The organism is Nonomuraea sp. MTCD27 (assembly GCF_041950495.1).
In the GTDB taxonomy this organism is placed as follows: domain Bacteria; phylum Actinomycetota; class Actinomycetes; order Streptosporangiales; family Streptosporangiaceae; genus Nonomuraea.
The window spans coordinates 1-110,800 of record NZ_JBGNUW010000010.1; the positions used below are offsets into that span (position 1 = coordinate 1).

A 110,800-nucleotide genomic window follows, 5' to 3' on the forward strand; every position below is an offset into this window, starting at 1 on the left:
CCGTTCACCCTGAAGGTGCATCCGTTCTCTGCGATTTCGTGATCTAGGCAATCCGATCATCGCAGGTCGGAGGCACCTTCCTTGCATCTACCGATCTTCAAAGCGCTTCAGCGGTGAATACCCGAGGCTGGTACAGGAACGATCGCGACGTGTCCATCGACATGGCGCCGGAGCAAGGCTGGAGCGTTCCCGAACTCGACCCTTACTGGACCTTCTACGGGTCGACGCACGCCATCAGCAGGGAATGGGAGGGCTGGCATGCGGTCCAGACCCTGCACCTCCTCCGGGAGAGTCACTTCACCTGCGACCTGGCGGAGGACATCGCCTGGCACGCTCTGGAGGCGATCACCCGCGAATTGGACGGTAACGACGGCTCGGATCCGGACGACGTGGAGGCCACGAGCGCATTCGGCGTTCTCTCTCCGGACCGGGCGCTGTCCGCCACGAACGCCATCACCAGAGTGTGGCTCGCCTCCAGCCGTCCCGCCGGGAGCGACGATCTCCAGCAGGCGTACGGGGACTGCCTCCTAGTCATCCTCCGCAGCCGCGACGACGGCGACACAGCGAGCCGCAACGCCTATCTGGCGAGGATCCTGCGGCAACTCGCCGCCGATCGCGACCGCCTCTCACCCGTTTATCGTGCCAAGGTCCTCGGCTTCCTCAGTTGCCTCAACGAACCGATCGTGAACGAGTCCTATCTGGCCAGATTCCCCGTCGTACGGCGCTGGGTGAAGCAGGCCTTCGAAGACGTTGGCTGGTCGGCCGCCTCCGAGTGACGTGCTCAGGCTTTGTGCGCCTCCAAGCGGAGTTCAGGGCCAGTGGCTCTCGTCCGGGCTGAGCGCGGCCGGTTGGGTGTTGGCAACCATTGCTTTCTGCTGACGCCAGCGGTCCGTGTAGGTAGGTGGGCGTGCGCGTCAAGCCGGAGTTACGCACGTATTTGGCATGATCAACGGCCGAAGCTTCCCGGTGTCTTGGCGATCATAGCGGGTGCCGACACCCGGATGGCCCAGAATAAGGGCCTGACCTGGGGGAATGCCTGCAAGATCATCCCGTGTATATCCCCTGATCATGGTCTTACGGCTGCATGTGAGCACCGTCCGTTGCCTACCAGGGTCACGAAACGAAAGACCTGCGGCCATGAAACCGCAGGTCAGGGGCCTGAAATGCCGATCTAGGTGAGTGCCCCCGGCAGGATTCGAACCTGCGGCACCCGCTTTAGGAGAGCGGTGCTCTATCCCCTGAGCTACGGAGGCGGACTCTCGTAAGCCTAGCGAAAGTCTGGCACTGCGTGGGACGTCGGGCGGCGATCAGTTTGGCTGGGTTGGTTATGGGTGCTCTGAGCTGCGGTAAAGGCCTGACAAGTGATCAGATTCTTGTTCGTCGTGCGTGGATAGCGTCTGCCTGTGACCAGGAGGCGAAGCACGCAAGCCCGTCGGCGGCCCGTTGTGTTGTTCGGGGCGTTGCTGGCGCCGGCGATTCTCGCTGGAGGGTTGCTGGCGGGGGAGATACGTGGGTTCGAGGTGGAGGGGGCCGCTGCGAGGGGTGGCGGGGTGATGGAGGTGGCGTTCGCGCCGGTGTTGGTGCCTGCGCCGGCTCGGCCTGATCGGTGGTACGAGGGGGTTGTGCCTGCGCCTGTGAGGGAGGCCCTGCCTGATCGGGGGCGGGAGGTGGCTTCTGGGGAGGGTGATCCGGAGCCCGAGGTTGAGGCGGAGGTTGAGGAGCCTGTTACGCCGGCGCCTGCGCGGACTCAGGCTGGGTGCCCGGGGGAGTGGGTGGACACCTGGTTGTGGGAGTTGTGCCGGGATCGGGAGCAGGAGGCGGCCCGGGGGAGTTGGGTGCCGGGGATCTGAACCCGGGGGCGGTGTGTGGGCGTACCTCTCGGTAGAAGCGCTATGGATGGGTGTGGGGGTGTTGCTGTGCGTGTGGGGTGTGCAAAGTGGGCTATTTGTCTCATAACAGCTCTTCGGAGTTCGGTCCGGGCACTCGGGGGGCTGTAGTAACGTGCGTGCCTGACCCGGGTAACGAGATTGCAAACGGAGGAGTCGAACGTGCCAGCCCCTCGATCAGCGGGTCTGATCGCGGTCGTCATGGCGGTGGCTTCTCTCTTCGTGCCTGTTGGGGCGGTGTCCCCGGCGCAGGCTCAGGAGGCCCAGCGGGTGCTGGAGCGGCGGAATGATCCGTCCAATCTGACCGAGTTGCGGAAAGAGGCCGAGCAGTCGGCCAAGGAACTCGAGGAAGCCACCAAGGCGCTGGAGAAGCGGCGAGCCGAGATCGCGGCCTCCGAGAAGGAGCTCAAGACCAAGCTGACCGCGTTGCAGGAGCTCGAGCAGCGGCTGGCCGTCATGCGGCAGCCCGTGTCGCAGATGGCCGAGTTGCTGTACGAGCAGCCGCTCGTGGCCGGTGGTGTCATTCCGTTCCTGTCCGGGAGCGCGGACGAAAAGACCTTGCGGGCCCTGTCGGACGCGAACCTGATCGTGGCCGCACGGCAGCAGGCCGTCGAGCAGACCAGCGCGCTGCACAAAGAGGCCGAGCGGCTCGCGGGTGAGGCGCAGGAGCTTCGGGCCGGCAACCTGCTCGCGGAGGCACAGCTCGCGGCCGAGGTCGATACGTTGCGGCAGCGGTCGGACAAAATCGTGAAGTCCTTGACCGCGGCGCTCGTGAAGCTGGGGATCAAGATTGACAAGGTGGGACGGGCGGCGCTGGGGTGCAACCCGCTGCGGGCGGCCACGGCCGGTGACTATCCCAACGGGCTGATCCCCAAGGGCATGCTCTGCCCCCTGCAGCAGAAGGGGTTCAGTCTCCGGGCCGACGCCACCATCGCCTTCGTGAGCCTGAACGAGGCTTATCGGCAGCGGTTCGGCAAGTCCATGTGCGTGACGGACGCGTACCGGAATCTTGCCGAGCAGCAGTCGATCTACTATCGGCGGCCGGGGTTCGCGGCGGTGCCGGGGCGGAGCAACCACGGGCTCGGGCTGGCTGTGGACCTGTGTGGCGGGGTGGAGAGGTCCGGGTCCGCGGAGTTCGTGTGGATGGAGAAGAACTCCAAGAGGTACGGGTGGTTCCACCCGTCGTGGGCCTACAGCAGCCCGTTCGAGCCGTGGCACTGGGAGTATGACCCCAAGATCGATTCTCTGCTCTGATCCTCTCTAGACCTGGGCCACTTCGGCGCTGCAGAAGGCGCAGCGGGAGGCGGCCTTGGGGATCTCCGACAGGCATTCGGGGCATTCGCGGGTCTTCGACTCGACCTTGGCGGCGGAGCGGGTCTTGAGATGCGTGTACGGCTTCACCACCATGAAGTAGATCACCGCGGCGACCATCAGGAACGAGATGACCGCGTTGAGGAAGTTGCCGTACATGAAGTTGGACTGGCCGATCGTGACCTTGAGCGAGGAGAAGTCGGGCAGGCCGCCGAACGCCGAGATCAGCGGGGTGAGGAGGTCGGCCACGAACGACTGGACGATCGAGTTGAAGGCCGCACCGATGACCACCGCCACGGCCAGGTCGATGACGTTGCCCTGCATGAGGAACTTCTTGAATCCGTTCATGCCAAGAGATCGTAGCCGAATGATTACCAAGAGTTAGGTTTGATGGTGATCGAAAGGCGGGCGTGGGTTTGGGCGGCTGCCAGGTCGGCTGCTTGGGACGGGGTGGTGGCCAGGACGATCAGGGCGCCGTCTTCCCCGGCTGATGCCACGCCTTTCGGGCGGGGGATGGTCAGCACCGTGGTGTCGGGGGCCAGCTGGCGGGCTGGGCCGCCTTCTCGGTAGGAGGCCAGGAGCGTGATCGTCGAGCCGGGGGAGATCAGGGTGGCCGTGGCCGCGTCGGCTATGCGTACGGGGGTGGCGACCAGGCCGGGCGGGAGGGGGTAGGTGGCCAGTAAGCGGACATCGGTCAAGGGCTCGCCCCGGCGCATGGGGGTGGCCAGGGTTTGGCCTGCTGTGATGGTGTGGACGGCTCCTGCGGGCGGATGGTTGAGGGCGACCGGGTGGAAGTCTTGGGGGTGGAGGGGGCCGGGAGGCAGGTCGCGGGCGGCGGCCAGGACCGTGGTGGCGGAGGTGGCCGGGCGGGTGGCGATGAAGGCGGACGTGACAGAGATGGCGGCGAGCGCCGCCGCGATGAGGCGGCGGCGACGGCCGTAGCGAATCAGCCAGGACCGGATCACGGTAGCTCGAAGGGGAGCTTGATGCCGTCGAGGGCCGAGCCGCAGGGGCAGGTGCGTTCCTCGGGGAGGGACTGGACGGTCTCGGACACCAGGGTGCGCATGCGGGCGACGTTTTGCGCGAAGAACTCGAGGACCTCGTCGTGGGTGACGCCCTGGCCGGCCTCCACGCCGGCGTCGTGGTCGGTCACGAGGGAGACGGACGTGTAGCACAGGGCCAGCTCGCGGGCCAGGATCGCCTCGGGGAAGCCGGTCATGCCCACGATCGACCAGCCGTTGCCCGCGTACCACTGCGACTCCGCGCGCGTCGAGAAGCGCGGCCCCTCGATGACCACCAGCGTGCCGCCGTCGACCGTTTCCCAGCCGCCTGCGCGCGCGGTCCGCACGGCTGTGGACCGGCCAGAGGGGCAGTAGGGGTCGGCGAAGGAGACATGGACGGCACCGTCGATGTCGTAATAGGTCTGGACGCGGCCAGAAGTGCGATCTACGAGCTGGTCGGGGATGACCAGGGCGCCGGGGCCGTACTCGGCTCTCAGCGAACCCACGGCGCTGGGCGCGAGCACCTGGCGGACGCCGAGCATGCGCAGCGCCCAGAGGTTGGCACGATAGGGGATGCGGTGTGGCGGGAAGCGGTGATCTCGCCCGTGTCTGGGGAGGAACGCCACGGACCGCGAGCCGATGCGTCCGACCGTGACGACATCGCTCGGGGGGCCGTAGGGCGTGGCGAGCAGGATCTCCTCCGCGTCGTCGAGCAGGGAGTAGAAGCCCGAACCGCCGATGACGCCGATGTCTGCGCGAGTGACCATGGCGCAGAGAGTAGCCGGATCGGCGGGAGGCGAGGACGACCAGAACGGCGTTCTGTGGATAACTCGATTGCGCAGAGTTGGTACACCAGTACGAAGAGTAGGATCGCCGCATGCGGCAACAAGGCCTCGGACTCATCATCGTCGCGCTCATGCTCGGCATGCTGCTGGCTGCGCTCGACCAGACGATCGTGTCCACGGCCCTGCCGACGATCGTGGGCGACCTCGGCGGGCTGGAGCATCTGTCCTGGGTCGTGACCGGCTATCTGCTGGCCTCGACGGTCTCGACGCCGCTCTGGGGGAAGCTGGGCGATCAGTACGGGCGCAAGAAGCTGTTCGTCAGCGCCATCTGCATCTTTCTGGTCGGGTCGGCGCTTTGCGGGCTGAGTCAGAACATGGTGGAGCTCATCGCCTTCCGGGCTGTCCAGGGGCTCGGCGGGGGCGGGCTGATGGTGCTGGCCCAGGCGATCGTGGGTGACGTGGTCTCGGCTCGGGAGAGGGGGAAATACCAGGGGTTCTTCGGCGGGGTCTTCGCTGTTTCCAGCATCGTAGGGCCGTTGCTGGGCGGGCTGTTCGTCGATCACCTGTCGTGGCACTGGGTCTTCTACATCAACCTGCCGCTGGGGGTCGTCGCGCTGTTCGTGATCGCGGCGGTGCTGCCGAGGGACGACACAAGGACCAAGCACGCGATCGACTACGCGGGCGTCGTGCTGCTCGGCGGGGCGACGTCCTGTCTTGTGCTGCTCACGACCTGGGGCGGGACGACGTACGGGTGGAGCGATCCGGTCATTCTGGGGCTGGCGGGGGCTGCGCTGGCCCTGCTGGCCGGCTGGGTGGCCGTCGAGCGGCGGGCGGCCGAGCCGGTGTTGCCGCTCGGGCTCTTCGGGGTCAGGGCGTTCGCGATGTCGTCGGTGGTGGGGTTCGTGGTGGGGTTCGGGATGTTCGGGGCGCTCACCTATCTGCCGCTCTTCTTGCAGGTGGTGCATGGTGTCAGCCCGACCCTGTCGGGGGTCTACCTGCTGCCGATGATGGCGGGGATGTTGACCATGTCGGTCGTGAGCGGCCAGATCATCGCCAAGACCGGGAAATATCGGTATTTGCCCATCGGGGGGACGGCGTTCGCGAGTGTGGGGATGTTCCTGCTTTCCACGATGGACGAGCGGAGCAGCCTGTTCACGATGGGCGTATACCTGCTGGTGCTCGGGATCGGGCTGGGGATGACCATGCAGGTGCTCGTGATCGTGGTGCAGAACGCGGTCGACTTCAAGGATCTCGGTGTGGCCACGTCGGGGGCCACGTTCTTCCGGTCGATCGGGGGGTCGTTCGGGGTGGCGACGTTGGGGGCGGTGTTCTCGGCCACGTTGAGCGATGATCTGCGGGAGGTGCTGCGGGGTGCGCGGCTGCCCCCGGGGTTCGATCCGGCGAGTGTTCAGGAGGATCCGACCGTCGTCCAGCGGTTGCCGCGGGGGCTTGCGCTGGAGTTCCTGCACGTTTACGCCGATTCGATCGCGGCCGTGTTCCGGGTGGCCGGCCCTGTGATGCTGGGGGCGTTCCTGCTCAGCTGGTTCATACCGCAGGCCCGGCTCAGGGAGACGACGAAGGCGGCGGATCTCGGGGAGGGGCTGGGGGCCACCTCTGCGGAGCGGTCTTCGCTGGCCGAGGTGGAGAGAGGGCTCGTACGGCTGGCTGACGCGGATCTGCGTCGGGGCTATTACGACCGGCTGGGGGCGTTGGCCGGGTTGAGCGGGATCCCGCCGCAAGGGGTGTGGGTCGTCGCCAGGTTGGGCGGGGAGGGGTGGGTGCAGGCCGAGGCGCTGGCCGAGCGGGCGAAGGTGAGCAGGGAGCAGGGGCGGCCGTACGTTGATCAGCTCGTGGCGGCGGGGCTGGTGCGGCGGTCGGATGACGGCGATGCCCTGCGGCTCACGCCGGCGGGGGATGAGGCGGCCGTACGGTTGCTGCGGTGCTCACGGGAGGGGTTGCGGCGGCTGGTGGCGGACTGGGGGCCGGATCCGCAGCTCGAACGGCTCGTCGATCGGATGGCGCCGGAGCTCCTGGGGGATCCGGTCGATCGGCCTCGGTAATGGCACGGCCCGTTGATCGTGGGTGAGGAGGCGGGCGCATGCTGAAAGCCGTCCCCACACGGTGAAGGCTGCCCCCGTGGATGCGAAGCCCGTGGCGGCGGCAGATGGGCGGCGTGCCGGTTTGGCGGGGTCCGCGGTTTCCATGCGAGTCCGTCCGTCGAAAGCAGATCGCCTGACGAGGCCGGTTGAGCCGTAGCTGGCTGCCCTGTCGCTTCGCCGAGCGTCGAGCCGTAGGTGCTGGGCTCGCCGTTTTCGTGCGAGCCCGGCCGGCTGAAGGCGGACGACCTGCCGGTACCTCCGCATTGCCGGCCACGGACGGGTCTGCTCAGCGCGTGAGGAATGCCGGCTCGGCGCCCAGCTGCTGGTGCCCAGCAGCGCCGAGGGCGAGACCGTACTGGCCCATGCCGGGCGGCCGCGTGACATCCGTACGCGAGCCCGCGCACGGTGGGTCAGTTGGACGCGGCGGCCGGGGCGGGGGTGGTCGTGGACGACGAGCTCGAGTCCGACGACTTGCTCTCGCCCGACTTCGACGAGGACGGGGTCGACGAGGAAGCGGCGGCCGTCGAGGACGACGAGCGGTTGTCCGTCCGGTAGAAGCCGGAGCCCTTGAACACGATGCCGACGGCGGAGAACACCTTCCGCAGGTTGCCCTGGCAGTTCGGGCAGACCGTCAACGCATCGTCGGTGAACTTCTGGACGGCCTCGAGCTGCTCACCGCAGTCGTTGCAGGCGTACTGGTAGGTCGGCACGCGCTCCTCCTTCAAACTTTGGCACTCGAGCGATGCGACTGCTAATGGTAACCGATAGGGTCAAACACCTATTCCAACCCCCGCTCTCCGTACCAGCCGGCCAGCTTCCCGCTGCGGCTCACGGCGCGCAGGCGGCGTTCCACCTGGTCGCGGCAGGAGGCGGTGGTGACCACCAGAAGCTGGTCGTCGGCCCGGAGCCGGGTGGTGGTGGCGGGGACGAAGGATTTGCCCTCGCGTACGACAAGGGTCACCGCGGCGCCGGCGGGCAGCCGGAGCTCGAAGACCTCCACACCGTGCAGGCGCGAGCCCATCGGGATCTTGACCTGCAGCAGGTCGGCCTTGAGCTCCTCCAGGGGCGCCGACTCCACCTCCAGGTCGTGTGCCTCGCCCGGCGCGATCACCCCCAGCACCCGCGCCGCGAACGGCAGCGTCGGCCCCTGGAGCAGGGTGAACACGATGACGATCACGAAGACCTGGTTGAAGACGTCCTTGGAGCCCTCGACGCCGGCCGCCCATGGAATGGTCGCCAGGACGATCGGGATCGCGCCGCGCAGGCCGGCCCACGACAGGAACGCCTGGTCACGCCAGTCCACCCGCCCCAGCCGCAGCCCCCACGTCAGCAGGGAGCTGACCAGGACCGAGAGCGGGCGGGCCAGGAGGACCAGGATCGTGCCGGTGATCAGGCCGGGGATGATGGCCGACGGCATCTCGTCGACGTCGGCCAGCATCCCGAGCATGACGAACAGCCCGATCTGCGCCAGCCACGCCGCGCCCTCCGCGAAGCCTCTGGTCGCCGCCCGGTGCGGAAGGCGTGAATTGCCCAGGATGAGTGCCGTCAGGTAGACGGCCAGGAAGCCCGAACCGTGCAGCAGCACCGCGCCGCCGTACGAGACGAACGTCAGCGCGAGCACCGCGATGGGATAGAGGCCGGAGGCGGGCAGGGCGACGCGGCGCAGGGCGTACGCGCCCGCGGGGCCGATCGCGAGGCCGACCGCCGCGCCGATGACCAGCTCGACCGAGGTCTCCAGCAGGAACGTTCCCAGCGCCGCCTGCGAGTGCGAGGCCCCGCTGAGCAGCACCACGGCGATGACCGTCGGGGCGTCGTTGAAGCCCGACTCCGCCTCCAGCACCCCGGCCAGGCGTGGCGGCAGCGGCAGTCTCCGCAGCACGGAGAAGACGGCGGCGGCGTCCGTGGAGGCCAGCACCGCGCCGAGGATCAGCGCCGTCCTCCCGTCTATGCCGAGAAGTCCCTGTACGGTCAGCGCCACCACGACGATGCTGACCGCCACGCCCACGGTCGCCATCACCATGGCCATGGGGACGGAACGCCGCACATGGGACCAGTTCGTGGTCAGACCACCCTCGGCCAGGATCACCGCGAGCGCCGACAGGCCGATCTGCTGGGCCACCTGCGGGCTCTCGAAAGGGATCCCGACCCCGGAAGGCCCCAGAGCCAGTCCGAAGCCAAGGAACACCAGAAGGCTGGGCAGACCGCTGCGATGGGCGATGCGTACGGACGCGATGGCCGCGATGACGATCGCGCCACCGAGGAGGAGCCAGACATCAAGCGTCATCTGGCTCCCCTCTCGTATCTGCGTTCACATAAGACTAGTGAGTCCCGAAGGCGTCATCGCATAGCGGACCTGCCGGTCATGCGGCTCGCGGGGGACTCCGTCGATGAGTTCGCCGTCGTGCAGCAACGCCACCGTCGGGACGTTCGGGCCGACGCGGGACAGGGCCCGGTCGTACGATCCGCCGCCGCGCCCGAGGCGTACCCCCGTCGCCCGGTCCACCGCCAGGGCGGGCACGATCACGAGGGCGGCCGTGCGTACGGCGTCCACGCCGCGCCGGGTGTCGACCGGCTCCATGATCCCGTAGCGCCCCGGGGCGAGCGTGTCCGGGCCGTCGTACACCGCCCAATCCAGGTCATTGTCCTCCCGCAGAACGGGCAGGATGACTGTGGCTCCATGTTTCCAGAGAGCGAACACGAGACCGTGCGTATCCGGCTCCGACCCCGTTGACCAGTAGCAGGCCACCAGGCCGGCCATCTGCACCCAGGGTTGTTCGAGCAGAGTTTCGCGGACCTTGATGGAGTTTGCCCGCAGTTGTTCGGGGGAGAGGTTGGTGCGCGCCGCGTTCACCTCACGGCGCAGGTTCAACTTGTCCACAGGTCCCTCCACTAGGGTCTACTCATGGCTGACTTCGACCCTGTGACGAAAGCCGTCGTGCCCGCCGCGGGTCTGGGCACCCGGTTCCTTCCGGCGACCAAGGCGACACCGAAAGAGATGTTGCCCATCGTCGACAAGCCCGCGATCCAGTATGTCGTCGAGGAGGCAGCCTCCGCTGGGCTCCTCGACGTGCTCATGGTCACCGGCAAGAACAAACGGTCAATCGAGGATCATTTTGATCGGGCGTTCGAGCTGGAGGAGGCCCTCGAGGCCAAGGGCGACGAGCAGCGGTTGTCCCAGGTTCGCGAGCCCGCGTCGCTGGCGACCCTGCACTACGTACGGCAGGGCGAGCCGAAGGGGCTCGGCCACGCGGTGCTCTGCGCCAAGCACCACGTCGGTGACCATCCTTTCGCCTGCCTGCTCGGCGACGACCTGATCGACCACCGTGACCAGCTGCTCAAACGCATGATCGAGGTGCGTGCCACGTTCGGCGGGAGCGTGATCGCGCTGATGGAGGTCCCCAAGGAGCAGGTCTCGCTGTACGGCGTGGCGACCATCGAGCCGACCTCCGAGGACGACGTCGTCCGCGTGACCGACCTCGTCGAGAAGCCGCCGGCCGACGAGGCGCCGTCCAACTGGGCGATCATCGGGCGCTACGTCATCGACCCGGCCGTGTTCGAGGTGCTGGAGAAGACGCCGCCGGGGCGGGGCAACGAGATCCAGCTCACCGACGCGCTCCGTACGCTCGCGTCGCGCAGCTCCGAGGACGGCGGGCCGGTGCACGGCGTGCTGTTCAGGGGCCGCCGGTACGACACGGGCGACAAGTTGGACTATTTGCGGACCGTGGTGAAATTTGCGGCAGATCGCGAAGATCTGGCGCCGGAGTTCGTGCCGTGGCTGCGGGAGTTCCTTGATGAAATCAGTTGACGCGCATCTGGCCGAGATCCTGGCCACTGTACGTCCGCTGGCCCCCCTTGAGCTGGAGTTGGAGCAGACTCTCGGAGCGACGCTGGCCGAGGACGTGTCGTCGCCGGTGCCGCTGCCGCCGTTCGACAACTCGGCCATGGACGGGTACGCGGTGCGGGCCGAGGACGTGTCGGAAATTCCGGTCACGTTGCCGGTGATCGACGACGTGGCGGCCGGGTCCGTGGAGCTGCGGGCCGTGGGGCCGGGGCATGCCGTACGCATCATGACCGGCGCCCCCATGCCCGCCGGGGCCGACTCCGTGGTGCCGGTCGAGTGGACGGACGGCGGCACGGTCTCCGTACGCATCGACCGCCGCGCCGAGCCCGGCAACGCGATCCGGCGGGCCGGGGAGGACGTGCAGGCCGGCGAGATCGTGCTCAAGGCGGGCACCCTGATCGGTCCCGCACAGCTCGGGATCATCGCCGGGGTCGGGCGGCGGCGCGTCTGGGCGCGGCCGCGACCCCGGGTCGTCGTCATCTCCACCGGCGCCGAGCTGGTCGAGCCGGGCGGGACACTGGAGCGCGGGCAGATCTGGGATTCCAACAGCTACACCCTGACGGCCGCTGTGCGCGAGGCGGGGGCCGAGGGGTTCCGCGCCGGGTCCGTCGGGGACGATCCGGGCGTGCTGCTCGACCGGCTGGACACGCACCTGGTGCGGGCCGATGCGATCATCACCAGCGGTGGGGTGTCGATGGGGGCGTACGAGCCGGTCAAGGAGGCTCTGTCGCCGCTGGGGACGGTCCGCTTCGAGAAGGTGGCGATGCAGCCGGGGATGCCGCAGGGGTTCGGCGTGCTGGGGGAGGACCAGGTGCCGATCTTCGCCCTTCCCGGCAATCCGGTGTCCTCTTTCGTGTCGTTCATGCTGTTCGTACGCCCGGCGCTGGACAAGATGCGCGGGCTGCCCGCCGGCATGCCGGCGGCGGTCACCGCGCGGGTCACCGCGCCGCTGCGCTCGCCGTTCGGGCGTCGGTCATACCTGCGGGGCGTGCTGGCCGCCGACGGCACGGTGTCGCCGGCACACGGGCAGGGCTCTCACCAGCTCGCCGCCCTGGCCTCGGCGAACGCCCTCATCGTGGTGCCCGAGGACGTGACCGAGGTGGCGGGCGGGGCCGCCGTGGAGGTGATCCGGCTGTGAGCTCCGGTGGTGGGGGTGCGGGCTCGCGGCATGGGGCTCGGGGCGCGCCCGGGATGATGGAGCCATGAGCGAGCTCACGCATATCGACGAGACCGGTGCCGCCCGCATGGTCGACGTGTCGGCCAAGGACGTCTCGGCGCGCACCGCCACGGCCACCGGCCGGGTGCTGCTGTCGGCCGAGGTGGTGACGCTGCTCCGGTCGGGGGAGGTGCCCAAGGGTGACGCGCTGGGGGTGGCGCGGATCGCGGGGATCATGGGGGCGAAACGTACGCCCGACCTGATCCCGCTCTGCCATCCGATCGCGTTGCACGGGGTGAAGGTCACGCTCGACGTCGAGGACTGGGGCGTGGCGATCACGTGCCGGGTGAAGACGGCCGACCGTACCGGGGTGGAGATGGAGGCGCTGACCGCGGTCTCGGTGGCGGCGCTGGCGCTGATCGACATGGTCAAGGCGGTGGATCCGGGCGCGGTGATCACCGATGTGCGGGTGGAGGAGAAGCTGGGCGGCAAGACCGGCCGGTGGACGCGGGACGAGGCGTGATGCGCGCACTGGTGATCACGGTGTCGAACCGGGCTTCGGCCGGGATTTATGAGGATAAATCCGGGCCGCTGCTGGCCGACTTGTTGCGGCAGGATGCCGGGTGCGAGGTCGAGGGGCCCGTGGTGGTGCCCGATGGCGAGGCGGTCGAGGGTGCGCTCCGGGAGGGCGTGGCGGCCGGCTTCGACGTCATCGTCACCACCGGGGGGACCGGGTTGACGCCCATGGACCTGACGCCGGAGATGACGGCCCGGGTAATTTCTCGGGAAATTCCCGGTATCGCGGAGGCCATCCGGCTGGCGAATCGGGAAAAGGTGCCTACTTCCGTACTGTCCAGAGGTTTGGCGGGACAGGCGGGTGACACCTTGATCGTAAATTTGCCGGGATCGTCCGGTGGTGTGCGAGATGGCGTTGCCGTACTCGCTCCGATCCTGCGGCACGCGGTCGATCAGATCCGGGGCGGCGATCACCCGCGCTGACCTCGACTCGGAGCACTGCTCCCTGATCCGTGGCGACATCGTGCCCGATAGGGGGATGATGAGAGATGTGGATCGACTTCGTGGCTGGCCGGCGACCCTGAACGAAGGCTCGGTAGGCCTCCGGCCGCTGCGGCTGAGCGACGTACGCGTATGGCGCGAGACTCGGCTGCGCAACGCCGACTGGCTACGTCCCTGGGAGCCCAGCAACCCCGAGACACCCCTGTTCAGGACCGGGCTCGGGCCCTACATCTCCATGGTCGGCACCCTACGCCGCGAGGCCAGGCAGGGGCTCGCGCTGCCGTGGGTGGTGACGTACGACGGCCGTTTCGCCGGGCAGTTGACGGTGGGCGCAATCGTGTGGGGGTCTGCCCGTTCTGCCCAGGTCGGCTACTGGATCGACGGGGCACTGGCGGGCAAGGGCATCACCCCCACCGCGCTCGCCATGGCTGTCGACCATTGCTTTTTCACCACCGGATTGCATCGGCTCGAAGCGAACATCCGCCCCGAGAACCAAGCCAGCCGTAGAGTGGTTGAGAAGCTCGGTTTCAGGGAAGAAGGCATTCGGCGTCGCCAACTCCACATCGACGGAGCCTGGCGCGACCACATCTGCTACGCGCTGACCGTCGAGGACGTTCCTGGCGGGCTGCTCGTGCAATGGCGTCGCGCTCGTGAGTCAGCCGCTCACGGTGGGTCTCCCGTCGAAGAGGTTTGACGATCTCGCGACACACCGCACCGAATGCTCGTCAATCAGTGACACGCGGTCTTACGGTGCGTGACGTGAGCACATTGAAGGCGCGACGAGCACACCCGCGTCTTCGTGCTGCCCGGAGGTGGTCGTGAGCCCCGCCTTCCTCTACATGGCCATCGTTCTGATGTGGCTTTGCGTCCTGATCCCGATGTGGCTGCGCAGGGACAAGACGAACCTCGCCGAGCTGGCCGAGCTCGAAGAGTATTACACCGGCGAGCACCAACTGCCCGATCTCGACAACCTCGCCCCCGATGCCGACGAGGACGACGGCGCTCCGGTCGCCGAGATCGAGAAGGTGGACGTCCGCCAGTTCCGCTTCCGGCGCCGCGCCATCATCGTCGCCCGCCGGCGCCGCCTGCTCTTCTTCACCGCCCTCCTCGTGATCGCCTCCGTGGTGACGGCCGCGGTCGAGATGATCCCGTGGTGGGGCGTGGTGCCCTCGGTGGTCATCATGCTGGCCTACATGGCGTTCCTGCGGATCGCCGTACAGGTGGACAGGGAACGCCGCGAACGCGCCCGCCAGGCGCGCGCTGAGCGCCTGCGGCGGCTACGTGAGCAGCGGCGGGTCGCGGCGGAGGCGGAGGCCGAGATCATCGATCTGGCCGCGCTGCACCAGGACGTCCTGTTCGACCAGTACGCCGAACCGCCCAAGCGGGCGGTGGGGGACTGAAAGGGTGGCGCGAGGACTCCCCGGAGTTTGCTAATCTGGTCGAGTCCTTGGGGATGTAGCGCAGTCCGGTAGCGCACTTCGTTCGCATCGAAGGGGTCAGGGGTTCGAATCCCCTCATCTCCACCCAGGTCAAAGGCCGCTTCCAGAGCGTTGGAAGCGGCCTTTGGCGTTGCCGGGTGACTAAGTGAGTGACTATCGGTTCTGCGACGATGACGACCATGTCGAGGATCGAGTTCTCGTACGGAGCGCCGAAGCATGGGTGGGCTGTGGTCACCATCGCCCATGAAGGGCGTGAGGCCCGGATGGTCGTGTCGTATGTGACCGATGCTCTCCGAGACCTCCTGTACAGCCTGGTGCGGGTCACTCAAGGAGACGACGCCCGCTTTTCCTGGGATGGCGAGCCCACCGGGTACCGATGGATATTCACGCATGAGGACGATGGGGTCCGGGTCCGCATTCTCGAGTTCCGGGATGGGATGAGGCCGGAACCGGACGATGCGGGGCGAGAGGTGTTCGCGCTACTGAGTGCGGTAAGCCCTCTGGTGCGAGCGGTAGTCCGATCGGTCAGGCGACTGCCCTTCGAGGTGGGCGAGGATGAGTACGCCCGGCAGTGGAGAGGACAAGCCTTCCCACTGCGCGAGCTGAACGTGCTGGAATCCTGGCTCAAAGATCACTGACCTGGGTCGAAGATCCGATCCATCGCCTCGGCTCCCTCCAGGAGGACGGGGCGGAGCTGCTTGCGGTAGACGGTCTCGGTGACGGTGGTGTTGCGGTGGCCGACCAGGCGTGAGATGGCCTCGATCGGCATGCCGGAGTCGGAGAGCAGTGAAACGAAGCTGTGCCGCATCTCGCGAGGCGTCCAGTCGTTCGGGTTGAGGCCGGCCTTCTTGAGGACGGCCCGAAACGAGCGGCGGACGTTGTGCGCGTCGAGCTCTGTGCCGACCTTGGAGGCGAACACGAGGTCGTTGTCCTGCCAGCGGTCGCCTGCCGCCTTCTTGGCTACCTCCTGGCGTTCACGGTGGAGCTTGAGGGCATCCACGCAGCGCCTTGGCACGGCCAGGGTGCGGCGAGACTTCTTGGTCTTGGTGTCGCCTCCTTCACGGACGGAGCGCCAGACCATGATCGACGGCGGGGTGCTGTCCATGTTGACGTGTGACCAGGTGAGCGCGCGGAGTTCCTCCGTGCGAGCACCGAGAAGCAGCGACAGGACCACGTACGCGTGCAGGGCTGTACCCTCCGATGCCTTGAGAACGGCCTCGGCCTGGGCGAGGGTCAGCGACTTGGATGGGCGGCCGCCCTTGCCCTTCGGGATCTCACAGAGGAGCACGACGTTGCGTTTCACCTTGTCGCGGGCCTGAGCGCGTGAGATCGAGCGGACGAGGATGGAGCGCAGCTCGCGCAGGGTTCGGGTGCTGAGGTCCTTGGACTTGTCGGCCAGCCAGCGGTCAACGTCGTCCGCCGACAGGTCCACCAGCTTGCGAGCGCCGAGGCCGGAGATGATGTGCTTGTTCGCGAGGATCTTGCACTTCTCCACCGTCGCGGCGTCTCGCCCGCTGAGGCCGAAGTCCAGCCAGTTCTGTACGGCGTCCGCCACGGTGTAGCCGGTCGCGGAAACCATGAGGCCGTCATCGTAGTCGCGGATGATCTGCTTGAGCTTTTCCTTGGCGGCGGTCTTGGTCTTGCCGCTGGCCTTCTTGACGATCCGCTTTCCGGCTGGCGTGTAGCCGACCGTGACGGATGCGATCCAGCGTTGCCGGGTCTCGTCCCAGTGCAGGCCGCCGTCCCCGCGGCTGCGGCGCTTGGTCATGAGGCCTCCCGCTGCAGGAGGGCGATGTACTCGGCCAGCGCGCTGACGGGGATGAGGCGGCAGCGGCCCTGCTTGACCGAGCGGAGGCGGCCGGAGCGGAGCTGTTCGTAGATGACGCTGCGGCTCATCCGGAGCTTGGCCATGGCGTCGGGGACGCGGTAGAGCTGGGTGTCATCGGCCATGGTCATCTCCTTCGGTGAGAGTGGCGGCGAGGGCTTGTTCGCCGGGTGTGAAGCCCTGCCCGGCGTACTGCCAGTGGCCGAGGACGAAGGTCGTTTCGGGTTCGTACGGCAGTCGTGCGCGGGTCCAGTCGATGCGGGCCTGGCGGAGATCGCCGAGGGTGGTGGAGTAGGCGCGGCTCTTGGTCGAGAAGTGGCCCCGGAAGCCGAGCATGTGAGCCCAGTCGCGCAGGCGTAGGTGGGCGAGGTCCGGATGCGTCGTCGGGTTGCCGAGCGCCCAGGCGGTGCGGATCAGGCGGGCCGGATGGTCGGCGATGCCGAGGCGGGCGAGCTGGTGGATGGTGGCGTGGGTGAGTGGCCGGTCGAGAGTGCCCGAGGTTTCGGCGGCCTTGGTGGCGTACTTGGCGATGTAGCCCGCGACCTTCTCCTCGGTCATCTTGCCGTCGTATCGCCACACGGCCCTGAACGTAGATGTGTGGCTGGGGGGCTGATCACCTCGCACACCATCGACTCAGGCAAGCCCAGCAGACCGACTCCTCCGTATCAAGCCCGGCTCTGACCGCAGGACAACGCATGATCGAGGAACGGCGACCGGCGAACGTACACGCGAAGCCGAGCTTGACACTCCGTCCCCGGCCCGCTGCCGCTACGCGGTGAGTCGACGGCGTACGAGGTGATCAGGGCCTGTAGATGAGTGCTGGCCGCACGGGGGGGCGGGACCTACCACGTCTCGCCTAGGAGCAGCACGGCCCAGAGCCGTTGCGCTTCGGCGGAGGCCAGTTGCTGGCGAGCGGCGCCTTGGCAATCAAACGGTTCTTCCCGAAATAGCGGCACATTATTGCAATGAGCGGTTCCGGCAGGCTTGGCGCTCCTACGATTGAACACGTGGCCTCCTCCGATGTGATCGCGATGATTGCTGCCATCATCGCGGTAGCTTCCTTGTTATATGCGCGTCGATCCGCGATCGCTGCGGTGCGTTCGGCCAAGGCTGCTGCCGACTCCGCCCATGCAGCTGCTCGAAGTGTGGACGCCGATGAGCTTGCGGCCGTTCAGCAGGCGCGAACCGAAGCCGACTCCGGACGTGTAAAGGTCTACGTCAGCTTGGAGCGCTCCCCGGGGTGGAGGATCACCTACCTCGGAAAGGAGATCTGCGACCAGTACGTATTTGAGTTCGCCAATCAGGCGGATTTCCAGGGGAACTGGCTCGAAGCTCCTGTCCGAGGCATCCTCGTTAATGAGGACACGCGCACCATCGTCGTGGACGATTCGTGGTCATGTGTAGGCGGATCTACTCCGCTATGGCCCGATCCTCTTCCCGAGCCCATCGGCGATCATCGTGGAGTGCGAGTGCCGCCTGGCGGGGCCGTCATTATCGAAACGACTATCGGTGCGTGGACCGAACGTTGGCGAGAGCTGTGGGCCGGGAACGATTTGGATGAGCTTTGGTCCCGCGGCCCTGCGACCTCCCTGCGCGTGTGGGCTGCTCAAGAAGGCGATGGAGTGAACTACGCGGCAGAGGACCGCCACAGTCCGCCTAGTGGATGGGAGATCCGGATAGGTGTATATGACTGGGCGTTTGAGCCGAGGCCCAAGGATGACCCGGACGCGCTCACTTGGAGTATGCGCGGCAAGCCATCATTCATCGTTACCCGCTCTCCCTACCGACCATCTCCTCAGAGCATCCACGAGCTCATGTGATCGGGTCGGGTGATTGGGAGATTGGAAGCTTCTGGCACTAGCCCGATCTGCGGCTGTGCAGTCGTTTGACCACCATGCTGCTGAGTGACCAACTGCGTGACAACCGGGGCGTATAAGTGCGGACGCCAACGGATCTCGCCGGACTGTTTACACAGCTCAGTCCGGCTAAGGAGCTTGATAAGGACCGCGATCATGTGGCTTCGCATCGAAGGGGTCAGGGGTTCGAATCCCCTCATCTCCACCCAGGTCAAAGGCCACTTCCCAGTCGCGGGAAGTGGCCTTTTTCGTGATTGAGTGACTATCGGTTCTGAGTGCGACGATGACCGCCATGTCGAGGATCGAGTTCTCCTATGGCGCTCCAGAGCATGGGTGGGCTGTGGTCACCATCGGCCACGAAGGGCGTGAGGCCGGGGCGATTCAGGCAGGCCCGTCAGCTCCCATTGGATTACTGATACCGGAATCCTGTTCATGCTGGCCAGGGGACGTCACGTTGCGTTACACCCAAGCCCCATCGTCTCGTGGCGATCAGGGTCTGTGCTTGTCGGTGGCGGCTGGCAGCATGACGACATGACCATGCAGCCCCTCGATGTCTCTTGGCTCTGCGGCGAATACGCCGAGGAGTGCTACAGCTTCATCTACATCCGTGCCACGCCTGAACAGGTGGTTTCCCGCCTCGGCGGTCGATGGGAGGACTTCACGCCGGGTCCCTTCCCCGATGACCCGGATGACTATCCAGACCTGGGGGAGTCGATCGGCGTCACCTCCATCGGTGATTGGACGTTCGTTTTCGATCCTGCCTGGCTCGGCACCCGCGAAGACGTGATCACTGAACTCTCCGAGGGCACCAGCCTCGTCTCCCAGGCCGCACTCGGCGTCAAGGGCATAGAGGACTTCTACTGGTGCGAGGATGGCGAGATCCGGTTCGCCTTCGGGAGTGATGACGGATATCGAACGGAGATACCGGATGAACTCGTGGGCACGATGGCGGAGATCGACAGGCTCTACCCGTCGTTTCACCAGTTCTACGAAGGGCCTGCTTTCCTGCTTGTCGAGCGCCTGACCGGGATCAGGGTGACGGAGCAGCTGCTGAAGGGCTCCACGCTGATGTGGGGCGTCGTCCCAGAACCGGCCAAGCCGTAACGTTGGCCGGCAGCGAGCTTCTCCATCTTGAAGCAAGAGCTCAGAGCGGGGCGTGTCCACGGAAGTGATGGCAGAGGTGAAGGATCGGCCTGAGCTGGTGTCGACGTGCTGGAACTACTGGATCGCGGTCCCGACCGGTGACCAGGCGGGTGTCATGGACGTCTTGGGCCTCTCCTCCTCTGAGCCGATGACGTTCGCCGGGGGCTCGAGAAGTGATCGGCGCCGACGGGTACGGCGACCCGGACGACCGCCGTCACCTGTCGCGGGTTTTCGTCACACCCGAGGTGGACGGCTGGACCCTGGTCATCGGGGCCTGGTGCGATCCCTGTGACGGCGGGCGTCACGAGGACGTGCTCAGATCGTGCGAGGCACTGAGCGCCCGCCAGGGAGGAGCCCAGGCCCACTACTACGGTGCGCCGGGGAACGGCTCGGCGTGGCTGGTGGCCGAGCACGGCCGCGTCGTGCGCCCGAGATCGCCGCCGCGTACGGTGTCAGCCCGTTCACCTTGACGTGCGAGACGAAGGTACGGGGGACCGGAGTGCTCGCGGTCACACCGGGCACGACCGACCACAGGAGTTGAGGGACAGGGGCGGCTCCAACCGCCGCCAGCAGCTCGATGGGGAACTTCCGATCGGCTTGGCCGCGCCAGCTCGGGGATCAGGCTGGTGCCGAAGATGCAGAGGGTCTGCTCCCAGGGGTGGCCGAAGGTGCCGTTGGTCCTGTCTTCGGACAGGAAGACGTAGTAGTCGCCGTTGGGGAAGATCTCGACGGGCCGGCTCTGGGGTGTCGTGGAGGGTTTGGCGGTGGGGCCAGAACCACCAGCATGGGTGCTGCCAGTCGAGCAGCAGCAGGCGCTGTGACTTGGGAAAGGCGCGGGTCATGGCCAACAGGTCAAGGGCGTTGACGGCGTTCTGGGCGGCGGCGAATTCGGGCGGGCTCCTGGCGAAAATCGGAGCCAGGTCGATGGTCAGCGACGGTACGGGCTCATTGATGGTCGGTTCGCCGTGCTGCCATGAAGTGGTCGGAAGGTGAAATGCGCGTCGAACGGAGCCCAGTGGTCTTCGTAGCTATCCGGGTCGATTTGCTCCAGGCGGTGGTGGTCATGAGATGACCGTTACGGTGAGTGGCGCGAGCCGGGCTGGGGGTGGTAGCCGGGCCTGAAACCGGAAAGTCCGACTCCAGATCGTGGAATCGGGCCTTCTCTGCGTTCGGGGCTACCTGGTGGATGGTTGGTCTTCAGGCTGGGACTTCGAGAGCGTCATCATGGAGAAGTCTGCGAACGCGGCGCGGGCCCTGCTGTTGCGGTCTTGAGATGTGTGGGTGAGCGGTTGGGCGTCGTCGAGATCTGCTCGTGGCCTATGAGTCGGGCGACGTCGTTGACGGGGCAGGTGGTGTAGCGGCGGCTTCTGCCCGTACTCGCTGTGTGCGGTTGTGTTCGTGTGGCGATCGAGCAGGTGGCTTTTGTCGGGGTGTTCGCGCTGGGGTCGTCGCTCGTGTTGCGTGTCCGGGCAGGTCATGTGACGCAGATCACTAGCTTGGGGTGCTCGTAGAGCAGGTTGTCGGTGGTGCCTGCGATCGTGTCCTGCATGGGCGAGCTGGTCGAGCGAGTGGATGAACTGGACCGCGTGCTGGGAGTCGTGGATCGCGCAGAGGCGGAGCGTCGGCGATGGATGCATCGGATCGCGACGACGATCTGTCGCGATCCGATGCGGCGGATCCTCGTGCTGCGCCGAGCGGAGCAGCACACTCGTTTTCCCGGCCACTATGACGTGATGGTCGGCGGTGCCGTGGACGTGGGCGAGTCGTATGAGGAAGCGGCAGCCCGCGAGCTGTCCGAGGAGCTGGGCGCCGGCGTCCCGGTGCGTTTCATGTTCAAGTTCCTGTGCCGGGATGGGGTCAGCCCTGTCTGGTTCGGGGTGCACGAGGCCGTGATCACTGAGCCATTGCTTCCAGATCCGTCCGAGATCGCGTGGCATGCCTGGCTCACAGAGCTCGAACTGCGGGAGGTCGTTGATCGATGGTCTTTCGTTCCCGGTGGGCGAGAGGCGTTGCGCCGATATTCGGTATTCGGGAACGAGGGCCAGCCGGCGGCCGGCTGATCGGCGGCAGCATGTTGCCCGGCTGTGACCGCAGGACAGCGCGTGATCGAGGAATGGTGACCGGCGAACGTACACGCGAAGCCGAGGTTGACACTCCGTTCCGGCCAGCTGCCGCTTCGCGGTGAGTCGACGCGGCGGTACGAGGTGATCGGGCACTGTACGCGGCTTCGCCCAGGACGGCTACGAGTCGGCGCGGGGCCACTGCCTCATCTGGTCTGCCAGCGGCGGTTCGCGCGGGAAAGTGAGCGTGCGTCCGAGTAGCCGAGACGCCGCGCGAGGCTGTGGAGGCCGGCCGGCCGCATGCGGTGGTATTCCGATCGCCGTACGCGATCGAGTTCTTCGCGCCAGGTGGTGCCGTGGGCGGCGAGCCGCCGCTGCAGGGTGCGAGGGCTTGTCGCGAGACGCGCGGCAACGGCGGCGATGGTGGGGCCTGTCATCAGCGAGTCCCGTAGTAGCCGGCGGAACTGGTCCAGCCATGTGGTCCTCACCGGCAGGGGCGGAAGGCTCTCGGCCTGGTATCGCAGGATCCTCGCCAGGAGCGAATCGGCCCCGAGGAGGGGCAGATCCAGGTCGGACTTGCGCATGGTGACGGTGTCGGCAGGGGCGCCGAAGTCCACCTGGTCGGTCTGGAAGAACGCGTGGAACGCGTCGTGACGTCGGGGTGCGGGCTGCCGGAGGGCGACCTGCACCGGGTTGACGGGACGACCGGTGGCCGTGCGGGCGCGGCTGAAGGCGCCGGCGATCCAGAACTGCATCGCCAGGTCAGCGCCGCGCCCTTCGCCGGTGTTGAGATGGACGGTGAAGGAGAACTCCCGATCGGTCTCTTCGGCGGGCTCGAATCGCCAGTTCGTGCTGATGGTGTTCATGTACGTGCCGGTGGCCGCCATGCCGTCCCAGAGCGTGGGAGCGGTGATGAACAGGTAGTCGTAGAGGCCGAGCGCGCCGACCACGTAGCGTTCGGCGATCATCAGGGCGATCTCGCGATGGTCCACACCGTGCTCGACGAGCTCCCACGCTCGCAGATAACGGTCGCCGGTGATCCTGGCGTGATCGGTACGGAGCGCCCGTCCGGGAATGCCGGCCTGCCGTGCTATCGGCTCGGGGTCAAGGACCTGAACCGCTGATGATGAGCCTCGGAAGCAGTGCAAGATCGAACCCATCCACAGGCTAAGCCTGGCAGCACCGTGGCGCGGTTTACCACCTGGTTGGCGTGATTTGTCCTATCCAGCTCCGGGCGCTGTCCTTGATCCTCTTCTTAATCGCGACACGGGGAGTGAAAGGAGCCTGATGCCCACCGACAACACCGCCCCAGCCGCCACCGTCACTTCGCGAACCGCCCTCTGGGACCGGCTCGCGCTGGGCACGGTCGCCGGTGCCGTTCTGTTCACCGTTGCCTGGATCGTGCTCAGCTTCATCAGCGATGGGTACACCATCGGCGGCGACCACATCGCGCCGTATTCCAACCTCACCCAGCCCATCAGCGGACTGGGCATGGGCGACACCGCCCCGTACATGAACACCGTGTTCGTCCTCAGCGGACTGCTGCTCGGGGTCGGCTTCCTCGGCTTCTTCCGGGCCTTCGAGGGAGGACGCACGATCAGGCGCGTGCCGGCCTCGATCGGCCTCGGCCTCGTACCGATCGGCCTGGCGCTCATCGGGCTGTTCGATCTCGAAGCGTCCCCGACGCAGGCCGAGAGGTGTTCGCCCTACTGAGCGAGACAAGCCCTCTGGTACGAGCGGTGGTCCGCTCGGTCAGGCGACTGCTCTTCGAGATGTGTGAGGAGGAGTACGCCCGGCAGTGGAGAGGACGGGCCTTCCCACTGCGCGAGCTGAACGTGTTGGAATCCTGGCTCCAAGGTCACTGACCTGGGTCGAAGATCCGATCCGTTGCCTCGGCGCCCTCCTGGAGGACGGGCGGTCGCGCTCTACCCGCTGCACGACCGCAAGAGGTCCACCCTCGAGGTGTACGTGCTCGGTCCCGTCTACTGAGCCGGCTTGGCCTCCTCGGCCTGAGCGCCGCAGAACACCTCCTTGACGAGCCTGTCCGCCAGCGCCGAGAAGTCCTTCGCCGGTCCCCTTGTGGCCTCGTCCACCCAGGTCACCGAGGCGGTCAGGGTCCTCTTACCGTCAGGAGAGCTGTACATCAGCGCCCCGAAGCCGTGCGGGGGGCTGCCGTTGTGCTGGTAGACAGTGCCGCAGTTCGGGCCCAGGTCCTGCACGAACAACCCGAAGCCGTAGCCGAGCTTGCCGTGCGGCTTGCGCATCTCGGCCAGCAGCGGCGCCGGGAGGAGCTTGCCGCCGTTCAGCGCGGAGATGAACGTGTGCAGGTCCTGGGTGGTCGAGATCATGTCACCGGCGCCGGCCAGGAGGGAGAGGTTCTGGCGGGTGATGTCGACCACCTTCCACTGGCCGGCGTCCTGGTAGCGGTAGTAGCCGTGGGCGTGCGGCCCGGGGATCTGCGTCCGGTCGCCCGGCACCATGGTGCCCCGCAGCCCGAGCGGGCGCAGGATCCGCCGCTGCATCTCCTCGGCGTACGAGCGGCCGGTGACCTTCTCGATCAGCAGCAAGGCCAGCGTGTAGTTGGTGTTGGAGTAGTTCTGGTCCGTCCCGGGCTCGAAACGTGCCGGCTTGGACAACGCGAACCGGACCAGCTCCTCGGGCCGGTAGCTGTGGAACCGGTTGTCCAGCCACTCCTGGCCGGTGGCGGGGAGCCCCGGCACGTACGTCCCGTTGTCGTAGGCCTCGCCGCCTGCGTAGTTGAACAGCCCGCTGGTGTGCTGCAGCAGCATCCGTACGGTGATCCGCGAGTCCAGCCCGAGCTCGGGGAGATGGCCGGCCACCGATTCGTCCAGCCCGATCTTGCCCTCGGCCACCAGTTGCAGCACCAGGGTCGCCACGAAGGTCTTGGTGACGCTGCCCACCGGGAACCGCCCGTTCGTCGGCGGCTTCGCGGCCTGGCCCAGCTTGCGTACCCCGGCGCTGCCGACCCACTCGCCCTGCTCATCGTTCACGCGGACCTGCATCCCGGCGAAACCGGCGTCGATGAACGCCTGGACGGCCGTCCGCAGCTCCGGGCGATCCTGCCCGGCGGCGGCCGTCGGCACGGCCCGGCTGTCCGCCGAGGCCACTCCGGTCGTGGCCGCACCGGCCAGCAGCGCGGCCGCCAGCGCCGTTGCCCCCACGCGCCGGAAGACCCGCGTACGGACGCTGTTGTCGCCGGCAGGCACGATCCTGTTTTCGTATGTCCTGTTGCGCAGCTTCGAGGCCGCTGACCTGTTCATGGCATTCACCATCGCCGAGCGCTCTGATACCGGGCCGTCGTCGTGCTGATACGGCCGCTGACACGCCACCGCGGCAGACCCGAAGCGCCGCCAGCCAGAACCTTCGCCCAGGTCCGGTGGCCGGACCTGGGCGGTCGCTGGGCAGTGGGGTGTGGACGTTGCCTTGGGTGCCGTGTTGCCTTGCTTGTCGGCAGGCGCGGGTGAACCCTGCACCGGATCCGCACACAGGCTGCGCATCGTTCGCATGTGCGCCTGCTTTGATGACGCCGTGACAGAGCGGCGAAGGCCAGAAGCGCGCGAGGTCTACTGGACGTTCGGATGCGGGCTCTCCGTGATCATCGCCATTGTGTGCGCGACGTTCGGAACCTTCCTCGATATCCACCTGGTGGCTCGCGCGCAGCGTTACTGCCTGGGCGACCTCAGCTCCGGAGAGAAGTTCGCCGGCACCTTCTGGGCCCTGAGCCGGATCGTGATCTTTCCGATCGTCTCGGTGCTATCGGCGCTTGGCGCACAGTCGTTCCATCTGCTGACCCGGCTGCCCTGGCCGGCCGGACGCATATGGGCGGGTGCCGTTCTGCTGGCTGTCACCATTGCCGGGTCAGTCGCCGGACCGACGGCGATGGCTTGGTACGACCTGGCCACCGTGGGGACCCCAGGAGATTGCGTTCTACCGTGGTGGCCGTCGTGGCTCCCCTCGTAAGGCCACAAAGCCGACACAGCAGGCGGAACTTCTCGCCTTGGCCGCGGCCTACAGCGCCGCCTGTGCACACCGCCTCACAGCCAGGTACGGAGGTCGTCGATGTCGACCAGGGGCAGTCCCCAGCGCAGGGCGAACGCCTCGAGGTCGGCCGCGCCGGCCATGGTGCCGTCGCGTTTCATCACCTCGCAGCACACGCCCACCGGGGGCAGGCCCGAGGCCAGGCACATGGCGACGGTCGATTCGGTGTGGCCGGCTCGTTCCCGCAGCAGGCCCGGGCGGGCGGCGAGCGGGATGACGTGGCCCGGCGAGGCGAAGTCGGCGGGCCGGGACTGGGGGTGGGCGAGGTGCCGGACGGTCGCGGCGCGTTCGGCGGCACTGACCCCGGTGCCTGTGCCGGCGGCCAGGTCCACGGGGGTGTGGAAGGCCGTACCCTGACGATCTCCGTTGCCCGCGAGGGCCGGGATCTCGAGCCGCTCCAGGATCTCCGGCGCGCACGGTACGCACGGGTAGCCGTACACCTCGGTCAGCAGGAAGGTGAAGGCGGCCGGACGCAGGTCCGCACCGGCGAAGATGACGTCGCCCTCGGCCTCGCGGTCGGGATCCCACACCATGACCGCGCCCCCGGCGGCGAACTGCTGCACCGCCTTCTCCACCCCGATCCGCCCGGAGAGATGGCCGGCCCAGCCCAGCGCCGCGACCGCGCGGGCGACGTTCGCGCTCGCGGAGCCGGGGTCGGCGGCCGCCAGGCGGCTCACCACGTCGGACTCGATGTTGACCCGGTCGCCTTCGGACAGGTCGGCCAGGGTCGTGCCGGCGAGGGTGGACGGGATCAGCACCACCGAGAACCGGTCCTTGACGATCTCGGCCACGGTCAGGCTCACGCCGTCGACCGCGATGGACCCCTTGGCGGCGATCCTGCGGATGAACCGGTCCGGCGGGCGGATCCACAACCGCTTGCCCACACCGAGATCGTTGTCGATACGTACGACCTTCCCGACAGCGTCGACATGGCCCTGCACCAGATGCCCGTCGAGGGGGTCGCCGACGGACAGGGGTGCTTCGAGGTTCACCCGGAGCCCGGGGGCCAGCAGCTGGTCGAAGGTCGTCCGGCGGCGCGTCTCCGCGCTGATCGAGGTGCTGACCAGGTCGCGCTCCACGCGCTCGGCGGTCACGCAGACTCCTGCGACGTTCAGCGAGCCGCCCGGGACCAGCCGTCCGGCGCACTTGGCCGCTCGTACGATGATTCCCTTCGAGCCGACGGACTCGATCACGCCGATCTCGTGAATTCTGCCGGTGAACATGTCCATCCCCTTCGTGCTGCCGGTGGCATCAGGGACCGTCTTCGTGCGGGTCCGAGAGGGGGCGGGGTTTCACCGCGTGGCTCCGGAGTCGCGCCGGATCGTTCCTCCATGGAGAAACTGGCGGGCTGTCACCGCCGCACCTGGAATCGCACCGCTTCCACGATAACCGGCGGCACCGTCAAAGTGAATGGCATTCGGTGTCCGTCGACGTCAAGTGGCGGGTTCCGTCATCCTCCTGGCCGTGGCGGGATGGGGTGGGACGGCGGTAGGCGGGCGCCGCGGGGTCAATGTTCCGGTCGGAGGCAATGGGCGATCGTGTCGAGGTGGTCGTCGAGTGCGGTCAGGTCGGGCCGGTCGAACACCGCTTGCGTCCTGGCCCAGGCGGTGTTGTCGGTCTTGTACGCGGCGATGACGTCGCTGGTCGTGGTGCCGGTCATGGCGGCTACGAAGTCCGCGACGTCGGATGGGAGGCCTTCGGTGCGGGCCAGGATCCCGATCGCCTCGATGAGGTCGTCGGGGTCCTCGCGGAGGAGGCGTTGTTCCATCCAGCGGGTGAATCCGCTGTGGAAGCGGGTCACGGGGATCAGCTCGTCCGTTTGGTCGGCAGGATGGGTGAAGTCATGGCTCCTCCGTTGGGCCTGATATGTCAAGCAATGTACCTGTCGATACTTTGATCCCGTGTTGTATCGATCTGCTGCTCAGACGCCGGCTGCCGAAGGAATGTGACGCGTGAACGAAGACGAGTGGCTGGCCGAGCGGTTCGGCGAGCACCGGTCGCATCTGCGGGCGGTGGCCTACCGGATGCTCGGCTCGCTGAGCGAGGCCGACGACGCGCTGCAGGAGGCCTGGTTGCGGGCCAGCCGGGCCGACGTCGGCCAGGTGCACAACCTCGCCGGGTGGCTGACCACGGTGGTGGCGCGGGTGTGCCTGAACATGCTGCGCTCGCGCGAGCACCGTCGCGAGGATCCGCTGGACGTCCACGAGGCCGATCCGCTGCTGGGCCCTGCCTCAGGTGGGGACCCCGAGCAGGAAGCGGTGCTGGCCGACTCCGTGGGGGTGGCGCTGCTGGTGGTGCTCGACACCCTGACGCCGGCCGAGCGGGTCGCGTTCGTGCTGCACGATCTGTTCGCCGTACCGTTCGAGGAGATCGCCCCGATGCTGGAGCGGTCACCGGACGCCACCCGGCAACTGGCCAGCCGCGCCCGCCGCCGCGTCAAGGGGGCCGCACCCGCACCCACCGCCGACCTGACCCGCCAGCGGGAGATCGTCGGCGCGTTCCTGTCCGCCACCCGGGGACGGGACTTCCAGGCGCTGATCACCCTGCTCCACCCCGAGGTCGTGCTGCGGGCCGACAAGGCCGTCATCCCCACGCCCGAGCCCGTCATCGTGCACGGAGCCGAGCCCGTCGCCAAGGGCGCGATGGCCGCGATGCAGCGGGCCCAGTTCACCGGACCGGCCCTCATCGACGGCACCGTCGGCCTCGCCATGGCCACCCACGGCCACCTGCGCGTGGCGCTCACCTTCACCGTCGTCGACGGTCTCATCACCGCCATCGACGTCATCGCCGAGCCTGACACCCTCCGTCGGCTCGAACTGGCAGTCCTCGACTGACGCCTGTCGCCGGGGCCGGGGGCGGATCGCTTGGATCCGCCCCCTGGCAACGCGCTCAGAGGGGGATCGCTTCGATCCGTCCTCCGGTAACCTGCTCCTTTCGTGTGTGGCGCACGTCACATTCGGCCTCGGTCACATGGACGGATCGCGGCGGGTCAAGGCAGTGACCGACCCACCCGGACCGGATCCCGAGCCAGCCGGCGGGCCCCGCCCCCGGTGGCCGAAGCGAAGGAGCACCCCAGATGTCTGCTGTTCACGTTGTCGTCACCACCCTCACCGCCGCCTGGGTGGGTTTCTCCGCCTACTCCGTGCTCACCCGCGCGAAGTGGGTTGTCGAACCGCTGGCCGAGTACGGTGTGCCCCGCTCGTGGTGGCCCTGGCTCGGCGCCGCCAAGGCCGCCGGAGCGGTGGGCCTGCTGGTCGGCCTGCTCGTGCCCGTCATCGGCATCCTGGCCGGGGCCGGCCTGGTGCTGTACTTCGTCGGCGCCGTCATCACCGTGCTCCGCGCACGTTCGTACGTGCACATTCCCTACCCGCTGCTGTACCTCGCGCCGGTCATCGTCACCCTGGTGCTGGGCGTCACCGCCTGACGGCGTGCGACCTGCCGGAGACGGGCCTGAGCGACCGCTTCAGGAGGCTCTCCTCGCCGGAGGCTTCTCAGGCCGCCCGGCGGCCCATGATGAGATTTGCGGGGATGCGGACCGGCAGGCACAGGGTTTGCCCGTGTTCGCTGAACAGGTCGTCGCGGGAGTCGAAGGAGCCCAGATCGGCCAGCACCTGAGCTGACAGGTCGCATGAGGAGCAGGTGCCGCCGTCCCAGTCCACGGCAGTGCGCGTGATCGCGTCGAAGAGGGTCTCACTGCCGGTGTTGGTGAAGCGGCCTCCCGTCCGCGGCGCGCTCAGAGGGGCGTAGAGCTCGGACACGCTCACCCACTGGCCGTCCAGGAAGAACTCCGGCCAGGCGAGCACGACCCGCCGAGGGACCAGCGCGCGCAGGCGCGGGAACCGGGGGTGCCAGAAGCGCCCGTCGACCAGCAGCCCTCTGACCCGGCTGGCGATCCCGCAGGCGCGGGCCACGGCCTCCAGCAACGCCAGCCGTTGGCTGCACGAGCCGCGTCCAAGGCGCAGCGTCGTGGAGGCGGGCTGCCTTTCGTTCATGGCGTACACCGGGCGTACGCGGGCCGCGATGAGCTGGTGGGCCGCTGTCAGGGTTGCTCGGTCCGCTCCGGCGCCGATGTCACCGGCCTCGGCGGCCAACTCCAGCAGCCGGGGGTGTCTCCAGTCGAGGATGGCCGTGGGCGCCGCCGTTCGCGGCAGAGCGTGCGCGCTCCTGTGCCGCGATCGTCGAAGCGCCGGGGTCATTCGATGATCATAAAGGCCGGAAAATGCGATATCGATGTCAGGGGGAATCCAGTAAGGTCGCGCCATGCAGCTCATGGACGTCTAGCGCGACGGGTCACCGCCTGTCACGTCATACCGCCCCTGATGGCCCGCGCCGCTTCCCGTCGGCCCAGGGGTTCCTCCTGAGCTGAAAACGCGAGGCTCCGTCATGCCGTCCGCCGCACTCGTCTGTTCCCTGCTGCTCACCTCCGTCGGCAGCGGGCTCTTCCTGCCGTTGTCGATCGTGTACTTCACCGTGCTCACCGACGTCCCGCTCGCCATGCTGGGCGTCCTGCTCGGCGCGGCCAACGCGGTCGCGATTCCCATCCCGCTGTGGGCGGGGGTGCTGGCCGACCGGTACGGCGCGCGCCGCCTGGTGATCGGTGCCCAACTGCTCCAGGCGCTGTCCTTCCTCGCCTACGCGCGGGTCGACGAACCCGTCGGCATCTTCCTTGCCTCGGCGGCCGGCGCGGTCGGGGTCCGGTTCTACTGGTCGTCGATCTTCACGCTCATCGCCGACCATGCCGACCACCACGCCTCCGCCCGCAAGGACCTCTGGTACGCGCGGGCGAACATCGCCCGGACCGTGGGGATCGGTGCGGGCGGGCTCATCACCGGCCTGCTCGTCGCCGATGGCCAGCCGGGCGCCTATCACGCGGTCGCCTACGCCTGTTTCGCCTGCTTCGCGCTGGCCGCCCTCGCGCTCGCGGCCGTGCCGCGTCCGTGGCGCCCGTCACGCCCGTCGCGCCTGCCGCGTCCGTCGCACCCTCCGGGGCCGCCCCGTCGTCTGGAACGGCCCGTGCCCGGCCTCGTCGGGTACCGGGCCCTGGTCAAGGACCGGGCGTTCATGGGTCTCACCGCGCTCAACAGCCTTTTCGCCCTGTCGACGCTCATGCTCGGGCTCGCGCTGCCGACGTTCGTCACGGCCGCCATGAGCGGGCCCGGCCGGCTGACCTCGGCGGTCCTGGTCGGCAACGCGATCCTCATCGCGCTGCTGGGCAGCACCATCACGCGCCGGCTCGCACCGTACCGCCGCACCCGTGTCCTGTGTGCCGCCGCGGGGCTGTGGTCGGGCTGGGGACTGGCGCTCGCGGCCGTCACCCAGGGGCACGGTGCGTGGCCGGTGGCGGCGCTCGTCGTCTCGACGCTGCTGTTCACGGTCGCGGAGGTCATGCACGCTCCCGCCTCCATGGCGTTGGCGGCCGAGCTCTCCCCGGCCCAGGCGCGCGGACGCTACCTCGCGGTGTTCCAGTACTCCTTCGTCGTGGCGGAGATCATCGCGCCGGTGTTCTTCACCACCCTGTTCGGCGTCGGTCACGCGGTGCCGTTCCTCGTCCTCGGGGTGGTCAACGTCGCGGCGATCGTCTGTACGCTGCGGCTGGAGCGCCGCCTGCCGGCCCGCGCTTCCGCTCCTTCCGGGACCTCATGAACGAGGTTCGCGCCGGGAGGCGGCGGGACGGTGGTGCTGTCCGGGCTGACCCGCAGCGGCGCTACTGTCGAGACCTGTACGTCAGCCGCCGCAGCGCCGCCTCGGCCGGTCCTCGCCGGCCGCCGGGGGCCAGCAGCGCGGCGAGCGCCACGGTGGCCAGCCAGGTCAGCACCGCGATACCGGACGCCGCGGCGTCGCCGACCCGCGTGCCGAGCCCTCCCGTGTACGGGGCGAACACCGCCACGAAGACCACTGACTGGAGGAGATAGCAGGTCAGCGACCACTGGCCGCACGCGGTGAGCGCCCTGACGACCGGGCCGGGGACCCCGCGCCGCAGCCGGCCGGCGAAGAGTCCGACGATCGCCGCGTACGCGAGCCCGCCGGCGATGCCCGTCAGGCTGTGCAGCGCGTACGCCGACACGGCCACCATGTCCGACGGGATCCAGACCTGGGTGTCGATCAGCGTCAGCGGCACCCCTCCGGCGACGGCCACCCCCGTGCCCAGGACGGCGACCCGGGAGAGCAGGTCACGGTGCGCCAGGGGGTCCTCCAGCACGCGGCGGCGGGCCGCCCAGATCCCGAACAGGAAGGCCGGCACCACGCTGGCGGCGAAGTAGGTGGGCGTCATCCCGGACCACCCGATCAGCCGCATCACCGTCGCCTCGATCGGGTCCGCCATGGCGGCGGGCGTGTCGCCCTTGGGCGCGGAGATGGTGAGCAGCCCGAACGCGAACAGCACCACGACGTGCAGCACGAGCCCGGCGACGGCGGCCCGCAGCACGGCCCGGTCCGCGCGCCGGACGAACCCGACGAGCACGAGCCCGACCAGCCCGTACGCGCCGAGGATGTCGCCGAAGAACAGCAGCAGCGCGTGGCAGAACCCGAACGCCAGCAACCAGAGGCTCCGGCGGCGCAGCACCTTGCGCACCTGCGGCCAGCTCCGGCCCGCGGCGAGCTGCCGATTGGCCAGCTGCACCAGGCCGTAGCCGAACAGGGCGGCGAACATCGGTAACGCCCGCCCGTCGACCAGCAGGATCTGTACGCCGGCGACCAGCCGGTCGAGCGCGCCGCCGTCGAGGGCGTAGCCGCGGAAGCCGGCAGTGTGCCCGGACAGGTACATGTGCGCGTGCGCCAGCGCGATGAGCAGCAGCATCAGGCCACGCGCGAGATCGGGCGCGAGCGCGCGCCGGGTGATGGGAGTGGCTCCGTCAGCGGGAGCCGGTGGGGCGATGGACATGGCTGTCCCCTCAGAATTAGATACAAAACTGTAGCTAATGCTTCAAGGTAAGCTACACACGTGTAGCTACGCAAGAGGGGTGGCGATGGGAGACCACGGCGCCAGGTCGCGCCGGCGCGGCGAAGAGCTGATCAAGGCCATCCACGACGCCGTGCTGGAAGAGGTGGTGGAGGTCGGTGTGGGGCGGCTGACCATGGACGGCATCGGCCGGCGGGCGGCCACGCCCCGCACCACGCTGTACCGCCGCTGGTCGGACCCGATCGAGGTGCTCCTCGATGCGCTCTACCACCAGCACCCGGTCGAGGAGCCGACCCCCGGGGCCGGTGACCTGCGCGGCGACCTGGTCAAGGCCCTGCGCCTCATGGTCGACTGGGCCCTCAGCCCGGCGGGCCGCGCGGTCGCCGCCATCCTCACCGACCCGAAGAGCGCGGCGCTGATGTCCGAGGCGCTGTTCGAGCGGGTCTTCGCCAACCGGGGCGGTACGTTCACCCGCACCGTGCTCCAGCACTACGCCGACCAGGGCCGCTTCCCGGCCGAGCTGCTCACCCCGGTCGTGGCCGACATCGGCGAGGCCCTTGTCACCAAGCGCCTGATCGACAGCGGGGCACCACCCACCGACGAGGACCTCGTTGCGATCGTCGACCAGGCGATCCTGCCCGCCATCGGCCTGGGCCCGCGACGCCCATGACGGCCACGACGGCCACGACGCCCATGACAGCCACAACCCTCGCGGGCCCGACCGCATGGCGCGGTGGCGCAGGGGGAATGGCACCTCCTGGCCGAAGGCATCCCCCACCCCCGATGGACAGGAGACTCCGAGCATGTCCGTGAGCGAAGCCGGGCGTGTGCTCGCCACACCCACCGCGTACACCGACGAGGCCCGGCTGCACGAGGCGCTCACGCTGCTGCGCCGCGAGGCCCCCGTCCACCACGTCGACGTGCCCGGATACACCCCGTTCTGGGCCGTCACCCGGCACGCGGACATCCTGGAGATCGAGCGCGACCACGCCCTGTGGCTCAGCGCGCCCCGCCCCGTGCTGCGGACCGCGGGGCTCGACGCCGCGCTCGAAGCGCGCCGGGCCAAGGGGACCAGCCTCAGGAGCATCGTGCACATGGACGACCCGGAGCACCGCGTCCTGCGCGCAGTCGGCGCCGACTGGTTCCGGCCCAAGGCCATGCGCACGCTGGAGACGCGAGTGCGCGAGCTCGCCAGACGCCACGTCGACACGATGGCGGAGCTCGGCGGCAGCTGCGACTTCGTCCGGCAGGTCGCCGTCCACTACCCGCTGTACGTGATCCTCTCCCTGCTGGGGCTCCCCGAGTCCGACTTCCCGCGCATGTTGCGGCTCACGCAGGAGATGTTCGGCCAGGACGACAGCGACACCGGGCGCGGCGGCACCCCGCAGGACCACACCGCGGTGCTGGAGGACTTCTTCGCCTATTTCCACGACCTGACCGCGCGGCGCCGTGCCCGGCCCACCGGCGACCTCGCCTCGGAGATCGCCAACGCCCGCGTCGACGGGGAGCTGCTGGACGACAACGTCGCCGCCTCCTACTACGTCCTCATCGCCACGGCCGGCCACGACACCACGAGCTCCACCATCGCGGGCGGGCTGGAGGCGCTCATCCGGCACCCGGCCGAGCTGCGGCGGCTGCGCGCGGATCCCGGCCTGCTGCCGTCGGCGGCCGAGGAGATGATCCGGTGGGTGAGCCCGGTGAAGTCCTTCATGCGCACCGCCTCGGCCGACACCCAGGTCAACGGCACGCCCATCAGGAAGGGCGAGGCGGTGCTGCTGTCGTACCCGTCGGCCAACCGGGACGAGGAGGTCTTCGACGACCCGTTCCGCTTCGACGTCGGCCGCGACCCGAACCGGCACCTGGCGTTCGGCTTCGGCGTCCACTACTGCCTGGGCGCCGCGCTGGCCCGCATGGAGATCCGCGCGCTGTTCGCCGAGCTCGTTCCCCGGCTGGCCGCCGTCGAGCTGGACGGGGAGCCGGCGTGGACCGCCACCACGTTCGTGGGCGGCCTCAAACGCCTGCCGATCCGCTACACCCTCACCTGATCTTCGAGCTGACCGGGCACCGCGCGGAGGCCCGGCCGTAGCCCGGCCGGGCGCTCCGCGGTCTCAAACATGCCGAGCCGGGATCAGCGCACGTAGATGTCCGGCCTCGGCGGGGTGGCCATGCGGTCGCCGAGGAAGAAGCCCGTGTGCGGCGGCTGGTTGTAGGCGGTGTTCTGCCAGGCCACCGACACGCGGTAGAGGGGGTCGTGCATCAGGGTGTAGATGCGCCGGTCCGTCGGGGTCGTCGTGGAATGGATACGCAGGGCGCGGTTGTCCGAGGTGGGCCAGACGACCTCCTCGCGCCAGTCGCCGAACAGGTCGGCCGACAGCGACGGGGTCGCCTTGGTGCCGTTGTTGGAGTGCACGCCCGAGGCGGTCAGCAGGCGGGTGTCGGAGCTGGTGCCGTACTTGTCGATCCTGGTCTGGTCGAGCAGCTCCCTGACCGGGTCGGCGTCCCACCAGATGAGGAAGTTGACCGAGGACGGCTTGCGGCCCGCGGTGTTGCCGGTGACGCTGCGCAGGTTGGCGTCGGCGGCCGACCAGAACTCACCGGCGACCCGGACCGTCGAGATGTCCCCGGCCACGCCGCGCCCGTTGTCGGAGCCGGAAGGGGTGGACCAGAGGATCGAGCCGTTGCGCGGGTCGACGTAGAGCGAGCCGGGCTGGGAGGTGGACTCGCTGACCTTGAAGTACTCCAGGCCGGCCCGGGCCGGGTCGAAGTCGCCCAGGTGCTGGGCGTCCCCGTGGCCGGTGCGGGTGCTCCACATGCCGGTGCCGTTGTCGTTCACGGCCATCGCGCCGTACACGATCTCGTCGCGGCCGTCCTGGTCGACGTCGCCGACTGACAGGCTGTGGCTGCCCTGCCCGGCGTACTGCGAGCCCGCCGAGTTGCTGTCGAACGTCCACCGCTTGGTGAGCGTGCCGTTGCGGAAGTCCCAGGCGGCGATGACGCTGCGGGTGTAGTAGCCGCGGGCCATGATGAGCGAGGGGCGTTCGCCGTCCAGGTACGCCGTCCCGGCCAGGAAGCGGTCCACGCGGTTGCCGTAGTTGTCGCCCCACGAGGAGACCGCGCCGCGCGGCGGGTCGTAGTTGACCGTGGACATCGCGGCGCCCGTCAGGCCGTTGAACATGGTCAGGTACTCGGGGCCGCTGAGGATGTAGCCGCCGGAGTTGCGGTGGTCGGCGCCGGCGTTGCCGATCACGGTCCCGGCGCCGTCTCTGGTGCCGTCGGCGGTCTTCATCGCGACCTCGGCCCGGCCGTCGCCGTCGTAGTCGTACACCTGGAACTGCGTGTAGTGGGCGCCCGCGCGGATGTTGCGGCCCAGGTCGATGCGCCACAGCCGGGTGCCGTTCAGCCGGTAGGCGTCGACGAACACGTTGCCGGTGTAGCCGGACTGGGAGTTGTCCTTGGCGTTGGACGGGTCCCACTTCAGGATGATCTCGTACTGGCCGTCGCCGTCCACGTCGCCCACACTGGCGTCGTTCGCGCTGTAGGTGTAGGCGACCCCGTCAGGGGTGGTGCCGCCCGACGGCGGCTGGATGGGGACGTCCAGGTAGGACCCGCCGGTGAAGCGGAGTGAGGCGGGGGAGGCGGCCTGCTCGGCCCCTCCGACGACCGCGCGCACGGTGTACGAGGCGTCGGCGGCGGCGCCGTTGTCCAGGTAGTTGGTGGCGGCGGTGAGCCCCGAGGCCACCCGGGTGGAGCCCCGGTAGACGTTGAAGGAGACGCCGTCGGGATCGGTGCCGAGCAGTCTCCAGGAGACGAGGTTGCCGGAGCCGGAGCGCACGCTGATCAGCCCTCGGTCCAGGTCCTCCATCTGCTTCGTGGGTGGCGCGGCTTGGGCGGGGGCGGCGGCGATCGTGGTCGCGGCCAGGGCCAGGACGGCGGTCGCGGCGGCCAGGTGTAAGCGCATGGGGGTTTCCTTTACTTGTGGTAAGCGCTTTCCCGATGGGCGAAAAGAAAGTTTCATGGTGCGGAGTGAGGAGGTGATAGCGCTAACAGGCCGACGCGGAGAATGCATGCGGTGGAAAATGCTGCCCGACCTGCGGGGATGGTCACAGGGGCTCCTCGTCGGCGTCAGGGGTGCCTGGGGCGGCGCCAGGCCGTATTAAAGCCTGGCGATAATTGATCCGCAAGGAGTCTTCCGCGCCCCTTTTACCCGCAGCTTGACTTCACGTCAGTGCTCGCTCCGGCCGGCGCAGGAGGGGGACGGCGGCGGCCAGGGCCAGCGCCGCGGCGAGGGCCGCACCGGGGAGCAGGGTCAGGGGCGTGGGCGCCGGGCCGCCGATCCCGGCCAGCCACTCGGCGGGCGCCTCCAGCAGCTCTCCCGCGCTGTCGGCCAGCGCGACGAGGCCGACCAGCAGGCCGCTGACCCGGCCGAGCAGCCGGTCGGGGGTGATCGCCTGGCGGTGGCTGATCAGCAGGATCGCGACGATGACCGTCCCGGTCTGCGGGACGAAGGTGCCGAACGCGTGCCACAGCTGGCCCCAGGCCGTGCCGGACAGCGCCAGCAGCAGGGTGAACGGCTGGCTCGCCAGCAGGGCCGCCCAGGCCAGGCGGAAGGGGGCGTGCCTGCGGTGGAGCAGCACGGCCAGCAGCGCTCCCAGGAGGAGCGAGGCGACGGACGAGAACGTGGACATGAGGGAGTAGAAGTAGCCCATCGGCAGGTCACCCGCCGCTGCCGCCGCCTGCCGCGTCTCGTTCATCACCTCGTGGGCGACCTGCTCGAACAGCTCCGACGCGACGAGGTACACGGCGATCGCCCGCAGCGCAGGCTCGCGTACGGTGAAGCGCACGCCCTCCGCCGCCTCCCGCCAGAAGCCGGTCCTGGGCGGCGGGGGCTCCTCGACGGCGGTGACCCCGCGGAACGCCAGCGCCGCCACCGCCATCAGCACGCCGACGACGATCGGGAACCCGACCTCGTCGAGGTGGTCGGCCAGGGACAGCGCCGCCGCGAGGGCGAACATGATGAAGGACGGTGACACGGACAGCAGCGCGTTCGCCGTGACCAGGCGCTCGCGGCCCACCACGGACGGCAGGTAGGTCTCGCTGCCGATCGGCGCCAGCGCCCCCAGGGCCGTCGTCACCATCAGCACGGTGAAGAGCAGCGGCCCGCCCAGCAGGCCCGCGCCGTCGGCCGCCGCGACCGCGGCGAGCGCCGTCGTGCCGAGCAGGGCCATCGCGATCAGCACGCTGCGGCGGCGTACCCGGTCGATGAGCACCCCGAACGGCAGCCCCAGCAGGATGGCGGCGAGAGGCGCCGCGATCTCCTCCAGCAGGGCCCAGGCGTGGCGGTCCACCTCGGGGCTCCGGACCAGGAGCAGCGCGTCCCGCAGGAAGTCGACGGAAAGGGCGAAAGCGGCGAAGGCGAAGAGCAGCCGGAGCCACCGTAACCGGCTGGGGGTGATCATCCGGACATCTTCCTATGGTGGGGCGACCTCCCGCATGTCAAGATTCGCAGATGAGTTCGGAGACGAAGAGGCCGGGCAGTCGCGTCGTCCTGGCGATCGTGGCGGGGGTCGCCATCTTCGTCGCCCCCTTCGTCTGGGCCGTGGTCATGGCCCAGTTCTTCGCGGACGAACGGCACTGCGGCCACTACACCGGCTGCATCGGCTACTTCGTGCAGGCATGGGAGGTGGCACGCTGGGTCCTGGTCGGCTATCCGGTCGCGTGCTGGCTGATCATGCGGCTCGTACGGGCGCGCCGGGCCTGAGAGTCAGGCGGGGCCGGCCGAGGTGCGCTCCCAGCGGATCTCGCCGTCCTCCCAGCGGTCTGTCGGGTGCAGGCCGGCGGCGGTGGCGACGGCCGCCGAGGCCGCGTGGCCGGGGTGGATGTGCGCGATCACCGTGTCGACCTCCTGCTCCATGAGCCGGTCGATCATGGCCTTGGCGGCCGCGGCGGCCAGGCCGCGGCCCTGCCACGGCGTGCCGATCACCCAGGCCACCTCGGCGGTGCGGCCGTCGATCGTGGCCTGTACGTAGCCGGCCAGCCGTTCCTCCTCGCGCAGCCAGATCACCCAGTTGCGCCAGCCGGGCGGCCCGGCGGCCAGCCGCTCGTAGCGGGTACGCAGCTCCCGCTCGGTGAGCGGGGCACCACCGGTGAACTCGTGCAGGGCGGGGTCGGCGAGCACGGCGGCCATCTCGGTGGCGTGCTCCGGGCGCAGGGGGAGCAGGACCAGGAGCGGCGTCTCGATGATGGTCACCCGGCCACGATAGGGCCAACCTGTGGCCCCAAGGTGGCGGGGTCGGCAGGTGTTGGCGGCTGCGCGGTGACACGAAGCGACCTTGGCCCCGGGCGGGGCGCAGGGGACTCTGGGAAGTACTTCCTACACGGAGAGTTCTTATGGATCCTCTGCAGATGCCGGTGCCCGGTGAACGCACGTCCGAGACAATCCGCCGGTTCAGGGACGAGAGCGGGCCGGTCGTGCCCATCGAGCTCCCGGGCAAGGTCAACGCCTGGTTGGTGACCTCGTACGAGACGGTGAACGAGGTGCTCACCAACGACGGGACGCTCTACAGCAAGAACCCCCTGAACTTCCCCGCGCTGCACGACGGCACCATCCCGCCCGACTGGCCGATCCGCCAGGTCATCCAGGGCGACCACCTCCTGACCAAGGACGGCGCGGACCACCGCCGCCTGCGCGGCCTCATCAACCGGGCCTTCACACCCGCCCGCGTGGCGGCCATGGCCCCGCGCATCCAGGAGATCACCGACGAGCTGCTCGACCGGCTGGCGGACGAGGGCGACGTGGTGGACCTCGTGCGGCACTTCAGCGAGCCGCTGCCCATCGCGGTGATCTGCGAGCTGTTCGGCGTGCCCGAGGACGAGCGGTACCGGATCCGCGAATGGACCAACGTGCTGCTGTCGAACGTCAGCACCCCGGAGGAGGCCGCCACGGCCGCGGGGGAACTGCTCGGGTACCTGGGCGGGTTCATCGGGCGCAGGCGCGCCGAACCGGGCGACGACCTCACCACCGGGCTCATCCGGGCGCAGGAGGACGACGGCGACCGGCTGTCCGACGAGGAGATGTTGTGGATCCTGTGGCTGGTGCTGATCGCCGGCCACGAGACGACCGTGCACCTGATCGCCAACACGGTCGTCGCCCTGTGCGCCGATCCCGCGCAGCTCGCGGTCGCGCAGAAGGAGAACGCCTGGGACCAGGTGGTCGAGGAGGCGTTGCGCAGCCGCAACTCGGTGGTCGGCGTCCTGTTCCGCTATCCGATCGAGGACGTGCGGGTGGCCGGGACGACGATCCAGGCCGGACAGCCGATCATGGTCGGGCTCAGCGGGGCGGGCACGGACCCGGCCAGGTTCGGCGGGGACGCCGAGCGGTTCGACATCTCGCGCGAGCCGGACGGGCACCTCGGCTTCGGCCGTGGCCCGCACTTCTGCCTGGGCGCGCCGCTGGCCAGGCTCGAGATGCGGATCGCGCTGTCGTCGTTGTTCGGCCGGTTCCCCGGGCTGCGGCTGGCGCTCAGCGAGGGCCAGGTTCCTTACACCTCGTCGTTCATCACGGAGGGGCCGACGGAGCTGCCGGTGGTGCTCCGGAGCTGACCGGTGAGGTGGTGCTGGACGACCGGCGCCAGGCTGGCGACGGCGCTCTCCGTGTCGAGCGAGGCCAGGGGCTCGATGCGGAGCACGTAGCGGGCCGTCGCCACGCCGAACAGGTAGGCGCCCGTGAGGGCGGCGCGCAACTCGGGCTCGTCCGCCTGCACGGCGCGGGCCAGGGGCAACATCACCGCGTCCGTCATGAACGACGTGACCATGGCGGACGCGCTGGGCGAAGCGGTGGCGGCCCTGATCACCGCCAGCATCCTGGGGCCGGTGCGCGGGTCCTCCCACAGCTCCAGGTAGCGGCGGGCGAGGCGGGCCCCGAGCTCGGACAGCTCGCCCTGGCCGGCGAGCTCGGCCAGGTCGCCGACGGGCGGGTCGGCGCGCAGCGCGGCATCGAACAGCCCGTCCTTGCTGCCGAAGAACTGCAGCACCAGTGCGGGATCGACGCCCGCGGCCCGCGCCACCCCGCGGATCGTGGTGCCGGTGTAGCCGTTTTCAGCGAAGCTCTCCTGGGCGGCCTGCAGGATCTCGGCACGCGTACGCGTCGCGCCCGGCCGGCGGCCTCCTGCCCGTTTCGGTTGCTCGGTCACGGATCCAGACTAACTCATCGGTGTTGAGTTTTGCCGTTTTCTCGGCTACCGTTTAACTCAACACCGATGAGATAAGGAGCACGGCCATGGAGTACCTGCTCATCAGGCAGCGGTTCGCCGACTACGACACGTGGCGGGAGGCGTTCGACGGATTGGCGAGCGTCAGGGAGGCCGCGGGGATGCGCACCGTCCTGGTCACCGTCGACGCAGAGCGGCCCGAGGAGGCCGTGGTGCTGTTCGAGTGCGCGGACGCGCAGGCGATGCGGCGGCATTTCGCCTCCGACGCGCTCAAGGAGGCGCACCGGCGGGCCGGGGTGGTGCCCGGGAGCAACCAGGCCACCGTGCTGATCCCCCGGTGAGCCCTCAGCTCGCTCCCTGATCGACCGTCTCCACCAGCCGGGCGACGAGGGGGTTCGCGTCGTCCGCGCGCCAGGCCACGGCCACGCTCGTGCGTACGCCGGTCGGCGCCACCCGGCGGAAGGCGACCCCCTTGAGCCGGATCCGCCTGATGCTCGCGGGCGCCAGCGAGACGCCGAGACCCGCCTCGACCAGCGCGCACACGGTCTGCCACTCGACCGCGTGCTGCGCGATCTCCGGCGTGAACCCGGCCGCCTCGCACATCCCGACGATCCGGTCGTGCAGCCGGGGCCCGTGGGCGCGCGGCAGCAGCACGAAAGGCGAGCCGGCCAGCCGGGCGATCTGCACCGTACGCCCCGCCGCCAGCGGGTGGCCGGCGGGCAGCACGGCCACGAACGGCTCGCTCAGCACGGTCGCGAACCCCAGCCCCGGCTCGTCGTCCGGCGGCTCCCGCAGCAGGCCGACGTCGATCCGCCGGTCGTGCAGGGCGGCGAGCTGCGGTGCCGTGGTCATCTCGTGGATCTCGATGCGCACACCGGGAAAGCGCTCCCGGTAGGTGTTCAGCAGGCCGGGCAGGATCGTGAGCGCCAGCGAGGCGGCGAACCCGAGCCGGATCCGGCCCGCCCGGCCGCTGCCCGCCGCGCGGGCCGCCGCCAGCCCGCCCTCCAGCTCGGCGAGCGCCCGGCGGGCGGCGGGCAGCAGCTCCCGGCCCGCCGGGGTGAGCTCGACCCGGCCCGGCGCGCGGCTGAACAGCGCGTGCCCGACCTTGCTCTCGAGGCGGCGGATCTGCTGGCTCAGCGGCGGTTGCGCGATGCCCAGGCGGTCGGCGGCGTGGCCGAAGTGCAGCTCCTCGGCGAGCACGACGAAGGCGTGCAGTTGCGGGAGGGGGAGTTCCGGGCGGTCCATACCTTTAGAGATATCAGTTCATGGTTCGGGCGCTATTAGACGTATCTGTGCTGGTCATCGTAGCCTTCGGCGCATGACAGAGCGACGCGCGATCCTCAGCGGCTCCACGTTCGAGGAGCAGATCGGATACGCCCGGGCCGTGGTGGACGGCGACTGGGTGCACGTCTCGGGGACGACCGGCTTCGACTACTCGACGATGACGATCTCCGACGACGTGGTGGAGCAGGCCGCGCAGTGCCTGCGCAACATCGGCTCGGCCCTGGCGGAGGCCGGGTGCGGCTTCGGCGACGTCGTACGCGTGCGCTACCTCCTGCCGGACCGCGCCGACTTCGAACCCTGCTGGCCCGTCCTGCGGGAATGCTTCGGCGAGGTGCGGCCGGCCGCGACCATGCTCATGTGCGGCCTCGCCGATCCGCGGATGAAGATCGAGATCGAGGTGTACGCGCGCCGATCCGCCGCCTGAGACCCGCGGCTGCGATCCTCTTGTGCGTCAGTGGCGTACGAGGCGGCCCACGCGATCCTGCGCCACGACGACGACAGGACGGCGCTGTGGGAGCTCGACCAGCGCCTGCGCCGGGGCCGCCTGCCCGAACCCCTGTGACCGTGGTCAGGCAGGGCTGCCCCTCGCGGGCCCGGCCCCGGACGCGCTGCACGTGCTCATGCGGGACCCCTTCGACGGAGACGGCGGCGATGGCAGTGGCCGGCGTGCCAGGCCGGTCCGACGAAGTGCGTCCAGGCATCTCGCGGGCTGGAGGTCAGTCGCCCGCAAGGTCGTGGAGCAGGTCGGTGACGCCGAGGGAGTCCAGGAGCGCGCCGGCGGGGACGGTGTACGGCGCGGAGAACGCGCAGGTGGTGGGGTGGGCGACCAGCGCGTCCAGGAGTTGTGGCACGCCGAGTGTCCCCAGCAGCGTCGCCGGGCTGGGCGGGGCCGCCGACGGGCCGGTGGACGGGGCGCAGGCGGCCCGGTGCCTGATGATGAGCGCGTCCGTGAGCTTCGCGACGGAGGAGGCGTCGAGCACGGAGGTGGACCGCACCACCGTGCCGGGGGACGCCGTGATCCGGATGCAGTCCAGCGCCTTGCCGACGAGGTCTTCCAGCATCATGCGCGCCGGCGAGACGTGGGAAACATCGGCCGCATCGGCGGCCGAGAGGCCGGTTGTGGACGGGCTGGACGCGGATGGGCTCGGGGTGGCCGGGCTTGGGGAGGCCGGGGCGGGCGTGATGGGGCTCGGGGTGGCGGGGGTGGGCGTGACGGGGCCGGAGGTGATCGACGGCGACAGGCTGGGGGCGGGCGACGGGGCCGGGCTCGGGGCGGCGTACCGGCCCGCGGCCGAGTACGGAGCCGGGAAACCCGGCACGGACGGCTGGCTCAGCGGCGGCGAGAAGAACCTCTCGAGGGAGGTGCCGGCGACGAGCGAGTCCATGAGTCCCCTGATGTCGTCGGCGGTGACGGTCCCCGCCACCCGCGGAGGCGGCGACACGTAGATGCTGATGCCGTCGTAGTTCCTGCACGGCGCGGTGTCGGCCGCGGTCTCGGTCTCCGCGTTCGCGACCCCGGCGCCGGCCAGCAGGACGGCGGTGGTCGCGGTGAATGCGGCAACGGCATGCCTGTACATGATTGATGCTCCCCAAGGGTGATGATCAGGTTATCGCTGCGATCAGTACCCTTAGTAGTGGTTCAATTACTTCATAGTTGGATCTAGCCCTCTTTACTGGTAGGCGCCATGCTGCAGGGAAAGTCCTTTCTGGGCATGCTCATCGCCGCGCTGATACTGCTCACGGCCTGCTCCGACGACCCGCCCACGAACCCGGGGCTGCGCGCCGAGTTGCTCCGGATGCTGGAGCTCGATCAGAAGGTCAGGACGCTGGACGCGTCCCAGGAGGACTGGGACCGGGTGGAGAAGGCCAACACCGACCGCATGCGCCAGATCCTCGGCGCGCACGGCTGGCCCGGGTACGCCATGGTCGGCAGGGACGGCGCGCACGCCGCCTGGGCGCTCGTCCAGCACGCCGACCGCGACCTGGACCTGCAGCGGCGGGGTCTGGAGCTGATGCGGCGGGCCGTGGACAAGGACGACGCCGACCCCTCCGACCTGGCCTTCCTCGTGGACCGGGTGCGCGTGGCGGAGGGGAGGCCGCAGGTGTACGGCACGCAGTGGGAGACCGGCCCCGAGGGGCAGTGGCGGCCGCGTACCCCCATCGAGGACCAGGCGAAAGTGGACGAACGACGCGCGGACGCCGGCCTGAAGCCGCTGCGGGAGTATCTCGAGGAGCTCAAGTCGGCCCAGTGACTCCAGCTAATATTGAAGCGCTGTTACATTGCTGGAGAGGAGCCCCCTTGCGTCCCCCGATCGAACCCTACGAGCACGGCATGCTCGACACCGGTGAGGGCAACCTCATCTACTGGGAGGTCTGCGGAAATCCGGACGGCAAGCCCGCGCTCATCGTGCACGGCGGACCCGGATCGGGGTGCTCGGTCAACGCGCGCCGCACCTTCGACCCCGAGCGGTTCCGTACCGTCCTGTTCGACCAGCGCAACTGCGGCCGCAGCCGCCCGCACGCCGCCGACCCCGCCACCGACCTGACCAACAACACCACCCACCACCTGATCGCCGACATGGAGCGGTTGCGGGAGCACCTCGGCATCGACAAGTGGCTGCTGTACGGCGGGTCGTGGGGGTCGACGCTGATCCTGGCCTACGCCGAGACCCATCCCGAGCGGGTGACGGAGATCATCATCCCGGCCGTCACGATGACGCGCCGCTCCGAGATCGACTGGCTCTACCGGGGCGTCGGGCGGTTCTTCCCCGAGGAGTGGGAGCGGTTCAGGCAGGGCGTGCCCGAGGCGGACCGCGACGGCGACCTCCTGGCAGCGTACGGGCGGCTGCTGTCCGACCCCGACCAGAAGGTCCGCGAGAAGGCCGCCCGCGACTGGATCACCTGGGAGGACGCGGTGATCTCGCTGGAGGGCAACGGCACGCCCAACGCCTACAGCGACCGTCCCGACGACGCCATCATGGCGATGACCCGGATCTGCGCGCACTACTTCTCCAACGGCGCCTTCCTGGAGGAGGGCGTGCTGCTGCGCGAGGCGGGACGGCTGGCCGGCATCCCCGGCAGGCTGGTCCACGGCCGCCTCGACATGGGCGGCCCGCTGAAGACGGCGTGGGAGCTGGCCCAGGCCTGGCCGGACGCCGAGCTGGTCGTGGTGGAGGACTCCGGGCACACCGGCAGCCAGACGTTCGTGCAGGCCATCAGGTCGGCCGTCGCCGAGTTCGCCGACCGGTGAGGGATGAACCCGCGGCTCGCGATCATCGGGGGTCTGGACGGTGCCCCTGGTGACCATCGCTCGCCGTCGGTCGATGCCGTACGGGGGCGAGCCGCGGGTTCGCAGGCCGGCGGGCGGACAGGGCGCGGCGAGGCGCCGCCGGCGGCATCGCCATGCCTTGTCCGCTCGCTGACCTGCCGTAACAGTACTTCGCCGGCCATTCGGACACCACCTATTTAGCCTTTGCGGCCGCCGGTGCGCCGGCGCGAGGGGCGCTCGGGCGGGAGCACCTCGACCGACGTCTTGCGGATGTGGTCGTAGACCAGCGACGTGCGCACGTCGGCGATGTTGCGGTGCCGCGCGACGTGGTCGAGCACGAAGTCGCGCAGGTGGCTCGCGTCGCGCACGCCCACCTGGATGATGAAGTCGTCCCCGCCCGACACGACGAAGACGGCCAGCGTCTCCGGCAGGGCGGCGACGTAGTCGCGGAAGCCCTCGACGGCCTCGCGGATCTTGGGGTGCAGGCGCACGTTGATCAGCGCCTGCACGGGACGGCCGATCGCGTCGAGGTCGACCTCGGCGTGGAAGCCCTCGATCACGCCGGCCGACCGCAGCGAGCGCACCCGTTCGAGGCAGGTCGAGGGTGCGATGCCGAGGTGCTCGGCCAGCTCGCGGTTGGTCTGGCGGCCGTCGCGCTGCAGCTCGGCGAGGATGGCCGTATCAAGTTCGTCCATGTACGTATCTTCTCGCAGGTCTCCGAATTTTCTTCGGAATCGGCGCTTTCGTTTTGTAGGAATGACGGGAACGGTGTGAACCTTCAGGGTGAACTTCGGAGAAGGGACCCTTGCATGAGCGTGCTCGACGAGCTCGAACGCCGTACCGATCTGCCCACCAAGGAGCTCGCGGTCAAATGGGCGATCGTGATCGACAGCGACCTGCCCCGGGGCCTGCAGGCGAACGCCGCCGCCTGCCTGGCCGCGTCCGTCGGGGTCGCCGTCCCGGCCATCGTCGGGTCGGGCGGAGTGGACGCCTCCGGGCTCGCGCACGCCGGGCTGCCGTGGACGGGCTGCACGGTGCTGGGCGCCCCGGCCGCGATCGTCGCGCGGATCAGGAGCGAAGCCGCCGCCGAGCCCGACCTGATGGTCTCCGACATGGCCACCATCGCCCAGCGCGCCAACGTCTATGACGACTACCTGGCCGAGCTCGCGCGTACGGAGGAGCCGTCCTACTACGCGGTCAGCCTCTTCGGCCCGCGGGCACTGGTCGAGCGGCTCACCGGGAGGCTTCCGCTGCTGCGCTAGCGATCTTCAGCAGCCCGCCGCAAGATCGTGATCTACGGGCCGGTCCTTTGTCGGTCGCAGCCGCTAACGTTCCGCGCATCGCGGCGGCGGAAGCCGTGGCGTTCCACGACCACGAAAGGCGGGCGCTTTGGGTTGGCTGGCTGCGGGCGACGGATATGAGGTCGCCCTCATGGATGGCCGGGTGGCGGCGCGGGCCACCTCCGGCCGCGCGGCGGGGCGGCAGCTCAAGTCGCTGCCCAAGGCCCTGCGCGAGCACCCCGAGGTGGACCGGCTGCGCCGGTTGGCCGAGTGGCTCGACCGGCACGCCGCGGCGTGCGTCGCCCAGGTCGACACCTGGATGGTGTCGTCGCTGCCGGTCCCGACCGGGCTGCTGGCCCGCGTCTGGCAGGACGAGGCGTGGCAGGTGGCGCTGCGCGACCTGGCCGTGGTCGGCGACGACCCGGACGAGGTCGGGTTCCTGCGCGACGCCACCGGCTCCGGCGAGCTGCGGATGGTCAACCTCGACGGTGAGACCGTGCGGCTGTCCCCGGAGACGGTGACGCTGCCGCACCCCGTGCTGCTGCCCGACCTCGACGACCTGCGGGAGTTCGCCGCGGAGCTGGGCCTGACGCAGAAGGTCGAGCAGATCCACCGGGCCATCTGGCGCAAGCCCGCCGAGGTGACCGGGAGGGAGGTGGCGGAGTTCGCCGGCGGCAAATACGCCTCCAGGTTCGGGCTGGCCGCGCGGGCCACTCAGCTGGGCTACCGGGTGTCCGGGGGCTACGCCACGTGCCGGGTGCGCGACGCCGGGCGGTTCGCGGAGGCGGCCGTGTGGATCGGGGAGCCGTACTGGGAGGACGAGGTGCGCACCGGCAACCTCACCTGGCACGACCAGGAGGGCAGGTCGTTGCCGGCGGCCGAGGTCGGGCCGGTCGCGTGGTCCGAGGGGATGCGGATGGCCGCGGCGCTCCACGCCGGGCGACAGGTGGAGGAGAGCCAGTGAGCGAGACGCAGTCACCTGAGGAGTTGCTGAAGGCCGGCGCCGTGCTGCCGCCCGGCACCGAGGGGGCGGGCGACCGGGCGGTGCCGCTGGTGGCCCGCGCCTACCGACATCCCGGGCTGGACGACCGGGTGGTCGTCCGGCTGGTCGCCGAGGAGCTGCGGCCGGCCGAGGACCTGGCGGCAGGGTTCCTCGGCCTGGAGCCCGAAGGGGAGCCCGCCGTCGTCGGGCTCGGCAGCCGGCGCTCGCTCGGCTTCCCCGAGTGGGTGCTCGTACGCCACCCCGAGGACGGCCACCACGCCCTGGCCATCGTGCCCGAGCTCGAACGCGCCGCCAGGCAGGCCAAGTCCAAGCCCAAGACGGCGCTCGACGCCTACCACGCGCTCGCCGGACGGCTCGCCACCTCCGTGCCGCACTTCCTGCCCACCTTCTACGAGCAGGCCGGGCGGGTGTTCATCGGCGTGGAGAACGCCACCTACGCCGGCCAGCTCTTCACCCACGCCCGCAGGGCCGAGGCCCAGCACGGCATCGAGGTCGACGAGGACCGGCTCGACGCCGTGTTCCTGGAGTTCGCGCTGGCCGGGGCGCTGCCGGTCAAGGCGCTGTCCGGATACGCGAAGGACCTGGCCGGGCGGCTGCCCGCCGACGAGGCGCTGCGCCGGTTCAGCCGGCTGTGCCTGCGGCGGACCGCCGGTGGCATGCCGCCCTCGTCGCAGATGGCGCAGGACCTGCGCAAGCTCGCGCGGGCCGCCGGCGCCGACGCCGACGCCGCCGAGCAGGCCTACCTGGCGGAGCTGCTCGTCCTGCCGGCCACCCTGCGGGCGCCCACCGGCTGGTGGCGCTCCCACGCCGCCGCCATCGCGGCGCTGGGCAGGCAGGACGCGTCCGTACGCGCGGCGCTCCTCGACCTCATGCCCGAGTCCAGGGAACGCGAGCTGGCCGGGGTGTGGCTGGGGGTCGTCGAGACGTCCGGCGCCGCCGACGACCTGGTCGCCGGGCGGCTCCGGCCGCGCGACGGCGTCAAGGGCTGGCTGGCGAGGTTCATGGCGGCCCGCAACCACGCCTGGGGGCTGCCGCGTCGCATGCCCGCACTCCACGCGCTCATCGAGCGGCTGGCCCCGCGGCTCCGCGAGGAGGGCGGGCCGCCGGTGGCGGCGCCGTACGAGGTGGATGTGCTCGACCTGCTGCTCGCCCTCGGCGTTCCGGTGGCCGACCCGGAGGAGCGCGCCACGCTGTGGCTCGAGCACTGGGCGCACGGCGAGGAGCGGCGCGACCTGGTCGCCCTGGAGGCCGACGGCCGGTTCCACGCCGCCTTCCGGCGGGCCGCCGACGGCTTCGGCGACAACGACAGCGGCCGGCGGGCCATCCGGCTGCTGGCCGCCTCGCCCGGCGGCCGGCCGATGCTCGCCGAGTGGACGCGCGAGGTCGCGCGGCGGTCGTCGGCCGCCGGGCTGCCCGACCTGCCCGACGCCATGCGCCGGCTGGCCTGGCTGCCCGGCGAGGCGCTCGCCCTGGCCGAGGACGACGTACGTGCGGCGGCCACCGCCGACATCGCGCAGGTGCTCGTCCGCACGCTGCGGGCCGGGCTGATCGACGAGCTGGGCTGGCCGGCCTGGGAGGAGGCGGCCGCGAGCCTCGTCCCCCGCAAGGACGTCGACGACCTGGTGGTCGCCGACGCCTGGCCGCACCTGATCGTCGCCGGTGCCTCCCAGGCGCGCGTGCTCGGCGTCGAGGGCACCGTGCTCACCCACGACCTGCGCGTCCCGGCCGCGGACTCGTGGGGCGATCCCGGCTTCCACTACGTGGACGGCGAGCTGCTCGTCTACTGGCAGTCCCGGCAGCTCGACCGCGGCCTGCGCGGCTACTGGCACACCGCCCCCGACCGGCTCCAGCCGCTGGGAACGGGCTCGCCGCGGGGCACGAGGCTCGACTGGTCCCGCGGCAACGAGCCCGCCACCCTGGCCCTGCCCGGCGGCGGGCGGACGACCGGCCACGGCGTGCTGCACCGGGGCGACACGGCCGTCCCCGACGAGCGCGCGGTGCTCACCGACGGCTCCTCCTACTGGGTGTGGTCGCGGGACGGATCCGACCACGACACCTCCGGCTGGTACGAGTTCGACCCCGCCACCGGGCAGGAAGGGCGCAAAGTCCTGCCCGGCTTCTTCGCCGACGCGCTGAGCACGGCCCCGGCCGGCAGCTCGTTCCGCGGCGGCTGGCTGCTGCCCGCCCCCTCCGACCGGGCCACCCCCATCGGCACGCCGGTGGGCGGGCTGCTCGGCTGGCGGGTGGTGAGCCTGCCCGACGGCTCCAGGCGGGGCGAGGACGCCGCCGGGCTCACGGTCACCGTGCCGCCCGGCTCCGACTCGCCGATCCTGGCCGTGCGGTTCCCCGGCGCCGAGCGCGCGTGCGCCGTCGTACAGGGGAGCTACCGGTTGCTCCTCGTCGATCCCGACGGTGTGGTCACCGCGACGGTCAAGACGGACGCGGCGCCCGGCCCGTTCGGCATGGGGACGATCATCCTGCCGCCCGCTCGTTACTGGAACCACCTGGAGCCCCGCGATCCCGAGGGGTCGGCCGTGCTGCGCCGGATCGACCGGGACACCGCGGCCGCGCTGCTGAAGGCGGCCGAGTCCGACGGCGACGACCTGCCCGCGCAGATCCGCGCGCTGCTGCCCGGGGTGACCCATGACGGGCTGGTGGCGGGCATCGCCGGGATCGCCGGCTTCGCCGCCCGCCAGCAGGAGTCGCTGCGCGAGATCGTGACCAGGCTCGCCGAGACACTGGCCGGCGACCACGGGCCGCAGGAGCCCGCCGGGCCCGAGGACGACGTCATCGAGACGGCGCTGAGCGGGCTGGGCGGCTCCGGCAACCAATACTGGCGGGCTCAGGACGCCGCCGGCGCCGTCCGCCAGATCCGGATCCTCGGCCAGGCGTTGTCGGCCCCGGACACCCTGCCGTCCAGGATGGGCCGGCTGCACCTCGACCTGCCCGAGCTGCCCGGCACCGGGCTGCGCTGGGATCACGCGCTCGACCACCCCGGCGCCGTGGCCTTCCGGGCCGCCTCCTCGACGACCGGCGCCGGCGGCCGGGTCGCGCTGCGCGCGCTCCTCGGCGAGCTGCACGAGCGCGGGCTGCCCGTCTCCGCCGAGCCCGCCCGGTGGCGCCGGATGTCGCTGCGCCTCGCGCAGCGGCACGTGGCCAGGCCCGACGGCAGCTGGCGCAACGGCAGTTGGCTCGGGCTGCTGCCGCTGGACGGCGGGGCGTTCATCGCCTTCGTGAACGTGCTGCACCACGGCACCTCGGCCACCACCTGGACGGCCCTGTTCCACGACCCGGCCGGCGAGTTCCAGGTGCCCGAGCCCTACACCGTCCAGTCCTCCGTTCCCCTCGGCGGGGACCGGCCGGCGGGCTGGGCGCAGGCGTTCCTCGCCGAGCTGGACGAGCGCGGGCCCGCGCCGTGGCGGCCCGAGGCGGCCGCGGAGTTCGCCCGGCTGACCGGCGTCTCCCTGACCACCGCCAAGCTGGTGGTGGCCGGGTTGCCGCGGGTGGACGCGTACGAGCGGGGCTTCCTCACCAAGGAGGAGCGCACGCTGCTCGACGTGAAGCTGGCCGACGCCGCCGTCGCCAAGGGCGAGCTCCAGAAGCTCGACCACCCCGTACGGTGGGCGATCGTCGCGGCCCTGCTGCCCGCCGACCCCGCCAGGCTGTGGACGGACGGGCCCGACGTGGCCGCCGCGGCCGAGGTGTGGAACGCGAAGGTCGGCCCGCAGGTGGCCGTGCCCGAATGGCTGCTCGGGGAGGCGACCCGCGCGCTCAGGACCGGCGGGGACGTCGGCCAGGCGGTGCGCGCCCTCATCGATCCGGCCGCCGCCCCCGAGCTGAGCCGGGACCTGGCCTGGAAGGTCCGCGACGACCGGGTGGAGCAGGCGAAGCAGAAGCACACGGGGTTCACCGCGGCCACGCTCCGCATGATCGTGCCCGCGGCGGCGTGGCTGGCCCACCGGCTGCCGGCGGGCGACCCCATCAGGGCCGCGCTGCCCGCCGGGCTGGCCGCGGTCCGCGAGCGGCTGGCCCACCCCGAGTTGCTGCTCGACCTCGACCGCTACATCGACCTGCCCTCCTTCCGCAAGGTCGCGGGGGCGCCGAGCGAGACCACCGACAAATACGTCCGCTACGGCTGCCTTGTCCTGTCCACCTACGACGACCGGCCCTCGCCGGGCATCAGCGTCGCCCTGTACGACGAGGGCGACCCCTACCTGCGGGCCCTGCTGGGGGCCGAGGCGCCGTTCCCCGCTGAGATCGCCCTGCGCGTGGCGCGCGACCCGCGCTTCGCCGCCCTCCTCACCGACCCCGGTGACCCCGTGTCGGGATCGCGGGACGCCGAGGGCCTGTGGTGGCCGCAGGACCCCACGCGATCCGTGCCCGACCTGGTCGCCGAGGTGGCCGCGACCCACGGGCTGGGCGGGGACGCGGCGGCCGTCTACCTGATGTTGCTGGCGATGCCCGACCCGACCGACCGCAACGTCGCCAGGTGGACCGGGTGGAAGCCCGCCCGGCTCAAGGCCGCCCGCGCCGAGCTGGCCGCGACCGACCTCGTCGTGGCGGCCGGGCGGAGCCGGGCCGGGCGCGGGCTGTTCCTGCCCGGCGCCTGGGCCGAGCTCACCGCTCCCAGCCTGCCCGTGGAGCTGTGGAAGCTCGCCATGTTCCAGCAGTGCCCCGGCGCGCCGCTGGTGCCGATCGAGCCCGCCGCCGCTCTTTACGCCACGGCGTGGCGGCGGGTGCGTGACGGCGACCTGCCCCGGTTCGAGGAGCTCAAGGTCGGACGTGGCGCCCGGCGCCGCTGAATCCCCATCACCCCTTAAGGACTTCTCTCCCATGACCATGACTCAAGACCAGGTGGCGGGCGCCCCGGCCCGACAGGTGCTCACGGCCGAGGAGCGGCACTCGGCCGAGCTGGCCTTCCTCGCCGCCTACGACGACGGGCCCCGGCCGCCCGGGTGGCGGTTGACGCCGCGCGCGGTGGTGACGTTCATCTGCGGCAGCGACGACGAGACGCTGGAACTGCCGAAGGACCGGCGGGGCGGCGCCGCGGCCTCGGCGGGCGGGAGCGCCGCGGCTCCGGAAAGCGGCGGCGCCGCGGCGGTGGCTCCGGAGAATGGCGGTGTCCCGGCGCGGATGAAGGTGGAGGCCAAGTTCGTCGGGGAGCGGGCGCTCGTGGAGCGGTGCGTGGTGACGCTCGCCGGAGAGCGCGGGCTGCTGCTCGTCGGCGAGCCCGGCACGGCCAAGTCGATGCTGTCGGAGCTGCTGGCCGCCGCCGTGTGCGGCACCAGCGCGCTCACCGTACAGGGCACCGCGGGCACGACCGAGGACGCCTTCCGCTACGGCTGGAACTACGCCCTGCTGCTGGCCCAGGGCCCGAGCCGGGCGGCGCTGGTCGACTCCCCGGTGCTCACCGCCATGCGATCCGGCCGCGTGGCCAGGGTCGAGGAGATCACCCGCTGCCTGCCCGAGGTGCAGGACGCCCTGGTGTCGATCCTGTCTGATCGGCGGGTCAGCGTGCCCGAGCTGTCCGGGAGCGAGGACGCCCAGGTGGCGGCGGCGCCCGGCTTCACCGTGATCGCCACGGCCAACCTCCGGGACCGCGGGGTGTCGGAGATGTCGGCCGCCCTGAAGCGGCGCTTCAACTTCGAGACCGTCGGGCCCATCGCGGACGCGGCGGCGGAGACGGCGCTGGTGCGCCGGCAGGCGACGGCGGTGGTGCACCGGGCGGGGGCGGCGTTCGGGGTGGACGACGCGGTGCTGGAGGCGCTGGTCACCGTCTTCCGCGACCTGCGTTCCGGGCGGTCGGACGAGGGCTGGGACGTCGAGCGGCCCGGCACGGTGATGTCCACGGCGGAGGCGGTGCAGGTGGCCGCCTCGCTGGGGGTGGCGGCCGCCTACCTGCCCGCGGGCGACGTGCTCGACCTGGTGCCCGGGCACCTGCTGGGCGTCGTGCGCAAGGACGATCCGGCTGATCACGGGCGGTTGCTCGGCTACTGGGACGGACCGGTACGCCGCCGCGCCGAGCACGGCGCCGCGATGTGGCGCCGCCTTTGGGACCTGCGGGAGAACCTCCGTTGAGCCCGAAGAACGGCTCTCCCGAGGAGCTCCGGGGAGTGGACGGCTCTCCTGGGGATCTCCGGGGGGTGGACGGCTCTCTCGGCGATCCTCGGCGGGTGGTGGCGGAGCTGGCCGGGGCGCGGCGGCCGTACCTACTGGGTGTCCGGCACCACAGCCCCGCCCTGGCCGCCGTCCTGCCCGCGCTGCTGGACGCGGCGGACGCCGAGGTGGTGTGCGTCGAGCTGCCGGTGGACTTCCAGCCGTGGCTGGAACACCTCGCCGACCCGGCGACCCAGGCACCGGTCGCGCTGGCGGGGGCCGGTGGGGCGGGCGGGCTCGGGTTCTACCCGTTCGCGGACTTCTCGCCGGAGCTGGTGGCCATCCGGTGGGCCTGGAAGCGCGGGGCGGAGGTGGTGTGCTGCGACCTGCCGCTGTCCGACGCAGGCTGGCACACCCCAGCCCCGAGCCCGGCCCCAGCCCCGAACCCGAACCCGGCCCCACGCGCCGACCCGGACCCGGCCCCAGACGCGAACCTGGACCGGGTCCCGGATCCGGACGGCCCTCTGGATCCGGACCGCGCCCTGAATTTGGACCGGGTCTCGGATTCGGACCGGGCCTCGGGTTCGGGGCGTGGGTCTGCCGGTGCGGTCGAGGGGCGGCGGCGGGCGTTCGCTGAGGCGCTGGCGGACTCCGCGACCGGGCGTGAAGGCGACGACATGTGGGATCGGGCCGTCGAGGTGCTGGCGCCCGGATGCGAGCCGGAAGCCGTGCGCCGGGCCGCGCTCGGCGTTGGATGGGCGCTGAGGCGGGATGCCGAGGCGGCGGGCGGCGTGCCCGCCCGGGACCTGGCGCGTGAAGCCCACATGCGCCGCGTCCTCGCCGAGGCCGCCGCCGGCGGGCGCCGGGTCGCGGCCGTGGTCGGTGCCTTCCACGCCCCTGCCCTGGTCGATGACGGCGCTGCGGAGCGGGGCTCGGCCGCTGGGCAGGTCACCCCGGGTCCCGTCGAGCGGCCAGTCACCTCGCTCGTTCCCTACGCTTTCGACCTGCTCGACTCCCGCTCCGGATACCCCGCGGGCATCCGGGATCCCCGGTGGCAGCAGGCGGTGTTCGAGGCCGGCGGGGATCCGGAGCGGGTGCGGGACGGCGCCGCGCGGGCGATCACCGACCTGTGCCGGGAGATGCGCGCCGCCGGTCATACGGCGGGCACCGGGGAGGCCGTCGAGACGCTGCGCCTGGCCTGCGACCTGGCGCGGCTGCGCGGCCTGCCCGCCCCCGGGCGGGGCGAGTTGCTGGAAGCGGTGACGACGGTGCTCGGGCAGGGCGAGCCGCTCGGCCGTGGCCGGGCGCTCGCGCAGGCGCTCGAGACCGTCTTCATCGGTACGGAACGCGGCCGTACCGCCCCGGGCACCCCGCGTTCCGGGCTCGGACCGGCGGTCGAAGCGGAGCTGGCCGCGCTGCGGCTGCCCGGCCCGGACAACCCGGACCGGCGGGAAGTGCGCCTCGACCCGCTCCGCTCCGACCTCGACGCGCGCCGCGAGGTCCTGCTGCAGCGGCTGCAGGTCTGCGGCGTCCCGTACGGCGAGCCGGTCGAGGTGGCCGGGACGGGCGACGCCGCCGCGCTCGGCACCAGGTGGCGCCTCTCCTGGACACCGGCGGTGCCCGCGCTGCTCGACCTGGCGGGCGTACGCGGTGTGACCCTGGAACAGGCCGCGGCCGGCACGTTGCGGGAGGCGTACCGGAGAGAGTCCGCGGAGGGCGGGCCCACCTGCCGGCTGATTCTCGACGGCCTCCGCGCGGCGGCCCGGTGCGACCTGCCCGAGCTGGTCGCGGACCGGCTCGCCGACGCGGCGGTCGCGCTGCCCGCGACCGCCACGCTCGCCGAGCTGCTCGACGCCCTCGACCTGCTGGAGGCGCTGCGCCGCGAGCACCTGCCCGGCACCACGCCGCAGGGCCGCGGGCAGGCCGCCGAGCTGGCCGGCACGCTGCTCGAGGCCGCGGTACGCGCGCTGCCGGGCCTGGCGGGCAGCGACCTGCCCGAGGACGCGTCCGCGCTGGTCGCGCTCGCCACCCGGGTCGGCGAGGAGCGGCTGGGGCTGCGGATGGACGACGCGCTGGGCGAGCTCGCGCGTACGGCGGCGCCGCTCATGCAGGGCGCGGCGCTGGCCGCCCGGGTCCTGCTCGACCTCGACGGCGCCGACACGCTCGGCGCCCGCGCGGCCGGCTGGATCGACACCGCCACCGGCCCCGACGGCCGCCGCCGGTTGAGTCGCCTGCTGACCGGCGTGCTGACGGCCGCCGGCCCGCTCCTCGAGTCCGCCCCGGCGGCTCTCGGCCCGCTCATGGACCGCATCGACGACCTGGCCGACCAGCAGTTCCTCGACCGGCTGCCCGCGTTGCGCGGCGGCTTCGACACGCTCGCTCCCGCGGCGCGCACGCGGCTGCTGGACACCGTGTCCGAACGGCTCGGCGACCGGCTCGACCTGGCGTTGACCGCGTCCCCCGAGCTGATCGGACTGTGGACGGCCGCCGACTCCGCCGGACTGGCCGTACTGCGCTCTCTGGGGCTGTCCGGCTCCGGCGCGCCGGAGAGCTCGGCCGCCGAGATCGCGGATCCGGCATCCGCCCCATCGGCGCGGGCCGATGACGCGCGACGGCTGGCGCCGGGGGATCGGTGGCGGTTGCTGCTCGGGCGGGAGTCGGAGCGGCTGCCGTCGAACGCGCGGGCGTACGCGCGTGCCCTCGACGAGCTGTACGGCGCCGGCCGCGGCGAGGGCTCCGACGACTTCGAGCCCCGGGGCGACGGCGGGGGGCAGGAGGAGTCGTTCCCCACGGCGCGGGAGTGGGCGGAGGAGCTGGAGGCGCTGTTCGGGACCGAGGTGCGCGAGGAGGTGCTGGCCCAGGCCGCCGACGCCGGGCGTACCGACGTGCTGGCGCAGCTGGACCCCGCGTCCGTACGCCCGTCCGTCGAGCTGCTCACCTCCGTGCTCTCCCTGGCCGGTGGCCTGCCCGAGCAGCAGGTCGCCAAGCTGCGGCCGCTCGTGAAACGGCTGGTCGCCGAGCTCACCCGCGAGCTGGCCACGAAGCTGCGGCCCGCGCTGACCGGGCTGGGAAGCCCGCGCCCGACCCGCCGTCCTGGCGGGCGGCTCGACCTGCCCCGCACCCTGCGTGCCAACCTCCAGCACAGCCGGCGCCTGGAGGACGGGCGGCTGGTGGTGGTGCCGGAGCGGCCGGTGTTCGGGACACGGGCCCGGCAGGAGGCCGACTGGCGGCTGATTCTCGTGGTCGACGTGTCGGGCTCCATGGAGGCGTCGGTGATCTGGTCGGCGCTGACCGCCGCGGTCCTGGCGGGGGTGCCCACGCTTTCCACTCATTTCCTGACGTTCTCCACCCAGGTGATCGACCTGACCGACCAGGTGACCGACCCGCTCTCGCTGCTGCTCGAAGTCCGGGTCGGTGGCGGCACGCACATCGCGGCGGGGCTCGCTCACGCGCGCACCCTGGTGAGCGTGCCCAGCCGTACGCTCGTGGTGGTCGTGAGCGACTTCGAGGAGGGCTATCCGCTCGGTGGCCTGCTCGGGGAGGTACGCGCCCTGGCCGGGTCCGGCGTACACCTGCTGGGGTGCGCCGCCCTGGACGACAGCGGCGTACCGCGCTATTCGCTGCCCGTCGCCCAGCAACTCGTCGCGGCCGGGATGCCGGTCGCCGCCCTCAGCCCGCTCGCCCTCGCCCGCTGGGTGGGCGATCGCCTTCGCGGAGAGAACCGGTGAATTCCCCAACCTCGAACGTCCCCGCCGCCGCCTCCCAGCTGCCGGCCGCGGCGCCGCACGTGGTCGCCGCCGCCGTGGAGGGGCTCACCTCCCGGCTGCGGAAGAAGCTGGACGCGGCCGTCGAGCAGTACGCCGCCCTTGCCGTCGAGGTGGTGGATGGTGAGGGGGTTCGGATCGTCTGCGGTGAGGACGCGGTGGTGACGCTGTCGCCGGGGGCGTCCGGGGTGGTCGTGGAGGAGGGGCAGGCGAGGTGCAGTTGCCTGCTCGCGCCACGATGCCTGCACCGGGCCGCGGTGCTCTGCGCGTGCCCGGTGGGGGAGCCCGGGGCTGTGGCGGTCGGCCCCGATGCCGCCCCCGATGCCGCCCCCGGTGCCGCCCCCGGTGCCGTCCTCGATGCCGCCCCTGATGGAGGCGTCGTTGGTGGTGGCGCCGGCTCCGGTGAGGTCGTGGCGGCCAATCCGGGAGCCGGTCCGGGGGCCGGTCTGGGGGCTGGTTCCGGTGCGGGTCCCGGGTCTGCCGGTGGGTCGCCGGCCGGGGCAGATCCAGCCACCGGACTGACGCCGGCCGGCGGTGACGGGTCAGTCGCCGCGGCCGGTGGCGGGCAGGTGGGCGCTGCGGCCGGTGGTAGACAGGTGGGCGCCGCGGTCGACAGCGGGCGGGTGGCGGCTGCGGCGGGGTTGTGGCGTGCTGGGGCGTCGGTGCTGGTGGCCGGGGTGCCGGGCGCCGGTGCGGTGGCGCAGGCCGAGTTGCTCCGCGCCGCCCATACCGCTCGCCTGGCCGGGTTGCCCAGGGCCGAGGCCGCGGCCCTCCGGGTCGTACGCGGGCTGCGGTCGGCGCGCGAGCAGCACGGCGGCCACCGCCTGGCGGACCTCGTGTCCGCACTGCGCGAGCTCCTGCTCATCACAGGCAGGCTGGCCGCCGCGGATCCCGATCCGGCGCTGGTCGGCAGCGTTCGCCGGAACTACGAGCAGGGCGGCAGCCTGCGCGTCTACGGCGTCTGCCGGGAGCCGGTGATCAGCGCCACCGGGTACGGCGGTGTCGTCACCCACGTCGTCGCGGAGGACGGCCGCTGGTTCTCCGTCTCCGACGTCAGGCCGGGCGGGCCGGCGCGCGCCCGTGGCGCGGGCACCGCGACCGTCGCCATCGGCTCCGCGATGCTGACCCACGCCCAGCTGGCCAGGGCCGGACTGCTGATCGTCGGAGCCACCGTCTCCCCGGACGGTCGGCTCGGCGCGGGCAGCGGGGTACGCGCGACACCGTCGAACGGCATGCCCTGGACGGAAGGGCCGCTGGCCGCACTGTTCGCGCGCCCGCTGGGCGAGGCGGCCAGGGCCCGGCTCGCCGGGGATTCGTGGAGCGAGTCGGACACGGCGGACGAGGCCCGGGAGCCGGTCGGGTGCGATCTGGTGATCGTCGGCGCGGCGGGGGATCACGTGCTGGCGCGCGAACTCGTACCCGGCGACGGCGAGGTGCGAGCGGATGGGCCGCTGATCCGGCTCGTCCCGGCCGACCGGCACCCCGACCTCGCCCACGTCGCCAACCTCCAGCGGCTCGCGTCCCGGCCCGGGTTGTGCGTGCGGGTCGTGGGACGGGTCGAGCCGGATCGGGCGGCGACCCTGTCCGCGCTGGCCGTGGGGCCCGTACCTGGGGTGGAGGCGACGTTGCGGCTGCCCGCCGAATGGCACGGCCGGGCCGACCTCGGCTACGACCGCCTGCAGAGCGCCCACCTTCCCTCGCCGGCCGACGACCTGGAAGGGCTCATGGGCGGGGCCGGCAACGTGGATCCGGTGTCCAGCGCGCCGTTGTGGCGGGTGCGGCGGCTCGTCGAGCTGGCCGTCGCCGGTGGACGCCGGGCGGTGGCGGAGTCGGGACGCGGTGGCGACTTCAAGGTGCAGGGGGCGTCCCTGCGCCGGAGCGGCTTCCCCGCCGCGGCCGAGCTGGCCGCGGGACTCGCCGCCGAGGCCGATCGGTGGCAGCGTGACGTGTTCGGCCGGTTGACGGATGCCGGGCCGGATCGGTACGCGCGGGCGTGGCTGGCCGCGGCCGTCCACCTGTCCGCGACGGAACGGGCCCTCGTCGAGGCGTCCTGGCAGACCGCCGGTTGAGGGCTGCGCCGGAGCGTTTGGGAGGCGGCGGGCCTACGCGCCTGTGGTGGCCGGTCCGTCAGGACGTGTGGTGGCCGGTCCGTCAGGACCTGTCGTGGCCGGTTCGTCAGGGGGCGGGCCGGTGCGTTCGGGGGAGGGGCCTGCGGGGTTATGAGCTGCCGGGCATGAGCCGGGCGGCGAGGAGGGCGGCGAAGGCGAGCAGTGCGACCCCGCAGGCCGCCTCCAGGACTCGTACGGCCAGTGGCGGCAGCGCCTTGCGGAGCACGGCGATGAGGCCGGCCGAGACGAAGCACCAGGCCAGGGAGGAGGTCATGAAACCGGCGAAGAAGACGGCCAGGCTCGCGGCCCCCGCGTCGGAGCCCAGCACCGAGCTGACGGCCCCGGCCGCGCCCGACCAGTAGACGACGTTCCAGGGGTTGCCGAGCGACATGGCGGCCCCGACCGCGAGGGCGCCACGGCCGGGGCGGGCGCCCGGGGGCGGGGCGGGGCGGGGGAAGGCGGCGTCGCGGAGCGCCGTCAGGCCGAGCCAGCCGAGCAGGAGGCACCCGGTGACCGTCAGCGGGACGCGCAGCGCCGGTACCGTGAACAGCGCTCCGACGCCGGCCAGCCCGAGCAGCGCCCATACGGCGTCACCGGCCAGCGACCCGGCCTGCACCGCGAACGCCGGCCGGAACCCTCCCCGTACGCCCCTCCGCAACGACTCGCTGAACACCGCACCCGGCGCCGCGTTGAACAGCAACCCCACCCAGAAGGCCAGCATGAAGATCTCGGACATGGCGTTCACTCTCGCGGCAGGTGCCCCGAGCCGTCTTGTCGGATATTGACGGCCCGGTAACGGCCGGGCGTGATGGCGTACGCGGCGGTGAAGTGCCGGTGGAAGTGCGCCTGGTCGGCGAACCCGAGGTCGTGGGCCACGACGGCGACGGGCCGGCCCGCGCGCAGCCTGCGCCGGCCCTCCGCGAGCCGGGCCTGCAGGTGCCAGGCGTACGGCGGGCAGCCGGTGGCCCTGGTGAAGGACCGTACGAGGTGCTCGCGGGACATCCCGGCGGCGTCGGCGAGGTCGGCCAGGCGGGGTGGGCTGGACAGGTCGGATCGCAGCCGGTCCAGCACGGCGGCGATGGGCGCGGGGATGGCGGAGGGGGCCGGCGTGGTGGTACGGGCGGCGGTGGGGAGCGGAGCGGCGGCGCGGTCGAGCAGGTGGAGGAGCATCTGCGTCAGCCGTTCCGCCACCAGGGCAGCGTCGTCGCCCTCGGCGTCCAGGTCCCGCGCCGCCCGCAGCAGTTCCGAGCGCAGGTGGGCGGCGCGTACGACCGGCCGTTCGAACTCCGGCGGCGGCCCGCCGACCAGTGACTCCAGCACGGCCGGCGGGACGTACCAGCTCACGCACGTGAACGCGACGTCGTCCGGTGTCCGGGTGGTGCAGGACTGGACCTGGCCGGGGTTGTACACGGTCACCTCGTCCAGGTCCACCTCGAACGACGACCGGTCCAGCCGCACCTGCTCGCGCCCGCACAGGTTGACGCTGATGACGTACTCGTCGTGGCTGTGCCGGGCGAAACCGCCGGAGACCGGCCTGATGACGGCCAGCTGGGTGCCGTCCATGTCCCAGACCTGCATACCGGCAAGATTAGGTCATACGGGAGGAACCAGGACAAAGTAGCGATCGAGTACGGCCCTGTCGCCCCGCACGTCGAGCCCGTCGGCCGGGATCCGATGCCAGAGGAACAACATCAGGTCCGACGCCGTACCGGCCAGCTCGACGTCGAAGTCCCCGTCGCCGACCCGTACGTGCTCGCCCTCGAAACGGACCACCCACTCACCCGGCCCGTCGGTCCGGACGAAGCGGAACCCCTCGCCCGCCCCCGCCGGGGCCTGCGTCCAGGCCCGCCGCGCGGGCGCCATCACCTCGAACGTGTGCGCGATCGCATCCGCCGCGATCTCCTCGGCGATGGGACGAGGGGTGCCGAGGGCGCCCTCGGCGTCCCACCGGTGCACTGCGGCCTCGATGACCTGTATCCGCAGCCAGAACCCGACCGTCCGCTCCTCCCACCAGGTCCACGCGGGCTCGTCCGGCGCGCGCTCCCGGAACAGCGCCGCGAGCCGGTCCGCCCCATCCGCGAACCAGTCCAGCAGGCTGCCCGGGATCGGCCCGAAGGTGGGGGACCGGTCCGGCGCGGGCCAGCCCGCCGTGTCGGGTGGCGATTCTGTGCGGGCCAGGTAGGCGAAGTCGGGCGGCTCCTTGAGCCGGTCCCGGACGATGACGCCGACGAATCGATGGACCCCGCTCAGGTGGCCCACGAGATCGGACATGGTCCAACCGGGGCAGGACGGCACGATGGGCGCGTCGCCTGCGTCGGCCGCCTGGCGGGCGGCGTCCTGGAATGCGCGTACTTCCCGCTGGAAATGTGCGACAGCTTCCATGGCGTTCACTGTGCCCTATGGGAAAGATCGGCCTCGACCGGGTTTCCCTTGGGCCGCGATCCGATCAGGTGAGCGCCGCCGGCGACGGCCAGGGCGAGGCCCACGAGCGCGGCGCTCACCCACAGCGGCGACCGGAACCCGAGCCCGGCCCCGATCGCGACCCCGCCCAGCCAGGGACCGAGCGCGGCCCCCACGTTGAACGCCGCCGTGGCGAACCCGCCGGCCAGGGTGGGGGCGCCGGTGGCCGCGTACAGGACCTGGGAGATCAGCGTGGAGCCGACCGCGAACGACAGCGTCCCCTGGACGAACACCAGCGCGACCGCCGGCACCGGCGCTCCGGCGGCCACCGCGAAGGCGGCCCATCCGGCCACCAGCGCCACCCCGCCGATCACCAGCAGCGGTAGGGGCCGCCGGTCCGCGATCCGCCCGCTGATCGTCACCCCGGCGAACGACCCCAGCCCGAACAGCGCGAGCATCCCCGGCATCCAGGCGGACCCGATCCCGGTGACCTCGGTGAGCAGCGGCGCGAGGTAGGTGAACGTGCAGAAGGTGGCGCCGTTCACCAGCGCTCCCAGCAGCAGGAGCACCAGCAGCCGAGGCCGCCGCAACGCCCGCGCCTCGACCCGCGCCCGCCCCGGCAACCGCCCCGCACCCCGCCCACCGACGCGCCCGCCGTTCCGGCTGCCGGTCCCACCGGAAGCGTCGTTCCCGCTAGCAGCGTCGGCGCCGCCCGGAGCTCCGGCCGGTACGGACTTCAGGACCGCGACGATGGCCGGCACCAGCGCGAGGGCCACCGCCCAGAACGCCGAGCGCCACCCCCACAGCTCACCGAGCAGCGCGCCCCCGGGCACCCCCGCCACGCAGGCGACGGTGACCCCGCCCAGCAGGACGGACGTGGCCCGCCCCTTGGCGTCCGGCGGCGCCAGCCCGACCGCCGTCGCCATGGCCACCGCCAGGAACCCGGCGTTGGCCAGCGCCGCCACGACCCGCGTGCCGAGCAGCACCTCGTAGCTGGTCGTGACCGCGCCGAGCACGTGGACGAGCAGGAAGACCACCAGAAAGGCCAGCAGCGCGAACCGCCTGGACAGCCGCAGGCTCAGCACCGCCATCAGCGGCGCCCCCACCACCATCCCGGCGGCGAACGCCGAGGTCAGCAGCCCTGCGGCGGGGATGGACACGTTCAGGTCCCGGGCGATGCCGGGCACCAGCCCGGACAGCATGAACTCGGACGTCCCCTGGGCGAAGACCGCCAGTCCGAGCAGGTAGACAGCGAAAGGCATGAAAGAAACTCCGCGACCACGTCATGGATCGGCACATGGATGCGCGCAGGACGGAGTGAGGATCGTCCTGCCGCGTGAGAGGCGCCCGACGACCGGTGTCAGAAGGGCGACCAGAGCACGACGCAACGGTGCATCCGAATGGCGTGGCGGGAATTCCCGGGCAGAGGCCGGCGATGCGTGCGAACGCACGGCCAGTGCGGGAGGAATGGGTCCAGGCGTCAGCGCCCCGACCTGCGGGGGCAGCAGCGCGGAACAGCCACCGGACGACCGGTGGCTAGCGTCTTGACGCCTCGGGGCTGGACATACGCGGCAACGTAGCAACCCGTACGCGCCACGTCCAATGGATTTGCTATCTTGGACCGACCGTTCCAAGTTAGGGGGTGCCGATGCCGGACGTGAAGCATTTCGATCCCGACGCCGTGCTGGAGCAGGTGGAGCGCCTGTTCTGGCAGCGTGGGGCCGCCTCCACGGGAGTCGCGGAGGTCGTGGCGGCGACCGGCCTGAGCCGCTCCAGCCTGTACGCGACGTACGGCGGCAAGCAGGACCTCTACGTCAAGGCGCTGACCCGCTACGTCGAGCGCCGTTCGGAGCCGGTGTTCCAGGCCCTGGCGACCGACGGGCGCGGCCTGCCCGCCATTGCCGCCTTCTTCGACCGGCTGATCGAGGCCCGGTGCGCGGGCGAGCACGCGCGCTGGGGCTGCATGGTCTCCAACGCCCATGCCGAAGGCGCCGACCCGGAGGTGCGCCGCGTGCTGGACCGCCACCAGGACCGGCTGCGCACGGCCATGCGCACCGCCCTGGAGGCGGCCGGTCCGCACCTCCGCCCCGACACGGACCTCGACGCGGCCGCCGAGCTGCTCACCCTGCTCGCCTACGGGGTGAACCTGCGCTCGCGCGCCGGCGCCGACGCCGCCGCGCTCCGCAAGGGCGTGACCGCCGCCCTCGACTCCCTCCGCCCGGCCGCCGCCTGACCGAAGCCCGCCGGACGGAAACCTGACACCCGACAGAACGCGAGGAGAAGACAGATGGACGCCAGACCGCAAGTAGTGATCTTCGACGTGAACGAGACCCTCACCGACATGGAGCCGCTGAGGGCGAGGTTCGAGGAGGTGGGCCTGTCGGGCGAGCAGATGACGGCCTGGTTCGCGAGCGTGCTGCGCGACGGCTTCGCGCTCACGGCCGCCGGCGGCTACGCCGAGTTCGCCCAGATCGCCACCGACGTCCTCAAGGCCCTGGGCCTGGAGGACAAGGCGATCGGTCACGTGCTGAGCGGGTTCGCGGAGTTGCGGGTGCACCCCGACGTGCCGGCGGGCATGCGGGCGTTGCGCGAGGCCGGGATCCGGCTGTTCACCATGACGAACGGCGCCGCCGCCATGACCCAGGGCATCCTGCGCCGCGAGGGCCTGCTCGACCTGGTGGAGGCCACGCTGGACGTGAGCGGCCCCCGGGTCTGGAAGCCGGCCGGAGCGGCCTACGAGTACGCCGTGGCCCAGGCGGGGGTGGACCCCGGGCAGGCGGCTCTGGTGGCGGTGCACCCGTGGGACATCGACGGCGCCCAGCGGGCGGGGCTGATCGGGGCGTACCTGGACCGGCGCGGGACGGCGTACCCGAGCGTGATGAGCACCCCGCACGTCTCCGCCCCCGACCTGCGGGCACTGGCGGAGAGGTGGACGTAGGAGGCTAGAAGAACCGGGCGCTCTGGACGTACTCCATCGCCTTCGTGAACTCCGGATCGTTCAGCCGGCGCCCCAGCTCCTCCTCGGAGACCTCCTCCACCCGCGTCTGGATCCACCACAGGTTGCCGAACGGGTCGCGCACCCGGCCCACGCGGTCACCCCAGTACAGGTGCGTGACGTCGGTGATCGACGTCCCGCCCGCCGCCACGGCCCGGCGGTGGGTGGCGTCGGCGTCGGGGACGTACAGGCGCAGGAAGGCCGGCGTGGGCGGCCAGCCCGGCGCGGAGTCGAAGAGCATCACGATGGCGTCCCCGATGCGCACCTCCGCGTGCCCGATCCGGCCGTCGGCATCCGTCACGCGGCCCAGCTCGACGGCGTCGAAGGCGGTCTCGAGGTAACGGATGATCCCGTCCGTGTCGGGGGAGATGATCCACGGCGTGACGGTCGTGTACCCCTCGGGGATCGGCTTGACGGTCATGTTCCCTCCAGGAAGGTCAGTGCGTTCTCACCGACACTAGGCCCGAAGTAGGCCAGAACCTGTCCTACATAGGATGGGATCCATGGCCGACTCCCGCCTCCTGAACTTGCTGTCGCTGCTCCAGACCCCGCGGGAGTGGCCGGGCGGAGAGCTCGCCGAGCGCCTGGGCGTCAGCCGCCGCACCGTCCGCCGTGACGTGGAGCGCCTGCGCGACCTCGGCTACCCGGTCGAGGCCACGATGGGCGCGGCCGGCGGCTACCGGCTGGTCGCGGGCACGGCCATGCCGCCGCTGCTGCTGGACGACGAGGAGGCGGTGGCCATCACGGTGGGCCTGTCCACCGCGGCCAGGCACCCGGTGCAGGGCATCGAGGAGGCGTCCGTACGCGCTCTGGCCAAGCTGGAGCAGGTGTTGCCCGCCCGGCTGCGCCACCGGGTCAGGTCGCTGGGCGGCGCCACCGTGCCCATGCCCGCCCTCGAAGGGCCCCAGGTCGATCCGGGGCGGCTCACCGCGCTGGCGGTGGCCGCGGCGGGCAAGGAGCGGGTGCGGTTCGCGTACCGGGCCAACGACGGGGGCACGAGCAGGCGGCTGGTCGATCCGCATCGGCTGGTGGTGGCCGGGCGGCGCTGGTATCTGCTGGGCCACGACCTCGACCGCGACGACTGGCGGATCTTCCGGATCGACCGCATCGACGAGCTGCGTGCGACGGGTGCCAGGATCGTGCCGCGCGAGCTGCCTGCCGGGGACGCGGCCGCCTACGTGGCGGGCCGGCTCTACTCGCTGGCGTCCACGTACGAGGCCGTCGTCACGCTGCACGCCCCCGTCACGGAGCCGATCAGGGCGCTGGGCGAGGTCACCCCGATCGGCGAGCGGGCCTGCCGCCTGCGCATGCACGCCGACACCCTCGACTGGCTGGCCTTCCGGCTGACGACGATCGGCTGCGAGTTCGAGGTGCACGAGCCGCCCGAGCTGACCGAGCACCTGCGGGAGCTGGCCGCCCGCCTCACGAGGGCCGCGACAGGAACTCCAGCACCATCGGACCCGCCACCTGCCTGAACTCCTCGAAGTACGCGTGCCGCGCCCCCTCGATCATCCGCAGCCCGGCCCCGGGGATGCGCCCGGCCAGCAGCGGCGCGTTGGCGGCCGGGTTGAACACGTCGTCGGTCCCGTGCACGACCAGCGTGGGCGCGGTGATGCCGGGCAGCGCGTCCCAGCTGTCGTGGCCCGCGCTGGCGGCCAGGTGGCGGCGCCGGGTGAAGGCGGGCATGTCCGGGTCGCCGGTCGTGCGGTGGGGGCCGGGGTGGGCGGCCAGCCAGGCGGGGGTGTACATGAGCTCCAGCAGCGCCCGCTCGGCGGCGGCCCGGTCCGGCTGGGCCAGCGACCTGCGTACGTCGTTGCTCCGTTCGATCCCGTGGGCGCCGCCCGGCGAGCTGCAGCCGAGCACCAGCGCCCCGACGCGCTCGGGGTGGTCGGCCGCCAGCCACTGGGCCACCCGGCCGCCCATCGACGTCCCGTACACGTGCGCCCGCCCTGCCCCCACCTCGTCGAGCACGGCCAGCACGTCGGTGGCGAAACCGCGCGTGGTGTACGGCTCGTCGGGTTTGTCGCTGTCGCCCGTGCCGCGGTAGTCGAGGGTGATGGTCTGGTACGTCCCGTCGAAGTCCGCGCGTACGGAGTCCCACCAGCGGTGGTCGTTGGCCTGCCCCTGCAGCAGCACGAGGGGCGGCCCGTCGCCGCGGACCTGGTAGGACAGCTTCACGCCGTCGGAGGTGGTTGCGTAAGGCACGACTTCGATGGTGCCCTACGTTGGAAGGTGTCCGGTTCGCCGCCCCGGCTCCGACGTCCCTCCCGAAAGGCAACCCAGAGAGAGGACGACCCCGTGAAGTACATGATCCTGTCCTACGCCTCCCAGCAGGACTACGACGAGATGTCCGGCAAGGACACCGGGCGGGTCACCTGGACCGAGAAGGACATGGCGGCGATGAACGAGTTCATGACGGCGGTCAACAAGGAGCTGGAGGAGTCCGGCGAGCTGGTCGAGACCCGCGGCCTGGCCGCGCCCGTCCACACGCGCAGGGTGGGTGCCCGCGACGGCGTCCCGTTCGTCACCGACGGGCCCTACGCCGAGACCCAGGAGGTGCTGGCGGGCTACTGGATCGTGGAGTGCGAGAGCTTCGACCGGGCCACCGAGATCGCCGCCCGCCTGGGCCAGTGCCCGTTCCCCGGCGACGTCCACGCCAACGCGTACGCCGACATCCGGCCCATCATGGAGTCCGCGGACGACATGGGGTTCTGAGGGAGGGACGGGATCGACGGGATCGCCGGAGAGGGCCTGCTGCGCGAGCTGGCGCCGCAGGTTCTCGGCGCGCTGGTCCGGCGCTACGGGCACTTCGACACCGCCGAGGACGCGGTGCAGGAGGCCCTCCTCGCGGCGGCCACGCAGTGGCCGGAACAGGGCGTACCGGACGATCCGCGGGCCTGGCTCATCACGGTGGCCGCGCGGCGGCTGACCGACCTGCTGCGCGCCGAGCAGGCGCGCCGCCGCCGCGAGGACACCGTCGCGGCGCGGGCGCTGCCGGACGACTGGCTGGCCCCGGCCGCCGACCAGCCGGCCGGCGCCTCGGACGACACGCTCATCCTGCTGTTCATGTGCTGCCACCCGTCGCTGACGCCGGACTCGCAGATCGCGCTCACGCTGCGCGCGGTCGGCGGCCTGACGACCGCGGAGATCGCCCGCGCGTTCATGGTGTCCGAGGCCACCATGACGCGCCGGATCACGCGGGCCAAGCAGCGGGTCAAGGACAGCGGCCTGCCGTTCCGCCTGCCCCGCGCGGCCGAGCGCGCCGAGCGGCTGGGCGTGGTGCTGCACGTGCTCTACCTGATCTTCAACGAGGGGTACGCCAGCACGTCCGGGCCGGACCTGCACCGCGCCGAGCCGGCGGCGGAGGCGATCAGGCTGGCCCGCATGGTGCACCGGCTGCTGCCCGGCGATGCCGAGGTGGCCGGGCTGCTGGCCCTCATGCTGCTCACCGACGCGCGCAGCCCGGCGCGCACCGGGCCGGACGGCGCGCTGATCCCGATGGCCGAGCAGGATCGCGGCCGGTGGAACGCGGCCTACATCGCCGAGGGCGTCGAGCTCGTCACCGGCGCGCTCTCCCGGGGGACGCCCGGGCCCTACCAGCTCCAGGCCGCCATCGCCGCCCTGCACGACGAGGCGCCCACGGCGGAGGAGACCGACTGGCCGCAGATCACGGCGCTGTACGAGCTGCTGATGCGCATCTCCGGCAACCCCATGGTGGCGCTCAACCACGCCGTGGCCGTGGCCATGGCCCACGGTCCCCGGGCCGGGCTCGACCGGCTCGAACGCCTCCAGGACGACGACCGGGTCTCTGGTGACCACCGGCTGCACGCGGTCCGGGCGCACCTCCTGGAGATGGCCGGCGACCTCGCGGGGGCCCGCCAGGCGTACGAGGAGGCGGCCGGCCGCGCCATGAGCCTGCCCCAGCAGCGCTACCTGCACGCCAGGGCGGCCCGCCTGTCAGCCGAACCTGATGTGCCGCAGCGTGACCCCGATCCGACGCAGCCGGCGCCGTAGCGCGCCGTCGGTGTCGGGCGCCAGGCGCAGGCCCGCCGCCTCCGCGATCCGGTCGGCGACCTGCTGCAGCCCGAAGCCGACGTGCTCGGGGTCGCACACCACGCTGGACGGGAGGCGGCGGTGCAGCTCGTGGGCGGTGTGCGTCTTGCCGCCGCCGAACGGGCCGTTGATCCACACGAGCATGGCGGTCAGCCTACGGGTTCGCACCCCCCGGGGCCGCCTCGAAGACGGTCAGGGACTTCAGCTCGTGCCGTCCGACCGCGCCGAACAGCTCCGCCAGCCCCTTGTGGATCCGGCCCAGCTTGTCCTCGGGCAGGCGCAGGCGGCGGGCGATCGGGCCGGGAGCGGCGCCGCCGTGCCAGGCGAGCACCAGGCGCCCGCCGGGGCGGGTGACCCGGCGCAGCTCCCGCAGGCCGGCCTCCAGGTCGGGCCAGAGGGCCACGTTGTTCACCGCCACCACGCAGTCGAAGCTGTCGTCGGGGAAGCCGGTGTCGGCCGCGCTGCCCAGTCGCAGGTCGGCGCCTCCCGCGTGGCGGGCGGCCTGGGCGCGCATCTCGGGTGAGGGGTCCACGCCGCAGACGCGACCGGCGCCCGTACGGGTGAGGAGCCGGACGAGGCCGCCGGGGCCGTACCCGATCTCCAGCACGTGCTCGCCGGGGCGCACGCGCAGGACGCGCAGGAGCTCGCCCTGCCGGTTCGTCCACAGCATGAAGCGCCCGGCCAGGCGTCCGAGCAGCCCGGATGGCGCGGCGAAGGGCGAGTTGACGGGTCCGCCCGTGACCCACGATGTGGTTCCCATTCCTCCAGGGAAGCGGTTCAAGGCGACTTGAAGTCAAATGGAGGCATGGAACCGATCCCGATCGGCGAGGCCGCGCGTCTGCTCGGCATGAACGCCTCCGCGCTGCGCTACTACGAGGAGCGCGGCCTGGTCGTCCCGGCCGGCCGCAGCCGGGGGCGGCGCGTGTACGGCAGGCAGGAGCTGCGGCGGCTGGTCTTCCTGCGCATGTTGCAGCAGCTCGGCGTGCCACTGGAAACGGCCGGGGCGGTGCTGGACGCGCCGGGGGAGGAGTGGCGGGCGGCGGTGGGCGAGCGGATCGAGGAGCTGGACGAGGTGATCGCGCGGGCCAGGGCGGCGCAGTGGGTGCTGGGACACGCGCTGGAGTGCCCGGCCGAGCATCCGGCCCGGGACTGCGACCACCTCGTCGGGATGCTGGATCAGCTGCTGGAGGGGTACACGTTCGCGCAGCTCGCCGCCGAGCACGAGCCGCGGTGGACGTCGCTGGGATTGACGGAGTGAGCCCTCACTCCGTACTGTGGATGGTATGACGAACCCGACCGCACGCCGCAGAGCGCCGGCGATGAGCCCGGAGCAGCGGCGCGAGATGATCGTCCGCGCGGCCCTCCCCCTGGTGGTCGAATACGGCACGTCCGTCACCACCGCCCAGATCGCCCGCGCGGCGGGCATCGGCGAGGGCACCATCTTCCGCGCCTTCGGTGACAAGGACAAGCTGCTGGCCGCCTGCATGGCCGAGGCGGTGCGGCCGGACGACACGCTCGCCCACGTGGCCTCGATCTCGCTGGACCTGCCGCTGGCCGAGCGGCTGGTGGAGGCGTCGGAGGCGCTGCGCGGCTACCTGTCGCGGATGGGCGCGGTGGCCGGCGCGATGGCGGCCTCGGGCGCCCTGCGCCGCGGGGCGCCTCCCGCCGACGAGGGCGAGCCGGCCGAGGAGGGCGGGCCCGAGGGAGAGGGCCGCCGCGATCGTGCGATGTCCTCGCGGGACGCCTCGATGGCGGCCACCAACGAGGTGCTGGCCGGCCTGTTCGAGCCCGAGCGCGACGCGCTCAGGCTGCCGCCGGAGCAGCTCGCCCAGGCGTTCGGGTTCCTGACGATGGCGGCCGGCCGGGGCCCGGCCCCGCTGGGCTCGGCCGAGCTGGTGGACCTGTTCCTGCACGGGGCCTACGCGAACTCCGGAAAATAATCGGCGCGGCGGGGGAATGCATCGGCGGGGGGTGTGGTTACATACATTGTGGCCGGTGTGCCCAGTGTCCCCGGGCCTCACCTATTGCCTTCGCGGACTACCGTTCGGCTGGAGCCGCGTTGTGCCTTTCGCCGAGAGGCGACACGCACACCGGTACGCACTCGTAGAACGCCCGCCCTCTCCGGAGGGCGGGCGTTCGCGCATGTTCAGGACTTCTCCCAGTACGGATCCGTGACGCCCCCGGGAGAGGCCAGCGCCTCGGAGTCGAGCCCGGTGAGCCTGGCCCCCGCCTGGTAGGCGCTGTCCAGGAACTCCAGCACGGCCCCCACGGGATCCTCCATGGCCCGCACGTCGTCATACCGCAGGACCGCCAGATGGCTGCCCCGGGCCGTGATCCACTCCGCCTGGGCGGGGCGCAGCGGCTCCCGTTCCAGCCCCTCCGGCTCCGGCGCGGTGTAGGAGTAGAAGGCCGGCCACGGCCGCTCCTTGTCCCCGAACCAGAACCCCGAGCTGATGACCTCCCAGCTGTAGGCCTCCCGCGTGACCGGGTCGGCGTCAGGCGAGATCTTGACCACGCGCCCGGTGAACCGGGTGACCGCGATGTCGAAGGTGTGCCAGAAGTGGTGCACCGGGCTCGTCTTGCCGGCGAAGTCGGCGGCGAAGCGGTCCAGCAGCTGCACCACCTGCGACAGGATCCGCCAGTAGCGGTTGATCAGCATCGGGTCGTAGCGGGCGTGCAGCGTGTCCTCGGCGAACGGGGTGTCGTCGCCCATGTCGAACGGCACCGCCCAGATCTCCGGCCGGATCCCGAGCCCCGCCAGGGTCTCGAACAACCGGTCGTGGAACGAGGCCACCGACCTGCCGATCAGGCTGAACTCCGCGCTGCGCCCGTCGAACACGTCCACCACCAGCCGGTGCCGTACGAGGTCGAAGTCGACGCAGAACAGCGGTTGCTCGCCCAGCCCGCCCATCGGCCGCGTGGTGAGCCCCCGCCCGGTCGGATGGAACGGCACCTGCCACCAGTGGTTTCGCCGGTTGCTCGAAGCAAGCCGGATCTTCCCCACGATCTGGGCGAACCTGTGAAAGGTCTCCTTGGCCTCCGTCCACTCAGCAAGCGGCATTGCCGGGAACAGCTCCATGACGGCCCCCTCCGACTTAGAGCATTCACCGCAATCGTAACTACCCGGAGTATTCGGTCAGCTCCCAGGGGTCGTGAGCGGAGAACACGGCCACTCCGTGATCATGCCGGAGCGAGCGCAGGAGCCCCTGGCTCGACAGCCGCCGCTCGCCGTCGACCTGGGCGTCGAGCTGCACGATGTCCAGCAGCGGGTGGGAGCGCGGCGCACGGTCCAGCTCGCCGTGGTAGAAGTACGCGTCCCCGGCGTGCAGCAGCCAGCGCCCGCCGTCCCTGACCGCCACCCCGGCGTGCCCCCGGGTGTGCCCGTCGAGCGGCACGAGCAGGAAGTCCCCTTCCGGCAGGCCCGCCAGCGGCCGCACCCCGTCGGCGCCCAGCCAGGTGGTGCCGGTGCCGGGGTAGGTCACCCAGTTGGGCGCGTGCGCCCAGTGCGAGGGCCGGTAACGGCGGTTGGGCGCCTGCGCCAGCGCGTCCTCCAGCTCCGCCGCCATGACGTGCACCCGGGCCCCCGGGAAGTCCGGCAGGCCGCCGCTGTGGTCCACGTCGAGGTGGGTGAGGACGATGTGGCGTACGTCGGCGGGGTCGTACCCGAGCGCCGCCACCTGCCGTACGGCCGTCTCGCCGGGCACCAGCACCGGCTCGACGAGCTCGGCCCACTCGCGGTCGAGGCTCTCGCCCGGCTTGGCCACGTCGTCCAGGCCGAGCCCGGCCTCCACCAGCACCAGCCCGGAGGCCGGGGTCTCGACGAGCAGCGCGTGGCACACCGCACGGGCCGCGGGCAGGCCGTCGATCGAGTCGATCTCGCGCATCGAGGCGAGGTTGAGATGATGAATTCGCATGCCGACTAGACTGCGACTTGAAGTGCGGTTCAAGTCAAGGAGCCAGGTCGTGGACGAAGCGTTGATCGACATCGGTGAGGTGGCGAGGCAGAGCGGGCTGGCCGCGTCGGCGCTGCGGTTCTACGAGCGCAAGGGGCTCATCGAGGCCGAGGGGCGCAACGGCCTGCGGCGCGCGTACCGGCCGGAGACGCTGGCGCGCCTGGCGCTGATCGCCTGCGCCCGCGACGCCGGGTTCAGGCTCTCCGAGATCGCCGACTTCCTGCGGGCCAGGCCCTCGGACGCGCGGCTGCGCGAGCGCATGGCCGCCAAGGAGCGCGAGGTGGCCGAGCGTGTCGCGCAGCTCACCCGGCTGCGCGACAGCCTGCGCCATGCGGCGGTCTGCGAGCACGATCCGCTGGTGGAGTGCCCGGAGTTCAAGCAGGCCCTGCGGCGGGTGCCGCAGGGGTGAGGGCCGTCAGCTGGAGCTGACGTATTTCCTGGGTCGCAGCGCGTGGGCCCGCAGCGCCGCCAGCGCGGCGAGCTGGCCCGGCCGGTCCATCCGCACCGCCAGCTCGTCGCTGAACGCCAGCCCCAGCGCCGTCAGCTGGGCCACCAGGTCGGTCACCGGCCCGGTGACGTCCTCCACGCCGGTCGCCGGGTGCCAGCCCTCGCCGCCCACCACCTCGGCCACCCGCTCGCGCAGCTCGCCGGGCGACATCAGCGTGCCGTCGGCGAGCAGCATCAGCGCGGCCTCCCTGGCCGACACCTCGAACTCGTGCTCGCCCCTGGCCAGCAGCAGCCTGGTGACCGCCGTCCACATGGCTGTGGACGACTTGAGCAGCCGCAGGCCGTAGTCGGTGATGGCCAGCTTGGCCCCGTCGCGGCGGATGGCGCCCAGCTCCCGCTCGGCCAGGTCACGCAGCCTCAGCGCCTCCGGCGAGGGCGCCAGCCGCAGCGGCAGGCTCTCCCCGGAGGCGGCCAGGGACAGCAGCCGGTGCAGGGCGGGCATCGGCTGCGGGGTCACCGGCGCGTGCAGGCGCACCTCGAAGGGCTGGGCCAGCTCCCGCCTGGCCGGGCCGCGGCCCAGCACCCAGCGGTTGAGCCGCTCGCCGTGCACCCGGTTGAGCCAGCTGTCGCCGCCCAGCTCGGCACGCGGCTCGGTGAGCCAGCGCCGGGTCAGCGCCGTACGGTCCACGCTCTCGCCGGCCACGATCGCCAGCTCAAGCGCGGCGGAGCAGGCGATGTGCGCACCCAGCTCCTCCGGCCCCATGATCATGCTCCACTGCAGTTCGGGCACGTCGGGCGGGAGCACGCCCGTGGCCTCCAGGGCCTGCTGGTAGGCGGCCGTGCCGGCGTCCTCGCCCTCGCGGGCGTAGGTGCGCAGGATCTGCAGGGTCGTCGGCGACACGCACAAGGCGGCGTATCGTTCCATTCCACCCAGCTGGAGCAACTGCCCCAGTGAACGAGCCAGGCGCTCGTGGTCCCCGCCGGGCTTCTGCGGTCCGACCTTGAGCGGCAACGTGTACCAGAGAAACTCGCAGACGTCGAGCTGGGTCACCGTCTCCAGCGGCTCCCCACCCGTCAACCATTCGACGGCGGTCCTGGCCTCCTCGGCCAGATCCGGCTGAGATCGCTCCAACTCGGCGAGAAGGGCGGTGACATCCGGTGCACTCATGCCTCGAAGTTTGCCGTATCGACCCCGGGCCTGACGATGACCGAATCCGGTGCGTATTGGGTCTTGCACAGCGACTACCCTAAGGAACCCCTGTTGAGCCTTCTGCAGCGGTTCATATCCACCGCTTCTCGAAGAGCATGCGGGCCTTCCAGTCGACGTACGGGATCAGCTCGGCGGACAGGATGGGGTGCAGCCACCAGAAGTTGATCAGTGCGAGCAGGGCGAACGCGCCGACGGCGGCGGCCCCGATGGTACGGCGCACCGGCATCGCCCCCGTGGCCGTCGGCGTGGACGGCCCGATCAGCAACCCGGCGCACAAGGTGATGGCCAGCACCATGAACGGCACCATCGGGATGGCGTAGAACAGGAACATCGTGCGGTTGTCGGCGATGGCGAAGTAGAACCACGGCAGCCAGCCCATGGCGTAGGCCAGCAGCACGGCCCCGGCCCGCCAGTCGCGCGAGGAGACGTACCAGGCGATCAGGGCCACCAGCGCGGCCACCGCGCCGAACCAGATCACCGGCGTGCCCACGCCGAGCACGGCCTCCGAGCAGTCCTTGACCCCGCAGGCGTTCTGCTTGCCCTCGTAGTAGAAGGCCACGGGACGCAGCAGCAGCGGCCACTGCCAGGGCTCGGACATGTACGGGTGCGAGGTCTCCAGCCCGCTGTGGAAGGTGAAGACCTGCCACTGGTAGTGGACCCACGACCGCATCGAGTCGAAGACGAAGAAGAACGGGTTGCCCGGGGAGGTCGCCTGGTCCCAGTTGCGCCCGTAGCCGGTGGCGTTGACGAACCAGCCGGTCCAGGTCGCCATGTAGGCCACGAAAGGCACGATGCCGAACGCCAGGACCCCCTGCGGCACGTCCTTGTTGAACGCCCCCACGTAGGGCTGCCGCAGCCCCACGGCGCGGCGGGCGCCGAAGTCCCACATCAGCGACATGATCGCGAACGCGACCGCGAACGCCAGCCCCGACCACTTGACCGACATCGCGAAGGCCAGGCACACCCCGGCCCCGATCCGCCACCACCTGATGCCCAAAGACGGCCCCTGCGGCGAGATCGGCGAGCCCTCGTACCAGGAGACCAGCTTCTCGCGCGCCCGGTCCCGGTCGACCACCAGGCAGGCGAACGCGGCCAGCACCCAGAACATCAGGAAGATGTCCAGCAGCGCCGTGCGCGAGAGCACGTAGTGCAGGCCGTCGAGCGCCAGCAGCAGGCCCGCGAAGCAGCCCAGCAGCGTCGAGCGGGTCATCCGGCGGGCCACCCGGGCCAGGATGAGGATCGACAGCGTGCCGATCACCGCCGCCGCGACCCGCCAGCCGAACGGGTTGAGCCCGAACAGCCACTCGCCCACGCCGATCATCCACTTGCCCAGCGGCGGGTGCACGACGTAGGAGGCGCACTTCTCCAGGTCCTGCGGCGCGCACGACTGCCAGATGTCGGTGTTGCCGGCCATGATCGCCTTGTCGGCGTCCTTGATCGTGACCCGCTCGACGCCGTGGGTGATGAGCGAGAAGCCGTCCTTCATGTAGTACGTCTCGTCGAACACCACGGCCTTGGGATGGCCGAGCCCGATGAACCGCAGGATCCCCCCGAACAGGGTGACCAGCAGCGGCCCGCCCCACCCCCACAGCACGCTGCCGCGCATGGGAGGAATGACCCGATCGCGTACGGACCGCGCCTTGGGTTGGCTCTCGCCGACCTCCGAACTTTCGTAGGCCTGGTACGGGGAATCGGTCACCGCCATTCGGACATCGTACGGGCCCCAGAGCGGTGGTTACCCAAGAAACACGGTCTATTTGGGATGCCCTGCCACAATGGTCGGGTGACAGGGAACGGCAGGTTGGTGCTGGCAGGAGCCCCCATAGGCCAGGCGGGCGACGTCTCGCCCCGGCTCCGAGAGGTGCTGGCGGGCGCCGACGTCGTGGCCGCCGAGGACACCAGACGGCTGCGCAGGCTCGCGGCCGACCTGGACGTCGAGATCACCGGCCGGGTGGTGTCCTACTACGACCAGAACGAGGCGAGCCGCGCCCAGGAGCTCGTGGAGACCCTCAAGGAGGGCCGCACGGTCGTGGTGATCACGGACGCGGGCATGCCGGGCGTCTCCGACCCCGGCTACCGCCTGACGCACCTGGCGATCGAGGCGGGCGTCACGGTCACCGCGCTGCCGGGGCCGAGCGCCGTCACCACCGCCCTGGCCGTGTCGGGCCTGGCCAGCGACCGGTTCTGCTTCGAGGGCTTCCCGCCGCGCAAGCCGGGCGAGCGGGCCCGCCGCCTGACCGGCCTGGCGGCCGAGGAGCGCACGATGGTCTTCTTCGAGGCGCCGCACCGGCTGGCCGGCTCCCTGGAGGCGATGGCGCAGGCGTTCGGTCCCGACCGGCGGGCCGCGGTGTGCCGTGAGCTGACCAAGACCTACGAGGAGGTGCGCCGCGGCGGCCTCGGCGAGCTGGCCGAGTGGGCGGCCGCGGGCGTCAAGGGCGAGATCACGGTCGTCGTCGCCGGCTACGTGCCCGGCGAGGCCGAGCAGGACCTCGACGCGCTGGTCGCGGAGGTGGACCGCAGGGTCGCCGAGGGGGAGCGGCGCAACCAGGCGGTCGCCACGGTGGCCAAGGGCGCGGGCATCCCCAAACGGGAGCTCTACGACCTGGTTCACAGGCGATCCCCCACGCCATAGGGTGCGCTCGTGAGGAACTGGGGGGTCTCGGCGCAGCGACTGGTGCCGCCGTTCCAGGGCACCGCCCTCCTGGGCTGGATCGCCCCGCTCGCGGTCGCGATCTTCGGCGGGCTCCTGCGGTTCATCAGGCTCGGCGAGCCCAAGGCCGTCGTCTTCGACGAGACCTACTACGTCAAGGACGCCTACTCGCTGATCACCCATGGCGTCGAGCGGACGATGCTCGGCGACGCCAAGGACCCCATCGCCGACCGGCGCCTCCTCGCCGGCAGCCTGGACATCTTCAAGCAGTGCGCGCAACCTGCCGACTGCGCCTCCTTCGTGGCCCACCCGCCGCTGGGCAAGTGGATGATCGGCGTGGGCGAATGGCTGTTCGGGATGAACCCCTTCGGCTGGCGCTTCGCCGCGGCCCTCGTGGGCACGCTGTCCATCCTGGTCATGGCCCGGGTGGCCCGCCGCATGACCCGCTCGACGTTGCTCGGCTGCCTGGCCGGGCTGCTGCTGGCGCTCGACGGGTTGCACCTGGTGCTGTCGCGGACGGCGCTGCTGGACATCTTCCTGATGTTCTGGGTGCTGGCCGGGTTCGCTTGCGTGGTGGCCGATCGCGACTGGGCCCGGCGGAGGCTGGCCGACCGGTACGACAGCCGGCCGGCCGGCGAGCTGGGCCCGCGGCTCGGGTTCCGGCCGTGGCGGCTGGCGGCCGGGGTCTGCCTGGGGGCCGCGTGCGCGGTCAAGTGGTCGGGGATCTTCTTCCTCATCGCGTTCGCGGTGCTGTCGATCATGTGGGACATGGGCGCCAGGCGGGCGCTGGGGCTGCGGGAGCCGTACCGGGGGGCGCTGTCGTACGACCTGCCCGGCGGGCTGGGGGCGATGGCGCTCGCCCCCGTGGTGACGTTCATGGCGACGTGGACGGGGTGGTTCGTCACCTCGGGCGGCTGGGGGCGCAACTGGGAGCAGGCCACCTCCTCGGGGCCCTTCTACTTCCTCTTCGACTCGACCCGGTCGTGGATCCAGTACCAGTCGCAGGTGCTCGGCTATCACAGCGGCCTGGAGAGCTATCACCCGTACATGTCGGAGCCCTGGCAGTGGCCGCTGCTGTTACGCCCGGTCTCCTTCCACTACCCCTCCGACCTGCCGCCGTCGGCGTGCGGGAGCAGCAGCTGCTCGCAGGCCGTGCTCGGGGTCGGCACCCCCGCTATCTGGTACGCCGCCGCGATCGCGCTGGTCGGCCTCGTCGCGTGGTACGTGGCCTCCCGCGACTGGCGGGCCGGGGCCGTGCTGCTGGCCTACGCGGCCGGCTGGCTGCCCTGGTTCTACTACGCCATCGCCGACAACCGCACGATGTACCTGTTCTACATGATCCCCGTGGTGCCGTTCATGGTGCTGGCGGTCGTGCTCATGGCCGGGCTGATCCTGGGCAGGCAGGACGCGCCGCCCACCCGGCGGGCGATCGGGGCGGCGGTCGTGGGCGCGTTCGCGCTCGTCGCGCTGATCAACTTCTGGTGGCTCTACCCGGTGCTGGCGTCCGAGACGATCACGTACGCACAGTGGTGGGCCCGGATGTTGCTGCGCTCTTGGGTGACCGTCGCGCCAAAGTGACCCCGCGGCGCAGCGTGATCGCCGCCGCGACGCAGGCCAGCGGGACGGCCGGAAGCACATAGCGGTAGTCGAACTCCGCCGTCGCCGCCGGGGCCAGCAGCAGCCCCACCGCGCCCAGCCAGGGCAGCACCACCGGGCCGCCGAACTTGCGCCAGCGCACGACGACGCCGTACAGGCCGATCAGCAGGATCCCGCCGAGCATGATGCCGCGCAGGTAGAACACCTTCTGGTAGCCGCTCATGATGTCGGCCCACGGGTGCACGATCCGCGTCTCGGCCGGGCCCTGCTCGTAGCTGAACGCGTCGGTGTCGGTCCGGCCGCCCCCGTAGGACGACCACTTCGGCAGCCGCTTGGGCTGGCCGTTCTCGTCGATCTCGACGTACGGCTTGAACTGGTACATGTTGTAGGTCGACTCGTCCGGGAAGCGCGGGCGCGACCAGTGGAACGAGCGGAAGAAGTCACGCGCGACCACCTTCAGGTAGTCGCCGGGCTGCGACAGGATCGCCCGCGTGGCGAACGCGCTGGCGGCGTCGTTGGTGATCTCGCTCCACTTCTTGTTGATGCCCCACCGGTGGAGCACCTCGCCGGTGCCGGTGCCGTCGCCGTTGCCCTGGCCCCACAGGTACCACTGCGCGTAGTCCTTGCGCTGGCTCACCGGGTCGTTGATGCACAGCAGCAGGAGCTGGACCTCTTTGTACTTGTCGATCTCCATCTTGTTGCAGTCGGCGAAGATGGCGGTGCGCATGTACAGGATGAGGCCGTCGCTGTTGGTCATCGCGAACTTGCCGTACGCGGAGGCGAACCACCCCATGTACGCCATCACCGGGATCGCGCAGGCGGTGATGAGCGCCGTGATCGGCCGCCAGCCGGCCCGCTTGACCAGCAGGTAGAGCACCACCAGCGCCAGGATCGGCAGGCCGATCGAGCGGGTCAGCCAGGTCAGCGCCAGCAGCAGGCCGACGACCGCCCCCGCCTTCCACGTGAGCCGCCGCTTCCACAGCACCATGGTGATCACACCCACCACGAGCAGCATGAACAGCGTGTCGGACATGACCAGCTGCTCGAGCTGGATCTGGTAGGCGTCGAACAGCACCGGCGCCGCCGCCAGCGTGGCCCCCCACTTGGGCAGCCGGAACTTGATCCGCAGCAGCGCGTAGATCAGGCAGGCCGTGGCCAGGCCCATCAGGTGCTGGGTGAAGGTCACCAAGGTGAAGCTGTGGAACGGCTTGAGCAGCATGAGCCAGGCGCTGTAGCCGTCGGGCCGGATCGGGTGCGGCCGGGGGTGCAGCGCCACCGAGACATACTCGTAGGAGTCGTTGAACCACATGGCCGGCCCGTAGCCGAGCATGGTGATGAGCCGCAGCACGGCGCCCACGCCGAAGGCCGCGGCGAACACCCGATGCCTGCGCAACATCGCCAGCGCACGTGCCAGCCGACCAGGGGCGGAGGGGTCCACAGGGGTAATCTCCGCGACGCTCACCATGCTGTAAAGAATGCCAGTCGTTTTCGCTTCCGTGCCCGAGCATGGTCGTGTTCAGGGCATGATGGTTCACTGGAAGAGCCTTAACTGAAGGGTAGACACGTGGAACTGACGGTGGTCATGCCCTGCCTCAACGAGGCGGAGACCGTGGAAGTCTGTGTGCGCAAGGCACTGGCGTGCATGGAGGAGCACGGCATCGAGGGCGAGGTCCTGATCGCCGACAACGGCAGTACGGACGGCTCACAACAGCTGGCCCGCGACGCCGGAGCCCGCGTGGTCCACGTCGACGAGAAGGGCTACGGCAACGCCCTCATGGGCGGCATCAGGGCGGCGCGCGGCAAATACGTCATCATGGGCGACGCTGACGATTCCTATGACTTCACCGCGCTGCTGGCGTTCGTCGAGCAGCTGCGCGAGGGTGCCGACCTGGTGATGGGCAACCGCTTCAGGGGCGGCATCGCCCCCGGTGCCATGCCGCCGCTCCACCGCTATCTCGGCAACCCGGTGCTGTCGTTCATCGGCCGGCTGTTCTTCCCGTCGGCGATCAAGGACTTCCACTGCGGGCTGCGGGGTTTCCGGCGCGACTCGATCCTGCGGCTGCAGCTCCAGACGGGCGGCATGGAGTTCGCCTCCGAGATGGTGGTCCGCTCCACGCTGGCCGGCCTCGACGTGCGCGAGGTGCCGACGACGCTCTCGCCCGACGGCCGCTCCCGCCCGCCGCACCTGCGCTCCTGGCGTGACGGGTGGCGCCACCTGCGCTTCCTGCTGCTCTACAGCCCCAAGTGGCTGTTCTTCTACCCCGGCGTGCTGATGATGGTCGTCGGGCTGGTCGCCGGCACGGCGCTCACCTTCGGCCCGGTGGAGATCGGCGAGCTGGCGTTCGACGTCGACACCCTGGTCGGCACGGCCGCCCTGGTGGTGATCGGGTTCCAGGCGGCGCTGTTCGCGGTGTTCACCAAGGTCTACGCGGCCGAGGAGGGCTTCCTGCCGGAGTCGCCGCGCATCCGCAAGCTGATCGACATCGTGAGCCTGGAGAAGGGCCTCGTGGTCGGCGGGCTGCTGGCGCTGGCCGGTCTGGTCGGCCTGGTGATGTCGCTGGTGCACTGGCAGGTGCGCAGCTTCGGCGAGCTCGACCCGCGCGAGTCGCTGCGCATCGTGGTGCCGTCCGCCACGGCCCTCATCATGAGCTTCCAGACCATCTTCGCCGCGCTGTTCATCAGCATCCTGGGCATCCGGCGCACCCGCGAGAGCTCCATCGACGTCGCCGCCAAGGCGGCGGAGGAGGCGGCCGAGGCGGTCTCGCTGGAACAAGCGAAGCGATGAGCTGGTCCTTACGCGCCGCCGGGGCCGGCGGCGCGTAACAAATGATCATCACAGACCCCGTAGGCTTAGGACCATGTCCCAGCACATCTTGACCGCCGTAGCGTGGCCGTACGCTAACGGCCCCCGCCACATCGGGCACGTCTCAGGATTCGGCGTGCCGTCCGACGTCTTCAGTCGTTACCAGCGCATGGCGGGCAACAAGGTGCTGATGGTGTCCGGCACCGACGAGCACGGCACACCCATCCAGGTGCAGGCCGACAAGGAGGGCGTGAGCGCCAGGGAGCTGGCCGACCGCTACAACCGCGTCATCGCCGAAGACCTGACCGGGCTCGGCCTGTCCTACGACCTGTTCACCAGGACCACCACGAAAAACCACTACGCCGTGACGCAGGAGATCTTCAAGGGTCTCTATGACAACGGCTACATCTTCCCCAAGACCACGATGGGGGCGATCTCCCCGTCCACCGGCCGCACCCTGCCCGACCGCTACATCGAGGGCACCTGCCCCATCTGCGGTTACGACGGCGCGCGCGGCGACCAGTGCGACAACTGCGGCAACCAGCTCGACCCGATCCAGCTGATCAACCCCAAGAGCCGCATCAACGGCGAGACGCCGGTGTTCGCCGAGACCGAGCACTTCATGCTCGACCTGCCCGCCTTCGCCGAGGTGCTCGGCTCCTACCTGCAGGCCAAGCAGGGCGAGTGGCGGCCCAACGTGCTGAAGTTCGCGCTCAACCTGCTCGGCGACCTGCAGCCGCGGGCGATCAGCCGCGACCTCGACTGGGGCGTGCCGATCCCGCTCGACGGCTGGCGCGACCAGCCCAACAAGCGGCTCTACGTGTGGTTCGACGCGGTCATCGGCTATCTGTCGGCCTCCATCGAGTGGGCCAGGCGCTCGGGCGACCCCGACGCGTGGCGCCAGTGGTGGCAGAATCCCGACGCCCGCGGCTACTACTTCATGGGCAAGGACAACATCGTCTTCCACGCCGAGATCTGGCCGGCGATGTTGTTCGGCTACAGCGGCATCGGCGCGCGCGACGGCTCCCCGGGCTCGCTGGGGGCGCTCGACGTGCCGTCCGAGGTGGTCTCCAGCGAGTTCCTGACGATGGAGGGCAAGAAGTTCTCTTCCTCCCGCCAGGTCGTCATCTACGTGCGCGACTTCCTCGCCCGCTACGACGCCGACGCGCTGCGCTACTACATCGCGGTGGCCGGCCCGGAAAACCAGGACACCGACTTCACCTGGCAGGAGTTCGTCAACCGCAACAACGGCGAGCTGGTCGCGGCCTGGGGCAACCTGGTCAACCGGTCGATCTCGATGGCGGCGAAGAACTTCGGGGTCGTGCCCGAGGCCGGCGACCTGACCGACGCCGACCGCGCGCTGCTGGAGCGCTCGCGCAACACGTTCGGCCCGGTGGGCGCGGAGCTGGAGCGCTCGCGCTTCAAGAACGCCATCACCGAGGCGTTCGACGTGGTCCGCGAGGCCAACAAATACCTGGCCGACCAGGAGCCGTGGAAGCTCAAGGAGGACCCGGAGCGGCAGAAGTCGATCCTGCACGTCGCGCTGCAGGTGGTCGACGATGCCAAGACCATGCTCACGCCGTTCCTGCCCGGCTCCTCCAACAAGGTCTTCGCCATGCTGGGCGGCGAGGGCGTCTGGTCGGGCATGCCGGAGATCCACGAGGTCGACGAGGACGGCGGCACCCCCTACCCGGTGATCACCGGCGAATACGACGGGGCGGCCCGCTGGGAGCACCGGCCGATCAAGCCGGGCACGCCGCTGGCGCCGCCCGTGCCGCTGTTCAAGAAGCTCGATCCGAAGGTCGTGGACGAGGAGCTGGCCCGGCTGGGCGAGTGACCTCATAGTTCTCGAGGGCGATGGCGGAGGGGCCTTCCCGGCCCGGCTCCGCCGTCGCCCTGTCCGCGCCGGGGGCTAATTTAGATGGCGTGACCAAGCTACCTGCCGCCCCAGAGCCGCTCTCCGCACCCGTGTTCGACAGCCACTGCCACCTCGACATCATGGTGGGCAACCGGCAGGCGTCGTCCGGCGACCCGGTGGCGCAGGCCGCGCAGGCGGCGTCGGCCAGCGTACGGAGCATCCTCGACGACGCGCGGGCCGTCGGCGTGACGAGGCTGGTCACGATCGGCTACGACCTGAAGTCCTCCCGCTGGAACGCGGAGGTGGCCGCCGGGGAGGAGGGCGTGTACGCCGGAGTGGCCATCCACCCGAACGAGGCCCACGAATCCACCCCCGAGGTGCTGGCCGAGATCGAGAGCCTGGCGGGGCGGCCGGAGGTGCGGGCCGTGGGGGAGACGGGCCTCGACTACTACCGCGACTGGGCGAGCAAGGACGACCAGCACGCGAGCTTTCGCGCGCACATCGAGATCGCCAAGCGGACCGGCAAGGCGCTGGTCATCCACGACCGCGACGCGCACGACGACGTGCTGAAGGTGCTGGCCTCGGAGGGCGCGCCGGACAAGGTCGTCTTCCACAGCTTCTCGGGCGACGCCGAAATGGCGAAAAAGTGTGTTGAAGCTGGATATTTCATGTCGTTCTCCGGGCCCGTGACGTACAAGAACGCCGCCTACCTCCGCGAGGCGGCCGAGGTCGCGCCCGCCGAGCTCATGCTGGTCGAGACCGACGCCCCCTACCTGCCGCCGGTCCCGCACCGCGGCAAGCCCAACGCCCCTTACCTCATCCCGCTCACCCTGCGCTGCCTGGCCGAGGTCAAAAAGGTCCATCCGGACGAGCTCTGCGAGGCGATCAGCGTCAACGGAGTCACGGTCTTCGGCGAGTGGTGACCATCTTTTGGTGAACCGGTGGATGCGGGGAAGCGGCCGCCGCTAGCGTTCGGGCGGTCCTGACCCCTCACCGGAGGTGGTTCGTGCGAGGAAAGAGGCGTGCGCCCCGTCCGCCGATCCCGTGGCGTTCTGCGTGGACGCCGGTCGTGTGCCTGGCCGGCGCGGTGGCCGTTGGTGCACTCGTGACCGTGTCATTCCTGGTCAAAGAGGTCATAGTGGTGGTGGACGGCGAGCGTACGCCGGTCCGCGCCTTCGGCGGGACCGTGGCGGAGGTGCTCGCCGACGCCGGGGTGCCGGTGGAGTACGGCGACGTCGTACGCCCGTCCTCCCAGGAGGCGGTCGCCGACGGCACCACGATCGAGGTGCGCCGCGCCCGCCCCCTCACCCTGACCCTCGACGGCCGCACCAGCACGCACCTGGTCACCGCCACGAACGTGGGCGACGCCCTGGCCGAGCTCGACATCACCCCCGCCGCCGGCAAGCTGTCGGCCCCGCGCGGCGACGCGGTGCCGCTGGAGGGGATGGAGCTGACGGTCTACACCAGGCGGAAGGTGTACGTGGTGGCGGGCACCACGCGGCTGACCTCGCGTACGACGGCGAGAACGGTGCGCGAGGTGCTCAGGCAGAAGCGCATCGGGCTGCGGCGCGGGTACCAGGTGAGCCCGCCCCTGGGCAGCTTCCCCAAGGACGGAACGGTCATCACCGTCACCCCACCCCGGACCGTACCGATCCAGCCCGCCATCGCCCAGCTCAACTGGCCGGCCCTGGCCGAGTGCGAGTCCCAGGGCGACCCGCAGGCGTACAACCCGAACGGGCCCTACTACGGCATGTACCAGTTCAGCCTGGTCATGTGGCAGGCCGTGGGCGGGATGGGACTGCCGACCACCTGGCCGGTGGAGGAGCAGACCTACCGGGCGCAGGTCCTCTACCAGCAGGTGGGCGGCAAGTGGCAGGGCCAGTGGCCGAACTGCGGCGACCGCCTGTTCGGCCCCTGACCCTTCTCTGACCGGATACGGCGACCGCCTGTCCGGCCCCTGACCCCTGACCCCTGACCGGATACGGCGACCGCCTGTTCGGCCCCTGACCTTCCCTAACCGGATATGGACACCCCGAAGTCGGCTCCCTTGGGCGGCTGGAGCGGCTCCAGCGTCTCGGCGTTCCGCCCGGCCACCGCGACCTTCCCGGACGGAGCCGCGTCCGGCTGTCCCACGTACAGCTTGTTGCCGCTGAAGGCCACCGCCCAGCCGAACAGCCCGTCCTTGGTGGCCAGCCTCCGGTCCTCGGAGGCGTCCTTCCACGACACCACCCGGACACCCCCGCCGTACGGGGCGCCGATCGCCAGCCGGCCGTCGGCCGAGGCCGCCATCGAGAACCCGAACGCCTGCTTGCCGGCCTGCGTCACCGTCCTCGTGGGCTTCCTGGCGGGGTCCAGGAGCTGGACGCTGCCGGGGCCCGGCGAGCTGACGGCGTAGCCGGAGCCCTCGGAGTACGCGACCGCGTACCCGTACCGGTCGCCGGAGGCGTTGGTCGGGGAGTCCAGCTTCAACGAGGTGATCTTCGGGGCCAGCACGTCGTCGATGAAGACGACCGAGCCCGAGTCGATCTTGCCGGCCTCGATCTGGCGGCCCGCGCCGTCGTCGTTCTCGTACGGGACGCCGACGACCAGCCCGTTCTTCGGCCCGAACGCCATCGACCAGCCGAACTGGTCGCCCACCTCGCTGTTCCCCCGCACGTCCACGGTCTCCTGGCTGATCCGGCGCAGCTCGCCCGCGCCCTTGCGCACGTAGACGGCGCCCACGTCGAGGAGCTGGGCCTCGTCCTCGTACGGCGCGCCGATCGCGACCAGGTCGCCGCGGGCGGCCAGCGACCAGCCGAAGTGCGCGAACTGCTGGGGCTGGGGCGGGGCCAGGCGCTGCGGGGGCGTGGCGCCGCCGCCGTAGACCACGTACGCGGCCCCGGCATCCTCGGCGCCGTCGACGTCCGCGTAGGGGGCGCCGATCACCAGGTCGGCACAGGCGTCGCCGTTAACCTGCGCCAGCCGTACGGACCAGCCGAAGCCGTCGCCCTCGGCCAGCCCCGGAACGCTGACCGGCACGACCTTCCCCCCGGACAGGACGTGCACCGCTCCCTTCTGCTCGTCGGCGAACGGATCGCCCACGGCCACGTCGTCCACGCCGTCACCGTCGAAGTCGGCGACCCCGGCGCAGGCCACGGCCGTGGTGGTGGCGCCGAGGCCCGGCACCCCCGTCGCGAGCGCCAGCGCGAGGAGCGCGGATCTGACCATCACAGACCCACCTCGATCTGCTTGCCGTTCTCGAGCATGGTGGCCGTCATCTTCACGGGCTTGCGGTACGTGGCCAGGTCGAACACGAACGCGCTGTCCACCCGCGCGCCCGGCAGGATCGCCGGAGGCAGCGTCACCGGAGCCGCGTCGTGCTCGCCGCCCCGGTCGTCGACCATGGTGACCACGGGCTGGACCAGGACCCGGCGCTCGCCGCCCGGGTTGAGCATCGTCCAGCGGATCACGCAGAGCTGGCCCTCGGCGGAGACCGTGCCCTCGTACTCCTTCAGCCCGCACTCGGGCGCCGTCGCGACGATCGCGACGGGGTCGTCGAAGTTGCCGCCCAGTGCGAACCTGCGGCCCACGTTGTTGGGACCGGAGCTGGTCGCGACCTGGGACGGGGTGCCCGGGGTGGCGGTCGTGACGGTGTTGCGCGCGGAGGTGACGATCAGCACGGCCACCGTCACGACGATGGCCAGCACGGCGGCCGCGGCGGCGATCAGCCACCGGGTGCCCGGCGTGCGCGCTCCGCCGAGGGTGTCGGGCTCGTCACCGGCGACCGCGGGGGCGGTCCGGCCGCCCGGCTGGGTCTCGGTGCCTAAGCCGCTCCCTTGCCGTACTTGTGCCGCCTGCCCCTGCTGCCACGGCGGTACGAGCTCCTGGGCCGCCTGCCGCGCCTGCTCGCGTTCCTGGACCGGCTGCCCTTGCTGCCGCGCCTGCCCACGCTCCTGGACCGGCTGGCCCTGCTGGCCTTGCTGCCGCGCCTGCCCGCGCTCCTGCGCCTGCCCGCGCTCCTGGGCCGGTTGGCCTGGTTGCCGCGCCTGCTCGCGTTCCTGGACCGGCTGGCCCTGCTGCCACGCCTGAGCCTGCTCATGCCCCTGCGCCGACTGGCCGCGTTCGCTGCCCTGCGTCGGCTGCTGCTGCCCCTCCTTGGCGCGCTCCGACTCCCGCCGGGACGCCCCTCCGGAGCGGAACAGCCCCCGAGCCCGCTCCCGCAACGGCTCCCTCGGCGGCGCCTGGTCGGGAACCTTCCAGCGTGCCAGCTCCTCCTTGGCCGCCGCCTCCTCCCGCCGAGCCAGTTCCTCCACCGACGCGGCACCCTGCGACGGCACATTCGCCGCCTCGCCGGAACCCGGCACGCCGGTCGCGCCGGCCGCGCCGAGAGAACCCGGCGAACTGGACGCACCGGGCGCTGACGCGGGACCGGTCGCCGGGTTGGTGGGCGCCCGCCCACCGGAAGCCGGCGCACGCCCACCAGCGGCCGGCGCACCCCCAGCCGCCGGACCGGACCTTGCCGGACCGGACTTCGCCGGGTTGGAGCCCCTCGCACCCCCCGCACCCCCCGCACCTTCCGCGCCGAATGCCGCAGGCGGCACGCTGGGCGCCCGCCCCGTCGCATCACTCGGCGGCGGCGTCGTGAACGTGGCCGTGATGTCCGGCTCGTCCACCACGTTCTGCGGCGGCTGCCAGTCGCTGAGCATCTCGGTCGCCACCAGGGTCGGCGGATCGGCCACCGCCGCCGGTGCGGGCGCAGTGCCCCCCACCAGGGCGATCAGCAGATCCTGCGCGGTGGGCCGCAGGGCGGCGTCCATCGAGGTGGCCCGCCGTACGAGCTCGTTGAGCGGCGCCGGCAGCGCGCCCAGGTCGGGCGGGGTGTTCAGCACGCGCGTGGCCAGCGTGATGGGGTCGCCACGCCCGAACGGATGCCGCCCGTTCCCTGCGTAGGCAATCAGGCAGCCCCAGGCGAAGATGTCGGCCGCCGGGCTGACGACCTCCCCCCGTACCTGCTCGGGCGCCCACCATCCCGGGCTCCCCAGCAGCTCGCCGGAGAGCGTGAACCCCGTCTCCCGGTCGAGCGCCCGCGCGATGCCGAAGTCGATCACGCGCGGCCCCGACAGCGAGAGGATCACGTTCGCCGGCTTCAGGTCCCGGTGCACCAGGCCCGACACGTGGATCGCCGCCAGTGCCGCCGCGACCCCCAGCGCGACGCCGTGCAACGGCCCCGGGTCCAGGGCCCCGTACTTCGAGATCTGGTCCGACAGGGGAGTGCCCGCGATGTACTCGGTCACCATGTACGGGCGCCCGTCCCCGGTGTTGCCGTTGTCCAGCACCTGGGCCGTACAGAACGACGCCACCCGGCGGGCGTTCTCCACCTCCGCATGGAACCGGGCCGCGAAACCCTCCTGATTGGCGAACTCCGCCTTGACCACCTTGAGCGCGACGAAACGCCCCGTGGGTGCCCTCGCGAGGAACACGGTTCCCATCCCGCCCTCGCCGAGTCGCCCCAGCAGCCGGTACGGCCCGATCTCCCGCAGGTCGGTCGGCCGGAGCGGCGCGGCGCCCGTTGGCTCCATGAGGGACGTTCCTTCCTGTTCCACGCCATCCTCTCCTTTGGTCTCCCCATCCGCCATCACACGTTCTTCGATGCGAGAGACTGATTGGATGATGAGGCTGTTGGGCCCTGCAGAAATACGTATTTTGGCGAACAAGCTAGATCTTCGCCCGACAAAAAAATTTGGCCAGAACTTCGTGATCGACGCAGGGACCGTCCGGCGCATCGTCCGCGTGGCCGATCTGTCCCCTGATGACGTGGTCATAGAGGTGGGGCCGGGCCTCGGCTCGCTGACCCTCGCGCTCCTGCCGTCGGCCGCGCACGTGGTCGCCGTCGAGATCGACCCGGTGCTGGCCGGCCAACTCCCCATCACCGTGGCCGAGCGCGACGCGGCCGACAAGCTCACGGTCGTTCACGCCGACGCCATGAAGATCACCCTCGATGACCTGGCGGGCCACGTCCCCACGGCCTTGGTGGCCAACCTCCCGTACAACGTGGCCGTCCCCGTGGTGCTGCACGTCCTGGAGGCTCTCCCGTCGCTGCGCAAGGGCCTGGTCATGGTGCAGGCGGAGGTGGCCGACCGGCTCGCCGCCGGCCCGGGCTCGAAGGTGTACGGGGTGCCGTCGGTCAAGGCGGCCTGGTACGCGGACGTACGCCGAGCGGGCCAGGTCGGCCGCACGGTCTTCTGGCCCGCCCCCAACGTCGATTCCGGCCTCGTCTCCCTGATCCGCCGCGACCCACCGGCCACGACGGCTTCGCGCGAGGAGGTCTTCGAGGTGGTGGACGCCGCCTTCGCACAGCGCCGCAAGACACTGCGAGCGGCCCTCGCCTCCTGGGCCGGCAGCCCCGCCGACGCGGAACGCACCCTGCGCGCAGCCGGCGTGGACCCATCGGCGAGGGGCGAACAGCTGGACATCCACGCCTTCGCCCGCATAGCCGAGCTCAGACCCTGAACGGCACACCCATCTGAACGGCCCCGGGGCCGGAGGCCCAACCCTCCTGCCCTGAGGCCCTGTCCACAGCCCCGCAGCGCCCACCCCTCCTGCCCTGAGGCCCCCTGTCCACAGCCCCGCAGCCGACCGCCCAGGCTGCCCGCAGAACGCAGCCGGCCGCCCCCGCCGCCCACAGAACCGCACCCGCCTCACCCCGCCGTCCATAGCCCCGCAGTTGCTTACGCCCGCTGTCCGCCGAAACCGCAGCCGCTTACGCCCGCTGTCCACAGCCCCGCAGCTGACCATCCCCGCTGTCCACAGAACCGCGCTCGGCCCATCCCCGCCCCCTCCCACCAGCCGATCCTGGCCTCCCACCCCGATCAACCCGGAGGCCACCCATGACCGACCCCATCGTCTCCCTCTGGCTCACCCTCAGCGGAGCTCTGCTGACAGCCGTCCTCACCACCACCCTGACCACGACCGCCGCCCGAGCAGCCACTCCGACCCGATCCGCCACTCAAACCCAGATCGCCGCCACCCTCACCCGAGCCGCAACCCCCGCCAAGCTCCTGCTGACCAAGAACAAGCAGAAACTCCTCACTAGGGGCCAGATCGCAGCCGCAGCCGCCCTGACCCAGCTCGGCGTCTCCTTCTCCTGGGGTGGAGGCTCAGTGAAGGGCCCGACCCTCGGGATAGGCAGGGGAGCCTCCACCAGAGGCTTCGACTGCAGCGGCCTCACCCTCTACGCCTGGTCCAGAGCGGGCATACGGCTGGCCCACTACACAGGCACCCAGTTCCGCCAGGGCCGCAAGATCCCTTTCGCCGCCCGCCGTACAGGCGACCTGCTCTTCTTCGGCGGCGGCACGGGCGACCCCACCCACGTGGCCCTGTTCCTGGGAGGAGGTCTGATGATCCACGCCCCGAGGACAGGCGACGTGGTCAGAAGAACCAACTTCCTCAACACGCCCTACTACCGCACCACCTTCCGAGGCGCCGTACGCCCAGGCTGACTGACGCACCCCTCGACCGTCTCCGAGCCGCCCAAGCATCAGACCCGCCCTAAGCGTCACAGCCGCTCAAGCATCAGACCCGCCCAAGCGTCAGATCCGCCGTAAGCGTCACAGCCCCCAAGCCGTCCGACCCACCAAAGCGTCACAGCCGCACACAAGCGCCACAAGGACGGCCTGACCGTCAGGCCCCTGACCATCAGCTCACGACCGTCAGCCCATGACCGTCTCGGAACTTGACCGTCTCTTGAGACGCCTGCCATTTCACGACCGGTCACATCCGCCCCCCGCGCTCAGAGGACAGGGGACCAGCGACCCCGAGAACCCCGCAACCCCTCCCCCCATAGGCTCCCGCAACTGGCGTATTCACCAGGTAGTTCACGGTGCCGGAACCACCATCTGACCGAATCACTCTTCGTGACTTGCGAGGATCGGGCAAATGCCTACTATCTTGACTCTCTGTGTTGAGGAGTCGGCAGGACCCCGGGTCATATTTCAAGAACCGCATGTCAGGGCAGCGTGCCCCGATAACATCGAGTGTCCTTGACCCCGGCAAGTGATGAGAGTGGCAGAAGATCGATGAGTTCGGTGACCGTACGTGTGCCCGCGAAGGTCAACGTGCAGCTTTCTGTCGGCCCGCTCAGGGAAGATGGCTACCACGACCTGGTCAACGTCTTCCACGCAGTATCGATCTTCGATGAGGTGGTGGCGAAGGAGTCCGAGTCGATCACCGTGCAGGTGAACGGTAAGTGGTCCGACCAGGTGCCCACCGACGACGGCAACCTGGCGATCCGGGCCGCTCGCGCGCTCGCCAAACACGCGGGTCGCACTTATGGCGCCGATCTCATCATCCAGAAGGACATCCCCGTGGCCGGTGGCATGGCGGGCGGCAGTGCCGACGCCGCCGGTGCGCTGGTCGCCTGCAACGAGCTGTGGGGTTTGGGGCTGCCCATGGAAGATCTCATGGAGATCGCCGGAGACCTCGGCAGCGATGTCCCGTTCTCGCTGATCGGCGGCACGGCGGTCGGCACCGGGCGCGGTGAGCAGCTGAGCGAGTTGCCCACCGGGGGCACGTTCCACTGGGTGTTCGCGCTGGCCAACGGCGGCCTCTCGACGGCGAGTGTGTACGCCGAGTGCGACCGCCTCAGGGAGGCGTCCGGAGCCGACGTCCCCTGGCCCCAGCTGAACGACTCGCTGATGGAGGCCCTCGGCACCGGCGACGCCTACGCCCTCGGCACCCACCTGAGCAACGACCTCCAGTCCGCTGCCCTCAACCTTCGCCCCGAGCTGGCACCCACCCTCGACTCGGGCCGCCAGCACGGCGCGCTGGGCGCGATCGTCTCCGGCTCGGGCCCGACCTGCGCCTTCTTGGCCATCGACGCCACCCACGCCCGCGACCTGGCCCACAGCCTGACCAGCACCGGCGCCGCCCACACCGCGGTAGCCGCCCACGGCCCCGTCCACGGCGCCACCCTGGTCTGACCCCGGCCGCCCACCCCAACGCGCGCAGGCCCGGGGCGGCCTCCGGGCCTGCGCGAGATCCCCCGGATACATGCGCCGCCTGCCCGCTCCCGGTGGGTGTCGCAGGCGGTCCAGTTGCGCTGCTGTCGCAGCCGATCCGCTTGCGGTGATGTCGCAGCCGATCCGGTGCGCTGATGCCGCAGATGATCCGTTTGTGGTGGTGCTGTGGACGAGGGCGTGCCGCGATACCAGACCAAGCCCCCCGCCCACGAGGGCTTGCGGCGATGCCTCGGCCAAGGCGGGCCCGCGCCTGCCATCCCGGCCAAGGCGGGCCCGCGCCTGCCACCCCGTCCTGGGCGGGTGGGAGGTCGGTGGGGAGCCGATACCCTGGGAAGGCCATGAATCTGGTCAATCTTGAGTCGGTTTCCCATGCGTATGGGCCCAAGCCACTCCTCAGCGACGTCTCCCTCGGTGTGGAGGCCGGCGAACGCATTGGCGTCGTCGGGCGCAACGGCGGCGGCAAGACGACCCTGCTCTCGGTCATCGCAGGAGCCGTACGACCTGACAGCGGTCGTGTCACCCACAACCGTGGCCTGCGGGTCGGGTTCCTGTCGCAGCAGGACGACCTCGACCCCACAGCCACCATTCGACAGACGGTCCTCGGCGGGTTGGCCGAGCACGAGTGGGCCGGTGATCAGCGGGTCCGCGAGATTCTGTCCAACCTGATCGGCGACCTCGACCTCGACTCCAGGGCCGGTGATCTGTCCGGCGGTGAGCGCAGGCGTACGGCGCTGTCCCGGCTGCTCATCGACGACCACGACCTGATCATGCTGGACGAGCCCACGAACCACCTCGACATCGAGGCCATCGCGTGGCTGGCCGGGCACCTGGCGGTGCAGAAGAGCGCGCTGGTGGTCGTGACGCACGACAGGTGGTTCCTCGACGCCGTGTCCACCCGCACCTGGGAGGTCGTGGACGGCCGGGTCGAGCGCTACGAAGGTGGTTATGCCGCCTATGTGCTGGCCAAGGCCGAGCGCGCGCGGATCGCCCAGGTCACCGAGGAACGCCGCCAGAACCTCATGCGCAAGGAGATCGCCTGGCTGCGCCGTGGCCCGCCCGCCCGTACGTCCAAGCCGAAGTTCCGCATCGAGGCCGCCCAGGCCCTGATCGCGAACGAGCCCCCGGCGCGCGAGACCGTCGAGCTCATGCGGTTCGCCGCGGCCCGGCTCGGCAAGACCGTCTACGACCTCGAAGACGTCACCCTGCACGCCGGCGGCCCGGACACCGGGCCGCTGGTGCTCGACCACCTCACGTGGCAGTTCGGTCCGGGTGACCGGATCGGGCTGATCGGCGTCAACGGGTCCGGCAAGTCGTCTGTGCTGCGGTTGCTCGCCGACACGATCAAGCCCGACTCCGGGCGGGTGGTCCGCGGCAAGACGGTACGTCTGGCGCACCTGTCCCAGGAGCTGGCCGAGCTCGACCCGACGCGGCGCGTGCTGGAGACGGTCGAGGAAGTACGCAAATACCTCCAGCTCGGAAAGAGGGAGTGGACCGCTTCCCAGCTCCTCGAACGCCTCGGCTTCCGGGGTGAGGCGCAGTGGAAGATGGTCGGCGACCTGTCGGGCGGCGAGCGGCGGCGGCTGCAGCTGCTCCGGCTCCTGATGGACGACCCCAACGTCCTGCTGCTCGACGAGCCCACCAACGACCTCGACATCGAGACGCTCAACGAGCTCGAAGACCTGCTGGACGGCTGGCCCGGCACGCTGATCCTGGTCAGCCACGACCGCTACTTCCTGGAGCGGGTGACCGACCGTTCCGTGGCGCTGCTCGGCGACGGCAAGCTGTCTCTGCTGCCGGGCGGGGTGGACGAATACCTCGAACGGCGCGCGGCGGGCACGGCGGTGACCGCCCGCCTGGCCACCGCCGCGACGACGGGCCGTCCTGACGCCGGTGGTGCGGTGTCCGGTGGCCCGGCGACCGTCGGCACGGTCGCAGGAGCGGCGGCTCCCGACACGTCCGGCCAGGTGAAGGACGGTGGGCTGTCGGCCAAGGAGGAACGGGAGCTCCGTAAGGAACTCAGTCGCCTCGAACGCCAGCTCGACAAGCTGGGTGACCAGGAATCCCGCCTCCACGCCGCCATGGCGGAGGCGGCCAGCGACTACGCCAAGCTCGGCTCGCTGGATGCCCAGCTTCGCGAGATCACGGCCCAGAAGGACACGATCGAGGCCGAGTGGCTGGAAGTGGCCGACCGCCTGGGCGACTGACCGGACGCCCGCCGGCGTCCCGGGCTCCGGGGGATGGCTGACTTCGCATGGCTGTTCGCTGGAGCGGGCCTGAACAGGCCCGAGGCGGGTCCGCCTGAGTTGGGGTGGGTGTGCGGCGGGGCTCGCCTCGGTTGGTGGGTCTTGGGCGGGGTTGCCTGGGGCTGGGTGGGTGTGGGACGGGACGAACCCGCCTGAGCTGGGGCGGCAGGGCGGGTCCGCCTGGGTGGGGTGGTGGCGGATGTAGGTGACTTGGGTGGAGTGTCCCGGGCGCGGGGTCAGTGGGAAAGCGTCCCGGGAAGGGCGCCGGGAAAGCGGGAAGGGCGCCGGGAAAGTGTCCCGGGGAGGGGCCCGGGAAAGCGTCCCGGGTGGGGGTCAGCGGGGGGAGTCGAAGGGGGCGAGGAGGGTGCGGAGGAGGGACGCGAGGGTGCGCTGATCGGACTCGCCCAACCCCGACAACAACTCCTGCTCCCGCCGCAACAAGTCCGCGAACGCCGCATCCACCCGCGCCAGCCCCGTGTCCGTCAGCGACACCAGCACCCCCCGCCGGTCCTCGGGATCGGGCCGTCGCCGTACCAGCCCCGCCTGGGCGAGGCGGTCGATGCGGTTCGTCATCGTCCCAGAGGTCACCAGCGTGGCCCGCAGCAAGGTTCCGGGGCTGAGCTCGTACGGCTTCCCGGCCCGCCGCAGCGCCGTGAGCACGTCGAACTCCCACGGCTCCAGATCGTGTTCGGCGAACGCCGCCCGCCGCGCCCGGTCGAGATGCTTGGCCAGTCGTGACACCCTGGAGAGCACCTGGAGCGGCTCGACGTCGAGGTCGGGGCGCTCCGTTCGCCAGGCCGCGACGAGCCGATCGACCTCGTCTCTAGCATCCTCCGTCATGACACAGAGTGTACTGTCTTGACATCGAGATATCTCTCTCGATATCAATTATCTTCATGTCAAGAGATATCTGGGACCCTGTGACGTACGCCGTCTACGCGGACGAGCGGTCACGGCCGTTCATCGAGCTGATCTCCAGGGTGGGGGCGGTCGCGCCCGATTATGTCGTGGACGCGGGCTGCGGCAGCGGTGAACTCACCGTGGAGCTGGGCAATCGCTGGCCCAACGCGACGATCGAGGGCTTCGACTCCTCGCCTGCGATGATCACCAAGGCCCGCAAGCTGGAGACGCCGATCAGGTTCGCGGTCGCCGACGTCGCCATGTGGCGCCCCGACCGGCCCATGGACGTGATCATCTCCAACGCCGTCCTGCAGTGGGTGCCCGAGCACCGCGACGTGCTGGAGCACTGGATGGAGAACCTGGCGCCGGGCGGCTGGCTGGCCTTCCAGGTGCCGGGCAACTTCGACGCCCCCAGCCACGTCGCGATCCGCGAGCTGTGCTCCTCCCGCGCCTGGTCGGACAAGCTCGGCGGGTTCACCAGGGGAAACCCGGTCGGCGAGCCCCTCGAATACGTCGACATGCTCAACGACGGCGGCTCCCAGGCGGACGCGTGGGAGACGACGTACGTGCACATCCTGCACGGGGAGAACCCCGTCCTCGACTGGGTCTCCGGCACCGCCCTGCGCCCGATCCTGGACCGCCTCGACCCGGACGAGCAGCGGCGGTTCAAGCAGGACCTGGCCGGGCCGCTCGCCGAGGCCTATCCGGCCAGGAGCTACGGCACGCCCTTCCCGTTCAGAAGGATCTTCGTGGTGGCGCAGCGATGAGAATCACCCGGTTGCACCACGTGCAACTCGCCGCGCCGAGGGGCAGCGAGCCGCTGTTAAGGGAGTTCTACGAGGGTGTCCTCGGCCTGCGCGAGGTGCCCAAGCCGCCGGAGCTGGCCGACCGGGGCGGCGCCTGGTTCAGGGGTGACGGCGTGGAGGTCCATCTCGGCATCGAGGACGACTTCAGGCCCGCCCGCAAGGCCCACCCCGCCTTCCTGGTGGACGATCTAGCCGCGTACGCCGCCAAGCTGCCCGACGCCGTCCCTGACCACCTGTTCCCCGGATACCGGCGGATCTACGTCTCTGACCCGGTCGGCAACAGAATCGAACTCCTGCAACCCGTGTGATGTTCACCCAACGGTGGCATCATGGTCCGAAATCGGACTCTTGCGAGGTGCAGTGGGCATCGAGATCGAGGACAAGTTCGACGTTTCCCCGGAGTACGCGGTCCCGGACCTCAGTGGACTGGCGGACGTGGTCGGCCCGAAGAGCTACCAGCTCGTGGCTCTTTACTACGACACGCCCGATCTGCGGCTGGCCTCCCGAGGCGTCACGCTCAGGCGAAGACGGGGTGGCGCCGATCCGGGCTGGCATCTGAAGCTGCCCAAGGCCAAGGGCGTACGCCAGGAGATCACCCACCCGCTCACCCGCAGCACCAAGGTCGTGCCCGATGAGCTGGCCGAACTCGTCCGTGCCTACACCCGCGGCGCCGAGCTGCAGCCGGTCGCCGAGCTGGACACCCGCAGAACCGTCACGGTCCTGCTCGACGGCGAGACCGGCCTGGTCGAGATCGCCGACGACCGCGTCAAGGGCACCGTGTACGGCGAGGAGCCCAAGGTCGTACGGTGGCGCGAGGTCGAGGCCGAGCTCCTCGAAGGCGGCAGCCAGGCGCTGCTGGCCAAGGTCGGCAAGCGGCTCAGGAAGGCCGGGGCCAGCCCGTCCGAGGCGGCCAGCAAGCTAGCGAAACTGCTCGAGCCCGCCCCACTCCCCACGGCCCCCACGAAACCGGGCTCGGCGGGCGAGGTCGTCATCGCCTACCTGTCCGGCCAGGTCAAGGCCCTCCTCTCGCAGGATCCGCGGGTCCGCCGGGCCGAGGAGGACGCCGTGCACCAGATGCGCGTGGCCTCCCGGCGGATGCGCAGCGCGCTCAAGGCGTTCAAGACCGTCGTGGTCGACACCGGCGAGCTCCAGGAGGAGCTGCGCTGGCTCGGCAACGTGCTCGGCGAGGCCCGCGACCTGGAGGTGATCCGGGCCAGGTACGCCAAGATGCTGGCCGGCCTGGCGCCGGAGCTGGTGACGGGTCCCATCCAGACCCGGCTCGGCTCGGACCTGCAGAGACGCGAGGAGGAGGCGTACGGGCGGATCAAGGATGTGCTCAGCGGGGAGCGCTACTACGTCCTCCTCGACGCGCTGGACGAGCTCGTCTCCGCCCCGGCCCTGGGCAAGGCCGCGGCCAAGCCGGCGGAGGAGAAGCTGCACGCCATCGCGGTGGCCAACTGGGAGCGGGTGACCAAGGCGTACGACCACGCCCAGGCCATCGACGACCTGGAACGCCGCGAGATCGCCATGCACGACGTGCGCAAGGCGGCCAAACGCGCTCGTTACACCGCCGAAGCGCTCCAGCCGAGCCTGGGTGGCGGCATGGGCAAGCTCGCGAAGCTGTCCGAGGACATCCAGGAGGTTCTCGGGACCTACCAGGACGGGGTGGTCGCGCAGGAGACCCTGGCCAAGGAGGCGGAGAGCGCGCGGCAGGCGGGCGAGGACACGTTCACCTACGGGCTGCTGATCGGGATCGAGCGCAATGCCGCCGAGCGCGCCCACGCGGAGTTCCCCAGGGTCTGGAAGGAGACGCTCAAAGCGGTTACGAAGGTTCTATGAGTCACCTTCCTACCATTCCCTTCGAACGCAGCAGTCTGCTCGAGGTGCCCGAGGCGTACCGGGAACTGCGGGCCGAGAAGGGCATCGCGAAGGTACGCACCCGGATGGGCGACGAGTTCTGGCTGGTGAGCGGGTACGAGGACGCCCGCTCGCTGTTCAACGACGGCCGGCTCGGACGCTCGCACCCGGAACCGGACAAGGCCGCGCGTCTGTCGGGGTCCGCCCTGCTCGGCGGGCCCCAGGGCGACGCGGCCACGGAGAAGGCCGAGCACGACCGCATGCGCAAGCTGTTCATGCCGTCCTTCTCCGCGCGCCGCATGAAGCGGCTCGGCGACCACGTCGGCTCGCTGGTGGACGAGCGGCTCGACCACCTCGCCAAGCTCTCGCCGCCGGCGGACCTGCACGCCGAGCTGTCCTTCCCGCTCCCCGTGCTGGTCATCTGCCAGCTCCTGGGCGTCCCGTACGAGGACAGGGAGTACTTCGGCGGCGTCTCCCAGCGCATGGGGGACATGCTGGACACCGAGAAGAGCCAGGCCGCCAGGGAGGAGCTGAGCGCGTACATGGCCGGCCTGATCGAGCGCAAGCGGCGCGAGCCGGCCGAGGACGTCCTGTCGGACCTGGCGAAGGAGCTGGACGACGACGGGACGATCGCCGACCTGGCCGCGGCGCTGCTGTTCGCCGGGCACGAGACGACGGTCAACCGCATCGACTTCGGCGTGCTGCTCCTGCTCGCCAACCCCGACCAGCTCGACCTGCTCAAGGCCGATCCGGGGCTGGCCCCCGGCGCGGTGGCGGAGATCCTCCGGATGGCCGTGCCCAGCCTGCACGGCCTGCCCAGGTACGCGCACGAGGACATCGAGATCGGCGGCCGTACGATCCGCAGGGGCGAGGCGGTCGTGATCATGCCGGGCGCGGCCAACCGGGACGAGCGGATCTATCCGGATCCGGATGTGTTCGACCTGCGCCGTCCGCAAACCGACCCGCACCTGAGCTTCGGGTACGGCCCGCGCTTCTGCATCGGCGCCGGCCTGGCCAGGGTCGAGCTGGAAGCGGTGTTCAGCAGGCTGTTCCAGCGCTTCCCGACCCTGCGGCCGGCCGTCCCGGAGGCGGAGCTGCCGCGCAGCGAGGGGAGGATCGCCGACGGGTACGCGCGGTTGCCCGTCACGTGGGATAGCGCTCGACGCTGACCACGCGCCCGCCGGCCCTGTGCAGCACGGCGAACGCGCCCTTGCGCAGGTGCACGCTCTTGCCGCTCAGCGCTTCGATCAGGCCGGGCAGCACCTTGCCGTGGCTGCACGCGACGGCGGGCGCGGAAAGGTCCCCGACCAGCGCGGGGGTCTTCTGCGGATCCTGGCTCTCCTCGCTGAGCAGCGGCTCGATCCTGATGTCGGCCCCGACCTCGCCCGCGTACGGCTCCAGCGTCTGCACGCAGCGGGCGCTGGGCGAGCTCAGCAGCAGCTCGGGCCGGTAGGCGGGCAGGGCGGTGGCCAGGTTCGAGGCCTGGGAGGCTCCGTCGGTGTCCAGCGGGCGCGCGACGTCCTCGCCGGTCCACTCGCTCCTGGAGCCGGCCGAGCCGTGCCGTACGAGGACGAGGGGCACGGTCTCCAGCGGCGCGGTGGCCAGGGCGCGCAGCAGCCCCACGTCCCACTCGTACGTCAGCAGCCGCCTGGCCTCCGCCAACGGCAGCCAGCGCAGCTTGTCGACCTCGTCACCGGGCTCGAACCCGCCGTCGGCGGCCTCCTGCGCCACCCAGTAGTCCACCCGCTTGAGCCGGCCGGTGCTCATGTAGTGGACGGGCGGCAGCGCGCGGCCGAGCAGCACGGTCAGGCCGGTCTCCTCGCGCACCTCGCGCAGGGCCGCCGCGATCACGTGCTCCCCGGACTTCAGCTTGCCCTTGGGGAAGGTCCAGTCGTCATAGCCAGGGCGGTGGATGACGGCCACCTCGGGGCTGCTCTGCTCGCCCCTCCAGACCACGGCTCCGGCTGCCCGGAGCAGGTCAGTCATCAACGGTCCTCCAGCGGCGGGTGCCGATGAGACGGCTCTGCAGGTCCTCGCCCTGATGGCGGGCCCAGGTGCCGTCGGAGTTGAGCCACCACGCGTTCGTGGTCTCTGCCATGGCGTGGTCCATCAGTTCGATGAGATAGGCCTTGTGCTGCTGCGACGTCACCTTGACCAGCGCCTCCACGCGGCGGTCGAGGTTGCGGCGCATCAGGTCCGCGCTGCCGATCCAGACCTCGGGCCGACGTCCGAGGCCGAACTCGTACACCCGGGAGTGTTCGAGGAACCGCCCGAGGACCGAACGCACTCGGATGTTCTCCGACAGGTCAGGGATGCCTGGACGGAGGATGCAGATGCCGCGTACCCACAGGTCGACCGGGACGCCGGCCCTGGAGGCGCGGTAGAGGGCGTCGATGATCGGCTCGTCCACCAGCGAGTTGGTCTTGATCCTGATCCGCGCGGGCCGCCCGGCCTGCTGGTGGGCGATCTCCCGCTCGATCCTGGCCACCAGCCCGCTGCGCATGGAGTGCGGCGCCACCAGCAGCCGCCGGTAGGCGGAGTGGTGGGAGTAGCCGGTCAGGTGGATGAACAGGTCCGTCACGTCCTCGCCGACCAGCGGGTCGGCCGTGAGCAGGCCGAAGTCCTCGTACTGGCGGGCGGTCTTGGGGTTGTAGTTGCCGGTGCCGATGTGGCAGTAGCGGCGCAGCTCGCCGGACGGCTCCTGGCGGACGACCAGGGCGAGCTTGCAGTGGGTCTTCAGCCCGACCACGCCGTAGACGACGTGGCAGCCGGCGCGCTCCAGCTTGCGGGCCCAGGAGATGTTGGCGTGCTCGTCGAAGCGGGCCTTGATCTCCACGACCACCACGACCTGCTTGCCCGCCTCGGCCGCGTCGATCAGGGCGTTCACGATGGGGGAGTCGCCGCTGGTCCGGTAGAGGGTCTGCTTGATCGCCAGGACCCTGGGATCCTCGGCGGCCACCTCGATGAAGCGCTGCACGCTGGTGGCGAACGAGTCGTACGGGTGGTGCAGCAGCACGTCGCGCTCGCGCAGGGTCGAGAAGATGTCGTCCTCGGCGTTGATCACCTCGGCCGGCACGAACGGCCGGTAGCTCAGCTCGCCCCGGTCCAGGTCGGCAATGGCGTGCAGACCCGACAGGTCGAGCGGCCCGGGCAGGCGGTAGATCTCGTGCGGGGCCAGCTCCAGCTCCTCCACCAGCGGCGCCAGCACCTCGGGCGTGATGGTGTTCTCGACCTCTAGCCGCACGGGCGGGCCGAACCGCCGCTTGAGCAGCTCCTTCTCCAGGGCCTGCATGAGGTTCTCGGTGACGTCCTCGTCGACGTCGAGATCCTCGTTCCTGGTGACGCGGAAGACGTGGTGCTGGAGGATCTCCATGCCCTTGAAGAGCTGCCCGAGGTGGGCGGCGATGACATCCTCGAGCGGGACGAACCGGTCCTTGGACGCGGGCACGAACCGGGGCAGCTGCGAAGGAACCTTGACCCGGGCGAACACGGTGTGATCGGTCGCCGGATTCCTCACCAGGACGGCAAGATTCAGGCTGAGCCCGGAAATATACGGAAACGGGTGGGCGGGGTCCACGGCCAGCGGCGTCAGCACCGGCCTGATCCGCTCCCTGAACAGCTTGCGCAGCTCAGTACGCTCCTCGCGGCCCAGGTCGTCCCACCGGACGATCTCGATGCCTTCGCCGGCGAGCTGCGGGCAGATCTGCTGGTGGAAGGCCGCCGCGTGCCGCCTGGCCAGCTCGTCCGCGATCGTGGCGATCCTGGCCAGCTCCTCGCGCGGCTTGAGCCCGCTCTTGGTCCGCAGCAGCAGGCCGGTCGCCATGCGCCGCTTGAGCCCGGCGACACGGACTCTGAAGAACTCGTCCAGGTTGTTGGCGAAGATGGCGAGGAAGCGGACCCGTTCGAGCAGCGGCAGCGAGGGATCCTCGGCCAGTTCGAGCACGCGCTCGTTGAACTGGAGCCAGCTTTCTTCGCGGTTGAGAAACCGCTCCTGTGGTAGGGGCAGGTCGTTGGCAGGCTGGAACGGTTCCGCGGACATATGGCGTATATTGCCCCGTTTGGTTGAACAGAACGTTAACGTAGCCGCAACGGCTCACCCCGGATGGTCAGCCCTGCTCAACCCAATCGTCACTCCTGACGCCCTACTCGTTCAAGGCTCACTCAGGATGATCTACCTGTTCGAGACGGGCGGCCCGCTCGGCCAGCCGGGCCTCCCGCTGGCGGATCTTCTCCTCCCGCTCGCGGGCCTTCTCCGCCTCCTTGAGCAGCCGCTCGCGCTCCTTCAGCTCGCGCACCCGGGCCTTCTCGGCCTCCTTGAGCTCCCGCTGGCGGGCCTTCTCCGCCTCCTTGAGCTCCTTCTCGCGGGCCTTCTCGAACTCGCGCAGCTCCTTCTCGTTGGTGGTGCGCGGCTTGACCGCGGGCGTGTGCGCGCGGCTCGTGGCGGTGATCGCCGGGTTGGGGTTGAGCCCGGTCAGGCCGTTCCACGCCAGGTTGACCAGATGGGCGGCGACCTCCTCGCGACCCGGCTTGCGCACGTCGAGCCACCACTGGCCGGTCAGCGCGACCATGCCGACCAGCATCTGGGCGTACATCGGCGCCAGCTTGGGGTCGTAGCCCCGGGAGGCGAACTCGTCGGCCAGCACGTCCTCGACCTGGCTCGCGATCTCGCTGATCAGGCTCGCGAACGTGCCGGTGCCCGAGGCGGCGTGCGAGTCGCGCACCAGGATGCGGAAGCCCTCGCTGCTCTCCTCGATGTAGCGCAGCAGGGCCAGCGCGGCCCGCTCCAGCTTGACCAGGGAGTGGGAGGCGGCGAGGGCTTCGGTGATCATGCCGAGCAGCTTCTGCATCTCGCGGTCCACGACGACCGCGTAGACGCCTTCCTTGCCGCCGAAATGTTCGTACACCACGGGTTTCGACACCTGTGCGGTAGCGGCGATCTCCTCGATAGAGGTCCCGTCGAACCCCTTCTCGGCGAAGAGGGTGCGGCTGATGTGGATCAGCTGCTCTCTCCGCTCTGCACCGGACATACGTCTGCGGGATCGGGGTTCGGTCACGGTCTCCATAATGACGGCCACGGATCCATGGCCGTTCACCGCCTGATTGACATCAGGCAATGCGCTTCGCCGCCAGACGCTCAGGCGTCGGCCAGCGGACGTCGTACACCCAGCCCAGCTTCTCGAAGATCCGGATGAGGCCGGCGCTCAGGTCGATCTGGCCCTTCAGCGCGCCGTGCCTGGCGCAGGTCGGGTCGGAGTGGTGCAGGTTGTGCCAGGACTCGCCGAAGGAGGGGATGGCCAGCCACCACACGTTGCGCGACTTGTCGCGGACCTGGAAGTCCTCCTCGCCGAAGACGTGGCAGATCGAGTTGATCGACCAGGTCACGTGGTGCAGCAGCCCGATGCGTACGAGCGAGCCCCAGAACAGCGCGGTCAGCCCGCCCTGCCAGGACCAGGTGAGCAGCAGGCCCAGCACGCCGGGGAGCAGGATCGAGGTGAGCGCGAGCGCGCCGAACCACTTGTGCAGCTTGAGCACGTCCTGGTCCTTGCACAGGTCGGGGGCGTACTTCTCCCGGTTGGTCCGCTCGCTCTCGAACAGCCAGCCCATGTGGGCGTAGAGCAGGCCCTTGGCCATGTTCTTGAAGCCAGGGCCGAAGCGCCACGGCGAGTGCGGGTCGCCCTCCTTGTCGGAGAATTTGTGGTGCTTGCGGTGGGTGGCCACCCAGTCCAGCACGGACATCTCCAGCGACAGGCTGCCCGCGATGCCCATCGCGATCTTCAGCGGGCGCTTGGCCTTGAACGAGCCGTGCGTGAAGTAGCGGTGCAGGCCGACGGTGACGCCGAGTCCGGAGACGACGTAGAAGACGAAGGCGATGGCGATGTCCGTCCAGCCGAGTCCCCACCCCCAGGCCAGCGGCACGGCGGCCGCGATCGCGACGAGGGGCAGCCCTACGACCAGGCCGAAGATGACGAGTTCGGACTTGGACTTCGGCTCGGGTTCGAAGTCGGGCTTCGGGGCAGATGATGAGCGCTCGGCAAGAACGGTCATGGGCGACCTCCAACGACATGTATGAGGATGAATGTCCGGTCTACGCAACCGTAACCTACGCCAGCGTAAGTAAGGAAGGCCTAAGGCGGGAATGTGGAGAAGGTGACGCTCCGACGCCTGAGGTGCGTGGGTTTCGTGTCTTGCGCCGTTTCGGGGGGTCTGTTACGCGAGTGACGTGGCGAGGCGAGGGTGAGGGAGAATTACCGGCGCGCGCCAGGGTGCGGGGTCGGTATCGTAGGGGGGTGTCGGACATCACGTGTCCGATCCGTCCCGGATCGTCTAATCGGCAGGACAAGTGGTTTTGGTCCACTTTGTAGGGGTTCGAGTCCTCTTCCGGGAGCTCTGAGGTGCCTCCCCCCGAGAATGTTCGGGGGAAGGACAGGTATCCTCACGGTGTCGGGAGGGTAGCTGCCCAGTGGGCAGGCTGCGACGGGCCGCTGAACGCGGCCCATTCGCAGCTGTGCAGTCGATGCACCGAACCCTGATCCGTCCAGTCACAGGGAGCCTCAGTCCGTGAGTGTGCCGCGCCCGGCAGCCGTCATCGTCCTCGCCGCCGGCGAGGGCACCCGGATGAAGAGCCAGACCCCGAAAGTCCTGCATGAGGTGTGCGGCCGCGCGCTGGTCGACCACATGCTCTCCGCCGCCCGCGACCTCGGTCCCGAGCAGCTCATCGTCGTCATCGGCCACGCGCTGGAGCGGGTCGGCGGCCATCTGGCCGCCACCAGCCCCGACGCCCGCGCCGTCGTCCAGCGGGAGCAGCGGGGCACCGGCCACGCCGTGCGGACCGTGCTCGAAGAGGTCGGCACGATCTCCGGCACGGTCCTGGTCACCTACGGCGACGTGCCGCTCCTGCGCACCCAGACCCTGACCGAGCTGCTGGAACGGCATGCCGCCGACGGCAACGCGGTCACCGTGCTGACGGCCGAGGTGCCCGACCCGACCGGCTACGGGCGGGTCATCCGCGACGACGCCGGCGCGGTGCTGGAGATCGTCGAGGAGAAGGACGCCAGCCCCGCGCAGCGCGCCATCAGGGAGATGAACTCCGGCATCTACGCCTTCGACGGCCTCCTGCTCGCCGACGCGGTCAAGCGCGTGTCCACCGACAACGCCCAGGGCGAGGAATACCTCACCGACGTCCTGGCCATCCTGCGCCGCGACGGCCACCGGGTCGGAGCCTGCGTGGCCGGCGACTTCGTCGAGGTCGAGGGCGTCAACGACCGCGTGCAGCTGGCCGCCGCCCGCAAGGTGCTCAACCAGCGCCTGCTGGAGGCCCACATGCGCGCCGGCGTCACGATCATCGACCCGGCCAGCACCTGGATCGACGTCGGCGTACGCATCGAGCCCGACGCGGTCATCCACCCCGGCACCCAGCTCCACGGCAGCACCGCCATCGAGGCCGGCGCCGAGGTCGGGCCCGCCACCACGCTGACCGACACCCTCGTCGGCGAGGGCGCGGTGGTCCGCAACGCCGTCTGCGACAGCGCCGAGATCGGCCCGGAGGCCAACGTGGGCCCCTACGCCTACCTGCGCCCCGGCACCGTCCTCGGCCGCAGGTCCAAGGCCGGCACGTTCGTCGAGATGAAGAACACCAAGGTCGGCCAGCGCTCCAAGGTGCCGCACCTGTCCTACGCGGGGGACGCCACGATCGGCGACGACGTCAACATCGGCGCCTCCACGGTCTTCGTCAACTACGACGGGGTCAACAAGCACCACACCACCGTGCGTGACGGCGCGTTCGTCGGCTGCGACACCATGCTCGTCGCTCCCGTGACGGTCAACGACGGCGCCTACACGGCGGCGGGCTCGACCATCACCGACGACGTACCCCCCGGCGCCATTGGTGTGGCACGTGCGCGGCAGCGCAACATCGAGAAATGGGTCTTGCGCAGGCGCGCGGGCACGAAGTCGGCAGCGGCCGCGGAGCGGGCGCTGACCGAGCAAGAGCAGGAGAGTCAGCAGTGACCAGCATCAAGCAGCCCGGCGAGAAGAACCTCATGCTCTTCTCCGGGCGGGCCCATCCGGAGCTGGCCGAGGAGGTGGCCGAGCACGTCGGTGTCTCCCTCACCCCCACCAAACTCATCGACTTCGCCAACGGCGAGATCTACGCCCGCTACCTGGAGTCCGTACGCGGCTGCGACGCCTTCGTCATCCAGAGCCACACCGGGCCCATCAACAAGTGGATCATGGAACAGCTCATCATGGTCGACGCGCTCAAGCGGGCCTCCGCCAAGCGCATCACCGTGGTCATGCCGTTCTTCGGCTACGCCCGCCAGGACAAGAAGGGCCGCGGCCGCGAGCCCATCACGGCCCGGCTGATGGCCGACCTGTTCAAGACCGCGGGCGCCGACCGGCTCATGTCGATCGACCTGCACACCTCGCAGATCCAGGGCTTCTTCGACGGCCCGGTGGACCACCTGTTCGCCATGCCGGTCCTGGAGAGCTACCTCAAGAACAAGCTCGACCTGGAGAACACCACGGTCGTCTCGCCCGACACCGGCCGCGTGCGGCTGTCGGAGCGCTGGGCCGACACCCTGGGCACGCCGCTGGCGTTCATCCACAAGCGCCGCGACCTCGACGTGGCCAACTCGGTGAAGGTCAGCGAGGTCGTCGGCACCGTACGCGGGCGCACCTGCGTGCTCATCGACGACATGATCGACACCGCGGGCACGATCTGCAAGGCGTCCGACGCCCTCTACGAGCAGGGCGCCACCAACGTCATCGTCGCCGCCACCCACGCGGTCTTCTCCGACCCCGCCGTGGACCGGCTGAAGAACTCCCGGATCTCCGAGGTCGTCGTCACCAATACGCTGCCGTTGGCGCAGGCCAACCGCTTCGACAAGCTGACCGTGCTGTCCATCGCGCCGCTCATCGCCCGCGCGATCACCGAGATCTTCCAGGACGGCTCGGTCACCAGCTTGTTCGAAGGGGACACCTGAGCCATTAAGCTATGAGGGTTGCGCTCGTAACGCCTTCCGCTAGGGCGGGTGAGGGGGAGCGCAGACAGTCCGTCTACCGCATCCCTAGGAGATGTCGTGTCTGAAGTACGTATCGCCGCCGAGCCGCGCACCGTGTTCGGCAAGGGCGCCGCTCGCAAGATCCGCCGCGCCGACAAGGTGCCCGCCGTTCTCTACGGGCACGGCATCGAGCCCAAGCACCTGACCCTGCCGGGCCACGAGGTCCTGCTCGCCCTGCGCACCGCCAACGTGCTGATCCACCTCAAGGGTGACGGCGTCGACGAGCTCGCCCTGCCCAAGGGCGTGCAGCGCGACCCGATCAAGGGCTTCGTCGAGCACGTCGACCTGCTCCTGGTCAAGCGCGGCGAGAAGGTCACGGTCGAGATCCCGGTCACCACGGTCGGCGACGTCAACTCCGAGGGCCTGCTCGACCAGCAGCTCGTCTCCATCGCGGTGGAGGCCGAGGCCACCCACATCCCGACCGGCGTCGAGGTCGACGTCGAGGGCCTCGAGATCGGCACCGTGGTCACGGCCGCCGACCTGAAGCTGCCCCAGGGCACCACCCTGATCGCCGACCCCGAGGTCGTCGTCCTGCACGTCATCAACAAGCCGGTCGAGGCCCCGGCGGAGACCGAGACGGTCGCCGAGGGCGAGACCGCGGAGGCCGCCGAGGGCGAGTCCGCAGAGGCCGCCGAGTAGGCGCGACGGGTTCACTCGTGAACGGGGCGGCCGGACTCGAGCCGTCCCGTTCCGCTGCAGGGGGATCTCATGGATCGCTGGCTGATCGCCGGACTGGGCAACCCGGGCCCCGAATACGCGGGTAACCGGCACAACGCGGGCTTCATGGTGCTCGACGAGCTGGCCGCCAGGGCCGGCGGGCGGTTCAAGGCCCACAAGAGCCGGGCCGAGGTGTGCGAGACGCGTGCCGCCATCCTGGCCAAGCCCCTGACGTACATGAACCTCTCCGGCGGGCCCGTCAAGGCGCTCGCCGACTTCTACAAGATCGGCCCGGAGCGGCTGATCGTCGTCCACGACGAGCTCGACGTGCCCTACGGCGCGCTGCGGGCCAAGCTGGGCGGTGGCGACAACGGCCACAACGGGCTCAAGTCCATCACCAAGGTCCTCGGCACCCGTGACTATCTCCGGGTCCGGTTCGGCATCGGGCGCCCGCCCGGCCGCATGGACGCCGCCTCCTTCGTGCTCAGGGACTTCGCCACCATGGAGCGCAAGGACCTGCCCTTCCTCGTGGACCGGGCCGCCGACGTCGTGGAGTCGCTGATGACCCGCGGCCTGGAGGCCACCCAGAACGACTTCCACCGGGCTGATCTGCACATTTCCGGCCCTCCTCGCTGATCACCGCATAGGGTCGTTCGCCGGTTCCCGGCCTCCCGCGCGGCTACGATCTGTGACTGTCCATTCAGGAATGGTCGCCTGGAGGCACGCGTGCGCGGTGAAGGTCTCATGGCCGTCGTGAGGACCGGTCATGGGGTTGGCTGGGGGGCCGGTCCGCGCACGCTTTCCTGGGTCCGCTCCTACCGGCTGCTGGCGGTGCTGGGCGATCTGTGCGGGGCGGGGATCGGGGCCGGGACCGCGTTCTCCGTCAGGTTCGGCGGGTTCACACCGTACGTGCTGCCGTACCTGCTGGTCAGCCTGGTGCTGCCGGTGGTGTGGTGCTGCGCGGTGGCGCTCACCCGGGCCTACGAACCGCGCATGCTGGGCGTCGGCTCCGAGGAGTTCCGCCGGGTCGTGCAGGCGGGCGTGGCGCTGACCGCCGGCACCGCCATCGGCTCCTACGTGACCAAGACCGACGTGGCCCGCGGCTACGTCGTGCTGGCCCTGCCGCTGGTCACGCTCTTCACGCTGGTCTTCAGGTACGCCCTGCGCCGCTCCCTGCAGCGCCGCAGGGCCGCGGGCGCCTGCATGCGCAAGGTGGTGGCGGTCGGCCATCCGGCCTCGATCGCCGAGCTCGTCCGCCTCTTCCGCAGGGAGCGCCACCACGGCATGGACGTCGTGGCCGCCTGCCTGCCCGGTGGGCACGCCGGGCAGCGGGTGGACGACGTGCCGGTCGCGGGCGACCTCAGCGACGTGCCGATCGTGGTGGACCAGTACGACGCCGACACCGTGGCCGTGCTGGCCTGCCCCGAGATGGACGGGCACGCGCTGCGGCGGCTGGCCTGGCGGCTGGAGCGCACCCACACGGAGCTGGTCGTCGCGCCCGCGCTGATGGACGTGGCCGGGCCGCGCACCATGATCAGACCGGTCGCCGGGATGCCGCTGCTGCACGTCGAGCACCCCGAGCTGGGCGGCGCCAGGCAGCTCGTCAAGAACGTCTTCGACCGGCTGGTGGCCGCCACGCTGCTGGTGCTGCTGTCGCCGGTCCTGGCGGGGCTGGGGATGGCCGTACGCGCGACCAGCCCCGGTCCGGCGCTGTTCCGGCAGACCAGGGTGGGCCGGGACGGGCGGCTGTTCACGATGCTGAAGTTCCGTACGATGCGGCGCGGCTCGGAGCAGCAGAAGATCACTCTGGTCAGCGACCGCGACGGGTTGTTGTTCAAGATCCGGAACGATCCACGCGTCACTCCTCTCGGCACGCTGATGCGCCGGCACTCGCTGGACGAGCTGCCGCAGCTCATCAACGTCGTGCTGGGCCACATGTCGCTCGTGGGGCCCCGGCCGCCGCTGCCGGAGGAGGTGGCACGCTACGGTGACGACGTGCGCCGACGACTCCTCGTACGCCCTGGGCTGACCGGGCTGTGGCAGGTCAGTGGTAGATCTGACCTATCTTGGGAGGAATCCGTACGTCTAGACCTGCGTTACGTGGAGAACTGGTCCCTCACTCTGGACCTCCAGATCCTGTGGAAGACTTGGTCGGCCGTCGCCCGCGGGCAAGGAGCATATTGATGACGATTCGCGACGACCACGCCCTCGCCGGCGATCTGGCGACCGAGGCGGGCGAGAGGCTGCTGCGGATCCGCGAGCGCACGGGGTTCGGCGACCCGGCCGCGCTGCGGGCCGAGGGCGACCGGGCCGCCCACGTCTACCTCATGGAGTCGCTGGCCCGGTTGCGGCCCAGCGACAGCGTGCTGTCGGAGGAGGCCACGCGCGAGGAGCGGCTCGACCCGCGCCGGTTGGGCGCGGAGCGGGTGTGGATCGTGGATCCGCTCGACGGCACCCGGGAGTTCTCCGAGGAGGGCAGGGCCGACTGGGCCGTGCACGTGGCGTTGTGGGAGCGCGGCAGGCTCAGCGCGGGCGCCGTGGCGCTGCCGGCCCAGGGGCGCACGCTGACGACCGCCGAGCCGCCGAAGCCGCTCTCCCACGAGAAGGGCCGGTTCCGGATCGCGGTGAGCCGCACCAGGCCGCCCGAGTTCGTGCAGAAGCTGGCCTACCTCGTCGGCGCCGACCTGGTGCCGATCGGGTCCGCCGGGGCCAAGATCTCGGCGGTGCTCACCGGCGAGGTGGAGGCGTACGTACACGCCGGTGGCCAGTACGAATGGGATTCCGCCGCGCCGGTCGCCGTAGCGCTGGCCGCGGGGGCCCACGCGAGCCGTATCGACGGCTCCGAGCTGACCTACAACCAAGCCGACCCGTCACTACCGGATATCCTGGTTTCCCTACCGGAGCTGGCGGCATCCCTGCTCGCCGGGATCC

104 protein-coding genes, 3 tRNA genes and 1 pseudogene (1 of these 108 cut by a window edge) are annotated in these 110,800 nt (G+C 70.7%); 63 read left to right on the plus strand and 45 right to left on the minus strand.

Going from position 1 to position 110,800, the window contains the following annotated elements; all coding sequences use genetic code 11:
• The first annotated feature begins 149 nt into the window (after window positions 1-149).
• Window positions 150-776, plus strand: a complete 627-nt coding sequence (locus ACBJ59_RS27775; RefSeq protein ID WP_375113189.1) for a hypothetical protein — start codon at window positions 150-152, stop codon at window positions 774-776.
• A 404-nt stretch (window positions 777-1,180) separates the two neighbouring features.
• On the opposite strand, the gene ACBJ59_RS27780 is transcribed toward ACBJ59_RS27775, so the two are convergent.
• Window positions 1,181-1,253, minus strand: a tRNA-Arg gene (locus ACBJ59_RS27780).
• Between the two features lie 855 nt (window positions 1,254-2,108).
• On the opposite strand from ACBJ59_RS27780, the gene ACBJ59_RS27785 reads away from it, so the two are divergent.
• On the plus strand, window positions 2,109-3,140 hold the full coding sequence (locus ACBJ59_RS27785) for a D-alanyl-D-alanine carboxypeptidase family protein (RefSeq protein WP_375113190.1): 1,032 nt from the start codon (window positions 2,109-2,111) through the stop codon (window positions 3,138-3,140).
• 6 nt (window positions 3,141-3,146) lie between these two features.
• On the opposite strand, the gene mscL is transcribed toward ACBJ59_RS27785, so the two are convergent.
• The 3 genes from mscL to ACBJ59_RS27800 are packed head-to-tail and all read right to left on the minus strand — an operon-like array spanning window position 3,147 to window position 4,965.
• Window positions 3,147-3,545 (minus strand): large conductance mechanosensitive channel protein MscL, encoded by a 399-nt coding sequence (mscL, locus tag ACBJ59_RS27790; protein WP_375113191.1) that lies wholly within the window; start codon window positions 3,543-3,545, stop codon window positions 3,147-3,149.
• 23 nt (window positions 3,546-3,568) lie between these two features.
• Window positions 3,569-4,162: a flagellar biosynthesis protein FlgA gene (locus tag ACBJ59_RS27795; protein ID WP_375113192.1), complete on the minus strand. Its 594-nt coding sequence runs from the start codon at window positions 4,160-4,162 to the stop codon at window positions 3,569-3,571.
• On the minus strand, window positions 4,159-4,965 hold the full coding sequence (locus ACBJ59_RS27800; protein WP_375113193.1) for an S-methyl-5'-thioadenosine phosphorylase: 807 nt from the start codon (window positions 4,963-4,965) through the stop codon (window positions 4,159-4,161). The genes ACBJ59_RS27795 and ACBJ59_RS27800 overlap by 4 nt, the downstream gene beginning before the upstream one ends.
• A 110-nt stretch (window positions 4,966-5,075) precedes the next feature.
• Between ACBJ59_RS27800 and ACBJ59_RS27805 the strand changes: the two genes are divergently transcribed.
• Window positions 5,076-7,043 (plus strand): MFS transporter, encoded by a 1,968-nt coding sequence (locus ACBJ59_RS27805; protein ID WP_375113194.1) that lies wholly within the window; start codon window positions 5,076-5,078, stop codon window positions 7,041-7,043.
• 449 nt (window positions 7,044-7,492) lie between these two features.
• Here ACBJ59_RS27805 and ACBJ59_RS27810 read toward each other — a convergent pair whose 3' ends face one another.
• The 3 genes from ACBJ59_RS27810 to ACBJ59_RS27820 all read right to left on the minus strand — a co-directional run bounded on the left by ACBJ59_RS27810 (window position 7,493) and on the right by ACBJ59_RS27820 (window position 9,960).
• Window positions 7,493-7,792, minus strand: coding sequence for an FmdB family zinc ribbon protein (locus ACBJ59_RS27810; RefSeq protein WP_375113195.1), 300 nt, complete (start codon window positions 7,790-7,792; stop codon window positions 7,493-7,495).
• Window positions 7,793-7,860: 68 nt separating this feature from the next.
• Window positions 7,861-9,366, minus strand: coding sequence for a potassium/proton antiporter (locus tag ACBJ59_RS27815; protein ID WP_375113196.1), 1,506 nt, complete (start codon window positions 9,364-9,366; stop codon window positions 7,861-7,863).
• A 24-nt stretch (window positions 9,367-9,390) separates the two neighbouring features.
• On the minus strand, window positions 9,391-9,960 hold the full coding sequence (locus tag ACBJ59_RS27820; RefSeq protein WP_375113197.1) for a 5-formyltetrahydrofolate cyclo-ligase: 570 nt from the start codon (window positions 9,958-9,960) through the stop codon (window positions 9,391-9,393).
• 24 nt (window positions 9,961-9,984) lie between these two features.
• Here ACBJ59_RS27820 and galU point away from each other — a divergent pair, with 24 nt between their 5' ends.
• The 8 genes from galU (at window position 9,985) to ACBJ59_RS27860 (ending at window position 15,173) form a co-directional block, all read left to right on the plus strand.
• Window positions 9,985-10,887, plus strand: coding sequence for a UTP--glucose-1-phosphate uridylyltransferase GalU (galU, locus tag ACBJ59_RS27825; protein WP_364132675.1), 903 nt, complete (start codon window positions 9,985-9,987; stop codon window positions 10,885-10,887).
• Window positions 10,874-12,061, plus strand: a complete 1,188-nt coding sequence (gene glp / locus ACBJ59_RS27830; protein WP_375113198.1) for a gephyrin-like molybdotransferase Glp — start codon at window positions 10,874-10,876, stop codon at window positions 12,059-12,061. Before galU ends, glp begins: the two co-directional genes overlap by 14 nt.
• Before the next feature lie 64 nt (window positions 12,062-12,125).
• The gene (gene moaC, locus ACBJ59_RS27835; protein ID WP_364132679.1) at window positions 12,126-12,602 is read left to right on the plus strand and encodes a cyclic pyranopterin monophosphate synthase MoaC; all 477 of its coding nucleotides are present in this window, start codon (window positions 12,126-12,128) and stop codon (window positions 12,600-12,602) included.
• Window positions 12,602-13,078 (plus strand): molybdenum cofactor biosynthesis protein B, encoded by a 477-nt coding sequence (locus tag ACBJ59_RS27840; protein WP_375113199.1) that lies wholly within the window; start codon window positions 12,602-12,604, stop codon window positions 13,076-13,078. Before moaC ends, ACBJ59_RS27840 begins: the two co-directional genes overlap by 1 nt.
• Window positions 13,079-13,136: 58 nt before the next feature.
• Window positions 13,137-13,790: a GNAT family N-acetyltransferase gene (locus ACBJ59_RS27845; protein WP_375113496.1), complete on the plus strand. Its 654-nt coding sequence runs from the start codon at window positions 13,137-13,139 to the stop codon at window positions 13,788-13,790.
• A gap of 124 nt (window positions 13,791-13,914) precedes the next feature.
• Window positions 13,915-14,496 carry a hypothetical protein gene (locus ACBJ59_RS27850; protein ID WP_375113200.1) on the plus strand — a complete coding sequence of 194 codons (582 nt, stop codon included), beginning with the start codon at window positions 13,915-13,917 and terminating at the stop codon, window positions 14,494-14,496.
• 49 nt (window positions 14,497-14,545) lie between these two features.
• Window positions 14,546-14,619, plus strand: a tRNA-Ala gene (locus tag ACBJ59_RS27855).
• A 95-nt stretch (window positions 14,620-14,714) separates the two neighbouring features.
• Window positions 14,715-15,173, plus strand: a complete 459-nt coding sequence (locus ACBJ59_RS27860) for a hypothetical protein (protein WP_375113201.1) — start codon at window positions 14,715-14,717, stop codon at window positions 15,171-15,173.
• Here the strand turns inward: ACBJ59_RS27860 and xerC are convergent.
• From xerC to ACBJ59_RS27875, 3 genes are read right to left on the minus strand one after another with little or no spacing between them, the layout of a single operon-like run.
• Window positions 15,167-16,303 carry a tyrosine recombinase XerC gene (xerC, locus tag ACBJ59_RS27865; protein WP_375113202.1) on the minus strand — a complete coding sequence of 379 codons (1,137 nt, stop codon included), beginning with the start codon at window positions 16,301-16,303 and terminating at the stop codon, window positions 15,167-15,169. The two genes, ACBJ59_RS27860 and xerC, sit on opposite strands and share 7 nt — an antisense overlap.
• The gene (locus tag ACBJ59_RS27870; protein WP_375113203.1) at window positions 16,300-16,485 is read right to left on the minus strand and encodes a helix-turn-helix domain-containing protein; all 186 of its coding nucleotides are present in this window, start codon (window positions 16,483-16,485) and stop codon (window positions 16,300-16,302) included. Before ACBJ59_RS27870 ends, xerC begins: the two co-directional genes overlap by 4 nt.
• The gene (locus ACBJ59_RS27875) at window positions 16,475-16,939 is read right to left on the minus strand and encodes a replication initiator (RefSeq protein ID WP_375113204.1); all 465 of its coding nucleotides are present in this window, start codon (window positions 16,937-16,939) and stop codon (window positions 16,475-16,477) included. Before ACBJ59_RS27875 ends, ACBJ59_RS27870 begins: the two co-directional genes overlap by 11 nt.
• Window positions 16,940-17,367: 428 nt before the next feature.
• Between ACBJ59_RS27875 and ACBJ59_RS27880 the strand changes: the two genes are divergently transcribed.
• The 3 genes from ACBJ59_RS27880 (at window position 17,368) to ACBJ59_RS27890 (ending at window position 19,829) form a co-directional block, all read left to right on the plus strand.
• Window positions 17,368-18,180: a hypothetical protein gene (locus tag ACBJ59_RS27880; RefSeq protein ID WP_375113205.1), complete on the plus strand. Its 813-nt coding sequence runs from the start codon at window positions 17,368-17,370 to the stop codon at window positions 18,178-18,180.
• Window positions 18,181-18,747: 567 nt separating this feature from the next.
• Window positions 18,748-19,320, plus strand: coding sequence for a DUF6461 domain-containing protein (locus ACBJ59_RS27885; RefSeq protein WP_375113206.1), 573 nt, complete (start codon window positions 18,748-18,750; stop codon window positions 19,318-19,320).
• A gap of 212 nt (window positions 19,321-19,532) precedes the next feature.
• Entirely contained in the window at window positions 19,533-19,829 is a 297-nt protein-coding gene (locus ACBJ59_RS27890) for a hypothetical protein (protein ID WP_375113207.1), read from the plus strand.
• Here ACBJ59_RS27890 and ACBJ59_RS27895 read toward each other — a convergent pair.
• Both ACBJ59_RS27895 and ACBJ59_RS27900 read right to left on the minus strand, forming a co-directional pair.
• On the minus strand, window positions 19,727-20,083 hold the full coding sequence (locus ACBJ59_RS27895) for a DUF2716 domain-containing protein (RefSeq protein WP_375113497.1): 357 nt from the start codon (window positions 20,081-20,083) through the stop codon (window positions 19,727-19,729). The two genes, ACBJ59_RS27890 and ACBJ59_RS27895, sit on opposite strands and share 103 nt — an antisense overlap.
• Before the next feature lie 19 nt (window positions 20,084-20,102).
• Window positions 20,103-20,375: pseudogene (locus ACBJ59_RS27900) on the minus strand (DUF2716 domain-containing protein); the annotation flags it as partial.
• Window positions 20,376-20,906: 531 nt separating this feature from the next.
• Between ACBJ59_RS27900 and ACBJ59_RS27905 the strand changes: the two are divergent.
• Complete coding sequence (locus tag ACBJ59_RS27905; protein WP_375113208.1) at window positions 20,907-21,419, plus strand: NUDIX hydrolase; 513 nt, start codon at window positions 20,907-20,909, stop codon at window positions 21,417-21,419.
• A 206-nt stretch (window positions 21,420-21,625) separates the two neighbouring features.
• On the opposite strand, the gene ACBJ59_RS27910 is transcribed toward ACBJ59_RS27905, so the two are convergent.
• Window positions 21,626-22,579 carry an AraC family transcriptional regulator ligand-binding domain-containing protein gene (locus ACBJ59_RS27910; RefSeq protein WP_375113209.1) on the minus strand — a complete coding sequence of 318 codons (954 nt, stop codon included), beginning with the start codon at window positions 22,577-22,579 and terminating at the stop codon, window positions 21,626-21,628.
• A 127-nt stretch (window positions 22,580-22,706) separates the two neighbouring features.
• Here ACBJ59_RS27910 and ACBJ59_RS27915 point away from each other — a divergent pair, with 127 nt between their 5' ends.
• The gene (locus ACBJ59_RS27915) at window positions 22,707-23,132 is read left to right on the plus strand and encodes a hypothetical protein (RefSeq protein WP_375113210.1); all 426 of its coding nucleotides are present in this window, start codon (window positions 22,707-22,709) and stop codon (window positions 23,130-23,132) included.
• A gap of 269 nt (window positions 23,133-23,401) precedes the next feature.
• Here ACBJ59_RS27915 and ACBJ59_RS27920 read toward each other — a convergent pair whose 3' ends face one another.
• Window positions 23,402-24,700, minus strand: a complete 1,299-nt coding sequence (locus tag ACBJ59_RS27920) for a serine hydrolase domain-containing protein (protein ID WP_375113211.1) — start codon at window positions 24,698-24,700, stop codon at window positions 23,402-23,404.
• 268 nt (window positions 24,701-24,968) lie between these two features.
• On the opposite strand from ACBJ59_RS27920, the gene ACBJ59_RS27925 reads away from it, so the two are divergent.
• Window positions 24,969-25,400 carry a hypothetical protein gene (locus ACBJ59_RS27925; RefSeq protein ID WP_375113212.1) on the plus strand — a complete coding sequence of 144 codons (432 nt, stop codon included), beginning with the start codon at window positions 24,969-24,971 and terminating at the stop codon, window positions 25,398-25,400.
• A gap of 74 nt (window positions 25,401-25,474) precedes the next feature.
• Here ACBJ59_RS27925 and ACBJ59_RS27930 read toward each other — a convergent pair whose 3' ends face one another.
• Entirely contained in the window at window positions 25,475-26,701 is a 1,227-nt protein-coding gene (locus ACBJ59_RS27930; protein ID WP_375113213.1) for a riboflavin synthase, read from the minus strand.
• A 284-nt stretch (window positions 26,702-26,985) separates the two neighbouring features.
• Window positions 26,986-27,279: a hypothetical protein gene (locus tag ACBJ59_RS27935; RefSeq protein WP_375113214.1), complete on the minus strand. Its 294-nt coding sequence runs from the start codon at window positions 27,277-27,279 to the stop codon at window positions 26,986-26,988.
• A 151-nt stretch (window positions 27,280-27,430) separates the two neighbouring features.
• Here ACBJ59_RS27935 and ACBJ59_RS27940 point away from each other — a divergent pair, with 151 nt between their 5' ends.
• Window positions 27,431-28,312, plus strand: coding sequence for a sigma-70 family RNA polymerase sigma factor (locus tag ACBJ59_RS27940; RefSeq protein WP_375113215.1), 882 nt, complete (start codon window positions 27,431-27,433; stop codon window positions 28,310-28,312).
• A gap of 242 nt (window positions 28,313-28,554) precedes the next feature.
• Window positions 28,555-28,902 carry a DoxX family protein gene (locus ACBJ59_RS27945; RefSeq protein ID WP_375113216.1) on the plus strand — a complete coding sequence of 116 codons (348 nt, stop codon included), beginning with the start codon at window positions 28,555-28,557 and terminating at the stop codon, window positions 28,900-28,902.
• A gap of 67 nt (window positions 28,903-28,969) precedes the next feature.
• Here the strand turns inward: ACBJ59_RS27945 and ACBJ59_RS27950 are convergent, their stop codons facing one another.
• The gene (locus ACBJ59_RS27950; protein WP_375113217.1) at window positions 28,970-29,674 is read right to left on the minus strand and encodes a transglutaminase domain-containing protein; all 705 of its coding nucleotides are present in this window, start codon (window positions 29,672-29,674) and stop codon (window positions 28,970-28,972) included.
• A 187-nt stretch (window positions 29,675-29,861) separates the two neighbouring features.
• Between ACBJ59_RS27950 and ACBJ59_RS27955 the strand changes: the two genes are divergently transcribed.
• Window positions 29,862-31,121 carry an MFS transporter gene (locus tag ACBJ59_RS27955; protein ID WP_375113218.1) on the plus strand — a complete coding sequence of 420 codons (1,260 nt, stop codon included), beginning with the start codon at window positions 29,862-29,864 and terminating at the stop codon, window positions 31,119-31,121.
• A 61-nt stretch (window positions 31,122-31,182) separates the two neighbouring features.
• On the opposite strand, the gene ACBJ59_RS27960 is transcribed toward ACBJ59_RS27955, so the two are convergent.
• Window positions 31,183-32,358 (minus strand): DUF418 domain-containing protein, encoded by a 1,176-nt coding sequence (locus ACBJ59_RS27960; RefSeq protein WP_375113219.1) that lies wholly within the window; start codon window positions 32,356-32,358, stop codon window positions 31,183-31,185.
• A gap of 85 nt (window positions 32,359-32,443) precedes the next feature.
• Here ACBJ59_RS27960 and ACBJ59_RS27965 point away from each other — a divergent pair, with 85 nt between their 5' ends.
• Both ACBJ59_RS27965 and ACBJ59_RS27970 read left to right on the plus strand, forming a co-directional pair.
• Complete coding sequence (locus ACBJ59_RS27965; protein WP_375113220.1) at window positions 32,444-33,046, plus strand: TetR-like C-terminal domain-containing protein; 603 nt, start codon at window positions 32,444-32,446, stop codon at window positions 33,044-33,046.
• Window positions 33,047-33,179: 133 nt separating this feature from the next.
• Window positions 33,180-34,421, plus strand: a complete 1,242-nt coding sequence (locus ACBJ59_RS27970; protein ID WP_375113221.1) for a cytochrome P450 — start codon at window positions 33,180-33,182, stop codon at window positions 34,419-34,421.
• An 83-nt stretch (window positions 34,422-34,504) separates the two neighbouring features.
• Here ACBJ59_RS27970 and ACBJ59_RS27975 read toward each other — a convergent pair whose 3' ends face one another.
• Window positions 34,505-36,334 carry a rhamnogalacturonan lyase gene (locus tag ACBJ59_RS27975; RefSeq protein WP_375113222.1) on the minus strand — a complete coding sequence of 610 codons (1,830 nt, stop codon included), beginning with the start codon at window positions 36,332-36,334 and terminating at the stop codon, window positions 34,505-34,507.
• 259 nt (window positions 36,335-36,593) lie between these two features.
• Window positions 36,594-37,832 carry an MFS transporter gene (locus ACBJ59_RS27980; protein ID WP_375113223.1) on the minus strand — a complete coding sequence of 413 codons (1,239 nt, stop codon included), beginning with the start codon at window positions 37,830-37,832 and terminating at the stop codon, window positions 36,594-36,596.
• A gap of 50 nt (window positions 37,833-37,882) precedes the next feature.
• Here ACBJ59_RS27980 and ACBJ59_RS27985 point away from each other — a divergent pair, with 50 nt between their 5' ends.
• A complete protein-coding gene (locus ACBJ59_RS27985; RefSeq protein WP_375113224.1) occupies window positions 37,883-38,134 on the plus strand; it encodes a hypothetical protein in 252 nt (83 codons plus the stop codon).
• Window positions 38,135-38,137: 3 nt separating this feature from the next.
• On the opposite strand, the gene ACBJ59_RS27990 is transcribed toward ACBJ59_RS27985, so the two are convergent.
• Window positions 38,138-38,623, minus strand: a complete 486-nt coding sequence (locus ACBJ59_RS27990) for a GNAT family N-acetyltransferase (protein WP_375113225.1) — start codon at window positions 38,621-38,623, stop codon at window positions 38,138-38,140.
• A gap of 140 nt (window positions 38,624-38,763) precedes the next feature.
• On the opposite strand from ACBJ59_RS27990, the gene ACBJ59_RS27995 reads away from it, so the two are divergent.
• A complete protein-coding gene (locus tag ACBJ59_RS27995) occupies window positions 38,764-39,975 on the plus strand; it encodes a cytochrome P450 (protein ID WP_375113226.1) in 1,212 nt (403 codons plus the stop codon).
• Here ACBJ59_RS27995 and ACBJ59_RS28000 read toward each other — a convergent pair.
• Window positions 39,915-40,565: a TetR/AcrR family transcriptional regulator gene (locus tag ACBJ59_RS28000; protein WP_375113227.1), complete on the minus strand. Its 651-nt coding sequence runs from the start codon at window positions 40,563-40,565 to the stop codon at window positions 39,915-39,917. The genes ACBJ59_RS27995 and ACBJ59_RS28000 overlap by 61 nt on opposite strands.
• 86 nt (window positions 40,566-40,651) lie before the next feature.
• Here ACBJ59_RS28000 and ACBJ59_RS28005 point away from each other — a divergent pair, with 86 nt between their 5' ends.
• The gene (locus tag ACBJ59_RS28005; protein WP_375113228.1) at window positions 40,652-40,924 is read left to right on the plus strand and encodes an antibiotic biosynthesis monooxygenase; all 273 of its coding nucleotides are present in this window, start codon (window positions 40,652-40,654) and stop codon (window positions 40,922-40,924) included.
• A gap of 4 nt (window positions 40,925-40,928) precedes the next feature.
• On the opposite strand, the gene ACBJ59_RS28010 is transcribed toward ACBJ59_RS28005, so the two are convergent.
• On the minus strand, window positions 40,929-41,828 hold the full coding sequence (locus tag ACBJ59_RS28010) for a LysR family transcriptional regulator (protein ID WP_375113229.1): 900 nt from the start codon (window positions 41,826-41,828) through the stop codon (window positions 40,929-40,931).
• 73 nt (window positions 41,829-41,901) lie between these two features.
• Between ACBJ59_RS28010 and ACBJ59_RS28015 the strand changes: the two genes are divergently transcribed.
• The gene (locus ACBJ59_RS28015; RefSeq protein ID WP_375113230.1) at window positions 41,902-42,291 is read left to right on the plus strand and encodes a RidA family protein; all 390 of its coding nucleotides are present in this window, start codon (window positions 41,902-41,904) and stop codon (window positions 42,289-42,291) included.
• A gap of 292 nt (window positions 42,292-42,583) precedes the next feature.
• Here ACBJ59_RS28015 and ACBJ59_RS28020 read toward each other — a convergent pair whose 3' ends face one another.
• A complete protein-coding gene (locus ACBJ59_RS28020) occupies window positions 42,584-43,444 on the minus strand; it encodes a hypothetical protein (RefSeq protein WP_375113231.1) in 861 nt (286 codons plus the stop codon).
• Window positions 43,445-43,552: 108 nt separating this feature from the next.
• On the opposite strand from ACBJ59_RS28020, the gene ACBJ59_RS28025 reads away from it, so the two are divergent.
• Both ACBJ59_RS28025 and pip read left to right on the plus strand, forming a co-directional pair.
• Complete coding sequence (locus ACBJ59_RS28025; RefSeq protein ID WP_375113232.1) at window positions 43,553-44,119, plus strand: DUF6624 domain-containing protein; 567 nt, start codon at window positions 43,553-43,555, stop codon at window positions 44,117-44,119.
• Window positions 44,120-44,166: 47 nt separating this feature from the next.
• The gene (gene pip, locus ACBJ59_RS28030; RefSeq protein WP_375113233.1) at window positions 44,167-45,117 is read left to right on the plus strand and encodes a prolyl aminopeptidase; all 951 of its coding nucleotides are present in this window, start codon (window positions 44,167-44,169) and stop codon (window positions 45,115-45,117) included.
• Between the two features lie 215 nt (window positions 45,118-45,332).
• Here pip and ACBJ59_RS28035 read toward each other — a convergent pair whose 3' ends face one another.
• Window positions 45,333-45,830: an Lrp/AsnC family transcriptional regulator gene (locus tag ACBJ59_RS28035; protein WP_375113234.1), complete on the minus strand. Its 498-nt coding sequence runs from the start codon at window positions 45,828-45,830 to the stop codon at window positions 45,333-45,335.
• A gap of 114 nt (window positions 45,831-45,944) precedes the next feature.
• On the opposite strand from ACBJ59_RS28035, the gene ACBJ59_RS28040 reads away from it, so the two are divergent.
• The 6 genes from ACBJ59_RS28040 (at window position 45,945) to ACBJ59_RS28065 (ending at window position 59,347) form a co-directional block, all read left to right on the plus strand.
• Complete coding sequence (locus tag ACBJ59_RS28040) at window positions 45,945-46,397, plus strand: DUF2000 domain-containing protein (protein ID WP_375113235.1); 453 nt, start codon at window positions 45,945-45,947, stop codon at window positions 46,395-46,397.
• 127 nt (window positions 46,398-46,524) lie between these two features.
• Window positions 46,525-47,379: a DUF4132 domain-containing protein gene (locus ACBJ59_RS28045; RefSeq protein WP_375113236.1), complete on the plus strand. Its 855-nt coding sequence runs from the start codon at window positions 46,525-46,527 to the stop codon at window positions 47,377-47,379.
• Window positions 47,376-52,220: a DNA-binding protein gene (locus tag ACBJ59_RS28050; RefSeq protein ID WP_375113237.1), complete on the plus strand. Its 4,845-nt coding sequence runs from the start codon at window positions 47,376-47,378 to the stop codon at window positions 52,218-52,220. The genes ACBJ59_RS28045 and ACBJ59_RS28050 overlap by 4 nt, the downstream gene beginning before the upstream one ends.
• Before the next feature lie 31 nt (window positions 52,221-52,251).
• Window positions 52,252-53,496 carry an AAA family ATPase gene (locus tag ACBJ59_RS28055; RefSeq protein ID WP_375113238.1) on the plus strand — a complete coding sequence of 415 codons (1,245 nt, stop codon included), beginning with the start codon at window positions 52,252-52,254 and terminating at the stop codon, window positions 53,494-53,496.
• Entirely contained in the window at window positions 53,493-57,242 is a 3,750-nt protein-coding gene (locus tag ACBJ59_RS28060; protein ID WP_375113239.1) for a DUF5682 family protein, read from the plus strand. Before ACBJ59_RS28055 ends, ACBJ59_RS28060 begins: the two co-directional genes overlap by 4 nt.
• Window positions 57,239-59,347, plus strand: a complete 2,109-nt coding sequence (locus ACBJ59_RS28065; protein WP_375113240.1) for a hypothetical protein — start codon at window positions 57,239-57,241, stop codon at window positions 59,345-59,347. Before ACBJ59_RS28060 ends, ACBJ59_RS28065 begins: the two co-directional genes overlap by 4 nt.
• A 148-nt stretch (window positions 59,348-59,495) precedes the next feature.
• Here the strand turns inward: ACBJ59_RS28065 and ACBJ59_RS28070 are convergent, their stop codons facing one another.
• From ACBJ59_RS28070 to ACBJ59_RS28085, 4 genes are read right to left on the minus strand one after another with little or no spacing between them, the layout of a single operon-like run.
• Complete coding sequence (locus tag ACBJ59_RS28070) at window positions 59,496-60,122, minus strand: LysE family transporter (protein WP_375113241.1); 627 nt, start codon at window positions 60,120-60,122, stop codon at window positions 59,496-59,498.
• Window positions 60,123-60,127: 5 nt separating this feature from the next.
• Entirely contained in the window at window positions 60,128-60,964 is an 837-nt protein-coding gene (locus ACBJ59_RS28075; protein WP_375113242.1) for an AraC family transcriptional regulator, read from the minus strand.
• 15 nt (window positions 60,965-60,979) lie between these two features.
• Window positions 60,980-61,768, minus strand: coding sequence for a maleylpyruvate isomerase family mycothiol-dependent enzyme (locus tag ACBJ59_RS28080; protein WP_375113243.1), 789 nt, complete (start codon window positions 61,766-61,768; stop codon window positions 60,980-60,982).
• Between the two features lie 5 nt (window positions 61,769-61,773).
• Window positions 61,774-63,048 (minus strand): Cmx/CmrA family chloramphenicol efflux MFS transporter, encoded by a 1,275-nt coding sequence (locus tag ACBJ59_RS28085; RefSeq protein ID WP_375113244.1) that lies wholly within the window; start codon window positions 63,046-63,048, stop codon window positions 61,774-61,776.
• A gap of 386 nt (window positions 63,049-63,434) precedes the next feature.
• Between ACBJ59_RS28085 and ACBJ59_RS28090 the strand changes: the two genes are divergently transcribed.
• Both ACBJ59_RS28090 and ACBJ59_RS28095 read left to right on the plus strand, forming a co-directional pair.
• Window positions 63,435-64,019 (plus strand): TetR/AcrR family transcriptional regulator, encoded by a 585-nt coding sequence (locus ACBJ59_RS28090; protein WP_375113245.1) that lies wholly within the window; start codon window positions 63,435-63,437, stop codon window positions 64,017-64,019.
• Between the two features lie 54 nt (window positions 64,020-64,073).
• The gene (locus tag ACBJ59_RS28095; protein ID WP_375113246.1) at window positions 64,074-64,724 is read left to right on the plus strand and encodes a haloacid dehalogenase type II; all 651 of its coding nucleotides are present in this window, start codon (window positions 64,074-64,076) and stop codon (window positions 64,722-64,724) included.
• A gap of 4 nt (window positions 64,725-64,728) precedes the next feature.
• Here the strand turns inward: ACBJ59_RS28095 and ACBJ59_RS28100 are convergent, their stop codons facing one another.
• On the minus strand, window positions 64,729-65,202 hold the full coding sequence (locus ACBJ59_RS28100) for a VOC family protein (RefSeq protein WP_375113247.1): 474 nt from the start codon (window positions 65,200-65,202) through the stop codon (window positions 64,729-64,731).
• Window positions 65,203-65,284: 82 nt separating this feature from the next.
• Here ACBJ59_RS28100 and ACBJ59_RS28105 point away from each other — a divergent pair, with 82 nt between their 5' ends.
• Window positions 65,285-66,256: a helix-turn-helix transcriptional regulator gene (locus ACBJ59_RS28105; protein ID WP_375113248.1), complete on the plus strand. Its 972-nt coding sequence runs from the start codon at window positions 65,285-65,287 to the stop codon at window positions 66,254-66,256.
• Here ACBJ59_RS28105 and ACBJ59_RS28110 read toward each other — a convergent pair.
• Complete coding sequence (locus tag ACBJ59_RS28110) at window positions 66,204-66,986, minus strand: alpha/beta fold hydrolase (RefSeq protein ID WP_375113249.1); 783 nt, start codon at window positions 66,984-66,986, stop codon at window positions 66,204-66,206. The two genes, ACBJ59_RS28105 and ACBJ59_RS28110, sit on opposite strands and share 53 nt — an antisense overlap.
• A gap of 102 nt (window positions 66,987-67,088) precedes the next feature.
• Here ACBJ59_RS28110 and ACBJ59_RS28115 point away from each other — a divergent pair, with 102 nt between their 5' ends.
• The gene (locus ACBJ59_RS28115) at window positions 67,089-67,496 is read left to right on the plus strand and encodes a YciI family protein (protein WP_375113498.1); all 408 of its coding nucleotides are present in this window, start codon (window positions 67,089-67,091) and stop codon (window positions 67,494-67,496) included.
• Between the two features lie 21 nt (window positions 67,497-67,517).
• The gene (locus ACBJ59_RS28120) at window positions 67,518-68,795 is read left to right on the plus strand and encodes an RNA polymerase sigma factor (RefSeq protein WP_375113499.1); all 1,278 of its coding nucleotides are present in this window, start codon (window positions 67,518-67,520) and stop codon (window positions 68,793-68,795) included.
• Here the strand turns inward: ACBJ59_RS28120 and ACBJ59_RS28125 are convergent.
• On the minus strand, window positions 68,739-68,978 hold the full coding sequence (locus ACBJ59_RS28125; RefSeq protein WP_375113250.1) for a hypothetical protein: 240 nt from the start codon (window positions 68,976-68,978) through the stop codon (window positions 68,739-68,741). The genes ACBJ59_RS28120 and ACBJ59_RS28125 overlap by 57 nt on opposite strands.
• Window positions 68,979-68,988: 10 nt before the next feature.
• Window positions 68,989-69,594: a class I SAM-dependent methyltransferase gene (locus tag ACBJ59_RS28130; protein ID WP_375113251.1), complete on the minus strand. Its 606-nt coding sequence runs from the start codon at window positions 69,592-69,594 to the stop codon at window positions 68,989-68,991.
• Between the two features lie 45 nt (window positions 69,595-69,639).
• On the opposite strand from ACBJ59_RS28130, the gene ACBJ59_RS28135 reads away from it, so the two are divergent.
• Both ACBJ59_RS28135 and ACBJ59_RS28140 read left to right on the plus strand, forming a co-directional pair.
• The gene (locus ACBJ59_RS28135) at window positions 69,640-70,092 is read left to right on the plus strand and encodes a MerR family transcriptional regulator (protein ID WP_375113252.1); all 453 of its coding nucleotides are present in this window, start codon (window positions 69,640-69,642) and stop codon (window positions 70,090-70,092) included.
• A gap of 25 nt (window positions 70,093-70,117) precedes the next feature.
• Complete coding sequence (locus tag ACBJ59_RS28140; protein WP_375113253.1) at window positions 70,118-70,774, plus strand: TetR/AcrR family transcriptional regulator; 657 nt, start codon at window positions 70,118-70,120, stop codon at window positions 70,772-70,774.
• Window positions 70,775-70,980: 206 nt separating this feature from the next.
• Here the strand turns inward: ACBJ59_RS28140 and ACBJ59_RS28145 are convergent, their stop codons facing one another.
• Window positions 70,981-71,913 carry a DUF5996 family protein gene (locus ACBJ59_RS28145; RefSeq protein ID WP_364128863.1) on the minus strand — a complete coding sequence of 311 codons (933 nt, stop codon included), beginning with the start codon at window positions 71,911-71,913 and terminating at the stop codon, window positions 70,981-70,983.
• 40 nt (window positions 71,914-71,953) lie between these two features.
• Window positions 71,954-72,748 carry an MBL fold metallo-hydrolase gene (locus ACBJ59_RS28150; RefSeq protein ID WP_375113254.1) on the minus strand — a complete coding sequence of 265 codons (795 nt, stop codon included), beginning with the start codon at window positions 72,746-72,748 and terminating at the stop codon, window positions 71,954-71,956.
• Between the two features lie 49 nt (window positions 72,749-72,797).
• Here ACBJ59_RS28150 and ACBJ59_RS28155 point away from each other — a divergent pair, with 49 nt between their 5' ends.
• Complete coding sequence (locus ACBJ59_RS28155; protein ID WP_375113255.1) at window positions 72,798-73,196, plus strand: MerR family transcriptional regulator; 399 nt, start codon at window positions 72,798-72,800, stop codon at window positions 73,194-73,196.
• A 6-nt stretch (window positions 73,197-73,202) separates the two neighbouring features.
• Here the strand turns inward: ACBJ59_RS28155 and ACBJ59_RS28160 are convergent, their stop codons facing one another.
• Window positions 73,203-74,402, minus strand: a complete 1,200-nt coding sequence (locus ACBJ59_RS28160) for a hypothetical protein (RefSeq protein ID WP_364128870.1) — start codon at window positions 74,400-74,402, stop codon at window positions 73,203-73,205.
• 112 nt (window positions 74,403-74,514) lie between these two features.
• Window positions 74,515-76,149, minus strand: a complete 1,635-nt coding sequence (locus tag ACBJ59_RS28165) for a dolichyl-phosphate-mannose--protein mannosyltransferase (RefSeq protein WP_375113256.1) — start codon at window positions 76,147-76,149, stop codon at window positions 74,515-74,517.
• A gap of 78 nt (window positions 76,150-76,227) precedes the next feature.
• Here ACBJ59_RS28165 and rsmI point away from each other — a divergent pair, with 78 nt between their 5' ends.
• Both rsmI and ACBJ59_RS28175 read left to right on the plus strand, forming a co-directional pair.
• Complete coding sequence (rsmI, locus tag ACBJ59_RS28170; RefSeq protein ID WP_375113257.1) at window positions 76,228-77,076, plus strand: 16S rRNA (cytidine(1402)-2'-O)-methyltransferase; 849 nt, start codon at window positions 76,228-76,230, stop codon at window positions 77,074-77,076.
• A gap of 9 nt (window positions 77,077-77,085) precedes the next feature.
• Window positions 77,086-78,672, plus strand: coding sequence for a dolichyl-phosphate-mannose--protein mannosyltransferase (locus tag ACBJ59_RS28175; protein ID WP_375113258.1), 1,587 nt, complete (start codon window positions 77,086-77,088; stop codon window positions 78,670-78,672).
• Here ACBJ59_RS28175 and ACBJ59_RS28180 read toward each other — a convergent pair.
• On the minus strand, window positions 78,608-80,155 hold the full coding sequence (locus ACBJ59_RS28180) for a hypothetical protein (RefSeq protein WP_375113259.1): 1,548 nt from the start codon (window positions 80,153-80,155) through the stop codon (window positions 78,608-78,610). The two genes, ACBJ59_RS28175 and ACBJ59_RS28180, sit on opposite strands and share 65 nt — an antisense overlap.
• Before the next feature lie 99 nt (window positions 80,156-80,254).
• Here ACBJ59_RS28180 and ACBJ59_RS28185 point away from each other — a divergent pair, with 99 nt between their 5' ends.
• The 4 genes from ACBJ59_RS28185 (at window position 80,255) to ACBJ59_RS28200 (ending at window position 85,269) form a co-directional block, all read left to right on the plus strand.
• Window positions 80,255-81,475, plus strand: coding sequence for a glycosyltransferase (locus tag ACBJ59_RS28185; RefSeq protein ID WP_375113260.1), 1,221 nt, complete (start codon window positions 80,255-80,257; stop codon window positions 81,473-81,475).
• A gap of 73 nt (window positions 81,476-81,548) precedes the next feature.
• Window positions 81,549-83,330: a methionine--tRNA ligase gene (gene metG, locus ACBJ59_RS28190; protein WP_364128886.1), complete on the plus strand. Its 1,782-nt coding sequence runs from the start codon at window positions 81,549-81,551 to the stop codon at window positions 83,328-83,330.
• An 89-nt stretch (window positions 83,331-83,419) separates the two neighbouring features.
• Window positions 83,420-84,274 carry a TatD family hydrolase gene (locus ACBJ59_RS28195; protein WP_375113261.1) on the plus strand — a complete coding sequence of 285 codons (855 nt, stop codon included), beginning with the start codon at window positions 83,420-83,422 and terminating at the stop codon, window positions 84,272-84,274.
• A gap of 182 nt (window positions 84,275-84,456) precedes the next feature.
• Complete coding sequence (locus ACBJ59_RS28200) at window positions 84,457-85,269, plus strand: ubiquitin-like domain-containing protein (protein ID WP_375113262.1); 813 nt, start codon at window positions 84,457-84,459, stop codon at window positions 85,267-85,269.
• A 95-nt stretch (window positions 85,270-85,364) separates the two neighbouring features.
• On the opposite strand, the gene ACBJ59_RS28205 is transcribed toward ACBJ59_RS28200, so the two are convergent.
• Together ACBJ59_RS28205 and ACBJ59_RS28210 are read right to left on the minus strand one after the other, a co-directional pair.
• Window positions 85,365-86,558 carry a hypothetical protein gene (locus ACBJ59_RS28205; RefSeq protein WP_375113500.1) on the minus strand — a complete coding sequence of 398 codons (1,194 nt, stop codon included), beginning with the start codon at window positions 86,556-86,558 and terminating at the stop codon, window positions 85,365-85,367.
• Complete coding sequence (locus ACBJ59_RS28210) at window positions 86,558-88,909, minus strand: protein kinase (RefSeq protein WP_375113263.1); 2,352 nt, start codon at window positions 88,907-88,909, stop codon at window positions 86,558-86,560. The genes ACBJ59_RS28205 and ACBJ59_RS28210 overlap by 1 nt, the downstream gene beginning before the upstream one ends.
• A gap of 91 nt (window positions 88,910-89,000) precedes the next feature.
• Here ACBJ59_RS28210 and rsmA point away from each other — a divergent pair, with 91 nt between their 5' ends.
• The 4 genes from rsmA (at window position 89,001) to ACBJ59_RS28230 (ending at window position 94,551) form a co-directional block, all read left to right on the plus strand.
• Window positions 89,001-89,840 (plus strand): 16S rRNA (adenine(1518)-N(6)/adenine(1519)-N(6))-dimethyltransferase RsmA, encoded by an 840-nt coding sequence (gene rsmA, locus ACBJ59_RS28215; RefSeq protein ID WP_375113501.1) that lies wholly within the window; start codon window positions 89,001-89,003, stop codon window positions 89,838-89,840.
• A gap of 377 nt (window positions 89,841-90,217) precedes the next feature.
• Complete coding sequence (locus ACBJ59_RS28220; RefSeq protein ID WP_375113264.1) at window positions 90,218-90,829, plus strand: NlpC/P60 family protein; 612 nt, start codon at window positions 90,218-90,220, stop codon at window positions 90,827-90,829.
• Between the two features lie 576 nt (window positions 90,830-91,405).
• Window positions 91,406-92,308 carry a 4-(cytidine 5'-diphospho)-2-C-methyl-D-erythritol kinase gene (locus ACBJ59_RS28225; RefSeq protein WP_375113265.1) on the plus strand — a complete coding sequence of 301 codons (903 nt, stop codon included), beginning with the start codon at window positions 91,406-91,408 and terminating at the stop codon, window positions 92,306-92,308.
• Window positions 92,309-92,685: 377 nt separating this feature from the next.
• A complete protein-coding gene (locus tag ACBJ59_RS28230) occupies window positions 92,686-94,551 on the plus strand; it encodes an ABC-F family ATP-binding cassette domain-containing protein (protein ID WP_375113266.1) in 1,866 nt (621 codons plus the stop codon).
• Window positions 94,552-94,923: 372 nt separating this feature from the next.
• Here ACBJ59_RS28230 and ACBJ59_RS28235 read toward each other — a convergent pair whose 3' ends face one another.
• Window positions 94,924-95,430: a MarR family winged helix-turn-helix transcriptional regulator gene (locus ACBJ59_RS28235; RefSeq protein WP_375113267.1), complete on the minus strand. Its 507-nt coding sequence runs from the start codon at window positions 95,428-95,430 to the stop codon at window positions 94,924-94,926.
• Window positions 95,431-95,486: 56 nt separating this feature from the next.
• Here ACBJ59_RS28235 and ACBJ59_RS28240 point away from each other — a divergent pair, with 56 nt between their 5' ends.
• From ACBJ59_RS28240 to ACBJ59_RS28255, 4 genes are read left to right on the plus strand one after another with little or no spacing between them, the layout of a single operon-like run.
• Window positions 95,487-96,257 carry a trans-aconitate 2-methyltransferase gene (locus ACBJ59_RS28240; RefSeq protein ID WP_375113268.1) on the plus strand — a complete coding sequence of 257 codons (771 nt, stop codon included), beginning with the start codon at window positions 95,487-95,489 and terminating at the stop codon, window positions 96,255-96,257.
• Window positions 96,254-96,604, plus strand: a complete 351-nt coding sequence (locus ACBJ59_RS28245; protein WP_364128908.1) for a VOC family protein — start codon at window positions 96,254-96,256, stop codon at window positions 96,602-96,604. The genes ACBJ59_RS28240 and ACBJ59_RS28245 overlap by 4 nt, the downstream gene beginning before the upstream one ends.
• A gap of 52 nt (window positions 96,605-96,656) precedes the next feature.
• Window positions 96,657-98,135, plus strand: a complete 1,479-nt coding sequence (locus tag ACBJ59_RS28250) for a CHAD domain-containing protein (protein ID WP_375113269.1) — start codon at window positions 96,657-96,659, stop codon at window positions 98,133-98,135.
• Entirely contained in the window at window positions 98,132-99,322 is a 1,191-nt protein-coding gene (locus tag ACBJ59_RS28255; protein WP_375113270.1) for a cytochrome P450, read from the plus strand. The genes ACBJ59_RS28250 and ACBJ59_RS28255 overlap by 4 nt, the downstream gene beginning before the upstream one ends.
• On the opposite strand, the gene ACBJ59_RS28260 is transcribed toward ACBJ59_RS28255, so the two are convergent.
• The 4 genes from ACBJ59_RS28260 to ACBJ59_RS28275 form a co-directional block, all read right to left on the minus strand.
• A complete protein-coding gene (locus tag ACBJ59_RS28260; protein ID WP_375113271.1) occupies window positions 99,297-100,139 on the minus strand; it encodes an NUDIX domain-containing protein in 843 nt (280 codons plus the stop codon). The genes ACBJ59_RS28255 and ACBJ59_RS28260 overlap by 26 nt on opposite strands.
• Window positions 100,132-102,192, minus strand: coding sequence for an RNA degradosome polyphosphate kinase (locus ACBJ59_RS28265; RefSeq protein ID WP_375113272.1), 2,061 nt, complete (start codon window positions 102,190-102,192; stop codon window positions 100,132-100,134). The genes ACBJ59_RS28260 and ACBJ59_RS28265 overlap by 8 nt, the downstream gene beginning before the upstream one ends.
• A gap of 118 nt (window positions 102,193-102,310) precedes the next feature.
• Window positions 102,311-103,216: a TetR family transcriptional regulator gene (locus tag ACBJ59_RS28270; protein ID WP_375113502.1), complete on the minus strand. Its 906-nt coding sequence runs from the start codon at window positions 103,214-103,216 to the stop codon at window positions 102,311-102,313.
• 43 nt (window positions 103,217-103,259) lie between these two features.
• A complete protein-coding gene (locus ACBJ59_RS28275; protein WP_364128923.1) occupies window positions 103,260-104,198 on the minus strand; it encodes an acyl-CoA desaturase in 939 nt (312 codons plus the stop codon).
• Window positions 104,199-104,466: 268 nt separating this feature from the next.
• Between ACBJ59_RS28275 and ACBJ59_RS28280 the strand changes: the two genes are divergently transcribed.
• The 7 genes from ACBJ59_RS28280 to ACBJ59_RS28310 all read left to right on the plus strand — a co-directional run.
• Window positions 104,467-104,538 (plus strand) — tRNA-Gln (locus ACBJ59_RS28280).
• 173 nt (window positions 104,539-104,711) lie between these two features.
• Window positions 104,712-106,160 (plus strand): bifunctional UDP-N-acetylglucosamine diphosphorylase/glucosamine-1-phosphate N-acetyltransferase GlmU, encoded by a 1,449-nt coding sequence (gene glmU, locus ACBJ59_RS28285; RefSeq protein WP_375113273.1) that lies wholly within the window; start codon window positions 104,712-104,714, stop codon window positions 106,158-106,160.
• Window positions 106,157-107,134 (plus strand): ribose-phosphate diphosphokinase, encoded by a 978-nt coding sequence (locus tag ACBJ59_RS28290; protein ID WP_364128928.1) that lies wholly within the window; start codon window positions 106,157-106,159, stop codon window positions 107,132-107,134. The genes glmU and ACBJ59_RS28290 overlap by 4 nt, the downstream gene beginning before the upstream one ends.
• A 96-nt stretch (window positions 107,135-107,230) precedes the next feature.
• The gene (locus ACBJ59_RS28295; RefSeq protein ID WP_375113274.1) at window positions 107,231-107,851 is read left to right on the plus strand and encodes a 50S ribosomal protein L25/general stress protein Ctc; all 621 of its coding nucleotides are present in this window, start codon (window positions 107,231-107,233) and stop codon (window positions 107,849-107,851) included.
• A gap of 69 nt (window positions 107,852-107,920) precedes the next feature.
• Window positions 107,921-108,505 carry an aminoacyl-tRNA hydrolase gene (gene pth, locus ACBJ59_RS28300; RefSeq protein ID WP_364128934.1) on the plus strand — a complete coding sequence of 195 codons (585 nt, stop codon included), beginning with the start codon at window positions 107,921-107,923 and terminating at the stop codon, window positions 108,503-108,505.
• A 108-nt stretch (window positions 108,506-108,613) separates the two neighbouring features.
• Window positions 108,614-110,053, plus strand: coding sequence for a sugar transferase (locus ACBJ59_RS28305; RefSeq protein WP_375113275.1), 1,440 nt, complete (start codon window positions 108,614-108,616; stop codon window positions 110,051-110,053).
• Window positions 110,053-110,800, plus strand: partial view of a 3'(2'),5'-bisphosphate nucleotidase CysQ gene (locus ACBJ59_RS28310; protein ID WP_375113276.1) — the 5' portion only. 17 nt of this gene lie beyond the right edge of the window; only the first 748 of its 765 coding nucleotides appear in the window; it begins with the start codon at window positions 110,053-110,055; its stop codon lies beyond the right edge, outside the window. The genes ACBJ59_RS28305 and ACBJ59_RS28310 overlap by 1 nt, the downstream gene beginning before the upstream one ends.

Excerpts from the sequence above, each read along its gene's own strand:
- ACBJ59_RS27955 (WP_375113218.1), top strand. The coding sequence starts at position 29,862 with ATGCCGTCCGCCGCACTCGTCTGTTCCCTGCTGCTCACCTCCGTCGGC.
- ACBJ59_RS27905 (WP_375113208.1), top strand. The coding sequence starts at position 20,907 with ATGGGCGAGCTGGTCGAGCGAGTGGATGAACTGGACCGCGTGCTGGGA.
- ACBJ59_RS28070 (WP_375113241.1), bottom strand. The coding sequence starts at position 60,122 with ATGTCCGAGATCTTCATGCTGGCCTTCTGGGTGGGGTTGCTGTTCAAC.
- ACBJ59_RS28040 (WP_375113235.1), top strand. The coding sequence starts at position 45,945 with ATGAGCGTGCTCGACGAGCTCGAACGCCGTACCGATCTGCCCACCAAG.
- ACBJ59_RS27860 (WP_375113201.1), top strand. The coding sequence starts at position 14,715 with ATGTCGAGGATCGAGTTCTCGTACGGAGCGCCGAAGCATGGGTGGGCT.
- ACBJ59_RS28220 (WP_375113264.1), top strand. The coding sequence starts at position 90,218 with ATGACCGACCCCATCGTCTCCCTCTGGCTCACCCTCAGCGGAGCTCTG.
- xerC (WP_375113202.1), bottom strand. The coding sequence starts at position 16,303 with ATGACCAAGCGCCGCAGCCGCGGGGACGGCGGCCTGCACTGGGACGAG.
- ACBJ59_RS28100 (WP_375113247.1), bottom strand. The coding sequence starts at position 65,202 with ATGACCGTCAAGCCGATCCCCGAGGGGTACACGACCGTCACGCCGTGG.
- ACBJ59_RS28230 (WP_375113266.1), top strand. The coding sequence starts at position 92,686 with ATGAATCTGGTCAATCTTGAGTCGGTTTCCCATGCGTATGGGCCCAAG.
- ACBJ59_RS27945 (WP_375113216.1), top strand. The coding sequence starts at position 28,555 with ATGTCTGCTGTTCACGTTGTCGTCACCACCCTCACCGCCGCCTGGGTG.
- ACBJ59_RS28165 (WP_375113256.1), bottom strand. The coding sequence starts at position 76,149 with ATGGCGGTGACCGATTCCCCGTACCAGGCCTACGAAAGTTCGGAGGTC.
- ACBJ59_RS28255 (WP_375113270.1), top strand. The coding sequence starts at position 98,132 with ATGAGTCACCTTCCTACCATTCCCTTCGAACGCAGCAGTCTGCTCGAG.
- ACBJ59_RS27845 (WP_375113496.1), top strand. The coding sequence starts at position 13,137 with ATGAGAGATGTGGATCGACTTCGTGGCTGGCCGGCGACCCTGAACGAA.
- ACBJ59_RS28080 (WP_375113243.1), bottom strand. The coding sequence starts at position 61,768 with ATGGAAGCTGTCGCACATTTCCAGCGGGAAGTACGCGCATTCCAGGAC.
- ACBJ59_RS28160 (WP_364128870.1), bottom strand. The coding sequence starts at position 74,402 with ATGAGTGCACCGGATGTCACCGCCCTTCTCGCCGAGTTGGAGCGATCT.
- ACBJ59_RS27870 (WP_375113203.1), bottom strand. The coding sequence starts at position 16,485 with ATGGCCGATGACACCCAGCTCTACCGCGTCCCCGACGCCATGGCCAAG.
- ACBJ59_RS27930 (WP_375113213.1), bottom strand. The coding sequence starts at position 26,701 with ATGTTCACCGGCAGAATTCACGAGATCGGCGTGATCGAGTCCGTCGGC.
- mscL (WP_375113191.1), bottom strand. The coding sequence starts at position 3,545 with ATGAACGGATTCAAGAAGTTCCTCATGCAGGGCAACGTCATCGACCTG.
- pth (WP_364128934.1), top strand. The coding sequence starts at position 107,921 with ATGGATCGCTGGCTGATCGCCGGACTGGGCAACCCGGGCCCCGAATAC.
- glp (WP_375113198.1), top strand. The coding sequence starts at position 10,874 with ATGAAATCAGTTGACGCGCATCTGGCCGAGATCCTGGCCACTGTACGT.
- ACBJ59_RS27815 (WP_375113196.1), bottom strand. The coding sequence starts at position 9,366 with ATGACGCTTGATGTCTGGCTCCTCCTCGGTGGCGCGATCGTCATCGCG.
- ACBJ59_RS28235 (WP_375113267.1), bottom strand. The coding sequence starts at position 95,430 with ATGACGGAGGATGCTAGAGACGAGGTCGATCGGCTCGTCGCGGCCTGG.
- ACBJ59_RS28035 (WP_375113234.1), bottom strand. The coding sequence starts at position 45,830 with ATGGACGAACTTGATACGGCCATCCTCGCCGAGCTGCAGCGCGACGGC.
- ACBJ59_RS28275 (WP_364128923.1), bottom strand. The coding sequence starts at position 104,198 with ATGACCGTTCTTGCCGAGCGCTCATCATCTGCCCCGAAGCCCGACTTC.
- ACBJ59_RS27840 (WP_375113199.1), top strand. The coding sequence starts at position 12,602 with ATGCGCGCACTGGTGATCACGGTGTCGAACCGGGCTTCGGCCGGGATT.
- ACBJ59_RS28245 (WP_364128908.1), top strand. The coding sequence starts at position 96,254 with ATGAGAATCACCCGGTTGCACCACGTGCAACTCGCCGCGCCGAGGGGC.
- ACBJ59_RS27950 (WP_375113217.1), bottom strand. The coding sequence starts at position 29,674 with ATGACCCCGGCGCTTCGACGATCGCGGCACAGGAGCGCGCACGCTCTG.
- ACBJ59_RS28265 (WP_375113272.1), bottom strand. The coding sequence starts at position 102,192 with ATGTCCGCGGAACCGTTCCAGCCTGCCAACGACCTGCCCCTACCACAG.
- ACBJ59_RS27985 (WP_375113224.1), top strand. The coding sequence starts at position 37,883 with ATGAGTTCGGAGACGAAGAGGCCGGGCAGTCGCGTCGTCCTGGCGATC.
- ACBJ59_RS28005 (WP_375113228.1), top strand. The coding sequence starts at position 40,652 with ATGGAGTACCTGCTCATCAGGCAGCGGTTCGCCGACTACGACACGTGG.
- ACBJ59_RS28020 (WP_375113231.1), bottom strand. The coding sequence starts at position 43,444 with ATGTACAGGCATGCCGTTGCCGCATTCACCGCGACCACCGCCGTCCTG.
- ACBJ59_RS27920 (WP_375113211.1), bottom strand. The coding sequence starts at position 24,700 with ATGAACAGGTCAGCGGCCTCGAAGCTGCGCAACAGGACATACGAAAAC.
- ACBJ59_RS28095 (WP_375113246.1), top strand. The coding sequence starts at position 64,074 with ATGGACGCCAGACCGCAAGTAGTGATCTTCGACGTGAACGAGACCCTC.
- ACBJ59_RS28180 (WP_375113259.1), bottom strand. The coding sequence starts at position 80,155 with ATGGTGAGCGTCGCGGAGATTACCCCTGTGGACCCCTCCGCCCCTGGT.
- ACBJ59_RS28010 (WP_375113229.1), bottom strand. The coding sequence starts at position 41,828 with ATGGACCGCCCGGAACTCCCCCTCCCGCAACTGCACGCCTTCGTCGTG.
- ACBJ59_RS28240 (WP_375113268.1), top strand. The coding sequence starts at position 95,487 with ATGTCAAGAGATATCTGGGACCCTGTGACGTACGCCGTCTACGCGGAC.
- ACBJ59_RS27800 (WP_375113193.1), bottom strand. The coding sequence starts at position 4,965 with ATGGTCACTCGCGCAGACATCGGCGTCATCGGCGGTTCGGGCTTCTAC.
- ACBJ59_RS28075 (WP_375113242.1), bottom strand. The coding sequence starts at position 60,964 with ATGCAGGTCTGGGACATGGACGGCACCCAGCTGGCCGTCATCAGGCCG.
- ACBJ59_RS27965 (WP_375113220.1), top strand. The coding sequence starts at position 32,444 with ATGGGAGACCACGGCGCCAGGTCGCGCCGGCGCGGCGAAGAGCTGATC.
- moaC (WP_364132679.1), top strand. The coding sequence starts at position 12,126 with ATGAGCGAGCTCACGCATATCGACGAGACCGGTGCCGCCCGCATGGTC.
- ACBJ59_RS28135 (WP_375113252.1), top strand. The coding sequence starts at position 69,640 with ATGGAACCGATCCCGATCGGCGAGGCCGCGCGTCTGCTCGGCATGAAC.
- ACBJ59_RS27885 (WP_375113206.1), top strand. The coding sequence starts at position 18,748 with ATGACCATGCAGCCCCTCGATGTCTCTTGGCTCTGCGGCGAATACGCC.
- ACBJ59_RS28025 (WP_375113232.1), top strand. The coding sequence starts at position 43,553 with ATGCTGCAGGGAAAGTCCTTTCTGGGCATGCTCATCGCCGCGCTGATA.
- ACBJ59_RS28090 (WP_375113245.1), top strand. The coding sequence starts at position 63,435 with ATGCCGGACGTGAAGCATTTCGATCCCGACGCCGTGCTGGAGCAGGTG.
- ACBJ59_RS27805 (WP_375113194.1), top strand. The coding sequence starts at position 5,076 with ATGCGGCAACAAGGCCTCGGACTCATCATCGTCGCGCTCATGCTCGGC.
- ACBJ59_RS28105 (WP_375113248.1), top strand. The coding sequence starts at position 65,285 with ATGGCCGACTCCCGCCTCCTGAACTTGCTGTCGCTGCTCCAGACCCCG.
- ACBJ59_RS28210 (WP_375113263.1), bottom strand. The coding sequence starts at position 88,909 with ATGGAGCCAACGGGCGCCGCGCCGCTCCGGCCGACCGACCTGCGGGAG.
- ACBJ59_RS28085 (WP_375113244.1), bottom strand. The coding sequence starts at position 63,048 with ATGCCTTTCGCTGTCTACCTGCTCGGACTGGCGGTCTTCGCCCAGGGG.
- ACBJ59_RS28205 (WP_375113500.1), bottom strand. The coding sequence starts at position 86,558 with ATGGTCAGATCCGCGCTCCTCGCGCTGGCGCTCGCGACGGGGGTGCCG.
- ACBJ59_RS28130 (WP_375113251.1), bottom strand. The coding sequence starts at position 69,594 with ATGGGAACCACATCGTGGGTCACGGGCGGACCCGTCAACTCGCCCTTC.
- ACBJ59_RS28145 (WP_364128863.1), bottom strand. The coding sequence starts at position 71,913 with ATGGAGCTGTTCCCGGCAATGCCGCTTGCTGAGTGGACGGAGGCCAAG.
- ACBJ59_RS28015 (WP_375113230.1), top strand. The coding sequence starts at position 41,902 with ATGACAGAGCGACGCGCGATCCTCAGCGGCTCCACGTTCGAGGAGCAG.
- ACBJ59_RS28115 (WP_375113498.1), top strand. The coding sequence starts at position 67,089 with ATGATCCTGTCCTACGCCTCCCAGCAGGACTACGACGAGATGTCCGGC.
- ACBJ59_RS28150 (WP_375113254.1), bottom strand. The coding sequence starts at position 72,748 with ATGCGAATTCATCATCTCAACCTCGCCTCGATGCGCGAGATCGACTCG.
- metG (WP_364128886.1), top strand. The coding sequence starts at position 81,549 with ATGTCCCAGCACATCTTGACCGCCGTAGCGTGGCCGTACGCTAACGGC.
- ACBJ59_RS28055 (WP_375113238.1), top strand. The coding sequence starts at position 52,252 with ATGACCATGACTCAAGACCAGGTGGCGGGCGCCCCGGCCCGACAGGTG.
- ACBJ59_RS28140 (WP_375113253.1), top strand. The coding sequence starts at position 70,118 with ATGACGAACCCGACCGCACGCCGCAGAGCGCCGGCGATGAGCCCGGAG.
- ACBJ59_RS28270 (WP_375113502.1), bottom strand. The coding sequence starts at position 103,216 with ATGGAGACCGTGACCGAACCCCGATCCCGCAGACGTATGTCCGGTGCA.
- ACBJ59_RS27980 (WP_375113223.1), bottom strand. The coding sequence starts at position 37,832 with ATGATCACCCCCAGCCGGTTACGGTGGCTCCGGCTGCTCTTCGCCTTC.
- ACBJ59_RS27975 (WP_375113222.1), bottom strand. The coding sequence starts at position 36,334 with ATGCGCTTACACCTGGCCGCCGCGACCGCCGTCCTGGCCCTGGCCGCG.
- ACBJ59_RS28225 (WP_375113265.1), top strand. The coding sequence starts at position 91,406 with ATGAGTTCGGTGACCGTACGTGTGCCCGCGAAGGTCAACGTGCAGCTT.
- ACBJ59_RS28260 (WP_375113271.1), bottom strand. The coding sequence starts at position 100,139 with ATGACTGACCTGCTCCGGGCAGCCGGAGCCGTGGTCTGGAGGGGCGAG.
- ACBJ59_RS28305 (WP_375113275.1), top strand. The coding sequence starts at position 108,614 with ATGGCCGTCGTGAGGACCGGTCATGGGGTTGGCTGGGGGGCCGGTCCG.
- ACBJ59_RS27970 (WP_375113221.1), top strand. The coding sequence starts at position 33,180 with ATGTCCGTGAGCGAAGCCGGGCGTGTGCTCGCCACACCCACCGCGTAC.
- ACBJ59_RS27915 (WP_375113210.1), top strand. The coding sequence starts at position 22,707 with ATGCCCACCGACAACACCGCCCCAGCCGCCACCGTCACTTCGCGAACC.
- ACBJ59_RS27995 (WP_375113226.1), top strand. The coding sequence starts at position 38,764 with ATGGATCCTCTGCAGATGCCGGTGCCCGGTGAACGCACGTCCGAGACA.
- rsmA (WP_375113501.1), top strand. The coding sequence starts at position 89,001 with ATGAGGCTGTTGGGCCCTGCAGAAATACGTATTTTGGCGAACAAGCTA.
- ACBJ59_RS27960 (WP_375113219.1), bottom strand. The coding sequence starts at position 32,358 with ATGTCCATCGCCCCACCGGCTCCCGCTGACGGAGCCACTCCCATCACC.
- ACBJ59_RS28125 (WP_375113250.1), bottom strand. The coding sequence starts at position 68,978 with ATGCTCGTGTGGATCAACGGCCCGTTCGGCGGCGGCAAGACGCACACC.
- ACBJ59_RS27910 (WP_375113209.1), bottom strand. The coding sequence starts at position 22,579 with ATGGGTTCGATCTTGCACTGCTTCCGAGGCTCATCATCAGCGGTTCAG.
- galU (WP_364132675.1), top strand. The coding sequence starts at position 9,985 with ATGGCTGACTTCGACCCTGTGACGAAAGCCGTCGTGCCCGCCGCGGGT.